This window comes from Pandoraea cepalis (genome assembly GCF_902459665.1).
Taxonomy (GTDB): domain Bacteria; phylum Pseudomonadota; class Gammaproteobacteria; order Burkholderiales; family Burkholderiaceae; genus Pandoraea; species Pandoraea cepalis.
Genome location: NZ_CABPSL010000009.1, coordinates 57,672 through 173,014 on the forward strand (window position 1 = coordinate 57,672; position 115,343 = coordinate 173,014).

Here is a 115,343-nt window from a genome sequence, read left to right on the forward strand (position 1 = left end):
TCGAAGCGCTGCGGCAGCGATTCGAGCTGCTCGAAGCCAGCCGGGCGCGGCGGCTCGCGATGCAACGCCTCGCGAATCGTCTCGGCGAACTTCGCCGGCTGGGCGGTCTCGAGCACCACCATCGGCACGCCGGGTTCGAGCGCTTCGCGCGCGACCTTCACACCGTCGGCCGTGTGGGTGTCGATGACCACGTCGTAACGCTTGGCGACGTCCTGGATCGTCGCCAAGCGATCGGCATGCGTACTTCGCCCTGAGACAAAACCAAACTGTGCCACGCGGGCGAAGGCTTCGGTGCCCGACAGGTCGAAGCCGCCTTCGCGCTCGACTTTCGAGAGCAGCTCGGCGGTCGCGTTCGCGTCGCGGCCGAGCAGGTCAAACAGGAAACGCTCGAAGTTCGACGCCTTCGAGATATCCATGCTCGGGCTGCTGGTGTGGAACGTTTCGGCGGACTTGCGCACGCGGTAGTGACCGGTGCGGAAGAATTCGTCGAGCACATCGTTCTCGTTCGTGGCCACGACCAGCTTGCGGATCGGCAGGCCCATCATGCGGGCGATATGGCCAGCGCAAACGTTACCGAAGTTGCCCGACGGCACCGTGAACGACACCTCGCCGTCCTGGCCCGACTGACCGCCCGTCGCCGCGAAGTAGCCCTTGAAGTAGTACACGACCTGCGCCACGACCCGCGCCCAGTTGATCGAATTGACCGTACCGATCTTGTAGCGCGCCTTGTAGGCGTGATCGTTCGACACCGCCTTGACGATGTCCTGCGCGTCGTCGAACACGCCCTCGACCGCGAGGTTGAAGATGTTCGGATCCTGCAGGCTGTACATCTGGGCCGTCTGGAACGCGCTCATCTTGCCGGCCGGCGAGAGCATGAAGACGCGAATGCCTTCCTTGCCGCGCATGGCGTACTCGGCCGCGCTGCCCGTGTCGCCGGACGTCGCGCCAAGAATGTTGAGTGCATCGCCATGCTGCGCCAGCGCATACTCGAACAGGTTGCCCAGCAACTGCATGGCCATGTCCTTGAAGGCCAACGTCGGGCCATTCGAGAGCGCCAGCAGCGAGAGCTGCGTGCCCCCTTCGTCACCCAGCGGCAGCAGCGGCGTGATGTCGGCCGCGTCTTCGCCCGGACGCACATTGCGGTACACCTCGGCGGTGTACGTGCGCGCCGTCAGGTCGGCCAGGATCTCGGCCGGAATATCGCCCGCGAATTTGGCCAGCACCCTCGCGGCCAGCTCGGCGTACGACAACTGGCGCCAGGCGCGCAGCTCGTCCGCTGTCACCTGCGGGTATTGCGTCGGCAAATACAGACCGCCATCCGGGGCCAGGCCGCCCAGCAAAATGCTGGAGAACGATTGCGGCTCGCCCGAGGTCAGGCCCGCGCCGCGCGTGGAGATGTATTTCATGGGGGTCGTGTCCTGTCGTATCGGTTCGTGTGGCCGGCGCTCAGCTGAGCGCCTCCATACGGATGCGCGTGACCTTCGAGAGCACGGTGTCCATCGACTCGATCTTCGCGATAGCCGAATTGATGTGCTTCTCCTGCGTCTGGTGCGTCAGGATGATGATGTCGGTCTGATGCTCACCTTCGCGCGATTCCTTCTGCAGCAAGGCGTCGATGGAGATGTCCAGATCGGCGAGGATGCGCGTGAGTTCCGCCATCACGCCCGCGCGATCGACCACGCGCAGACGCAGGTAGTAGCTGGTCGTGACCTCGTCGATGGGCAGCACCGGGGTGTTCGACAGCGCGTCGTGCTGGAACGCCAGGTGCGGCACGCGATGCTCCGGATCGGCCGTTTGCAGACGCGTCACGTCGACGATATCGGCCACCACGGCCGAGGCGGTCGGCTCGGCGCCCGCACCCTTGCCGTAATACAGCGTGGCGCCCACGGCGTCGCCCTGCACCAGCACGGCGTTCATGGCGCCTTCCACGTTGGCGATCAGGCGCTTGGCCGGAATCAGCGTCGGATGCACGCGCAGTTCGATACCGGCCTCGGTGCGACGCGTGATGCCCAGCAGTTTGATGCGGTAGCCGAACTCCTCCGCATACTTGATGTCCAGCGCCGAGAGCTTGGTGATGCCTTCGACATAGGCACGCTCGAACTGCACCGGCACGCCGAACGCGATGGCGCTCATGAGCGTGAGCTTGTGCGCGGCATCAACGCCTTCGATGTCGAACGTCGGGTCTGCTTCCGCGTAGCCCAGACGTTGGGCATCGGCAAGGGCCACGTCGAAGTCGATGCCCTTGTCGCGCATCTCCGAAAGAATGAAGTTCGTGGTGCCGTTGATGATGCCGGCGATCCACTCGATGCGGTTGGCGGTCAGGCCCTCGCGCAGCGCCTTGATGATGGGAATGCCCCCAGCGACGGCCGCTTCGAAGGCGACCATCACGTTGGCCTTGCGCGCGGCAGCGAAAATCTCGTTGCCGTACAGGGCCAGCAGCGCCTTGTTGGCCGTGACCACGTGCTTGCCGTTCTCGATCGCCTTGAGGACCAGTTCCTTCGTGAGGTCGTAGCCGCCGATGGTCTCGACCACGACATCGATGTCCGGATCGTTGACCACGTCGAACGGATCGCCCGTCACGACAGCGGCGCTGCCCACGAGGCCTCGGGCGCGTTCGACATTGCGCACTGCGACCTTCGTAATCTCGATCCCCCGGCCGGCGCGACGTTGAATTTCTTCCTGGTTGCGAGCCAGTACCTGGAAGGCGCCGTAGCCTACCGTGCCAAGGCCGAGCAGGCCCACTTTGATCGGTTTCATGCGGTTTTACTCAAAAGTCGAAATCGGGTGGCGCGCATCACTTGCCGTGGCGACGGCGATAACCGTCAAGGAAGCGGGCAATGCGACTGATGGCGTCTTCCAGGTCGCCCTCGTGAGGCAGGAACACAACGCGGAAATGGTCGGGATGCATCCAGTTGAAGCCGCTGCCCTGCACCAGCAGGACCTTCTCTTCAAGCAGCAACTGGAGAATGAAGTCCTGATCGTTGGCGATGGGATACATCGCCGGATCGAGACGCGGGAACAGGTACAGCGCGGCCTTCGGCTTCACGCAGGTCACGCCGGGAATGTCGGTGAGCATGCGGTGCGCGATCTCGCGCTGCTCGTACAGGCGTCCGCCTGGCACGATCAGGTCCTTGATGCTCTGGTAGCCGCCGAGCGCGGTCTGGATGGCGTACTGGCCCGGCACGTTCGGGCACAGACGCATCGAGGCCAGGATGTTCAGCCCTTCGATGTAGTCGCTCGCCGGACGCTTGTCGCCCGACACGACCATCCAGCCCGCGCGGTAACCGCACGCGCGATAGCTTTTGGACAGGCCGTTGAACGTGATGGTGAGCACGTCCTCGGACAGCGAACCGATCGAGGTGTGCTCCGCGCCGTCGTAGACGATCTTGTCGTAGATCTCGTCGGCGTAAATGATGAGCTTGTGCTCACGTGCGAGGGCGACGATGTCTTTGAGCAGTTCGTCCGAGTACAGCGCGCCGGTCGGGTTGTTCGGGTTGATGATGACGATCGCACGCGTATTCGGCGTGATCTTCTTGCGGATGTCGGCGAGATCCGGCTGCCAGTCCGCCTGCTCGTCGCAGACGTAATGCACCGGCGTGCCGCCCGACAGGCTGACGGCGGCCGTCCAGAGCGGGTAGTCGGGCGCGGGCACCAGCACTTCGTCGCCATCGTTGAGCAGCGCCTGCATAGCCATCACGATCAGCTCGGAGGCCCCGTTGCCGAGGTAGATGTCGTCGAGCTGGACGTCCTTGATGCGCTTTTGCTGGCAGTAGTGCATGATCGCCTTGCGCGCGGCAAACACGCCCCGCGAGTCCGAATAACCGGCCGAATTCGGCAGATTTCGGATCATGTCCTGCACGATCTCGTCGGGCGGCTCGAAACCGAACGGCGCCAGATTGCCGATATTCAGTTTGATGACGCGATGACCCTCGTCTTCCATGCGCTTGGCATGTTCGAGCACGGGTCCACGAATGTCGTAGCAGACATTCTGCAATTTCAGCGATTTGAGGATCGGTTTCACGGCGGTTGTGGTCTTGGCGGGCGGCGCAGGGGTCCGGACGAGCCGGCAGGCAGGCGGGACGCACGACGCACCGGCGGTCGGACGGCGATGTGCGCGAAGCGCACCGGGCACCGCATTTCCCCGGTTTGGGCGTGGCAAATGCCGCACTGCAACGGTTTTGCCGTGCTGCGTACGGCAAAAAGCTATAATTTAGCCAATTATGACAGAGTTCGGCAATGCATCATTGACGGTTTGCGCCATGCGAGGCAAGATGCCCGCCCGTTGAACGATCTGCCGACGTGCATCCACCCCCGGGGCAAGCCCTGGGCAGGGAATCTTTCTAAAGTGAAACTGCATCAAGACCCGTCGCAAGCATTGAACACGGTCACCGGCTACGGCCGGGGCTATGTCGAGGTCAACAAGATTCGTCACGAGCACAGCGTGATCATTGCGCCCGAGGGCGAGATTCAGGCCTGGCCGGTGTCGCGCTTCGACGCGCTCGAATCCGCCCATTTCGACCAATTGCATGCCCTCGACCCCGAAGTCGTGATCTTCGGCAGCGGTGAGCGCCTGCGCTTCGCGCATCCGCGCCTGACCACGTCGCTCACCAGCCGGCGCGTTGGCGTCGACTCCATGGACACCCAGGCCGCCTGCCGCACCTACAACATCCTGATGAGCGAAGGGCGCCGCGTCGTGCTCGCCCTGCTCATCGAGACCGAGGCGACTGCGTGAGCCGCCGCCCGCTCGCCTCGGGCCTGCCGGCTGCTGCCCCCCTCGCGTCCTCCCCCCTGCCCGCCCCCGCCGCGCCGCCCGCGGCCTACCCGCTCTCACCGGCCGCCTTCTGGCTGCTGCTCGTGGTGTTCGCGCTCGTATGGTTCGGCGTGCTCGACTACCGCCACCTGATCGCGAGCGACGAAGGCCGTTACGCGGAAATGGCGCGCGAGATGTGGGTCACGGGCGACTGGATCACGCCCCGCTACAACGGCTACAAGTATTTCGAGAAGCCGCCGCTGCAAACGTGGATGAATGCGCTCACGTTCGCGGCATTCGGGCTTGGGGAATGGCAAGCCCGGCTATGGACGGCGCTCACAGGGTTCGCGGGCGTGCTGATGGTCGGTTTTACCGGCCGGCGCGTGTTCAATGCCCGCGTGGGCCTGTTCGCGGCCGTCGCACTCGCCAGCGCGCCGCTGTGGTCGTTGCTCGGGCACTTCAACGTGCTGGACATGGGCCTGTCGTTTTTCATGGGACTCTCGCTGTGCGCCCTGCTGCTGGCACAGCGCCCGGGGCTTGCGCGCCCCGCCGTGCGCGCCTGGATGTGGCTGTGCTGGGCGGCCATGGCGCTCGCCGTGCTGAGCAAGGGACTCGTCGGCATCGTGCTGCCGGGCGCCGTGCTCGTGCTCTATACGCTCATTGCACGGGACTGGGCCTTGTGGCGACGCCTGTACCTGGGCAGCGGCCTGATCGTTTTTTTCGCGCTGGCGGCCCCGTGGTTCGTGCTGGTGCAAATGCGCAACCCCGAATTCTTCGACTTCTTCTTCATCAACGAGCACTTCCGACGCTTCGCGATGGAAGGCCATAACCGCGATGGCGCGCCGTGGTATTTCGTGCCCGTGTTCCTCGTCGGCTTCCTGCCCTGGCTGTCGGTCCTGCCGGGCACCGTACGCGCCACGCTGCGCATGCCCCGCCAGCCCAACGGCTTCGCCCCCGCGCTGATGCTGTGGGTGTGGTCGGCGTTCATCTTCGTGTTTTTCAGCGCCTCGCACTCGAAGCTGATCTCGTATCTGCTGCCCATCGCACCGGCCATGGCGCTGCTCTTCGGCCTGTATCTGGCGCAATTGCGGCGCGACACCGTGCGCTTGCACCTGGCCGGTTATGCGATCCTGCTGATTGCCGCGCTCGTGATGGTGGCCATCTTCGCGGGACGCCCCGGGAGCGTGCGCAATCCGAACGAGTTGTACAAGGCGTTCCAGATCTGGCTGTATGTCGCGATCGGCCTCGGCCTGGCCGGCACGCTTGTGGCATGGCGACTGGCGCGCCATAGCGCGCGGCGCGCGCTGCTCACCTTTGCCGGCGGTATGCTGTTGCTCGTGAGCGTCGGCGGCATGGGACACGAAGTGTTCGGGCGCCAAAGCTCAGGCGTGTTGCTCGTGCCGTCCATCAAGGCCGAGATGCAGCGTCTTGGGCCGGATGTGCCGTTCTATTCCGTCAATGTGCTCGATCACACCCTGCCGTACTACCTCGGTCGCACGATGATCATGGTGCAGCACCCGGACGAACTGGAATTCGGCGTGAAGCAGGAACCGCAGAAATGGCTGCCCACGCTCGCCGACTTCTACGCGCGCTGGCGCGCCGACCCGAAAGCGCTCGCGCTGGTCGATCCGGACACGTTCGGCAAGCTCGAAGCCGAGCACTTGCCCATGCGGATCGTCGCGCGTGACGCGCGCCGTATCGTAATCGCCAAACCGCAGGCGGAAGACAACGTAAAATAGCGCATCTGGCCTTCGTTCGATCCGTTTGCCGTCGACGGCTTTGGCCGGAGACAGCGACAACAACAGGCTGATGCGCTTAGGGAAACTAAGCGCCAGCCCATTTGCGGTATCCATAATTATTCACAAACGTTCATCAACGTTCCATGAATCTCGCCACATTTTCACTTATTCTCACGGGCGTGCTGCTCAATGCGTGCGCCCAGTTGTTGCTCAAGGCGGGCGCCAGCTCGATCGGCGCGCTTGAGTTCACGCGTGCCAACATCGTGCCCATCGGCCTCAAGCTGGCCACGCAAGTGCCGATCATGGGCGGGCTCGTCTGTTATGCGATCAGCGTGGTCGTCTGGATTCTGGCACTCTCGCGCGTCGAGGTCTCGATCGCGTACCCGATGCTCTCGCTCGGCTACGTGGTGAATGCCTTTGCCGCGTGGTACCTGTTTGGCGAGGCGCTGTCCATGCAGCGTGTCGTGGCCATCGGCATCATCCTGGTCGGCGTTTATATTCTTGCGCGCAGCTAAGGCTGCTGACGGACCGAATTCACGGACGCGCCGCAACAAGCAAGCGCTGGCGCGTCTCCCCCTGTTTATCTGAGGCTTGGTCTTAATCATGAGCGACTCGGCAACCGCCCAACCGAATCTACCGTTCCTGCCGTTCACGCGGCCGAGCATCGACGACGCCACCATCGCCGGCGTTACCGAGGTGCTGCGTTCTGGCTGGATCACCTCCGGCCCGCAAGTGCAGGCCTTCGAGAAGGCCTTGTCCGACTATTTTGGCGGACGCCCGGTGCGCGTCTTCAACTCGGGCACCGCGACGCTGGAAATCGGCCTGCGCCTCGCCGGCGTGCAAGACGGTGACGAAGTGATCACCACGTCGCTGTCGTGGGTCGCTACGGCCAACGTGATTCTCGAAGTCGGCGCGACGCCCGTATTCGTCGACGTCGACCCGGCGACCCGCAATCTCGATCTCGATCTGCTCGAAAAGGCGATCACGCCCAGGACGCGCGCGATCATCCCGGTCTATCTGGCCGGGCTGCCGCTCGACATGGACCGGCTGTACGACATCGCGCGCCGTCACAACCTGCGCGTGATCGAGGACGCCGCGCAAGCCATGGGCTCGACCTGGGGCGGCAAGCGCATCGGTGCCTTCGGCGACCTCGTCTCGTTCAGCTTCCACGCCAACAAGAACCTGACCTCCATCGAAGGCGGTGCGCTCGTCTTCAACAATGAGGACGAAGCCCGCCTGGCCGAGAAGTACCGGCTGCAGGGCGTAACCCGCACCGGCTTCGATGGCATGGACGTTGACGTGCTCGGCGGCAAGTTCAACCTCACGGACGTCGCTGCACGCGTCGGCCTCGGCCAGATGCCGCATCTGGCGGAATTCAACCGCCGTCGCACGGCGCTGGCACGGCTGTATTTCGATACGTTCGCGGGCGGCGCGGCCGTGGCGCTCGGCCTCGGCCTGCCGCACGCCGACTTCACGAACTCGAACTGGCACATGTTCCAGGTCGAGCTGCCGCTGGCGCGCCTCACGATCGACCGCGCGGGTTTCATGGAAAAACTCAAGGTGCGCGGCATCGGCAGCGGCGTGCATTACCCGGCCATCCACCTGTTTACGCTCTACCGCAGGCTCGGCTTCCGGGAAGGGCAGTTCCCGCATACGGAGCGTCTGGGCCGTTCGATCCTGACGTTGCCTCTCTTCCCCGCCATGACGGATGCCGACGTTGCGCGCGTCTGCGAAGCCGTCAACGCCCTCTGCGCCGACCATCAAAAATGACCTGTCCACAACTCTCCATCGTCATCCCGGTTTATAACGAAGAGGCCGGACTCGCCGCCCTCTTCGCCCGACTGTATCCGGCGCTCGACAAGCTGGGCGTGGCTTATGAAGTGGTGTTCGTCAACGACGGCAGCCGCGACCGCTCGGCCGCCTTGCTTGCCGAGCAGTTCCGCGCGCGCCCGGACACGACGCGCGTCGTGCTGTTCAACGGCAACTACGGACAACACATGGCCATCCTGGCCGGCTTCGAACACACACGCGGCGAATGGGTCGTCACGCTCGACGCCGACCTGCAGAACCCGCCCGAGGAAATCGGCAAGCTCGTCGAGAAACTGGCGGCCGGGCACGACTACGTGGGCACGGTGCGCATGAACCGTCAGGACACATGGTTCCGCCGCCATGCCTCGCGCGCCATGAACCGCCTGCGCGAGCGCATCACGCGCATTCGCATGACCGATCAGGGCTGCATGCTGCGCGGTTACAGCCGTCATATCGTCGACACGGTCAATCAGTGCCGTGAGATCAACACGTTCATTCCCGCGCTGGCCTACACGTTCGCGCAAAACCCGACCGAAGTCGACGTCGCCCACGAAGAGCGCTTCGCCGGCGAGTCGAAGTATTCGCTCTATAGCCTGATTCGCCTGAATTTCGACCTCGTCACCGGCTTCTCGGTGGTGCCCTTGCAATGGCTCTCGGGCGTCGGCATCTCGCTGTCGGCGGCCTCCGGACTGCTGTTTATCGTGCTGATCGCCCGCCGCTTCCTCTTCGGCTCGGAAGTTCAGGGCGTGTTCACGCTGTTCGCCGTCACGTTCTGTCTGTTGGGCGTGATCCTGTTCGGCATGGGCCTGCTGGGCGAGTACATCGGCCGCATCTATCAGCAGGTTCGCCAGCGTCCGCGCTATCTGGTGCAAGCCGTGCTGGAGGACCCGTCGTCCGGCCAACCGGACAAGGGGACCGGCGCGATGTCGAGCGTGCGTCAGACGACCGGCGCCACCGAACTGGGATCGCACGCCTCATGAGCGCCCCAGTGCCCCAAGCCGCCAAAGCTGTCGTCTTTGCGTATCACAACGTGGGCGTACGCTGCCTGCAGGTGCTGCTCGCGCGCGGTGTCGACGTCGCACTCGTCGTCACCCATCAGGACAATCCGAACGAGAACATCTGGTTCGGCAGCGTGGCCCGTGTCGCCGCCGAGCACGGTATCCCGGTCATCACCCCCGACGATCCGGCCGATCCCGCGCTCGCCGCACAACTGCGCGCCATCGCGCCGGATTTCATCTTTTCCTTTTACTATCGCCACATGATTCCCGTGGCAGTGCTCGAAATCGCCTCGCGCGGCGCGTTCAACATGCACGGGTCGCTGCTGCCGAAGTATCGCGGCCGCGTACCGGTGAACTGGGCGGTTTTGAAGGGCGAAACGGAAACGGGTGCGACGCTGCACGAGATGGCCGCCAAGCCGGACGCCGGCGCCATCATCGACCAGACCGCCGTGCCGATCCTGCCGGACGATACGGCGGGCGAGGTCTTCGAGAAAGTCACGGTCGCCGCCGAGCAGACGCTCTGGCGCTGCCTGCCGGGCCTGATCGCCGGCACGGCACCGCGACAGGTGAACGAACTGAGTGCAGGTAGCTACTTCGGCGGACGCAAGCCGGAAGACGGCCGTATCGACTGGTCGAAGCCCGCAAAAGACGTCTACAACCTCATTCGCGCGGTTGCGCCGCCCTATCCGGGGGCGTTTACCGATGTGGCGGACCGTCGCTGGGTTGTCACGCACGCCCGTTTGTCACGCGCGCCGGCGCCCGCCGGTTTGCCCTGCGGACTGCAAGTAGTGGATAATGCGCTCCTTGGCGTTTGTGGCGACGCAAATGCTGTCGTCATTCATGAACTAATGCTGGACGGCAAAGCAGTCACGCCGGCACAGTTTTCCCAGCTCAATCACTGACCGCAATATGAAAAAAGTCCTGATTCTCGGTGTCAACGGGTTCATCGGCCACCATCTGTCGAAGCGCATCCTGGAGACGACCGACTGGGAAGTTTATGGCATGGACATGCTCACCGATCGCCTCGGCGATCTGATCAACCACGAGCGCATGCACTTCTTCGAAGGCGACATCACGATCAACAAGGAGTGGGTCGAGTATCACATTCGCAAGTGCGACGTGATTCTGCCGCTCGTCGCCATCGCCACGCCGGCCACCTACGTGAAGGCTCCGCTGCGTGTGTTCGAACTCGACTTCGAGGCGAACCTGCCGATCGTGCGCTCGGCCGTGAAGTACGGCAAGCATCTGGTGTTCCCGTCGACCTCCGAGGTCTACGGCATGTGCACCGACGGCGAGTTCGATCCGGAAAACTCGCCGCTGATCTATGGCCCGATCAACAAGCCGCGCTGGATCTACGCGTGCTCGAAGCAGCTCATGGATCGTGTGATCTGGGGCTACGGCATGCAGGAAGGCCTGAATTTCTCGCTGTTCCGCCCGTTCAACTGGATCGGCGCCGGCCTCGACTCGATCTACACGCCGAAGGAAGGTTCGTCGCGCGTAGTCACGCAGTTCCTCGGCCACATCGCTCGCGGCGAGAATATCAGCCTGGTCGACGGCGGCAGCCAGAAACGCGCCTTTACCGACATTGACGACGGTATCGACGCCCTGGTGCGCATCATCGATAACAAGAACAACATTGCCAGCGGCAAGATTTACAACATCGGCAACCCGACGAACAACTTCTCGGTGCGCGAGCTGGCCAACATGATGCTCAAGCTGGCCGCCGAATATCCTGAGTACGCCGACACGGCCAAGAAGGTTCAGCTCGTCGAGACCTCGTCGGGCGCCTACTACGGCAACGGCTATCAGGACGTGCAGAATCGCGTGCCGAAGATCGAGAACACCATGCAGGAACTCGGCTGGGCACCGACCACGTCGATGGACGACGCGTTGCGCAAGATTTTCGAAGCGTATCGTGGCCATGTCGCCGAAGCGCGCCGTCTGGTCGAGGCCGAGTAAGGGACAGTCAGGGACATCCGCGACACGGTCGGGCGGCCTGCGTCAGGCCTACCGCCTCGGGGTTACGGGCAGCGCATTGCCGCCCATTGCAGCCCTTCGCATTGCACGCCCGGTGCGCCCTCGGCGCATCGGGCGTTTTTGACTCGGTAGTTTGTTTCGCAGTTCAGGATATCGCTCGAGGTCATTGCGATATCTCACTCAAGGGCGGCTATGGCCAACATTGTCCTGAAGATCGACGTCGACACGCTGCGCGGCACACGCGAAGGCGTGCCCAATCTGCTCGCCGCACTGGCCGAGCACGAGGCGCAAGCGACGTTCCTGTTCAGCCTCGGGCCGGACCACACCGGTTGGGCACTCAAGCGTGTCTTCCGTCCTGGCTTTTTGAAGAAAGTTTCACGCACTTCGGTGGTCGAGCACTACGGCTTCAAAACGCTCATGTACGGCACGTTGCTCCCCGGCCCAGACATCGGGCGGCGGGCGGCCGACGTCATGCGCACTGTGCGAGACGCGGGCCACGAGACCGGCATCCACACGTGGGACCACACGTATTGGCAAGACAACGTGCGCACACGCGACGCCGCCTGGACGCAACATCAGATGTCGCAAGCCCATGCGCGCTTCCTCCAGGTCTTCGGTGCGCCGCCGCGCACGCATGGGGCAGCCGGCTGGCAGATGAATCCGCACGCGTTTCGGCAGATCGACGCCTGGGGCATGAAGTATGCATCTGACGGACGCGGCATCGCCCCGCACTACCCCATCGTCGATGGCGTGCGTCTACAGCATGTGCAGATGCCGACGACCCTGCCGACGGTCGACGAGTTGCTGGGCATCGACGGTCGTGACCTCGACGGCGTGGCCGAGCATCTGCTTGCCCTGACCCGCGATCCGGCGCAAGATCACGTGTTCACCCTTCACGCAGAACTCGAAGGGCAGAAACTGGCCCCGCTGTTCCGTCAATTGCTGGCTGGATGGCGCCGCCAGGGACACGCCCTGGTGACGATGGGCCAATACTACGAGACGCTCGATCTTGCCTCGCTACCGGCGCATCCCGTCGTGTGGGGCGAAATTCCGGGCCGCTCGGGCGATCTGATTCTCGAGGGCCAGGCCACTGCCTGAACCCGCTTTCGATCCACTTCCCCGTTCCGGCCTTGCAAGGCCACCCAAGGAGACCATAGTGACGGTAGCCATCGACACCCCCGTGCCCGATTTCACCGCACCGGCCACCGGCGGCGATTTTTCGCTCAAGGCGCATCGCGGCCAGAAGGTGGTGATCTATTTTTACCCGAAGGACAATACCCCCGGCTGCACGACGGAAGGCATGAACTTCCGCGACAACTACGATCAGTTTCAGGCCGCTGGGGCGCAAATCGTCGGCGTGTCGCGCGATAGCCTTCGCTCGCATGAAAACTTCCAGCGAAAACTCGAACTGCCCTTCCCGCTGATCTCGGACGGCGACGAAGCAGTTTGCCAATTGTTCGGTGTCATCAAGCTGAAAAAACTGTATGGCAAGGAACATCTGGGGATCGAACGCAGCACGTTCCTGATCGACGAAAAAGGCGTATTGCGCAACGAATGGCGCGGCGTACGTGTGCCCGATCACGTTACCGAAGTGCTGAGCGTCGTGCAGGCGCTCTGATCCGCTGGAGGGCTTGTCAGTGCCGCGGCGCATCGGGCGCCGGGCATCGTCGCCGGCCCCGCGCACGCGCGCTTCTGTCGCGTGTTGCACGAGGACCGAAAGCGACCGCCAGTGCGGACATTCGGCGCTATACAAGCACGGCAAGAGACGTTATAGTCAGCCGTAATGATGAAGCGCATTGAACCAGACTATTGCAGGCGTTGCCACGGCGGCGCCTTCAGCCAAGCCGCCTCTCCGGTGCGTCCGGGCAGGCGGCTTTTTTGTTGCCGGGACGTGGGGTACCGCAGTCTGTCCCGGCCGAGTCGTGTTGTGTTTTCTTGAACGGGAAATCTATGCCATTGCCATCGGCGCCGACCAAACCGGGCTCGTTGCTCGCCCCGGAACAATTCCCCACTCGCCTCAAACCTTCGCGCACGGAGGCCAAGAAACCGATCCCCTCGTCTGAGCAACTCGCACTGGGCGAGACGTCCGGTGCCACGGGTGCCGGCGCGGCCGAATTGAAGGTCGTGCCTAAACCCTCGGCGGCACCGCAGACGACAGTACAACCGTCGCCTGTCGCACGCTCGCCCCAGTCGCCGCCGGCGGCAGAGTCGAACGGGGCAACACCGTCCCTCAAGGCCGTCAAGCCTACGTCAACGGGCACGGGTTCGAAACGGGCACGTCTGAAGGACCAGGAACCCGCCAAGCTCTTCGTGCTCGACACGAACGTGCTCATGCACGACCCAAGCAGCCTGTTCCGCTTCGAAGAGCACGACGTCTATCTGCCGATGATGACGTTGGAAGAGTTGGACAATCACAAGAAGGGCATGTCGGAAGTGGCGCGCAATGCGCGTCAGGTGAGCCGCACCCTTGACGGGCTGGTCGCCGAGAGCGGCACGAAGTCGATGGCCGAAGGCATCCTCCTCTCGCGGCTTGGCAACAAGGACGCCACGGGGCGCCTGTACTTCCAGACCGACCTGACCGACGTGCCGCCGCTCGACGGGTTGCCGCAAGGCAAGGCCGACAATCAGATTCTCGGCGTCGTGCGGGCATTGCAGGACAAGTTCCGCGATCGCCAGGTCGTGCTGGTGTCGAAGGACATCAACATGCGCGTCAAGGCGCATGCGCTTGGCCTGCCCGCGGAAGACTACTTCAACGACAAGGTGCTCGAGGACAGCGATCTGCTCTACTCGGGCGTGATGCCCCTGCCGACGGACTTCTGGACCAAGCACGGCAAGGGCATGGAGAGCTGGCAGGACAATCGCACCGGCACCACGTTCTATCGCATTACCGGGCCGCTCTGCGCGAGCTTCCTCATCAACCAGTTCGTCTATCTGGAGACGAACAACGGCGAGGCGCCGTTCTACGCGCAGGTTCGCGAGATCAACGGCAAGACGGCGCTGCTGCAAACGCTGCGCGACTATGGACACCACAAGAACAACGTGTGGGGCATCACGGCGCGCAACCGGGAGCAGAACTTCGCGCTGAACCTGCTGATGAATCCCGAAGTGGACTTCATCACGCTGCTCGGTCAGGCCGGTACCGGCAAGACGCTACTGGCGCTGGCCGCTGGTCTGGCGCAAACGCTCGACGAGAAGCGCTACAACGAAATCATCATCACGCGCGCGACCGTGCCCGTCGGTGAAGATATCGGCTTCCTGCCGGGCACCGAGGAAGAGAAGATGCAACCGTGGATGGGCGCGTTCGACGACAACCTGGAAGTGCTCCAAAAGACCGACGATTCCGCCGGCGAATGGGGCCGCGCGGCCACGCAGGAACTGATTCGCTCCCGACTCAAGGTCAAGAGCATGAACTTCATGCGCGGTCGTACGTTCGTGAACAAGTTCGTCATCATCGACGAGGCGCAGAACCTGACGCCGAAGCAGATGAAGACGCTCGTCACGCGTGCCGGCCCGGGGACCAAGCTGATCTGTCTGGGCAACATCGCGCAGATCGATACGCCGTACCTGACCGAAGGCAGTTCGGGCCTCACCTACGTGGTCGATCGATTCAAGGGATGGGGACACAGCGGGCATGTCACGCTGGCGCGCGGCGAACGCTCGCGTCTGGCCGACTACGCGGCGGAAATCCTCTGACGTCTGCCGACCGCGGACGGCGAGCCTCTTCGTTCTACGCGCTTCGCTCCACGCTCAACACGACGGCGCCTTCGGGCGCCTTTTTTTTTGCCGGCGTCGCCAAGGCGGAGCGCACCGACGACAGCGTCATCCGGGAATCCGCTGATTTGTGACGTCGATGCCACAGAACGCCCGTCTTTCGGCGCTTTTACGGTGCATCGACCCGATAAGCGTCGTAAACTCGGCGCATGCGACTGTTCTCTCGCCTCCTCGCTCGCGACGTGACGCATCCGGCTATCCCGCCGAACGCGTGGGGCCGTTGCGTGGGCACGCTGGCGCTGACGTTGCTGGTCGCGGCTTGTTCGTCGGGTCCATCAATCCGACAAGGCGGCAGTGCGAACTATGGCAACCGCACGATGGGGCCGGAGCGCAGCGCGGGTCAGGAGGAGATTACGCTCGAAGCGATGAGCCTCGTTGGCATTCCTTACCGCTACGGCGGCAATACCCCGGATTCCGGTTTCGATTGCAGCGGCCTCGTGCGCTATGTCGTGGCGCGCGCCGCCGGCGTGAACCTGCCCCGCACGACGGCCGACATGAGTGGTGTGGGCACACCGTTGGCGCGCGACGACCTCGCCTCGGGCGATCTTATCTTCTTCAACACGACGGGACGCGCCCACTCGCACGTAGGCATCTACGTCGGTCAGGGGCAGTTCGTACACGCGCCGAACACCGGCGGCACAGTGCGCCTGGAGAGTCTCTTCATTCCATATTGGGCACGCCGGATCGATGGTGTTCGACGCGTCGCAGCGAACAAGGCACCCGCGGGTAATACGACTTACGTGAATCGGTCGGCGCCGGCCTCGCTCGCTCAGTCGCCCGCCGCGGCAACGCCACCGAGCGAGCCTGTGAACCCATCGAATACCGCACCGAACCACCCGCTTACCGGGGCGACTCCGTCTCCGATGGTAGCGCCGCAGGTCTTGGTGCCGAGTCGCACAGCCAACCTTGCCGCCCCAGCCCCGCAGGACGACGATCCGATCGCTCGCTTCGCCAACAGCTCGATGTAATCACTTCCGGCAGTCGAGCATCGGTTGAGCGTGAATTGAAGGATCAGCGCAGGTGGGCAAGCAGCGTCGCCGCGCCGCCGACATTGATCGCGACGCCCACCAGTGTGGTGACCGGACGGCGATGCAAGCAACGATGGATCAATGCAGTCATGTTAGCCTCCCACGAGAATCGATTAAACACTATGACGGAATAGTAATTGATCGCTGTTGGCTATAGAAATTGATTCTCTCGATGGCGTCGATGCGGCCTGCCAATGGCGCCATGCCGCCCGCGGGGGGCTAAAACAGGACACAAAAAAAGCGGCCGAAGCCGCTTTTTTTGTTGCCCGGGCGGGTCACACCGTCATGAGACGGCAGCCCGCCGAACCGACATCACAGAATCTGCTTGCCGACCCACCATGCGATCGCGGCGATGAACGCCGAGGCCGGGATCGTCAGCACCCATGCCCAGACGATGTTGCCTGCCACCCCCCAGCGCACCGCAGAGAGCTTGCGCGTGGCGCCAACGCCTACGATGGCGCCGGTGATGGTGTGCGTGGTCGAGACCGGCACGCCGAGCCACGACGCGAAGAACAGCGTAAACGCCCCGCCGGTTTCGGCACAGAAGCCACCGACCGGCTTGAGCTTGGTGATCTTCTGCCCCATCGTGCGCACGATGCGCCAGCCACCGAACATAGTGCCCAGACCGATCGCCAGATAGCAGCCCACGATCACCCACAGCGGCGGTTCCGCAGCCTCCTGCGGCCACATGCCCGCGGCGATCAGCAACATCCAGATGATACCGATGGTCTTCTGGGCATCGTTACCGCCGTGTCCCAGGCTGTACATACCGGCCGAAATCAGCTGCAGGCGGCGGAACCAGCGGTCGACGCGCGCGGGCGGCGTTCGGAAGAACAACCAGGACACCAGCAGCATGAAGAACGAACCGAGCACGAAACCGAGCAGCGGCGAGATGAAAATGAACGCGACCGTTTGCAGCAGTCCACTCGTGACAAGCGAACCCGTGCCGGCCTTGGCCACCGCGGCGCCGACCAACCCACCGATCAGCGCGTGCGACGAACTCGACGGAATGCCGTAGTACCAAGTAATCACGTTCCACGCGATCGCCCCGACGAGGGCGCCGAAGATCACGTAGTGATCCACGATTTCGGGATGAACCGTCCCCTTGCCCACCGTCGCCGCGACTTTCAGATGAAAGACGAACAGCGCGATCACGTTGAACATGGCGGCGAAAGCCACCGCCTGATGCGGCTTGAGCACGCCCGTCGAGACCACCGTGGCGATCGAGTTGGCGGCGTCGTGGAAGCCATTCATGAAGTCGAACAGGAGCGCAAGTGCGACCAACAGTCCGATCAGCCAAAGGCTGATGTGCAGCGTTGCCATCGAAAGTCTCCGCTCAGGCGTTTTCCAGCACAATGCCTTCGATGATGTTGGCAACGTCCTCGCACTTATCGGTCACCGATTCGAGCAATTCGGACACGGCCTTTTGCTTGATCAGCTCCTTCACGTCGGATTCTTCGCGAAACAGCTTCGAGAGCGACGCACGCAACAGGCGGTCGGCGTCCGATTCGAGCCCGTCGATTTCCTCGCAGAGCTTCAGGATCTCGCGCGCGCGATCCATGTCATTGAGCAGCGCCACGGTGCTTTGCACCCGTTCGCAACACTTCACACAAATCTCACCCAGCGTGCGCGCCTCGGACGGCACGCTCTTGACGTCGTACATCCACACGGCTGTCGCCACGTCCTCCATCAGATCCAGGATGTCGTCCATCGTGCTGATCAACTTGTGGATTTCATCGCGATCGAACGGCGTGATGAACGTCTTGTGCATCAGGTCGATGGTCTCGTGCGTGATGCGATCCGCTTTCTTCTCGTTGTTCTGCACGGCAACGGTGCGTGCCTCGGCATTGGGCAGATCGTTGAGCATGGCAGACAGCTCGCGGCTGCCGGCAACCATACACGCCGCGTGCTGGTTGAACAGCTCAAAGAACTTGCCCTCGGTGGGCATGAAGCGACCGAACATTATTGGAAAACTCCGGATATTAATAGGGGACGGGTCGACACAAAAACGTCACATTCTACCTCGTTGCGGGCGCGCGTTACCGCACGCCCTTACGAATGGGCGGAAATCAATGCGTCAATATTGGGGACCGGCCAGATTGTCGAACTTGGTATACGCACCGATGAACGCCAGACGCACCTGACCGATAGGACCATTACGCTGTTTTGCGATGATGATCTCGGCAGTGCCCTTGTCGGGCGTATCGGGGTTGTACACTTCGTCGCGATAGATGAACAGGATGATGTCGGCATCCTGTTCGATAGCACCCGATTCACGCAAGTCCGACATGACCGGACGCTTGTTCGGGCGTTGTTCAAGACTGCGGTTGAGCTGTGAGAGCGCGATCACCGGCACGTTCAGCTCCTTGGCGAGCCCCTTGAGCGAACGCGAAATCTCGGAGATTTCGGTCGCGCGGTTCTCGCCGTTGCCCGAACCGCTCATGAGCTGGAGGTAATCGATGATGATCAGCCCCAGCTTGCCGCACTGACGTGCCAGACGCCGTGCGCGCGCGCGCAACTCCATCGGATTGAGCGCAGGCGTCTCGTCGACGAAAAGCTGCGTCTCGTTCATCTTCTGCATGGCGTGCGTGAGCTTCGGCCAGTCTTCGTCGACCAGCTTGCCGGTGCGAAGACGATGCTGATCGAGACGCCCCACCGACCCCAGCATACGCATGGCCAGCTGCGTGCCCGGCATTTCCATCGAGAACACGGCGACCGGCAGCCCCTCTTCCACGGCGATATGCTCGCCGATGTTCATCGAGAAGGTTGTCTTACCCATCGACGGACGGCCCGCCACGATGATCAGATCGCCGCCGTTGAAACCCGACGTCATGCGATCCAGGTCGACGAAGCCCGTCGGAATACCGGTGATGTCGCTCCCGCCTTCGCGGTGGTACAACTCGTCGATGCGCTCGACCACCTGCGTGAGCAGCGGCTGCAGTTCAAGGAAGCCGTTCGTGCTGCGCGAGCCTTCTTCCGCGATGGCAAACACCTTCGCTTCCGCCTCGTCGAGCATCTGACGCACTTCCCTGCCCTGCGGATTGAAAGCATCTGACGCAATTTCGTCGGCCACTGTCACGAGCTTGCGCAACACCGCACGGTCGCGCACGATTTCCGCGTAACGACGAATGTTCGCTGCACTCGGCGTATTCTGCGCCAGGGCGTTCAGGTAGGCGAGCCCGCCCACGTCCTCGGCTTTGCCGGCCGAGGTGAGCGATTCGAAAACGGTGATCACGTCGGCAGGACGGTCGCTGGCGATCAACCGACCGATGTGCTGATAGATCAGCCGGTGGTCATAGCGGTAGAAGTCCGATTCAGCCAGAAAGTCGCCGATTCGATCCCACGCCCCGTTGTCGAGCAGCAGCCCGCCGAGCACGGATTGCTCCGCCTCGATAGAGTGCGGCGGCACTTTGAGAGAATCGAGTTGGGGATCGGGAGCGTTCATGCCGGGCATTATACCGCCCCCGCGCTCACGATCCGATCCGGCGAAATCGCGCTTGCGCGGCGATTTTTCCGAACGTGTTTTGTTCAGCAGTTTCCCGGGAGGCAACATAAGGCAGCGCTATCGAACGTGAGGAACGTGGAAGGGAGTGCGCAACCGGGACGCGGTCGGCATAGACCTGCGCATGCGCGGCCATCGGAAAGCCCGGCAACCGACACCACAGAGGAGACAGACATAAAAAAACGGAAGCCGGCGGACCGACTTCCGTTTTTTGTTCGCGTCGGGAAGCTGACGCGGATACGGCTTACGCGTGCTCGCCCAGCACCGACACGTTCACGTCGACGACGACGTCCGTGTGCAGCGACACTTGGACCGGGAAGTCACCCACGGTCTTGAGCGGGCCATTCGGCAGGCGCACTTGCATCTTTTCAACCTTGAAACCTTGGGTGCCCAGGGCTTCGGCGATATCGAAGTTGGTGACCGAACCGAACAGACGACCGTCAACGCCGGCCTTCTGCGAGATTTGCACGGTCAGGCCCGACAGCTTTTCGCCTTCGGCTTGTGCGGCAGCCAGCTTCTCGGTGGCAGCCTTTTCCAGGTCGGCACGGCGAACTTCGAACTCGGCGATCGCGTCCTTGGTGGCGCGACGCGCCTTCTTGGTCGGGATCAGGAAGTTACGTGCGAAACCATCCTTGACCTTCACGATGTCGCCCAGGTTACCCAGGTTGACGACTTTTTCCAGCAGAATCACTTGCATTATCTATTCTCCTTCGTCGACTGGCGATTAAGCACCGTGCAGATCGGTGTACGGCATCAGCGCGAGGAAACGCGCGCGCTTGATGGCCGTGTCGAGCTGGCGCTGGTAGTGCGCCTTGGTGCCCGTCAGGCGAGCCGGGGTGATCTTGCCGTTGTCGCCGATGAAGTCCTTCAGCGTCTCGATATCCTTGTAATCGATCTGGTCAACACCAGCGACGGTGAAGCGGCAGAACTTCTTGCGCTTGAACAGCGGGTTTTGCTGTTGGCGGCGGCGATCAAACTTCTTGTTTTTACCGTTAGGACGCGGCATGTTCAACAATCCTTTTCAAATACTTGCAATGCTGTGATGTGAAACACCAGGGTGCGGCTATTGCGATGCTTCTTGGCCAGAAACCCTGCCCACTGGGCCGGTTTCTCCAGTCCCAACGCCATGACTTTGGCACTGAGGGGACCGATCGCAACGGCTGGCATCGAGAACTCGACTTGCCGGGCCACGCCCGACTCTTCGACGGTTCCCGCATAGGCCAGCGTGACCTCGATCACGGGAAGCCCGGCTGGGGTATAGCGCAGCGTGCCGATTTCGACGATGCTGGCTTCAAGCCGTAAGCGATTCACGCGGTCGACGTTTCCGTGGATTCCCTGATGCGTTCCGGTGCGCTAATTACGATGCGGCAGCTTCGGTCGCGGGCGTCGCGGCAGCCTTCTTGGCTTCTTCGCGGGCCACTTCCTTCATCATCGGCGACGGTGCGGTCTCGGCCTTCTTCATGCGAACCACGAGGTGGCGCAGCACGGCGTCGTTGAACTTGAATGCGTGTTCCAGCTCGTCCAGGGTTTCCTGGTCGCATTCGATGTTCATGCAGACGTAGTGAGCCTTGGCCAGCTTCTCGATCATGTACGCCAGTTGACGACGGCCCCAGTCTTCGATGCGATGGATCTGACCGGCCTTGGCCGTCACCATGCTCTTGTAGCGCTCGATCATCGCAGGCACTTGCTCGCTCTGATCGGGGTGAACGATAAATACGATTTCATAATGACGCATATATAAGCTCCTTATGGACAAAGCCGCCCGGGCGTCAAAACCAGTGCAGCAAGGTTGCAGAACCCGCGATTCTAGCGGATTTCACGTCGATCATCAACTGCCGTCTCATCAGGACCGGTCAAGTGTTTTCCAGCCAATAGTTCGGACGGGCATAGATTTGCCGCAGTTGCTCGATGAACAGGCGCACCCGCGCGGGCTGGAAGCGCTGTTGGGGGTACACGGCGAGGATGTCGTAGTCAGGTAACGCGTACTCGTCGAGCACGGTCTCCAGTTCGCCGGAGAGCAGTTCGCGCTGGATTTCCCACGTCGAGCGCCAGCCCAGCCCGATGCCCTCCAGCGACCAGCGGTGCAGCAACTCGCCGTCGTTGCAGTCCAGACTGCCCGCCACGCGAATCGTCACGAGCTTGCCCTGGCGCTTGAAGTACCAACCGCGCTGCTGGCCGCCTTGCAGGTTGAACGCGAGGCAGTTGTGCCTGGCCAGATCTTCGAGCGTCTTCGGACGACCGTGGCGGGCGAAATATGCCGGGGTGCCGCACACCACGCGCCGGTTCTGGGCGAGTTTGACAGCCACGAAATTCGGATCGACCGAGCCGCCGATGCGAATGCCCATGTCGTACCCCTCGCGCACGAGGTCGACCACGCGGTCGGTCAGGTTGAACGAAATCTGCACCTCGGGGTGCAGGCGCAGGAACGCCGGCGCATGCGGCGCGACGTGCTTGCGCCCGAACGCCGCCGGCGCCGACACGATCAGGTGCCCCGAAACGGCATGACGCCCCGCGCTGATTTCGTTCTCGGCCATCTCCCAGTCGCCGAGCAACTGTTTGCACCGCTCAAGGAACGCGCCGCCCTCTTCCGACAATGCCAGCCGACGTGTCGAGCGGTACATCAGCTTGATGCCCAGGCGCTTTTCGAGCGCGTCGATGCGCCGTCCGAGGATCACCGGCGAGACTCCTTCCTTTAAGGCCGCGGCGGCCAGACTGCCCGCTTCGGCCACCTGCACGAAGGTTTCGATCTGTTTGAATCGGTCCATGCCCCCTCCATTCGATACTTTTTGTTCTTAAAAAAACGATCTTTTGTGATCTTATCAAACAAATCGTACCGGCTTAAAGTGGCTTCCAACACATTGACTCATTACCCATTGGAGACGTCACATGGCCAAGATGACCGCCGTAGAGGCCGCAATTCGAGTGCTCGAGAAAGAAGGTGTCACCACCGCATTCGGTGTGCCCGGTGCTGCCATCAACCCGTTCTATTCGGCAATGCGCAAGGCCGGCAGCGTGGAGCACGTGCTCGCACGCCACGTCGAGGGCGCGTCCCACATGGCCGAAGGTTACACCCGCGCCGAAGCCGGCAATATCGGCCTGTGCATCGGCACCTCGGGGCCTGCGGGCACCGACATGATTACCGGCCTGTACTCCGCCTGGGCCGATTCGATTCCCATCCTGTGCATCACGGGTCAGGCGCCGCGCGCCCGTCTGTACAAGGAAGATTTCCAGGCGGTCGACATCGAGACGATCGCCAAGCCGGTCACCAAGTGGGCCGTGACGGTGCGCGAGCCCGCGCTCGTGCCGCGCGTGTTCCAGCAGGCATTCCACCTGATGCGCTCGGGCCGTCCGGGTCCGGTGCTCATCGATCTGCCGTTCGACGTGCAGGTTGCCGAGATCGAATTCGATCCGGACACCTACGAACCGCTGCCGGTGTACAAGCCCGCGGCCACGCGCGCCCAGATCGAGAAGGCCATTCAGATGCTGGTCGCATCGGAGCGCCCGCTCATCGTCTCGGGCGGTGGTGTGATCAATGCCGACGCCGCCGACCTGCTCGTCGAGTTCGCCGAGACGGTGAACGTGCCGGTCGTGCCCACGCTCATGGGCTGGGGCACCATCGCCGACGACCATCCGCTCATGGCCGGCATGGTCGGACTGCAGACCTCGCATCGCTTCGGCAATGCGACGATGCTCGCCTCGGACTTCGTGATGGGCATCGGCAACCGCTGGGCCAATCGCCACACGGGCAGCGTCGACGTGTTCACCAAGGGCCGCAAGTTCGTGCACGTCGACATCGAGCCGACGCAAATCGGCCGGGTGTTCGGGCCGGACTACGGCATCGTCTCCGACGCCAAGGCCGCGCTCACGCTGTTCGTGGAAGTTGCGAAGGAACTGAAGGCCGCCGGCCGTCTGCCGGATCGTGCGCAATGGGTGGCCGATTGCCAGAAGCGCAAGCGCACCATGCTGCGCCGCACGGACTTCGATCAGGTGCCGATCAAGCCGCAGCGCGTGTATCAGGAGATGAACGCATTCTTCGGTCGCGATGTGCGCTATGTCTCGACCATTGGTCTGTCGCAGATCGCCGCCGCGCAGTTCCTGCACGTGAACAAGCCGCGCCACTGGATCAACTGTGGCCAGGCAGGCCCGCTGGGCTGGACGGTGCCGGCCGCCATCGGGGCGAAGGTTGCCTCGCCGTCGTCGGACGTGGTGGCGATCTCGGGCGACTATGACTTCCAGTTCATGATCGAAGAGCTGGCCGTGGCCGCGCAGTTCAAGGTGCCGTACATCCACGTGGTCGTGAACAACTCGTACCTGGGCCTGATCCGTCAGGCGCAGCGCAACTTCGACATGGACTACTGCGTGCAGCTCGCGTTCGAGAACGTGAACTCGCCGGAAGTCAACGGTTACGGCGTCGATCACGTGAAGGTGGCCGAAGGCCTCGGTGTGAAGGCGATCCGTGTGTTCCAGCCGAACGACATCCAGCCGGCGTTCGCCCAGGCCCGCAAGCTGATGGCCGAGTTCTCCGCGCCGGTGATCGTGGAAGTGATTCTCGAGCGTGTGACCAACATTGCGATGGGCACCGAGATCAACAACGTCAACGAGTTCGAAGACATCATCGACGTGGTGGAAGAAGACAACGCAGTGTCGGCGTAAGTCAACGCTGTAAAACGGTTTGCGGGGCGCGTGCGTCCCCTGCGCTCTCGGCTAGACCCCTTGAACGAAACAAGCAGGCGCCCCGCAACCTTGCAATACCCTGGCATCGAAATCGTCGAAACCACCCCCTAAAAGAGAGAAAGAGGAGTCAGCGCAATGCCGAAATTTGCCGCCAATCTGACCATGCTGTTCAACGAGGTACCGTTCCTCGACCGCTTCAAGGCGGCCGCCGCAGCGGGCTTTCGCGGCGTGGAGTTCCTGTTCCCGTACGCGTTTCATCGCGACCAGATCGCTGACAAGCTGAACCAGTACCAGCTCGATCTCGTGCTGCACAACCTGCCCGCCGGCAACTGGGATGCGGGCGAGCGCGGCATCGCGATCTTCCCCGAGCGCGTGGCCGAATTCCGCGACGGCGTGGGCGAAGCCATTACCTACGCCAAGGCGCTGGGCGTGAAGCAACTGAACTGCCTCGTGGGCAAGCAAGGCGCGGACCTGTCGACGCAAGTCGCGCAAGACACGCTCGTGGGTAACCTGCGCTTCGCCGCCGATGCCCTCAAGGCCGAAGGCATCCGACTGCTGGTCGAGCCGATCAACACGTACGACATTCCCGGCTTCTTCGTGAACCGCACGAAGCAGGCGTTGGATATCTTCGACGCCGTGGGGTCGGACAACCTGTTCCTGCAGTACGACATCTATCACATGCAGCGCATGGAAGGCGAACTCGCCAAGACCATCGAGACGAATCTGGCGCGCATCGCTCACGTGCAACTGGCGGACAACCCGGGCCGCAACGAGCCGGGCACGGGCGAGATCAACTACGCCTACCTGTTCGCGTTCCTCGACCGCATTGGCTACCAAGGATGGATCGGTTGCGAGTACAAACCGGCCACCACCACGACCGAGGGCCTCGGCTGGTTCAAGGCAGCGGGCCTGCGCGAAGCGGCGTAATTCCCACGCTCCCCCATACCCACCGCACGGCACCTCCCCCGGTGGCGTGCGGATGAAACAAAGGCGTATCCGCCCGAGGCGGTGCGCCGGCTGACCGGGTTTCGACGAGGAAGGGCCCCGCCGGCCGCATGCAGGGGGCATGCGGCCGGAGCACGGGGGCGCCGCGATAAGGCGTCACCGCCCCGCTCGTCTGAGCGTCAGCGACACCACATCACACTTTGGCAACAAGGAGTTTCGAAATGGCACAACTCGGTTTCATTGGTCTGGGCATCATGGGCGCGCCGATGGCGAAGCATCTGCAAAATGCCGGTCACAAGCTGTTCCTGTATGAGCGCCGCACGCCCCCGCAAGACCTGATCGACGGTCAGGCCACGGTTTGCACGTCGGCCAAGGAAGTCGCCAAACGCGCCGACATCGTCTTCGTGATGGTGCCGGATACCCCTGACGTGGGTGCCGTCCTGTTCGGTCAGGACGGTCTGGCCGAAGGCCTGTCGGCAGGCAAGATCGTCGTGGACATGAGCTCCATCTCGCCGATCGAAACGAAGGAATACGCCAAGAAGGTCAAGGCGCTGGGCTGCGAATACCTCGACGCCCCGGTCTCGGGCGGCGAAGTCGGCGCAAAGGGCGCCACGCTGTCGATCATGGTCGGCGGCTCGCAAGCGGCGTTCGACGATGTGAAGCCGTTCTTCGAACTGATGGGCAAGAACATCACGCTCGTGGGCGAGAGCGGTGCCGGCCAGACCTGCAAGGTCGCCAACCAGATCGTGGTCGCGCTGACGATCGAAGCCGTGGGTGAAGCCCTGCTGTTCGCGTCGAAGGCCGGAGCCGATCCTGCCAAGGTGCGTGAAGCGCTGATGGGTGGCTTCGCATCGTCGCGCATTCTCGAAGTGCACGGCGAGCGCATGGTCAAGCGCAACTTCGAACCGGGCTTCCGCATTGCCCTGCACCAGAAGGATCTGAATCTGGCGCTGCAGAGCGCCAAGGCCCTCGGCGTGTCGCTGCCGAACACGGCCACGTGCCAGGAGCTGTTCAACGCGTGTGCCGCAAACGGCGGCGCCGCGTGGGATCACTCGGGCATGGTGCGCGCGCTGGAAATGCTGGCCAACCATACCGTGGCGTAAAGCATTGACCACGTAGGGAGCGTCAGGCCATCAGGGAGATGTGGTGGATGACGACGGGCGCCGGGCCGCGAGGTCCGGCGCCCGATCAATGTCATCAGAGAGAAGCTGTTGTCTAAGCTGAGGCGTAGCGCGCCGCTCGACCCGCTAATGGAATGGCGCGGCAAGCCGAAGGTGATTCGTTGCGACAACGTACTAAGTGCAAGTGCTTAGCCAGCAAATAGACAACAAGCATCCTGGCGCAGTCAGAATGACAGCGCGTCCGTTGAAAAGAGCGTGCAACGCTTCCCAGCCAGTTCCGCTTTCAATGGGCGAGGCAGCTCACCATAGTAGAAACAAGATCCTGACGATATGCGCAGGTCTTCATCGTACTTAAAACAGCTTGGAGGCCCAGCGGAAGGTCCGAGCATTATCTACGAGGTCAGTGGCATGGCCCTGCCTCTACGGCCCTACTGAGAGGGATCGATCCGCTGGGTAAGCTTTGCTCATAAAATCGTTGATATGGTTGGCCGGTTTTGACGATGCTGAACGCGACGCGGGCCATTTTCGCTGCAACGGCGGTGAGCGCTTTGCGACGTAGATCAGGGTTTCCAGGATCCGAATGGATATACCGATCGTACTTGTCCTTGAATGCATTCTCACGCACGCGAATGGCAACTTGTCCGGCCATCCAAAATGCCAGACGCAGGCGAGCGTTGCCGCGCTTGGATAGTTGCTCTCGTCCGCGTCGGGCGCCGGATTGCAGTTTGGCCAGATCAAAGCCACAGTATTTCAAGAATTGCCGATGGTGAGCGAACCGCCTGACATCGCCGACTTCCGCCAGCACGGTCAGAGCGATGATGGGACCAATGCCTGGCAAATTCAGCAATTGCTCGTAATCCTTATTGGAGGCCAGCACTTGCTCGGCGCGGTGCTCGAGTTCGCTGCGCAGCTCGTTCAAATGTTGGGCTTGGCGCAACGACACTCGAAATGTCTCGACTGCGAGGCAATTCGGGGCGTGCGGTAACGCTGCAGAATGCTCCGCCATTCGCCAAATCTCGGTCAACTTCGCGGTCTTCTCAACTTTCCTGCCGACAAGGTCCCAGGCTTGGAGAATGAACGCATCCAGGCTGAGGGCCCGCACGTGAGCCGGGGTTGGGAATTCAAGCATGAAACGAAGCCACCACTCGATACGCGTCGTTTGCCAATACCGCTGCATCTCTGGGAAATATAGCGGAAGGTGGTGATTGGCAATGGAATGCAGCACTCGGGTCCGGGCTCGGGACACCTGATAGTATGTTTTTGATAGCTCCTGTAAATCATGATGCCCTTCGACCATAGGGTCGACGTATCGCATCACCATTCCGTGCTTGAGCATGTCCAGGATTACCGAAGCATCTTTCGGGTCATTCTTGTCCCACGAATTGAATTTCGCTTCGCGATACCCTGCTTGTGCAACAGAGGACACAATGACTACCTCGACACCAGCACCCAACAACCGGTAAGCAATGGGCCTGTGATAGTCGCCAGTCGGCTCGAGGGCAGCTCGCCATGAGCCTGGCGTTGCGCTGATGAATTTCAGCAGCCGATCAAAATCTTGCGCGCTATTCGTCATTCTGAACCGGCGCTGCTCGCCGCTCAGTAATTCAACGAAAACGGCATTCGATCGGCGAGCCACGTCGATCGCCAGTAAATTCGCTTTGGTCGTAGTATCCATAGTGTCACCCATCTCGGCGTCCTCCTCAGGTCCTTGAGAAACCTCAGGATGCCTCTCGCCCTGTTTGGCTGACAACCATTCTGCACTTACTATGGGCCGGAATTTGTCAGCACGGCGCTGTTGAAATGGGCGGTCCAGGAGCAGATCGAGACAGCGTTGATTGATCCGGGAAAGCCTTGGCAGAACGGCACCAACGAAAGCTTTAATGGAAAATTCCGTGACGAATGTTTGGCGATGGAGTGGTTTCGAAACCGGATCGAGGCGAAGATCGTGATCGAAGACTGGCGGACGCACTACAACGAAGTACGTCCGCATTCGAGTTTGCAGTACCTGACCCCGGCCGGATTTCGCCGGGCTAGCGAAGGTGTTACAACCACCGGGGCCATAAATCTCTAGACCCCAGTGGTACGAGAAAAGCAGTCAGGTCAGATGAGCCTGAGCACTGCTCACTCAGACTGAAGATCCTTGAGTCTTTTGTAGAGGTAAGAGCGAGACATTCCGAGGGCTTCGGCAACGCGCTTTTTATTCCCGTTGTGCCTCTCAAGCGCCTCGCGGATCAGATCAAGTTCCACCTTCTCCTTGGCCAAACGGATGCCGGTCTTGCTCAACAATGCCGTCCCAGCAAAACCGGGGAAGACGGCAGACTCAGTGTCGGCATCAGCCGACGATTGCTCGAAGTTCTCCATGCCCAGGAAATCATCGTCGGAAAAAATGGCGGCTCGCTCGATGGCATGCTGTAACTGCCGAACGTTGCCCGGCCATGAACGTTCCTGAAGATAACTAACGACTTCTGGCTTCAACGACTTCGGAGACATCCGATGGCGAGCCGCGAAATCGTTGAGAAATTTTTCGGCAAGCAGAGGGATGTCGTCGAGTCTCTCTCGCAGTGGTGGCAGACGCAGCGTCACCGCACTAATCCGATAGAAAAGATCAAGCCGAAATCGGCTCTCTTTAATCATGGCGTCGAAATCGCGATTGCTGGCGGAAATCAACCTGAAATCCGAGTGCTTCTGGCGGTCCCCGCCAAGACGCTCGAACGTCCCGTCCTGAAGCACACGCAACAGTTTGACCTGCATCTCGAGCGGCATGTCGCCGATCTCATCGAGGAACAGGCTTCCGGTATGCGCCAGCTCGAACTTGCCCTTGCGTCCCTTCTTGTCCGCCCCGGTGAACGCGCCCCCCTCGTAACCGAAAAGTTCACTCTCGACCAGATTGCCCGGCATGGCCGCCGCATTGACGAGCACGAGTGGCTTATCATTGCGCCCACCGAGTAAATGGATGGCATGTGCAACCAACTCCTTGCCCGTGCCGCTCTCGCCGACGAGCAGCACCGGCACGTCCAGCGGCGCAACGCGCACGATATCGTCCTTCAGGCGTCGTACCGACTCGCTGTTGCCGACGATCTGCTCAAGACCATGCGAACGGTTGCGCATGCCCGACAGCTCCCGCTTGTAGAACGCGAGCTCCTGACGCACGCGCGCCAGTTCCACGCTCAGCTTCTCGATCGCCTCCGGTCCCTTGAACATCACCTGACCGATCGCGCCGACACAGTTTCGCTTGCGATCAAAGATCGGTGTGCGAGTGACCACGCGCGTGATGCCATTCATCTCCTGCACCTGCCCTATCTCCCGCTTACCAGACGCCGCCACCGCCGGTAGACGGGTGTTCTCAATGACCTCGGTCACTGGACGTCCCGTTCCCTCGCCGTGACGCAACCCGAAGAAGCGCTCATGAATCGGGCTGATGTAGCGCAGCATCCCTTCTTTGTCGACGACCGTGATCGCCTCATAGGGATTGGTCACGAAGTGGCGCAGGATCTCATCGGAAAAATCGACGCTGGCAATGAATTCGGAGAGCTCGTCGCCGTGTGCACCGACAAACAGGAGGAAGCATGCACCCTGCGATGTGGTGAACGTCGCCACGATGAGCGGCTGCTCGGCCTCGGCCAACGTGAACAGACGCTTGAGCGGCACGACATGCCGGCGGCGCCACACCGCCGTGATGTGGTCAATCACGGAGGTGTCGCTGCCCAAGCCCGCAGCAAAACGTACCTGTCCTGCCATGTCGAGCACTAAAACGCCGTTGGTCGGCTGGCCCATATCTCCTCCAGCGAGTGTATTTTTGTGTCTTCGGAGTGTAGTCGAAATACACAGTGAGATGCCCAGTGTCCTCAGACGTGGACACATTCGTTAACTCCGGGCCAACTCGCACATGCATCATTTTCGATTGAGCAGGTAACGCAACCGGTTTATTCCTCTGAACTTTGGATTGAGTGCGGCGCAACATTTTTCGTGCTGGCACGGTTGTCGCATAGGGAAGGCATACGACCGAGACACTGAAATGAATCCACTCGACACACTTCCACTCGCGACCACGACCAGCGGGCTCGAACTGCTCAAGGGCGTCCGGGTCCTGGATCTCACGACCTCCATCGCAGGCCCCTACGGCACACAGTTGCTCGGCGACCTCGGCGCTGAAGTAACGAAGATCGAGCGGGTCGGCACCGGTGACGACACCCGGGCGTGGGGCCCTCCTTTCCTCGATGGCGAATCGCTCTGGTACCTAAGCATCAACCGCAACAAGGAAAGCCTGACACTCGACATCAAGCAGCCCGAGGGCCGGCAAATCCTCGACAACCTGCTCGCGTCGACCGACGTGCTCGTCCTAAACACGGTTCAAAGTGTGCAGCGCCGCCTCGGGCTGGACTTCGCATCGCTGACGGCCCGGTATCCATCGTTGATCCACGTGGCGCTCACGGGCTTCGGCTCGTATGGCCCGCGCGCCAACTTGCCATGTTATGACCTCATTGCGGAAGGCTATTCGGGCGTGATGGACCTGACGGGCGAAATGGAATACGGGCCACAGAAAGTCGGCACGCCGGCAGCCGACCTGCTCGCTGGCCAAGACGTCGCCCTCGCCACCGTCGCCGCGCTGTATGAGAGACAGCGCACCGGGCGCGGCAAAAACATCGATGTGTCGATGGTCGCGAGCATGGTCCGCTTCATGGCGCCGCGCATCGTCCCATACCTTGGGTCGGGCGAACGCATCACTCGCTCAGGCGGACGCGATTCCGTCATTGCGATCTACCAGGTCTTCGAGACCGCCGACGAGCCGATTACGCTCGGGCTGGGCAACGACGCCATCTGGCAGCGATTCTGGGTGGCCGTCGGCCAGCCGGAATATGGCGCCACTCAAGCGCTCGCAACCAACACAAGTCGCCGGGCGCAGCGCGCCAGTATCGTCGAGGCGATTCAAGCGTTGCTGGTCACGCGCGAGCGCGAACACTGGTTGACATTGTTCAACGATCACAGAATTCCGGCGGGTCCGATCTACCGGGTCGATCAGGTCGTGCAGGACCGGCATCTGCTCTCGGAAGGATTGTTTTATTCTGTCGAAGGAACGGCCCGCAAGGTGCCCCAGGTCGGTCTTGGCATTCGCTTCGACGGCAAGAGCGCGGTCCATCGCAGCGCGCCGCCGCGCCTGGGCGCGGACACGGAACGCGTGTTGCGCGAACGTCTTGGCCTGTCGGAAGCACGCATCGCTAGACTCAAGGAACGACAGATCATCTGAACATCAACAAGGAGACAACGATGAAATTCGAGGAAATCCTGTATCACGAAGATGGCCCCATCGGCACCATCACGCTCAACCGGCCGCACGACGGCAACATGTTCACCGAGACGATGTGTCACGAGATTCGCGACTGTATCGAGAACATCCGTCGCGAGACGCGTACCCGCGTGATCGTGATTACCGGCGCGGGCGACAAATTCTTTTGCACCGGTGGTCGAAAAGACGGTATGGAAGACTCGCTGCTCTACGCTGGGGTGCTGCCAACGCTAGAGATGTACGAGAGTATCGATCGCCTGCAGAAGCCCGTGATCGCTTCGGTCAACGGCTTTGCCGTGGGCGGCGGGAACGTGCTGCAAGTCGTGTGCGACGTCACCATCGCTAAAGAAAGCGCCATCTTTCGTCAAGTCGGACCGATGGTCGGTAGCTTCGACGCCGGCTACGGCACGTGGTATCTGGAAGATCTCGTCGGCAAAAAGCGCGCGAAGGACATCTGGTATCGCAACCCGAAGATCAGCGCACACGAAGCGCTCGAATGGGGCCTGATCAACATGGTCGTGCCCGACAACGAACTGGAGGACGCGACCCGCAAGTACGCGCTCGAGATCGCGCAACGCGGCGCGCTGGCGCTGGCATCGATCAAGTCGGCATTCAACGCACGCCATGGCGGAGTGAGCGGTCTGTCGCGCATGTCGCACGACATTCTGTTGCGCGGCTATCTCGAGTCGGACGAGCACGCGGAGCTGGCATCGGCGTTCGCCGAGCGTCGCGATCCGGACGCCTCGAAGTTCGGTCACTGACCTCGCCCGCTCATCGATATACGGACCGACGTCATGCAAAACATACTGACGCTTCACAATCCCCAGCGGGCGCGCGAATACTACCTGGCCGGCATATGGCAGCAGGAGACGCTGTACTCACTCGCCCGTCGCCATGCGCGCGAGCGGCCCTCGGCCCACGCTCTGCGGGATGCGACCCGACGCCTCACTTGGCGCGAAGTCACCGAGTGGACCGACAGCGTCGCGGAATCGCTGCATCGCGGCGGCCTGCGCCCGGGCGACCGAGTGGGAATCTGGCTGCCAAGCGTCCTTGAAACCGTCATCATCTTCCTTGCGTGCTCGCGCAACGGCTACGTCTGCGCACCGTCGCTGCATCAGAACTACACGGTCGAGGAAATTGCTGTCCTGCTCGAGCGTATCCAGTGCAAGGCACTGTTCACGCAACCCGGCTACGGGGCGAACGGGCGAGCGGCGTCCATCTTCGATCGCGCACGATCCATTCCCGGATTGATGATGATCTACGACCGCGAGGCGGCACAGGATAACCTCGACAAACTGGCGTTTCCCGACGCCGCACCGCCAGCGGTACTGCATGCACCGGACCTCGATGCAGACAAGATCGTCTATCTCGCCTTCACTTCCGGCACGACGGGTGCGCCAAAGGGGGTCATGCACAGCGACAACACCCTGCTCGCCAACGGACGTGCCCTCGCCACCGACTGGGGCCACACTAGCCAGACACGACTACTGACGCTCAGCCCGATGAGCCATCACATCGCGACAGTGGCGATCGAACAGATGCTCGTCACTGGCCTCGAACTCTGCATGAGCGCCCCCTCTGCCGGCGCCTCTGGTCTCGACTGGATCGTGAAGACCGAGGCCGATTATGTGATGGGGGTGCCGACGCACGCCATGGACGTCCTCGCGGAGGTCGAACGCCGCGACCTCGATCGTCTGGGTCACGTGAAGACGTTCTACATGGCCGGCTCGGCCATCCCGCGCGACGTCGCCCAACGCTTCATGAGCCTCGGCGTAACGCCGCAGAACGTCTACGGCATGACAGAAAACGGCTCGCACAACTATACGCGGCCGAGCGACGGCGCCGACACCATTGTCTCGACGTGCGGACGTCCATGCCAAGGCTACGAAATCAAGCTCTGGAAGCGAGATAACATCGACGAAGAAGCCGAACACGGTGAAATCGGAGAAATCGGCGGACGCGGTGCCGTGCTCATGCTGGGCTACTTCGACAATCAGGGTGCTACGGAGTCGTCGTTCAACCGGCATGGCTGGTTTATGAGCGGCGACCTGGGCATGCTCACCGAAGACGGTTGTCTGCAGATCGTTGGCCGTAAGAAAGACCTGATCATTCGCGGCGGACACAACATCTTCCCCGCAGGCATCGAAGAACTCGCGATGCGCCACAGCGACGTCGACCGTGCCGCCGCATTTCCGGTACCCGATGAGCGTCTCGGCGAGAAGGTATGCCTTGCCATTCTGGTTAAGTCCGGCGCGTCGGTCAGTGCCGAATCGATGCTCGATCATCTCGCCGCTGCGGGCCTGTCGAAGTACGACATGCCGGAGTACTTTGCTTCACTAGACACGTTTCCGCTTACGGCGAGCGGCAAGATTCTCAAGCGCGAGCTCGTCGAACTTGTACGCAACGGCGGTCTCACCCCCGAGGCAGTCCGCTATCGCGAGAAAGCCAATCCAGGAGTCTGAAGTGTCAGTCACGCTCAAGATCATTGACGGCATCGCGCAGGTGGGCCTGAACCGTCCGGAAACGCTCAATGCGCTGAGCTTTTCCGTACTCAGCGAACTCTGCGCCGCGTTCGACGAGGTAGCGCGCTCCGATGCAAGGGCATTGGTCATCACGGGAAGTGGCAGCAAGGCATTTTGCGCGGGTGCCGACATCAAGGAGTTGTTGAACCGCAGCCTCATCGCCCAGCGAGAAGGCGCTGCGCTGGGACAGGCCACGTTCGCAAAGCTTGACGCGTTGCCTGTGCCGTCGATCGCCGTGATCAGCGGCTATGCGTTCGGCGGTGGGCTCGAGCTGGCGTTAGCGTGTACGTTCCGAATCGCCACGCCCAACGCCAAGATGGGCCTGCCGGAGATCAAGCTGGGACTCATTCCCGGCTATGGCGGAACCCAACGGCTGCCGCGGCTGGTCGGGCAGGCACGCGCGCTCGAACTGGTTCTCTCGGGCAAAACGATCGATGCGACAGAAGCAGAACGCATCGGGCTCGTCAACCGAATTATCGAAGGCGACGACCCGATTGCGCTCGGCTGCGAATTCGCCGACCAGTTTGCACGTTACAGCAGGTGCGCCTCGCTATTCGCACGAGAGGCCGTTCTGCGCGCAGCCGAAGTCAGCCTGAGCGACGGCCTGAAGATCGAAGCAGACCTCTCGACGCTGGCCTACCAGACGGCCGATGCGGTCGAAGGGATGACCGCCTTCGTCGAGAAACGCAAGCCCGATTTCAAGGATAAATGACATGGACAAAGGCTGCATTCTGGTGACCGGCGCGAGTCGAGGCATTGGGTCGGCGATCGCCGAAGCGCTAGCGCTCGATGGCTTCACCGTAGCGTGTCTGTCGCGCTCCGGCGCGCTGCCGGCACGAGAAATTTCAGATCCCGACGTGCGCGCACGCTTCGTGACGACCGCATGCGACGTCACGCGTCATGACTCGGTCAAGCAGGCCGTCGAGGACACGATGCGCCGCGTCGGGCTGCCACTCGTGGGTTTGGTCAACAACGCGGGCCTGCATCTGGAAGATGACGCCGCGTCCCAGTCGATCGCGGAATTCGAGCAGGTCATGAGCATGAACACGACGTCGGTGTTCATGGCGAGTCAGATCGCCTATCCGTACCTGCGCGACGCCGGCGGCGCAACGATCGTCAACATAGGTTCGTTCTTCGACAAGCTCGGCGTGCGCCGCAACTCGGCGTACTGCGCTTCGAAGGCGGCGGTCGGCGCCATCTCGCGCTGCCTCGCCGTCGAGTGGGCGAGCGACGGCATCCGTGTGCATAACGTGGCGCCTGGCTACATCGCCACCGACTTAAACAAGGCATCGCTGTCGAGCGGGTCGCTCAGCCGATTCCTCGCAAAGCGGATCCCGACTGGCGCACCCGGCGCATCCGAAGACGTGGCGCAACTCGTGCGACTGCTGTTCACCGTTACGACCGGTTTCATGACCGGCGAGACGATCTACCTCGACGGCGGTCAGGGGATGGCGCTCTGAGCGCCAACGAATCGGAACACACGGATTAGGCACTCAACCATGAACGTACTCGAAAAACTGGACGCGAGCCTTCCGCTGTCGGGGGAAGAGCGGATGATCGTCGACAGCGTGAAGTCGCTGGCGCGCGACCGGATTGCACCCCGCGCCGCGGAATACGACCGCACGTCGGCGTTTCCGTGGGACAACGTCAAGGCCATCAACGAACTCGGTCTGAACGCAATCTTCATCCCGGAAGAATACGGCGGCGCGCGACTCTCCTTTACGTGCTATGCCACGTGCGTGCGCGAGATCTCCGCCGCATGTGCCTCGACGGGCATCATCTGGGCGACAAACTTCCACGCCATCAAGCCGGTCGTGGAATTCGGCAGCGAGGAGCAGAAGGCACGGGTCCTGCCGCGCATTGCAGAAGGCGGCCTCGCGTCACTCGCCATCACCGAAAGCGGCGCCGGTTCTGACGCCACGGGCATGCGCACGACCTTCACACCCGATGGCGACGATATCGTCATCAACGGCAGCAAGGTCTTCATCACCAACGGCGACGTCGCCGATCTGTATCTGCTGTTTGGCAAATGGTCTGAAATCGACAACGCCAGGGACGCCATTTCGGTACTCGTTCTCGAAAAGGGCACCGAGGGCCTGTCCATTAATGGCCTCGAACACAAGATGGGCACCCGCGCGTCGAGCACGGCGTCTCTGTCGTTCGACAACTGTCGCGTGCCGCGTGCCAATCTCATCGGTCAGCCGGGCGACGGGCTTGGCATTCTGTTTGGATCGCTGAACCGGTCGCGCCCTAGCGTCGCGGCCCATGCACTGGGCATTGCGCGGGCGGCCTTCGAAGACGCCACAGCGTACATCAACGAACGCAAGCAGTCCGGGCGCAGGATCATCGACTTCCAGGGCATTCAATTCATGCTGGCCGACATGGCCTCTGAGCTCGTGCTTTGCGAATCGCTGCTGTGGCAGGTCGCGAGCCGGGTGGACAGCGGGGTATCGGACTTCGGCATCGAGGCTTCGATCCTCAAAATGCGCGCGACGGACGCCGCGATGCGCATCTCGACCGACGCGGTTCAGTTACTCGGCGGCTACGGATACTGCTCGGACTACCGGGTCGAGCGACTCATGCGCGACGCCAAGATCACGCAGATCTGGGAGGGGACGAATCAGATCCATCGCCAGCTCATCGGTCGCAGCTTCATCGAAAAATAGGAGACGAACATGACATCGATAAGAACCGTCGGTATCGCAGGCGCTGGCACGATGGGTGCTGGCATTGCCATCGTCGCCGCACGCGCCGGCTTCGTGACGCGAGTCTATGACACGCGGAACGAAGGGCTAGCCGTGGCTCGCACCCAAACCGCTGCATTTCTTGAGAAATCCGCGCAGCGCGGCAAGATTCCCGAAGACGCAGTGCCGGAAAGCCTGTCGCGCTGGCACGGCACGACCCGACTCGAAGACCTCGCGGACTGCGACATCGTCATCGAAGCGGTATTCGAGGATCTTGGCGTCAAGCACGACCTCTTCTCGCGCCTCGACAAGGTGTGTGCGCCGCACACGATGTTTGCGTCCAACACGTCGACGCTCTCGATCACCGAGATTGCAGGCGGCTCAGGCAGGCCCGATCGATTCGTCGGCATGCACTTCTGCCTTCCCGCTCAATTGATGAAGCTCATTGAAATGTCTCCTGGCCTCAATACCAGCGACAAAACGTTCGAGCAGGCATGGCAGTTTGCGCTGGCGCTCGGCCAGACGCCCGTGCGCACGCAGGACACGCCTGGGTTCATCCTCAATTACTTTCTCGTCCCGTTCAACAACGATGCGATACGACTGGTCGAAGCGGGTGTCGCTGAACCAGCGGACATAGATCTCGCGATCAGGACGGCGCTGGGCTACCCGATGGGACCGCTGGAACTGCTCGACCTCGTCGGCATGGATACCCAGAAGCTGCTTTGCGCCGCGCTATACGCGGTGACCAATGAACCGCGCGCCGCCTGTCCGCCGCTGGTGCGCCGCATGATCGCCGCAGGCTGGCTCGGCAAGAAAGCGGGCCGCGGCTTCCACGCCTACGGCGACACCAAGATGTTCGGAGCTTGACCATGAGCTACAGAGTGATTCAGTCGGGCGACAGCCGCTCGTTTCCGTCTGCCCACGCGTTCATCGAGACCGCGGGTACTGGAACATCAGTCGTATTTATCGGCGCCCACGCGGGCAAAGCGTTTGCCGAGTCGCAGGCTAGTTTGGTCGATGCGCCGTTCGTCGCCATCGAACTGGGTACGGAGTGCCTCGGCCAGCATACTGGCGAGGATGCCGGCAAGGAGGGATCGAATGTCGTCGGGTTTGCACGGTTCCGGCTGGGCGACGCCGAGCCCAGCGACCTCATTGAGCTGGTACGTCAGCCCGCCACCCAGCCGCCCACACTCGCGCTGGCCAAGGCCGCCTTCGAAGGCGCGGGATTGCGCGTGGCTGTTTGCGGTGACTTCCCGGGGCGCATCATCGATCGGCTCATCCGACCGTACTACAACGCGGCGCTGCGTCGTCTTGACGACAAGCTCGCTACCGCTGAGGACATGGACAAGACGCTGCGCCTCGGTCTCGGCTATCCAGAAGGCCCGATCGCGCTCCTCCACCGCACAGGACTGCGTCATCACTACGAAGTCACCAGGCAGCTCAGTGAAGCGCTCGGCGACGCGGCCTACGCGCCGGCTCGGCGCGCACAGGTGGCATACCGGCGCGCCATGGACGGCGCCGGCGCTGCCGATTCCGGAGCCGAACAATGACACGTCAGCCGCTCGCGGGTGTGAAGGTGCTGGATTTCAGCACGCTTCTGCCAGGTCCGCTTTGTACGCTTCTGCTCGCCCAGTCGGGCGCTGCAGTCATCAAGGTCGAGAAGCCAGGCGTCGGCGACGACATGCGCACATACCACCCCAGGTCTGGCGATGACAGCGTCAACTTCGGAATGCTCAATCGCGGAAAGCGATCGATCGTGGTCGACCTGAAGTCCGAGGAAGGCCGTCGGTCGATCCTGCCGCTGATCGCCGAGGCCGACGTGCTGGTCGAGCAGTTCCGCCCTGGCGTGATGCAACGTCTGGGACTCGGCTACGAGGCGCTGGCGCAGCTCAACCCCACGCTCATCTACTGCTCGATCACCGGCTATGGACAGACAGGGCCCAAAGCCCATCAGGCCGCACACGATCTGAACTATATGGCGCAGAGCGGGTTGCTCGGGCTCTCGCGCGGAAGCGATGGGGCGCCCGTGCTCCCGCCCGCGTTGCTCGCCGACATCGCAGGCGGCGCGTATCCGGCGATGATGAATATCCTGTTGGCGTTGCGTCAGCGCGATTCCGATGGGCAGGGGCGCTATCTCGACGTGTCGATGTCAGACAACCTGCTCACGTTCGCGTACTGGGGACTGGGCCAGGGCCTCACAGGTCATGGCTGGCCCCGCCCGGGCGGTGAACTCGTGACAGGCGGCACGGCGCGATACCAGATCTACGGCACCAGCGACGGTCGATATCTTGCCGCGGCGTCGCTGGAAGACAAGTTCTGGCACAACTTCGTCAGCGCCCTGGGATTGACCGAGTTGACCGGCGCCGACGGCACCGAGGCAGGGATTCGGGACAAGATCGCCTCAACCCTCCGAGAACACCCGGCCGATTACTGGCTCGAGAAATTTGCCGGTATCGACACATGCGTCGCCCTCGTGGTCGACCTGAGCGAAGCGGCCTCCGATCCGCATTTCCATGAGCGAGGTGTCTTCGCACAACGTGTGCGACTCTCAGGTGGCGCCACGATATCCGCGCTGCCGCTTCCCGTGGACCGGCAATTCGGGGCCGACGACGAGGTGCTCGACGCACCCAGGCTCGGCGCAGACGTCGCGTCGTTCAACCCTGACATGCAGCGCGGAGGCAACGCATGAAAGCCGCCATCGTTCGCAACTTCGGCGAGCCCGGCGACGTCGTCATCGGTCAACTGCCGGATCCGGCGGTGCGGGATCACGACGTTCTGATCGAGATACGTGCCGCAGCCATCAATTACCCCGACCTGCTGGTGATCCGCGGGCGCTATCAGAACCTGCCCCGACCGCCTTTCGTGCCGGGGAAAGACGCGGCCGGGGTGGTCCTTCAAGTGGGTGCGTCGGTTCGCCGGTTCAGGCCGGGAGATCGGGTCGTCGCGCATTTGGAATACGGTGCCTATGCGTCACGTGTGGCCCTTCCCGAGCGCTATTGCGAAGCGCTGCCGGACGAGATGTCGTTCGACAACGCTGTCGCGATGGGATTGCCCTTCCAGACGGCCTACTTCGCACTGTGCGAACGCGCGCGCTTCACACAGGGCGAAACAGTTCTAGTAACCGGCGCTAGCGGCGGCGTGGGGGCCGCGGCCCTGCAACTCGTGCGCGCGCTGGGCGGGACGGCAATCGCCGCCATCAACCGTCCGGGGCAGGCGTCGCAAGCGCTGGCCGATGGCGCGTCGCACGTCGTCGATCTGTCCTTGCCCGACGTTCGCGAAAGCCTTCGGCAGCAGGTGTTCGATGTGACAGATGGGCGCGGTGTCGACATCGTGCTCGACGCGCTCGGTGGCGACGTGTTCAACGCCGCGCTTCGCACGTTGGCCTGGTGCGGGCGAGCGGTCGTGATCGGCTTTGCCGCGGGCGGCATTCCGCACATCAAGGCCAACTACCTACTGCTGAAGAACATCGAAGTCTCCGGCCTGCAGTGGAGCGACTACCGCGAACGCGACTCGCGGCGTGTCAACGACGTCCAACGCAAACTACATGAGCTTTACGCGAGCGGCCAGATCCACCCGCGCATCGCGCTCAAGTTGCCGTTGGATAAAGTCGGCGAGGCACTCGACGCGATAGATCGTCGCGCCGTCATTGGCAGAGCCGTTCTCGGCTTCGATTGATACTAGGTTTCATCGAGCTATCACGGATACTAAACTTCAGATGATTAGGTATACGAATCAAATAAATAAGTTTCGCTGCCGGCTCATCGAATACCCATCCCAGGGAATGGACGAATCGATTTACCGGGAACACTCATGAGAGAACATCAAGGAGACACAGTATGAAATCTCAACGTATTCACGCAGTGCGCAGAGGCGCGCGCTGTGCGCTCGTGTGCGCGCTGGCGTCGATGATGCACGTGAGCCACGCGGCCGATGCCCAGGCTGGAGGGCCGGTTCGCATCGGGGTCATCGTGGACATGAGCGGCGTCTACTCCGGGATAGGAGGCCCCGCAGGCGTGACGGCGGTCAAGCTGGCCGTGCAGGATTTCGGCGGCAAGGTACTCGGCCGCCCTATCGAAGTGCTGTCAGCGGACTATCAGAACAAGGTTGACGTTACCGCAACGAAGGTTCGTACGTGGTACGACAACGATAGCGTCCAGGCCGTCATCGAATCCACCGACTCTGCTTCTGCGCTGGCTTTGCAGCGGCTCGGTGCCGAACGAAAAAAAATCACAATCTTCGCAGGCTCGGCCACCACGGATCTGACGGACAAGCAATGCTCGCCATACGGCGTCCACTACGTCTATGACACCTATTCACTTGCGAACGGCACCGCTCGCGCCCTGGCAAAAGCCGGCTACAAGCGCTGGTTCTTCATCACTGCGGACTACGCGTTCGGCAGCTCCCTCCAAGCGCAGGCGACCCGGGTCGTCAAGGAGATGGGGGGGGAGGTGGTAGGCGCCGTGAAACATCCGCTGTCGGCCTCGGATTTCGCTTCGTATCTGTTGCAAGCGCAGTCGGCCAAGCCCCAGGTCGTCGCGCTGGCCAACGCCGGGCGCGATACGCAAAGCGCCGTCAAGCAGGCGGCCGAGTTCGGCCTGTCGCGCAACAACGTGATCGTTGCGCCGCTGTTGATTTTCGACAGCGATCTGAAGGGCATGGGCTTGAATGCGGCGCAAGGCCTGCGTTTCACGACGGCATTCTACTGGGACCAGAACGACCAGACACGCGCGTTCGCGAAGAAATTCTTCGCGGCGACGAACAAGATGCCGACCATGGTTCAGGCGGGGATGTACTCGGCAACGACCCATTATCTGAACGCGATAAAGGCGGCAGGCACGCTCGATAGCGACAAGGTGATGGAGAAGATGCGCGCCATGCCGATCAATGACTTCTTCGCCAAGGACGGTCGCATCGAAGCGAACGGTCTGATGCTGCACGACATGTATCTGGCAGAGGCGAAGAAGCCGTCGGAATCGAAGGGCGAGTGGGATCTGCTGAAGATCGTCTCCGTCATTCCGAAATCGGAGGCTTTCGAGCCGTTGGCCGACAGCGACTGCCCGCTCGTCAAAAAGTGAGATGTCTTGAGGGACCTTGGCGCGACGACGTCGTCGCGCCCGGGAACATGTGTCGGAGAACTCGGGAAACTGGAGACAGTTATGGAAGCAGTAAGCGTTGACGACGTCAGCGAAGCGGCACGGGAAGGAAGCCAGGAGACGCGCCGCAAGAGCGCGATCAAGGGTGCGGTCTTTTCGGAATTCGTCGACATGTTCGACATCTACTTGCCGGTGATCATTCTGGCTCCCATACAGACATACTTCCTTCCGAGAAGTGTGTCGGGCGGATATCAGGTGATCCTGGAATCGCTCGTGTTCATCACGACGCTCCTCGGCCGCCCCCTGGGTGCACTCCTGTTCGGGCGAATTGCCGACCGTGTCGGACGGCGCGCCGCCTCGATCGCGTCGGTGAGCGGGTTTGCCGTTGCAACCTTTCTGATCGCCCTGATCCCAGGGTATGAGACGATCGGCATCGCGTCGTATTGGATTCTGGTGCTGCTGAGATTCGTCGACGGCATATTCCTCGGTGGCGGCTACACCGGGGCATTGCCGCTTGCCATCGAATACTCCCGGAAAGACCAGCGCGGTTTGGTCGGGGGCTTGATTCTGGCGGGCTTCCCCGCCGCCTACGTGGTGATCAACTTGCTCGCCATGATCATGTTCGCGGTCTTCCCGATGAACGGCCCCCACTCCCCATATGCGCAGTGGGGATGGCGCATCCCGTTCCTTTTCGGGTCGGTCATGGCGGCATTGTTGGCCGTCTACTACATCCGCAAAGTATCCGAGTCTCAGGTATGGCAAGGCAAGGCGTCCGGTAAGGCGCAGAACACATCGGAGGATCGACTCGTCACGGGCCACGCGCGCCGCAATCTCGTGCAAGTGCTGCTGATGATGACCGGATTCTGGCTCACGCAGAACATCGTCGGACTGTTCCTCCCTACGGGAATTCTCCTAAAGCGGCTGCACCTCACGCCGCTCCAGATGACCGCGACGCTGATGATGGCCTACTCGGTGCTCTGCTTCGGATATGTGGGTGCTGGCATACTGGGGCAGCGATTTGGCCGCCGCAAGATGCTGTCGATCATCGGTGCGTTGACGTCGACAGCGGGCGCCGGTCTGCTCTATTTCCTGATCGGCGCCGCCGACGTTGCTCACTCGATCATCGTGCTGGTGGTTTGCGCGTTGGCCCTTGTCGTCAGTTCCGCATGGGCGGTAATCGTCACATACATCAACGAGCGATTTTCAACGGGTATCAGAGCAACCGGCTTTGGCATCGGATACAGCCTCTCGGTCATCATTCCCTCGTTCTACGCGTTCTACATGAACTGGCTGGGGATATTCATGCCGTCACAGTACACACCGGTTGCATTGCTCTGCATTGGCGGCGTGATTGCCTGCATCGGCGCACTTCTGGGGCCTGAGACGAAAGACGTCGATCTCTGAGCGGCAAATTTGTTGGGTGCCCGCAGCATGGCGCGCTTTATTTGCGGATGCAGCGGACACCCCGACGTCGCCTGGAAAGGCTATACATAAAGGCGTGAGGGCTCAGAACTGTGTTGAGCCGCTCAAGCGGCGCGCTCAGGGACTGGCCCGCGGTTATCGCCGAAACTTATCCGGCAATCGTTCGACATTTGCACGGATGAAATCCCACACGACGTGAATATGCCGAATAGGAAACAAGTCCTGCGGCGCGGCGATCAATGTGAAATCTTGCTGCGAGCGACTCCCAGCGCTGTGAAGCGCGGTTCGGGCGCTTACAACCGTCCCACTGAAATTGAACTTGGCTCGGCGACAACTAGGGAACGGATGTCGCCCCTGCGAGATTTATACGTTCCACTCCATGGGGCGCGACAAGTATTTTCCCCCCATCTCGCACACGATCGGCGTGCGCAAGGGCTTCGTTGATGTTCTCGATCGAATACACGCGTTCAATATCAACTCGCAGTCCGTGCATGATTCGTCGGGAGACCTCCTGGTAAATTGCCGCGACATCATCCTCACGTTTCCTATCGAGAAATCTCCCGAGCAGAAAGCCGGTGAATGTCAAGCCCCGATAGACCAACTGTGCAGGCGACAGCACAATACTCTCCCTCGACACTGAGCCGTAGGTGCATACGACGCCTCCGTCAGCGACGCACGACGCGATACGATTTGTCGCCGATCCGGCCACAGCATCGATTCCCAAGGCAATTGAGGCGTTGTTCGTCAGTTCCTTGACTGAGGACGCCAGATCCTCGCTGTCCGTCAGGCAGACATTGACGCCAAGACCGAGTAGTTGCTCGCACACCTCGTCGCGCCGAACAACATTCACGGTGTTGATCCCCCGCTCCTTAGCGAAAGTGATGATCATCCGGCCAACTGCGGAATTGGCTGCATTCTGAATAATCCAATCCCCACGGTCGAGCTTCACCACTTCAGAAAGGAGCAGATGGGCAGTGGGCGGGTTGATACGTATCATCGCCGCCTGCGCGATGTCAATTTCCCTTGGAAGCACAATTATCCGGTTAGCCTTGACAAGACGACGTTGCGTCCAGTTCTCGCGATCGAGATTGATGACGAGGTCACCCACGGAAATGTGCTGGACCGAACTCCCGACCGCGACGACTTCCCCTACGCATTCCGCGCCTGGAACCGCGGGCAATTCCGGCTTCAATCTGTATCGTCCCCAGCAGAACGATATGTCTGCGGGGTTGATAGGGAACGCCAGCACATCGAATAGGACTTCGTCTTCGCCAGGGCGAACGATATCCGGAGCCTCGATGCAGTGGACGTACTTCTGCGGATCGCCATACTGCGCAACGACAACAGTCTTCATGATGTTTTTGGTCTCGATTCGATCTGTCAGATCAATAGGTCTTGGGCAGATAGGTGCCACTGACTTCTTCCGCAATGCTTCCAAAAATCGTTCCCATCATTTCGCGAGTCGACAATCCAGCCATCGGATGGAGTGCCTCCAGCTCGGTGAGAATGGCCGGTGGGCAGTCCGGCAAGGTGAATCCATCGATATGTGCCCACTTCTGAATTTGATTCAGAAACCGCGGTGTCACAATGCCGGCCGGTGCGTTGTTGACGGGATCGCGCATCGCTTCGGAAAGAGAAACGAAGGTGACGCCCGATTCGGCAAACCGATCGAGTATCTCTGGCAAACATTCGGCGGCGAGGGGGGTTCCGTGAATCAACCAGATGTGAGGAAAGTCTCTTGAAAACACCCGCCTTGCGGCAGAGGCGTGGTTCGCCAACTGCGTTAGGGCCGTCTGCACGAACTGCTTCTTGATGAGTTCGACCGCCACCCGATCACCGTGCATCGACGCGCGGTAATGTGGCGCAAGAAACTCAGTGTCATAGAACCACGACGTAATCGGTACGGTCTGATATCCGCGCTTGACCAGATAACGATGCACGGCGTCGTGCTTCTGCTGCGAATCGCCCCAGTTGTCCATTGCGTATCGAAAGTACTTCGCCGGCGAACAGGACAGCCATGGCCCGACAAACGCCTCGGTTTGCTCGATATCGCCAATATACTGGTCTGCGGGGATCCAGTTGAGACTGGCGTGATAGTGCGTATGATTGGCAATGAAGTGCCCTGCCTCGATCCACGCGTCCAGAAGCTTGAATAGCGCGGGATTTCCAACGCAGGGCGAAGTGCACGAGAATGCATATACGCCGCTAATGTCATGACGGCGAAATGCTTCGATCAGGGCTCGCGTTACCACTGCCGGACTAAACCCCGGAGCCCATCGGGTTTGCTTCCAGAGGAAGAGATCGTCTACGGTAACCGCAAGCCTAATGGGCTCCATTGTTCCGACCCTCGAATCATTTTGTTGAACAGGCTGCCATCCCCTGAGTCGTCTGGGGACGGTCAGGTCGCGACGAGCGCTTCAGTGTTGGCTCGCGCCTTCCGCCCCGAGCCCGGTCTCAGCGCGAACGGTCTGCAGATCGAAGGCTTGTCTTGCATGAACGGCAGCCGCGCTGTGGTCCAGTTTCGAAACGACATAAATCACGAGAAACGCAAGCGGCATTGAGAACAGCGCCGAATGGTCGTAAGGAAAGATTGCGTGAGGATGCCCAAGCACCGACTTCCACACCGCGGGCGACAGAATCACCATCCCCACTGACGAGACGAGTCCCACGAAGCCGCCCCACATGACCCCGCGGCTCGTAGCGCCTCTCCAGTACATGGAGGTGACCAATGGTGGGAAGTTGGCTGATGCTGCCACGTTGAACGCCAATGACACGAGAAATGCCACGTTCTGGCCACGGAAAGTGATACCCAGTAGCACTGCAACAATTCCGATGACAATGGTCACTTTGCGCGTCAAGCGAACTTCTTCTTCGCCGGTAACGTTCGAGTTCCTGCGCAACACGTTAACGTAGATGTCGTGAGAGATCGACGAGGCACCCGCGAGCGCCAGGCCCGACACAACAGCCAGAATCGTCGCAAACATGACGGCAGCGAGGAATCCGAGCAACGGATCGCCTCCCAAAGCCGTGGCAAGATGCAGGGCCACCATGTTGCCTCCACCAAGCAATTTTCCACCGACTTTCCCGCCCTCGAAGAAGCGTCCGTCTGTGCTCACAATGACTATGCTGGCCAGTCCGATCACGAACATGGCGACAAACATGTAGCCGATGCAACTCGCCGCCACAAGAACACTTTTACGCGCTTCACGTGCATTCGGTACCGTAAAGAAGCGCATCAGAATGTGGGGCATTCCGCACAATCCGAATACGGTAGCCAGCGACAAGGAAATCGATGAAATCGGATCGGAGAACAGCGTGCCGGGCCCCATGATCGCAGCACCATTAGCATGCACTCTAACCGCGCTCTCCGCGAGACGCTCAAAGTCAAAATTGAAGTGTGCGAGTGCAAGGACCATCAAGAGCGTCGCGCCAAAAATGATAAGGATGGCTTTGATCAGTTGAACCCAGGTGGTCGCTATCATCCCTCCGAATGTCACGTAGATAATCATTAATATGCCGACTGAAATGACGGCGTAGTTGTACTTCAAGCCGAACATCAACTGAACGAGCTCGCCCGCGCCGACCATTTGGACGATAAGGTAGAAGAAGACCACCGTAAGCGAGCCGATCGCAGCCATCCATCGCACGCCAACGTGATCGAGACGATAAGCAATGATGTCGACAAGCGTGTATCGCCCAAGATTTCTACCGCGCTCAGCCGTTAGCAACAGCATCACGGGCCACCCGATGAAGAAACCGATGCAATACAAAAATCCATCATAGCCGCGCGCATAGACGAGACTGACCACGCCTAGCATCGTGGCTGCGGATAGATAGTCACCCGCTACAGCCAGTCCGTTTTGCAGCCCGCTGATCCCTCCCCCTGCAGAAAAGAAGTCCTTCGCAGTAGCTGTGCGTCTGGCGGCCCACCACGTGATAGCGAAAGTGATGCAGACGAATACAAGAAATATGCCGATGGCTGCAAGATCCAATGGCTTCCCGCCGCCCTGTTGCGAAGCGACAGCTTGGCGCGAGAGCAGCATGAATCCCAGAGCGGTTGCCAGTACCGTGCGGGACTTTGGATGGCTAAGATTCATCGCGCCACCTCATTGAGGAGAACGGCGCTCAGCCGATCAAACGTACCATTTGCCATGTACACATAGATCCAGGTAATGGCCCAGCCCAGAACGATAATCCCGACGGCCAGAACCACGCCGATGGTTGTGGCCTCGCCTGGTTCTACCGGCATGCGCAGGATTTGAGGGAAGAAAGCGACCAACGCGATCAAGAGGAAATTTGCAATGAGGCCGACCGACATCAGCAAGCGCACGACCTTCGCCCGTCGCGTTACGAGCTCCTTAAAAAGCATGTGCTGACTAATACGTTCAGCGACGTCGGGACTATCCATAATGTGTCTCCTCCTAGGCCGCACAGCTCCAAGGCCGCCGACCGGTTGTATTGTTATTGGGGGGCTACAGGTTGCTGGCGTTCAAACGGACTTTCCGCGCGAAATCGATTTCGCCAATCCCTCCTTGCGTCGTTGCTGGAACGATTCGGAGAGATGGCTCAGTTGGTGGGCGTCAAAATGCGCCGTCATGGCAGCCTTCAAGCCCTGCATGTCGAGTCCGCGATTGATGGAGCGCTTCACGAGCATGATCGCGAACGCGTCGCCGGCTGCAATTTTCTGTGCAAGTTCCATCGTTACGTCGCGAAGCGCATCGCGCGGTACGACGCGATTGACCATGCCGACTTGGGCGGCGTCATCCGCGCACATCTTTGCGCCGGTGAAGAGAAATTCTTTGGCCTTGCGAGCCCCCATCACCCACGGATGGATCATCACCTCAACGCCTGCGGTGCCGAGGCTTTGGCAGACCGGGTCGGAAAAGAACGCGTCACTGGACGCGATAACCAGATCGCACATGTTCGCGACCATGAAGCCACCGGCGACACAGGCGCCCTGAACCTCAGCGATTGTCGGCTTGGGACAGTCGAGAATTCTCAATGCGTAATCGAAGTAATAACGCGTCTCGTAAGCCCATCGTTGTTCGACCGTAAAGTCTGCACGTTTGAGCGCGGCTTCCTTCAGATCATGGCCGGCGGAGAAGTGGTCCCCTTCGCCAGCAAGAACAATTACCTTGACCGTGGTGTCGTCGGTGGCGCGGCGTACAGCGGAATCGAGTTCGTCGAGCAATGCTTGGCTCTCGGCGTTTCGGGCTTGCGGGCGGTTGTGTGAAATTCTTGCAACGCCCGCCTCGACGGTGTAAAGAACATTTTCATATGCGATTTCAGTCATCAATGGCATCCTTCCGGTTAATTGGTTTTGCTCGAGTGACGTTTGCGGGGCATCGCGCTTTAGTTCAGAAACAATCGGTCAGGATCGAGATGGCGCGCCAGATCCAATTCTTCGTCGGTGGGTTCTGGCTCCAGGATCGGCGCGGAGCACGGCTTTACGGCCCATGTGCACTCGCGTAACGCCTCGCCAACGAGCGCTTCAACGTCTAGGCCGTTGCGTGCCTGAACCCGCGTCAAGACGAAATCGGCGGCGCTGTGCGGGCGTTCGAAGACTGCCCATGGCGTCACGACTGTCAAGACGGCACGTCCGGGCGTTGTAATGAAGGTGGCTGATTGGACCAGGCGTTTTGACGAGTGAGCAATTGTGACGAGAATCTCGCGTGCGCCACTCCCGATATCGTTTGCGCCACCAGACCCCGTAAGCAACATCCCGGGCAGTTCGCTACTGTTCAGATTCCCCCGCGCGTCCACCTCTGCAGCACCGAGGACGCCGAATGCTCGATTCTGCGCACCGCCCGTCAGCAGGCCGAGCGTCAACTGGGTATCGCTTAGCATCGAGCTGCCCGCCATATTCCGATAGTTGAAAAGGAACGGATCCCCAGGCGACGGAACGTATCCGAACATTCCCGATTCGACCATGAGCGGTAGGTGCTTACCCGATTGGCCAAGCTGAATGGCGGCCATCCAGGCGGCAAGCGACGAAATGCCAAGCCCAGCAAGAAGTGCGGACGGCTCGCTACCGGTCACGCGATCACGAAGCACTCGGGCAGCAAGAACCACATGCTTTTCCGCTTCGGTGGCCACGCTGCCGTATGAGCGAGCGCGCTCCGACACCCGCTCGACTTGCCATCCGTCATTCGACGTGCGTCCCTGCAGCGCCTGAATACGCCGATTGCCCAGTTTTTCGAGGTAGTCGTTATGGTCACGGCAATCGAGGATCCACTCCTTCGTCCATTCAAGCAGCGTGTCCAATGTCCTGCCCGCGCGGCGCAGATCGGTGAGCATCTCGTAATCGTCCGTGTACCCGGAGAGCTCAGGAATCGGTGCGCTAGGCAGGGAATTCGGGTGGCCGCCGAGTGGCACATGACACACTGCCGAAACCGCATAGGCGGGTACTCGCACATGTTCGGGGTAGCGCCGCAGAAATTCGCCACTGACGATGTGATCGACCGTTGCAATGACCGCCCGTCCAGCGCAGAAGGCGGCCCATACGCCGTCATAAAGGGGAGGACAGATCAGGATGTTGCCGTCGTCGTCGGCGGCCAATCCGTGAATGAAGGTCACATCAGGCGATAGCGGTGCGACCACCTGTGCGTCCCCCTCCTCGAACGGATTCTTGACGGGCGACGTCGCATTGATCGCCGCGAGGCGCTTACCCATGTCGCTACCGACAAGCGAGCGCGTCGGCATGAACGGCAAGCCCAAGGCGGCGGCCATCAGCCGATGCGACAGGGTCAACAATGACCAATTCTCAAAGATCACGCGGCCGCTTTTCGCCGCCTCGACATAAAGGGGGTGTGGCGCCGGAGTCGGATAAGTCATTGCGTGAATGGACGTGATCACGTGCTTGACAAGCCCCCCCGCAATCATCGGGGCATGTTGGTTGGCCACTGCGGGCGCTACCAGCGTAAACTCCGGATCCATGTTCCAAAACTGCCGAATTACCTCGAACATCGCCGCATTTGGACGTGCCATCGAGCCGCCGAAGTAGAGGGTGTCCTTCTCACGAACGTGAGCGGCAACCGCTTCCGGAAGACTCATGAAACGCGCCACTCCAACTCTCGCGCGCGACAGCGCACGCCAGCGTGCTGCGATATCGAACGCGCTCATATCAGTTTGCATTGAACAGGCTCCGCCGAAGGATGGGCTTCTTGACCTTCCCCGCGCCGGTTCTCGGAATCTGGTCATGAGATAAGGTGCGGACGGCTTCCGGCCACTTGAACTTCGAGAGCTTGCCGTCGCAGAACGTCTGAATCTCCGTGAGATCGAACTCGCGTCCATCCTGACGTGGAACTAGCACCGCGAGCACGATCTCGCCGAGGACGTCATGCGGCTGTGCCAATGCAATGGCCTCTCGTACCTCGGGATGCGTCGCGAGGCACTCCTCAACCTCGAGGCTCGAAATGTTCTCCCCACCGCGCCGAATAATCGACTTGAGGCGGTCCACGAAGTAAAAGCGTCCGGCCCTGTCGCGAAATGCCAGATCGCCCGTGTGAAACCAGCCGTCGTGTACGGCGTCCTGCGTCTCGGCAGCGTTATTGAGGTAACCAGCGAAGCCCTGGCCAAACCGGGCGACGATTTCGCCCACCTCTTCAGGCTCACATTCGCGGCGCGTCGTGATGTCGACAACCCGCAGGTCGATCCCCCGTACTGGCGCCCCCATACAGGCGTATGAGAAGGGATTGTCGTCCGCGATGAAGTTCGTCAGCGTTCCGAAGGTTTCGGTCATGCCGTAGCCGTCGATGACTGGACAGCCCCATCGCGCCTGGAGCGCGCCGCGGCGCGGTGAGGAGCCAGCGCCAAACACAAATCGCAATCCTCCGAGCGCAAGTCGTTCGTCTGCGCTAACCGCCCGCTGTTGCAAAATGTAGAGGATCGTCGCCATCGTCCAGAGCACCGTAGGTCGGCTGCGGGCGGCCTGCTCCCAGAAACGGGACGCGCTGAAGCGACGTGCCAGTATCAGCGTGCCCGCCGACATCAAGGTCAGGGACATGCCCCAGTTGAGTGCGGCGCTATGACTAAGTGGCGTAACCAGCATGATCCGGTCGCGTTCCCAAGTCTTGAGGCACTCCGCATATCCGGAGATGGCACGCACCACCGCGCCGTGAGTCTGCAAACCGGCTTTGTGTGCGCCGCCCGTCGTGCCGGAAGTGAATGTCGCCGCCAGGCCATCGTGCTCGTCGATGTCCGCGTGCCGCGGCAGGGAGGGGCCGGTCGGGACGAGCGTATCGTTCGTCATGTCGGTCACGCCAGCAACAGTGACTCCAGAAGTCGCTTCGTGAAACTCACGGGCTATCGTGGCGAAGTCTTCACCGTGAATGAGGTAATTCGCGCCAACGCTCTCCAGCATGCTCACGAGCTCCGACAGCGTCAGTGCCGGATGCAAGCCGACGCAAACCGCTCCGATCTTTTGGCACGCCAGGTACGTCACGACCCAGTCTGGCGAGTTGTGCATCAATAGCGCGAGGATGGATTTCCTGCCGACGCCCAATTCCATCAGTTCCCGTGCACGAGCGCTAGCAAATTGATTTGCTTGCGCATAGGTCAGATGAATGTCGGAGCGGTCCGCTTCGGCAACAAAGTGCAGGAAAGGACGGTCGGGGACACTTTGGGCGGTGCGCTCGAAATAATCGATTAACAACATGATGGATAGTCCGGTAGTTCAACCTGTCAGACTGTGCGGAAATCACGCCGTTCTCGCACCGCCTGGTGGAGACGCTCATTTGCCTCGGGCGTTGCAAGCGTGTCGACAAAAAGGGCGCGTTCTTTCTGAAGGCCTTCTTGGAGCGAGGTTTCACTTGCCTGATGAATGAGTCTCTTGCCGTGTGCGATCGCGGTTGGCGAAAGCTTGTCAAACCTCTTCGCCCATTCCAGTGTCAAGTCGAGTACCGGGCCCGAGCTCACCTCATGCACCAGCCCGACTGCGAGCGCTTCCGCGGGCGACAGGCGCCTTCCGAACAACACTAGCTCGAGCGCGCGGGCCGCGCCAACAGTTCGTACAAGTCGTTGCGTCCCGCCAGCGCCTGGCACAAGTCCGACAAGAATCTCAGGCTGCCCCAGCAGGTAATTGCCGCTCTCGGCTATTCGAAAGTCACAGGCAAGCGCAAGCTCGCAACCGAACCCCATTGCGTTGCCATTGATCGCTGCGATCACCGGCTTTGCAGAGTCCTCAATGCGTCGGAAAAGGACATCCATCTCGCGCTCGGGTGTGTGCGCGTGTTCGGCATACCGATCGCCACGTCGGGTCAGTTTGCGGCTCAATGCCTCAAGTTCTGCTAACTCGTAATGCTGGATAAACACACCGGCATCCGCGCCGGTGAAGATGACCGTTCGCACAAGTGGATCGCGCTCAGCAGCACGAAACGCGCGCAGAAGCTCGCCGACAAGTTCATGCGTCATGTATCCGTGAGGTGGATTGGAGACTGTGATCACGGCTGCGCTGCCGTAGGATCGGGTGCGAACTTCACTCATTAGACGCCTCGTGATGGGAAACATAGAAGCGATAATATGACAGAGCGCTCGCTCTGCAAACAATTTTTTAAGAGCGAGCGCTCTATAATGGCGATGACGGCACAGGTTGGTAAGCCTTGACCTATGGGGCATCGCGACCATTTACCGGAACGACGGCAGGGTCCTGGTTAGGGTATGTCCCGATGGGGCCAAGACAATCCGCATGGCGCAAAACGGCGCTAAACACTCACAGGAAGCAGAACACAGATGTCAAAAACTGGAATGCCACGACGGGAAGAATTTCTGGAGGTGGCCTTGAAGCGTTTCTCACGCTATGGATACGTGGCGACATCCACGCGAGAACTCTGCGCCGATCTAGGCATCGTCCCTTCAGCGATCTACAACTACTTCCCGTCGAAAGAGGCCGTTATCCTTGCAATCGAGGACAGAGAGATGTCACAGATGCTCAGTGAACTTGAGGCCATTGATCGAGAGCTTCGTGGGGATGTCAAAGGCCGACTAGTCAGCGTCGTCAAGTATGTAATGGCTCAGGCCATCATTCGCCGAGAGTCGTGGCGATTGATGGCCGAGATGCTCCGGTCGTTGAAGCCCGAAAATCGAACGCGAGTGATTGCTCGGCGCGACGCCGTGGAGAAGATTGTGCGTGGGACGCTTGCCGATGCGGTTCGTGAAAAGTTGATTCCGCCGCAAGACGTCAAGCTCGCGTGCCTGCAACTTTTCAGCATGGCGGAAGGCATGTCAGGTTGGTATCAGGATGCGGGCCAGTACAGCGCAGAGCAGATCTCGTCGCATGCGGCCGAGTTCTTCTTGCGCGCAGTCGGTTGGGATCGCGCCCACACGGAAGTTTGTGGCAAGCAGAAGCGCACGCGTGGCATTTAACGATGTATCTACGATTGGTGTGTGTGCGGTCAGTTGTCCACCGCTTGGTGCGCGAAACGCCGCAGCCGCAGTCGGTGCCGCACTTCATCAACGAAGTGTGGTCGATGGACTTCATGCATGATCAGCGCGTTGACGGGCGCAGCATTCTGGCGCTGAACGTGATTGATGATTTCACCCGCGAGGCGCTGGGCATTGAGGTGGATTTCTCGCTGCCGCCCGAGCGGGTAATTCGCACGCTGAAGCAGCACATCGAATGGCGCGGCAAGCCGAAGGGGATTCGTTGTGACAAGGCCCGGAATACCTGAGTGCGGCCATTGTGAGGTGGACGCAGAAGCAAGGCATAAGGCTGAAATACGTCGAGCCGGGCGTGCCCCAGCATAACGCCTATATCGAACAGTTCAATCGGACCGCTCGATACGAATGGCGCTCGCAAGTTCTGTGGGAAGACCTGGAGCATGTTCGGCAGGCGCATATCTTCGCCAAGGCTCCAATGCACGGCCAAGATATTTCGGCATTTCCCGATTTTCGGACTTCGGGTCCGACGCCCCCCCCTTCGGATAGTACGGCTCAATTGCCGTGAACAATCGCGACCACGGCACAAGCTACTCCATCTCGTCCAGGGAACGCTGACGCCGGGTCATTCGCGTCTTGTCTGCACCGCCCGCTTCCACATCGCCGATTTGTCGCGCCATCGTCGTTGGCCCCCTGCCGTAAACCATCGCGACAACCACTTCGGACACGTCTCTGGCTACCGCTGTGCCAAGACATCAGCGTTTCCTGACGTCTGAACGTCAATACTCGTCAAACAAGCTCTGCATGCGCTCGCGCGGCACGCCCGCCTGCAACGCGAGCATCAGCAAGACACGCGCCTTGAACGGATGCAGGTTGCCTGCACTCACGAAACCATACTGATCGTCGGGTGCCGCGCCGTTGTGCATGACATGTCCGCTGCCCACCCGCGCGGCGCGCACGACTGTCACACCGCGCTGCACCGCTTCGGCCAGCGCCTGTTGCAGCAATGAATGCAGCGAGCCGTTGCCCGTGCCCGCCACCACGATGCCCTGCACGCCGGCTTCCACCAGCGCGTCGACGGCGATCCGCGACACCCCCGCATAACTCGATACCACCTCGACAGCCGGCAACTCTCCCGAAAGCCCAACGAACTCGCTCTCGACGGTGTGGTACTGCAACGCCGCACGTTGATACGCCACGCGCTCGTCCTGCACCCAGCCAAGCACGCCGATTTCCGGCGAGTGAAACGCATCGACCTTGTAGGTACTCGTCTTGATGACGTCGCGCGCGCAATGAATCTGGTTGTTGATGGCGACCATCACGCCGCGCCCGGCCGAAATGGGGTCGGTGGCCACGCGCACGGCGTTGAGCAGGTTGAGCGGGCCGTCAGCCGAGAGCGCCGTCGCGGGCCGCATCGCCGCGGTCAGCACCACCGGCTTGCGACTGTTGACCGTCAGATGCAGGTAGTACGCCGTTTCTTCAAGCGTATCGGTGCCATGGGTAATCACCGCACCGGCCACATCGGGCTGCGAGAGCAACGCATTCACGCGCGCGGCCAGCTTCTGCCAAAGCGCCACGCTCATGTCCTTGCTATCGATCTGCGCGACCTGCTCCGCGTGGATATGCGCAACGCTGCCCAGCGCCGGAACCGCCGCGAGCAAGTCCTGGACACCGAGGGCCCCGGCTTGATAAGCGGCGGTACGCGTGGCGTCGGACGCGCTGCCCGCGATCGTGCCCCCCGTGGCGAGCAACGCAATGCGCGGCAGATCGCCCGATGACACCGTGTAGTGGGGAATCGGGTTGAATGAGGTCGAAGTCATGGCAGTAATTGTATCCAATACTGCCCGGCTTCCCAATCGCTGAAAATATGGAACCCGCCGCGTTGAACGGGATCGCGGCCGGGTCACGGCCGACGGGCAGCGGCGCGCCCGACAACGCGGGACGACACCAGGCAACGCCCGGCGCCGCTTGAGCAGGCCGCCCATGCGGCCCGGCGCGACGACACATCAGGCCGCGAAGTCGAGCGCGTCCCGCAGTTGCGTCGAGATGTCCTGCTCCTTGAGCGCCGGGGCGAGCATTTCGATGAAGCGGTAGGCATACGAGCGCAGGAACGCACCGCGGCGCAAGCCGATGCGCGTCGTGCTCGGCTCGAACGCGTTGTCGAGTTCCAACACCACCAGATCCTGGTCCTTGCGCGGATCGACAGCCATCGCCGCCACGATCCCCACGCCCAATCCCAGCTCGACGTATGTCTTGATCACGTCCGTATCGAGCGCAGTGAGCACGATGTCCGGCACCAGGCCCAGGTCCGCAAACGCCTTGTCCACGTGCGAGCGGCCTGTGAAGTCGCCGTCATAGGTGATGATTGGATAGTCGGCGATCTCCGCCAGCGTGACGCCCGCTCGCCCGACGAGCGGATGAGCCTTCGGCACGACGGCGACGTGATGCCACGAATAGCACGGGAACGTGACAATATCGGGAAAGCGATCGAGCGCCTCGGTCGTGATGCCGATGTCGGCCTCGCCGTCGATCACCATCTGAGCGATCTGACGCGGGCTGCCCTGCCTTAACGCCAGTTGCACCTTTGGGAACACGCTCGTGAATTGCTTGATGACCTGCGGCAGCGCATAGCGCGCCTGCGTGTGGGTCGTCGCCAGCACGAGATGGCCGCTGTCCTGATCCGCGAACTGACGCGCCACACGGCGCAAGTTCTCGGCGTCGAGCAACATGCGCTCGATCAGTTGCAGCACGGCCTTGCCTGGCTCGGTCAGCCCCGTGAGCCGCTTGCCGCGACGCACGAAAACATCCACGCCCAGTTCGTCTTCGAGATCCTTGATCTGCTTGCTCACGCCCGACTGCGACGTGTACAGCGCACTGGCGGCTTCCGTCAGGTTGAGATTCTGCCGAACGGCTTCGCGCACGTAGCGCAATTGCTGAAAATTCATGAGGGGACTCCACCCTGTGGCTTGCCGGTTCATGACGTCTTGTTCATGACGTCTTGTTCGTAAGGTCCTGTACGTGACGTCGTGTTTGCTACGTCGTGTTTGCTACGTCGTGTTTGCTACGTCGTGTTTGCTACGTCGTATTTGCTAGGCCTTGTTCGCTACGTCTTGTCCGGTCGTTGGTTAGATCGTCTGTCAGGTCGTTAGGCGTGGCGCCCCCAGGTCGCGTGGACTAGCGCCGTCGTTTTGCCGTGCGGCTCACGCCGGCGCGGCAAACACCCGCAACTGACGCGGCACCGCCCGCAGCGGCGCACCACTTTGTGCACCGAGCGCCTGCCAGCCCGAGCGAGTCAGTTCCGCCTCCCACATCGCCCCTCCCGGCGCGGCAAGTTCCACGCGCACCGTGCCGCCCAGCGGAATCGCGCGGCGCACGGTCACGTCGATCGCCGGCCCGCCTTCGTGCGCAGGCAGCAGTGCGAGATCGTGTGGACGCACGTATGCCATCACGCGACCGTCCTGCGGCGCAGCGGGCAAATCGTCCTTGTGCACCGTCACGCGAAACGCGCCGGCACCGGCATCGACATCGGCAGTGAAATCTTGCGCGCGCAACTCCCCCGGCAGCCGGTTCACGGCCCCGAGAAACTCATAGACGAACGGGCTGCGCGGCGTGTCGTACACGTCCTGTGGCGCGCCGATCTGTTCGACGCTGCCGCGATTCATCAGCACTATACGGTCGGCCACTTCGAGCGCCTCTTCCTGGTCGTGCGTGACGAAGATCGTGGTGATGTGCAGCTCGTCGTGCAGACGGCGAAGCCAGCTACGCAATTCCTTGCGCACCTTGGCATCGAGCGCCCCGAACGGTTCGTCGAGCAGCAGCACCTTCGGCTCGACGGCCAGCGCACGCGCCAACGCAATGCGCTGACGCTGACCGCCCGAGAGTTCCGCCGGATAGTGATCGGCCAGCCAGTCGAGTTGCACCAGGCCAAGCAGTTCATGCACCTTGGCGCGGATCTGCGCGTCCGCGAGCCGCTCGCGGCGCGACTTCACGCGCAGCCCGAACGCCACATTCTCGAACACGGTCATGTGACGGAAGAGCGCATAGTGCTGAAACACGAAGCCGACCTGACGCTCGCGCGTGCCGACCGTCGCCACGTCCTCGCCGTTGAGCACGACGCGACCGGCGTCGGCGAACTCCAGGCCCGCGACGATACGCAGCAGTGTGGTCTTGCCGCAGCCGGACGGCCCCAGCAGCGCGACCAGTTCGCCCGTCGGGAATTCCAGCGTGACGTCATCGAGCGCCGCAAAATCGCCGAAGCGTTTTGACACCCGTTGTACCTGAATGCTCATGGTCTTGCTCCTCGAATCAATATCGGCTCAGGCCGGCACGACGTCTTCGCGACGCGCTGCCTTGTCCTGCGCCAGCTTGCGCTCAGCCCACAGCTTCAGCGCCAGCGTGGCGAGCGCGAGCATCGCGAGAATCGACGCCGCCGCGAACGCGCCCACCGTGTGGTAGTCGTTGTATTCAATTTCCACGTGCAGCGGCAGCGTGTTCGTCTCGCCGCGAATATGGCCGGAGACGACCGACACGGCACCGAACTCGCCCATCGCCCGGGCATTGCAAAGGATCACGCCATACAGCAGGCCCCATTTGATTTTCGGCAGCGTCACGCGCGTGAATATCTGCCACCCGCTGGCCCCCAGCACGCGCGCCGCCTCCTCCTCTTCGCTGCCCTGCGCCTGCATGAGCGGGATCAATTCGCGCGCGACGAATGGGAACGTGACGAACACCGTCGCGAGTATCAGTCCAGGCAGCGCGAACACGACCTTCAGGTTGTGCGCGTCGAGAAAGTCCCACAGCGGCCCCTGACGACCGAAGATCAGCAGGAACGTGATGCCCGCGATCACCGGCGAGACCGAGAACGGCAAGTCGATGAGCGTCGTCAACACGCTCTTGCCCTTGAAGTCGAAACGCGCAATCGCCCACGACGCCGCCACGCCGAACACCAGGTTGAGCGGCACGGCGATGACGGCGATCAACAGCGTGAGACGAAGGGCCGACAGGGCATCGTCGTTCGTCAACCCATTCCAATACGCGGCGAAGCCTTTGCCAAGCGCGGTGACGAAGACCGACGCGAGCGGCAAGAGCAGAAACAAAGCGAAGAACAACAGCGCCACGGCAATGAGTGCGCCCTTGACGAACGCCGGCTCGTCGGTCGGATTGACCTGGCGGGCCTGGATCGGTTGCAGCAAGGCGCGCGACAGCGCAAGTGAATCGGACATGAGCGAGACGTTCTCTTGAATCAAGCGCCACTGGCGCGTCGGCCCGCATGGCGGCGTTGCAGCCACCATTGCAGGGTATTGATCAGCAGCAGCAACACAAACGAGATCACCAGCATGACCACGGCCAGTGCCGCGGCGCCTGCATAGTCGTACTGCTCGAGCTTGGTGACGATCAGCAGTGACGTGATTTCCGAGACCATCGGAATGTTGCCGGCAATGAAGATGACCGAGCCGTACTCCCCCACCGCGCGCGCAAACGCCAGCGCAAAACCGGTCAGTAGCGCAGGCAGCACCGCGGGGAGAATGACGTGACGCAGTGTCTGCCAACGTGTTGCGCCCAGACACGCGGCGGCCTCTTCCTGTTCGCGTTCAAATTCCTCGAGCACCGGCTGGAGCGTGCGCACAACGAACGGCAATCCGATAAATGTCAGCGCCACGAAGATGCCCAACGGCGTAAACGCGATCTTGAGATCGAGCAGCGCGAACCAGCGTCCGATCCAGCCGTTCGGCGCGTAGATCGAGGCCAGCACGATCCCCGCGACCGACGTCGGCAAGGCAAATGGCAGGTCGATCAGCGCATCGACGAAACGCTTGCCGGGGAATGAGTAGCGCACGAGCACCCACGCCAGCACGACACCGAACACGGCGTTGAGCATGGCCGCCGCGAGCGACAGGCCGAACGTGAGGCGGTATGAGGCCAACACGCGCGGCGAACTCACGGCGGCGATAAAGCTCGTCCAATCGAGCGAGCTGGCCTTGATGAAAACCATCAGCAGCGGCACCAACACCACGAGGCTCAGATAGCCGACGGTGTAGCCCATCGTCAGGCCAAATCCTGGCAAGGCACTCGGCTTGCGCCAGAGCGGAAACAGTACGGTACTCACGCTTGCATCCCTTTGTCTTCTCGGGCCCTGGGGGTCACTTCTTCGTGTAGATCTGGTCGAAGATGCCACCGTCGGCAAAATGCTTGGCCTGCGTTTTCGTCCACCCACCCAGATCGGCGTCGACTGTGTAGAGCTTGAGCTTCGGATACTGCGCGGCATACTTCCTGGCGATGTCCGGCGAGCGTGGACGATAGAAGTGCTTCGCGGCGATCTCCTGCCCTTGCGGCGAATACAGCCATTGCAGATAGGCTTCAGCGGCTTTGCGGGTTCCGTGCCTGTCGACGTTCTTGTCGACCACGGCGACCGGCGGCTCCGTGAGAATCGACGACGACGGCACGACGATGTCGAACTTGTCCGGACCGAGATCCTTCACCGAGAGCAGCGCCTCGTTTTCCCAGGCGATCAGTACGTCGCCGATGCCGCGCTCGACGAAGGTCGTGGTGGCGCCTCGCGCGCCGGAATCGAGTACCCCCACGTTGCGGTAGAGCGCCGCGACAAAGGCCTGGGCGGTCTGCTCGTTGCCGCCTGGCTGCTTTAGCGCGTAAAGCCATGCAGCGAGGTAATTCCAGCGGGCGCCGGCCGACGTCTTCGGGTTCGGCGTGACCACGCTGATGCCCGGCCTGGTGAGGTCGTTCCAGTCCTTGATGTGTTTGGGGTTGCCCTTGCGCACGAGCAACACGATGGTCGACGTGTACGGCGTGGCGTTATCGGGCAGACGCTTCTGCCAATCTTTGTTCACGAGTCCGGCCTGCGCCAGTTCGTCGATGTCGGCGGAGATGCCGAGCGTCACGACGTCGGCCGGTGCGCCGTCGAGTACCGTACGGGCCTGCTTGCCCGAGCCGCCATGCGAGGCCTTGAGGGTCACCGTGTCGCCCGTGGTCTGCTTGTAGTGCGCCTCGAATGCCTTGTTGTAGTCGGCATATAGCTCGCGCGTCGGGTCATACGACACGTTGAGCAGCGAAAAACTCGCGGCGCGCGCCTGAAGCGACATGCCGGCAGTCAGTGCCAGCCCTCCCAGTGCGATTGCCAGCGCCCTGGCTTTTCCCCCCCGTATCACTTGGCCCATGACTTGCGCTCCCTCGTGTTTTTTCGTGTGTAGGAGGCCAGTCTATGGGGACAGCTAAATACTTAAAAATAATATTTATACGATTGTTTATATCAAATCATGGATTAGCCCGCTCATACCGACGCCGGTTTGATCCTGCGGGGGTCCCACGACGCGGGCGTGGGACAGACACATCCTGCAGGCGACGAAGTTTTCCCTTGCGTTTTTACAAACACTGTACAAAAATACAGCCACCTGTGCTTCCATACAGTGATGCCATGATCAAACTTACTGCTCGTCAACAGCAGGTCTACGAACTGGTCCGACAAGCGATCGAGCGCACCGGCTTTCCGCCGACGCGCGCCGAAATCGCCGCCGAACTCGGCTTCTCTTCCGCCAACGCCGCGGAGGAGCACCTGCGGGCGCTGGCGCGCAAAGGGGTGATCGAACTGGCCGCAGGCCAATCGCGCGGCATCCGCCTCAAGCGGCTCGACGAAGCGGGCGGCATGCATCAGTTCACCTTGCCGCATATGGGCCTGATGCAACTGTCGCTGCCGCTCGTCGGGCGCGTTGCCGCAGGTAGCCCGATCCTGGCGCAGGAACATATCGAACGCAACTTTCAGTGCGACCCGAACATGTTCGCGCGCCAGCCCGATTACCTGCTGAAGGTGCGCGGTATGTCCATGCGAGACGCGGGCATTCTCGACGGCGATCTGTTGGCGGTACAAAAAGCCGCCGACGCGCGCGAGGGCCAGATTGTCGTGGCACGCATTGGCGACGATGTGACCGTCAAACGTTTTCACCGTGTACCCGGCGGCGTCGAGTTGATCGCCGAAAACCCCGACTTCGAGAACATCGATGTCAATGAAGGCAGCGGTGACTTTGCGCTGGAAGGAATTGCGGTCGGCCTGATCCGCAACAACGACCTCTAGACGCAAACCTGGGTACTGCGCCGCGTCTCGATCACGCAGCAGCCCACTCACTGAAGTTTCGCATTTCCGACTGCGCCGGGCTGGGTCCGGCGCCCGTGCCCTGCTGCGCCCGCGATTTGTGAAGGTCGTGGCAGGACGCGCCCCTCAGACCCACATTGGAGGAAGGATCGCATCATGGCTCGACTCTTTGGTTTGCTGCGTACGTCTTTTGGTCAACCGCGCGTCCGCGTGCCGTCGCAGGCGCGTCTGTCTGCGGTGTACGGGCTGTCGGCCCTGTCCGGCCCGTTTGCCGCCGCCCCGGCCATCGCACGCTCGTACACCGTGCCTGCGCGCTCGCGCTCCACGGCCCTGCCCCGTACACTCGCCGCTGCCATGGCGTCGGCCTCGCGTCGCGCGTGCCCTACCGGAAAAGCGGTCAAGACGTCGCGCAGCGTGCGAGACGTTCAGCAACGCGACACACAAGGTGAGCACGAGGTGCGCGTGTATCGCGACATGTCGCACATCGTGATGGTCGGCAGCATCGCCGACATCTGCCGCAAACTCGATCTGGCCGTTGGCGATCAGTTCTGTCAGGCTGCGGTATAAGCCCTCGGGCCACCGCGACCCTCCATGGCGCGACGGACTTATCGCCCGAGTTCGCGCAGTGGATGGTCCGCGCCATGCCGATCGCCATCGAAGAATCGCGCGATGTCGGCGGGCGTGACCGCTTCGATGCTGCCGTGCTGCCAGCGCGGCACATGATCCTTGTCGACGACCATCGCGCGAATGCCTTCAACGCCCTCCGCCCCGGTACGGCCGTCGAGATTGAAGACACAGCGCATCATCAGCCACTCCTCGCGCAACTCGTCGGCGAGTGACAGCTTGCATGCGCGGCGCACCTGTTCCAGCGTGACGCAAACCATCAGCGGCGAGCGCTTGGCGCGCAACAGATCTTCCGTCTCCTGCGCCCAGCCGGAGAACTCGCAGCGGGCTTCCCGCTTGAGCGACGACAGGATGGCCGGCAGATCCGGCAGGCCGAAGTGATGGTCGATCACGTCGCGCAGCGGCGCAAGCTTGCCCGGGGCCAGTCCGGCAGGCGGCACGCTTTGCCGGGCGAACGCGCGCGCCGCGTCGAGTACCGCATCACTGTCCGGCCAATCGCCGCTCGCCAGCCGTTCACAGAGCACCGGTAATTCGGTACGCGGTACCACCGCGTCGGCCAGACCGATTTCGCATGCGTCAACGGCACCGAACACCACGCCCGTCGTGCCAAGGTACTCGCCAAGATGACCGGCAAGATTCGCGAGAAAGCGTCCGCCGCCCACATCGGGAAACAGTCCGATGGCCGTCTCGGGCATTGCCATGCGCGTGGCTTCCGTGACCAGTCGCAACGCCGCCCCCTGCGAGATGCCCATGCCGCCGCCCATCACCACGCCGTCCATCAGCGCGATATAGGGCTTCGGGTAGGTGGCGATCGTGTAGTTCAGCGTGTACTCGTCCGTGAAGAAATCCATGATGTCGGTGCGCCCCGCGCTCACCGCCTCGTGGAAATAGCGAATGTCGCCGCCCGCGCACAAACCCTTCTCCCCCTCGCCCCGCAGGACGACGGCGAGCACGCGCGGATCGTCGCGCCATGCATCGAGGGCCGAGGCCATCGCACGAATCATGTCGTGCGAGAGCGCATTGAGCGCCTTCGGGCGGGTCAGGGTGATAAAGCCGATGCGGCCGCGGATGTCGGTACTCACAAAGTCGGTCATGTCTGGCGATGGCTTCAGTGACGTCAACGAAAGGGATAGCAAAAAAGCCGGTGCGAGGCACCGGCTTTCTTTCCAACAGACTGGCATCGGCGCGTAGCAGAAGTTTCTCCGCTACGCCACGACACCCTCGCCGGCTTTACTTCTCTTCACGCGATGCGCGCTTGCGCTCGTGTTCCTTGAGGTAGCGCTTGCGCAGGCGAATCGTCTGCGGCGTGACTTCGACCAGTTCGTCGTCGTCGATGAATTCCACGGCGTACTCGAGGCTCATCGAGATCGGCGGCACCAGGCGCACGGCTTCGTCGGTGCCCGACGCGCGCACGTTCGTGAGCTGCTTCCCCTTGATCGGGTTGACCACGAGGTCGTTGTCACGGCTATGGATACCGATGATCATGCCTTCGTACAGGGCGTCACCCGGCGACACGAACATGCGGCCGCGATCTTGCAGCTTCCACAACGCGTAGGCCACGGCAGCGCCGTCGTCCTGCGAGATCAGAACGCCATTGCGACGCTCGCCCAGCGTGCCATCCTTGAGCGGTGCGTAAGCATCGAAAATGTGACTCATCAGGCCCGTGCCGCGGGTCATCGACAGGAAGTCGCCCTGGAAGCCGATCAAGCCACGCGCCGGAATGCGGTATTCAAGACGCGTACGGCCGCGACCGTCCGACACCATGTCCAGCATTTCGCCCTTGCGGCGGCCGATTTCTTCCATGACCGCGCCCTGGTGATCGTCTTCCAGGTCGATGGTCAGCATTTCGTACGGCTCATGCTTCACGCCGTCGATTTCCTTGAGCACCACGCGCGGACGCGACACGGCCAGTTCGTAGCCTTCGCGACGCATGTTCTCGATGAGAATCGTCAGGTGCAGTTCGCCACGGCCGGACACTTCGAAGACGGAATCTTCGGCGGTGTCTTTCACGCGCAGCGCTACGTTGTGATTGAGTTCCTTGTGCAGACGGTCGCGAATTTGACGGCTCGTCACGAACTTGCCTTCACGGCCGGCCAGCGGCGACGTGTTCACGCAGAAGTTCATCGTCAGCGTCGGCTCGTCTACCGTCAGCAGCGGCAAGGCTTCCGGCGTGTCGACGTCGCAAATCGTTGCGCCGATACCCACGTCTTCAATCCCGTTGATCAGCACGATGTCGCCGGCTTCCGCGCCGTCCGACATCACACGCTCCAGACCGCGGAACGTCAACACCTGATTGATCTTGCGCTTGAGGACTTCACCTTCCGGACCAAAGCGCATCACCACTTGCTGACCCGGCTTGATGCGACCGCGCGTAATACGGCCGATACCGATACGGCCAACGAACGTCGAGTAGTCGAGCGAGCTGATCTGCAGTTGCAGCGGGGCGTCGACATCGGCTTCCCGGACCGGCACGTGTTCGAGAATCGCGTCGAACAGCGGGCGCATCGTGCCTTCGCGCACATCGGAGTCGAGGCTCGCGAAACCATTCAGGGCCGACGCGTAGACAACCGGGAAGTCGAGCTGCTCGTCGGTGGCACCCAGCTTGTCCATCAGGTCGAACGTCTGGTTGATCACCCAATCCGGACGCGCGCCCGGACGGTCGATCTTGTTGACCACGACGATAGGCTTCAGACCGAGGCCGAGGGCCTTGCGGGTCACGAAGCGCGTTTGCGGCATCGGGCCTTCGACGGCGTCGACGAGCAACAGCACGCTGTCGACCATCGAAAGCACACGCTCCACTTCACCGCCGAAGTCCGCGTGTCCCGGCGTGTCGACGATGTTGATGTGCGTGCCTTCGTATTCGACGGCGCAGTTTTTGGCGAGGATCGTGATGCCGCGCTCTTTTTCAATGTCGTTCGAGTCCATCACGCGTTCAGCGACTTGCTGGTTTTCGCGGAAGGTGCCCGACTGGCGCAGCAGTTGGTCGACGAGCGTGGTTTTGCCGTGGTCGACGTGCGCGATGATGGCGATATTACGGAGAGCGCGGGTCATGAAGAGGTGCTCGAAAAAAGCCTTTGGAGAATCCGCGATTCTACCACTTGCGCGTGTCTTGCGTCATGGTCTTTCTGCAATGCAGCAACGGCCCCTGCGCGGGAACGTCGACGGCGTCGCATTCACCGAGATGCCACTCCCCTGCCATACCCCGTCGCCCCCCCGCCACACATCCATTTAGAACGTTAGCTCCAATTTTGGCCGAAATATTTGCCTAGTCAACTATTGCATGGCCTTGAAATTTATTAAGTAACCGCTATAATCGTGACAAGTCAACTATTGCAGCAGCACGAAAATGATCGATCCGTCCGCTTCCACTTCCGATGCCGCGCCGACGTCGCCGCCGGATGCCCCCCAGAGCGATCCTCCGCGCTGCGCCTACGACATCGACAACTCCCTGGGATATCTTGTCGCCCGCGTGCGCCAGTTGATCCTGGCCGAGCTGACCAACGAAACGTCGCAATACGGCTTGACGAGCACCCAGGCGACCATGCTTTACAAGGTGGCCACGGGCAAGAGCAAGACGGCGGCCGATCTGGCTCGCGACTACTGCATCGATGCGAGTGCGGTGACGCGTCTTCTCGACCGGCTTGAAGCGCAAGGCTTGCTCGTGCGCGAGCGCAGCAAGATGGATCGCCGCACGGTGAACCTGAGTGCGACCGAAGCCGGATACGCCATGGCCGACCGGATGCCGGACATCTTCGTGCGTGCCGCCGATCATCTGATGCGCGGGTTCTCCGTAGAGGAAGTGGGTTTCCTGAAGAGCCTGCTGCGCCGCGTGATCGCCAACGGCGAAACCGGATGACAACGACGCCCCCCAGCCCTCCAAAAAAGCATGTCGAGTCCACTATTCCTGGTACTCGCCATCACCCGGTTTCCGATTATTGTCGGTGCCTAACGTCACTCGTAAAGGCTTTGCGATGAAAGTGGCCTCACCGTTCCTCCCGCATCTGCGGGCCCGCTCCATCATTTCCGCCGTCTGCCTGGCGGCGGTGACACTGGGGTTTGCCGGTTGCGCGAATTTTGCCGGCATCCACAGCGACAAGCAGATAAGTACCCCCGATCAGTATCAGACCCAGCGCAGCCTGCCCGCCGAGGGCGGCCAGTGGCCGGGCACGGATTGGGCACAGCGGTTCGGCGATCCGCAACTCGTCTCGCTGATCGACGAAGCGCTCGCCGGCAACCCCGATCTGGCCATGGCGGTCGCTCGTCTGAAGGGTGCGCAGGCGCAGACCGAAGGCGCCGCGGCCGCGCTGCTTCCGGCAGTCAATGCCTCGGGCAGCATCTATCGCGAGAAATTCACCGAAAACACGATCTACCCGCCGGGCTATGGTGGCACGTGGTTCACGCAGGGCGACTTGACGGCCTCGTTGTCGTGGGAACTCGACCTGTGGGGCAAGAACCGCTCGGCACGGGCACAAGCCACGTCGGCCGAACGCGCCGAAGAAGCCGAAGACCAGGAAGTGCGACTCGCGCTGGCCACCGCCGTGGCGCGTTCGTATAACCAGCTCGCCCAGCAATATGCACAGCATGACGTGCTCGATCGCATCGGCAAGCAACGCCAACGCCTCGGGCAACTGACGTCAGACCGTGTGCGGGCCGGTCTCGACACGCAAGTCGAGCAGAAGCAGGCCGAGAGCAACACCGCCGACATTCAGACGCAAATCGCCCAACTCGACGGTCAGATCCTGCTCACCCGCCATCAACTTGGCGTGTTGCTCGGCAAGGGGCCGGATCGCGGTCTGGCCATTGCGCGTCCGACGCTCGCGCAACTGGCGACACCCGCCCTGCCCGACAACCTGCCGCTCACGCTGCTCGGCCGTCGCCCCGATATCGTCTCGGCCCGCTGGGGCGTGGAAGCGCAGCTCAAGGGGATCGACGTCGCGAAGGCTCGCTTCTATCCGGACGTGAACCTGAACGCCGCCTTTGGCTTTTCCACCTTCGGACTGGGCAAGCTGATCGATCCGACCAGCCAGAACATCCAGTACGGTCCGGTCATTTCGCTGCCGATCTTCGATGGCGGGCGCCTGCGCGCCAACTTGAAGGGGCAGTACGCGGCCTATGAAAGCGCGGTGGCGAACTACGATTCGACGCTGAACAAGGCGCTCGGCGACATCGCGGATCGCATGTCGTCGATCCGCTCGGCGGACAAGCAAATGGTCTCGCAACGTGTGGCGCAAGACGCCGCGCAACGCGCCTACGACCTGGCCATCGACCGTTACAAGGCCGGTCTCACGCCGCAGTTGACCGTGCTCGCCGCCGAGTCGTCGCTGCTGGCGCAGGAACAGGCGCGCGTGAATATCGAAAGTGCGCGCCGCGACCAGCAGATCGGCTTGATCAAGGCGCTCGGCGGTGGCTTCGACGCCCAGGCGGCGGGTCTCGTCGTGGGGCAGGAACGCCCCGCCAAGGCCGAAGGCGACGCGGTGCAGACGCACTGAGCGGCCGCCGCACATCACACAGAACAGACAAGACAACGTCAAAGCACATTAAGAGATTAGTACGGAGCGAATGATGAGCGAGAACCAACAACAAACGCCTGCCCAGCCGGCTCAGGCCAATGGCAAGCGCCGCCGCATGATGCTGACGCTAACGGCCGTGATCGCGATCGCGGCCATCGCCTACGGCGCCTATTACGGGCTGTATGCGCGCTTCTATGAAGACACCGACGACGCTTATGTCGCGGGCAATGTGGTGCAGATCACCCCGCAGGTGCCAGGGACCGTGACCGGCGTGAAGGTCGACGACACGCAAATGGTCAAGGCCGGCCAGCCGCTGGTCACGCTCGACCCGACCGATGCCCGCGTCGCCCTGCTGCAAGCCGAGGCCAATCTGGCGCAAACCGTGCGTCAGGTGCGCACGTACTTCGTGAACAACGACGCCTATGCCGCCACCGTGGCCATGCGCGAATCCGAATTGGCCAAGACGCAGGCCGACGTGAAGCGCCGTGAAATGGCGATTGCGACGGGTGCCGTGTCGCGCGAAGAACTCGCCCACGCCCAGGACGCCGTGAAGACCGCACAGGCGTCACTCGAGCAAGCCCGGGCGCAGTGGGTGTCGAACCGGGCACTGACGGACAAGACGTCGGTGACCACCCATCCGAACGTGCAGCAGGCCGCCGCCAAGGTACGCGCCGCGTATCTTGACTACGCCCGCACGTCGATCCCGGCGCCGGTCGACGGCTACGTGGCCAAGCGTTCCGTGCAGGTGGGTCAGCGCGTGGCGACGGGCGCGCCGCTCATGGCGCTGGTGCCGCTCAATCAAGTCTGGGTCGATGCCAACTTCAAGGAAGTGCAGATCGCGCATATGCGCGTCGGTCAACCGGTGACGCTCACGGCAGACGTGTACGGTTCGTCGGTGGAATACAAGGGCACCGTGGCGGGCTTCTCGGCAGGCACGGGCAGCGCGTTCTCGCTGCTGCCGGCTCAAAACGCGACAGGCAACTGGATCAAGGTCGTGCAGCGTTTGCCGGTGCGTATCGCACTCGACCCGAAGCAGTTGCAGCAACATCCGCTGCGTGTCGGCCTGTCGATGCAGGTCAAGGTGGACGTGCGCAATACGGACGGCAAGGAACTGGGTGAAGCGCCGGCGCTGCCGGTGTATGCCACCGATGTGTACGACAAGGTGGGTCATGACGCCGACGACATCGTCGCCAAGATCATCACCGAAAACGCCGGTGCCGCGGCTGCCTCAGGCGCAAACGGCGCCAGCGACACGCGCAACCAGCCGGCTCGCGCACGCCCCCTGTAAAGCGGAGGGGGGTGGCCCCCACCCCCTTTGACATCTCATGGCAACTCAAAACGCTCCTGGCCCCCTGACGGGGAGCCAGTTGGTATTCGGCACGATCGCGTTGTCGCTCGCCACGTTCATGAACGTGCTCGACACCTCGATTGCCAACGTATCGATTCCCGCCATCTCCGGCGACCTTGGCGTCTCGTCGAGTCAGGGGACGTGGGTGATTACGTCGTTCGCCGTGGCCAACGCCATCTCGGTGCCACTCACGGGCTGGCTGACCGAGCGCTTCGGCGCGGTGCGGCTGTTCATTTCGTCGATCCTGCTGTTCGTGCTGGCATCGTGGCTGTGCGGCATGGCGCCCACGCTCGAATTCCTGCTGGCGGCCCGTGTGTTGCAAGGTGCGGTGGCCGGTCCGATGATCCCGCTCTCGCAATCGCTGCTGCTCTCCAGCTATCCGAGCGCGAAGAGTTCGATGGCGCTCGCGCTATGGGGCATGACGACGCTGGTCGCCCCCGTGATGGGCCCGATTCTCGGCGGCTGGATCTCGGACAACTACCATTGGCCCTGGATCTTCTATATCAACATCCCGGTCGGCATTGGCGCCGCTTACGCCACCTGGCTGATCTATGCCAAGCGTGAAACGCCCACGCAACGCAAGCCAATCGATACCGTCGGGCTGGCCTTGCTCGTGTTGTGGGTCGGGTCGCTGCAAGTGATGCTGGACAAAGGCAAGGAACTCGACTGGTTCAATTCGTCGACGATTGTCGTGCTGGCGCTGGTGGCGTTGGTGTCGTTCTGTTTCTTCGTCATCTGGGAAATTACCGAGGAACATCCGGTGGTCGATCTGACACTCTTCAAGCGGATCAACTTTACCGGTGGCGTGGTGGCGATCTCGGTGGGTTACGGCCTGTTCTTCGGGAACCTGGTGATTCTGCCGCAGTGGCTGCAGATCCATCTCGGCTATACCGCGACGGAGGCCGGCCTGGTGCTGGCACCGGTGGGCCTGTTCGCCATCCTGCTCTCGCCAGTGATCGGTAAAACGCTGCCCAAGCTTGATGCCCGTTGGGTCGTGACCGTCTCGTTCCTGCTGTTCGCGCTGGTGTTCCTCATGCGTTCGCACTTCAATACGCTCGTCGATACGCGCACGCTGATGATTCCGACGTTCCTGCAGGGCGTGCCGATGTCGATGTTCTTCATCCCGCTCACTGCGATCATCCTGTCAGGGTTGCCGCCGAGTCGCATTCCGGCGGCGGCGGGGCTGTCCAACTTCGTGCGGATCACGTGCGGTGCGGTGGGCACGTCGATTGCGACGACCATGTGGGAGAACCGGATCACGCTGCACCATGCGCAGTTGACGGAGCATTTGACGCCCTACAACCCGACGTACAACGCGTCGGTGCAGACCCTGAATCAACTCGGCATGAGCACACCCCAGGCCAACGGTTACATCGACCGGCTGGTCACGCAGCAATCGGCGATGCTCGGCGCGAACGATATTTTCTGGATCTCGGCGCTGCTGTTCGTGCTGATGATCTCGATGGTATGGATCACGCGGCCGATGAAGGGGGGCGGCGGTGCCGACGCCGCGGCCGGTGCGCATTGAAGCGAAGTCTTCCCCAGTGTCTGGCCCTGCCCTGTGCAGCCGGACACCTCTCGAACCCCGCTGACGTTAGCGGGGTTTTTTTTGGCCACGCCGACGATGCGCGCAACGCATAATAGTGAGGTTGATTCGCGACGCGCGTCGGCAACGACCACGCAATCCAAGTATGATGGCGCACTCCCCGACGCGATACCGGAATACCGCACGACGCTCGGGAATGTCACGTCCCCAGCCAAAACCAACATCATGACGACCCCGCAGAACCCGAACGAACGCTCAGAAGTCACTTTCCGCTTTCTGGCCGAGCCGGCCGCCGTCAATTTCGGCGGCAAGGTGCATGGGGGCTCGCTGATGAAATGGATCGACGAAGTGGCCTATGCCTGCGCAGCCACCTGGTCGGGTCGCTATTGCGTGACGGTCAGTGTCGGCAACATCCGCTTCCGCCGTCCGATTCTGGTGGGCAATCTGGTGGAACTGCGTGCGCGTATCGTGGCCACCGGGCGCACCAGCATGCACATCCATGTCTCGGTGCACGCAGGCGACCCCAAGTGGGGCGAGCTGCGTCAGACGACCGATTGCCTGATGGTGTTCGTCGCCGTCGATGAGAGCAATCACCCGGTCGGCATTCCGTCGTTCGAACCGAAAACGGACGAGCAGAAAGCGCTGGCCAAGTACGCGATGGACGTCAAGGCAGCGCTGGACGCCATCGTGGAACTCAAGCCGGAGAACGTCGCCCACTGATGTCGACGGCGGTCGCTCGACCGCTGAATGGCGCGAGGGGCGCCCCTCGGGAACCGACGAGGCGCGCGAGCATGCGCCTCATCGCAACATCGGCTGGCCGCGACTGAACGGCGCCGACTGCGCTTGCTGCGATGACGTCGCTTACTGGGTCTTCAACAGCCGTTGCGGTGTGAGCAGCGCCTCGCCATCGAGTCGCGCAACGCCGAGCAACCGCACGGCGGCGTCGCCATCGGCTTCGGCATACACCTTCACCTCGATCGCCCCGGACGCCCCGGCGCACGCGCGCAGCGCCTGAGGACAGCGCGCCTCGTCCAGACGCAGACGTTGTCCGTGGCTGAAGCGCCTGGCGAGCGTTTCGTCGAGCCAGATCGTCGGCAGCGTCTTGAGCAACGCATCGACCGGTGCCAGCCTCTGCACACGTTGCGCGTGATCGAGCGCCCCCAAATCTTCCAGCGTCACCGCGCCGTCGAGCGTGAGCGGACCGACGGCCGTGCGGCGCAGCGCGCGCAAATGCGCGCCGCAGCCCAGCGCCTCACCGATATCTTCGGCCAACGTCCGCACGTACGTGCCTTTGCTGCAAGTCACGCGAAACGAGAACTCGGCGACGGCCGGCAACGCGCACGCTGTCATCTCCAACGCGTGAATCGTGACCGCGCGCGCTTCGCGCTCGAGGGTCTGCCCCGCGCGCGCATATTCGTACAACGGCTTGCCGTCTCGCTTGAGCGCCGAATACATCGGCGGGACCTGCGAGATCGGCCCCGTGAAGCGGGGCAGCACTGCGCGAATCGCCGCTTCGTCCACCGTCACAGGGCGCGTTTGCAACACCTCGCCCTCGGCGTCGCCGGTGGTCGTGGTCTCGCCAAGCCGCACCAGCGCTTCATAGGTCTTGTCGGCTTCGAGCAAGTCCTGCGAGAACTTCGTCGCCTCGCCGAAGCAAAGCGGCAACAGACCGGTCGCCAACGGATCGAGCGTGCCGGTATGCCCCGCCTTCAACGCCTGCAGCAATCGCTTGGCCCGGATCAACGCGTCGTTGGACGACAGGCCCAGTGGCTTGTCCAGAAGCAACACGCCATCGAGCGCGAAACGGGGAAGTTTTTGGCGGGGTGCCTGCGAACGCGGGTCCGTCATGATGCGCAGAGTGCTTGAGAGAGTCTTGTGGGATTCAAACCCTGGCACTCATCGAAAGTGCAAAGGTCGTGCCATACCGCCGGGCCGGCCCATTGGGGCGCCCGGCAGGGGGCATCGTCAATCGACGGACTTGCCGTCGTCTTCCTTGTCGCTGGGCGCGTCTTCGTCGACGACGCCGTTGCTCGCTTCGTCCCTCGCTCGCGTCGCGTTAGCCGTATCGATCAGTCGCGACATTTCGATCGCACGTTCGATCGACTGGTCGAAGTGGAAATGCAACGTCGGCACCGTGTGGATGTGCAACCGCTTGAACAGCAGATTGCGCAGGTAGCCCGCGGCCTCGTTGAGCGCCTCGCCGGTCGCCTTCGGCTCACCGGTCAGCGTCGTGAAAAATACCTTTGCATGCGCATAGTCGGGCGTCACTTCCACGCTTTGCAGCGTCACCAGACCAATACGCGGGTCCTTCACTTCGCGCTGTATCAACTCCGACAGATCGCGCTGGATCTGATCGTTGATGCGAAGGTTTCGACCCGGAACGCCACGTTTCTTTGCCATAACATACTCGCTAGTAATGCAATGGCCCACGCCACCGGTTTCCCGGCCTGGTGGGCCATTCCACATTCATTGTGCAAATCGCGTTACAGCGAGCGCGCAACTTCCGTGATTTCGAACGCTTCCAGTTGGTCGCCTTCCGTGATGTCGTTGAAGTTCTTCACCGACAGACCGCACTCGAAGCCGGACTTGACTTCCTTCACGTCATCCTTGAAGCGCTTGAGCGAATCCAGCTCGCCCGTGAAGATGACGACGTTGTCGCGCAACACACGCACATGCGACGAACGCTTGACGAAGCCGTCCAGGACCATACAGCCGGCCACCGTACCGATCTTCGGCACACGGAACGTCTGACGCACTTCGACCGTACCGGTGATCTCTTCCTTCTTCTCCGGCGACAGCATGCCCGACATCGCCGCCTTCACTTCATCCACAGCATCATAGATGATGTTGTAGTAGCGAATGTCGATACCGTTCGACTCGGCCAGCTTGCGTGCCAGCGCATCGGCGCGCGTGTTGAAGCCGATGATGACCGCCTTCGACGCCGTCGCCAGGTTGACGTCGCTTTCGCTGATGCCACCCACGGCAGCGTGCACGATCTGCACACGCACTTCCGGCGTCGAGAGCTTGTTGAGCGACTGCGCCAACGCTTCCTGCGAACCCTGCACGTCGGCCTTGATGATCAGCGGCAGCGACTTGACTTCGCCTTCGGCCATCTGCTCGAAAATGTTCTCGAGCTTCGCGGCCTGCTGCTTGGCCAACTTCACGTCGCGGAACTTGCCCTGACGGAACAGCGCGATTTCACGCGCCTTGCGTTCGTCCTGGACCACGAGCACTTCTTCACCCGCGCCCGGCACTTCCGACAGACCCTGAATTTCCACCGGGATCGACGGACCCGCTTCCTTCGCGTTCTTGCCGGTTTCGTCCAGCATCGCACGCACACGGCCGTAGGCCTGACCGGCCAGCACCATGTCGCCGCGACGCAGCGTGCCCGACTGCACCAGAATCGTCGCCACCGGACCCTTACCCTTGTCCAGCTTCGCTTCGATCACGATACCCTTGGCCGCGGCTTCCGCCGGCGCCTTCAGCTCCAGCACTTCGGCCTGCAGCAGCACGTTCTCGAGCAGATCGTCGATGCCCGCCCCCGTCTTCGCCGACACCGGCACGAACGGCGATTCGCCGCCGTATTCTTCCGGCACCACGCCCTCGGCCACGAGTTCCTGCTTCACGCGGTCCAGGTTCGCATCCGGCTTGTCGATCTTGTTGATCGCCACCACGATCGGCACACCGGCGGCCTTGGCGTGCGCAATGGCTTCCTTCGTCTGCGGCATCACGCCATCGTCCGCCGCGACCACGAGAATCACGATGTCCGTGGCCTGCGCACCGCGAGCCCGCATGGCCGTAAAGGCTTCGTGACCCGGCGTGTCGAGGAACGTCACCGTACCGCGCGGCGTATCGACGTGATACGCACCGATGTGCTGCGTAATACCGCCGGCTTCGCCCGCCGCCACCTTGGCGCGACGGATGTAGTCCAGCAGCGAGGTCTTGCCGTGGTCGACGTGACCCATCACCGTCACCACCGGCGGACGCGGCAGCGCTTCGCCTTCCGTCGCATCGTTGCCCAGCGCCAGCAGCGTTTCCGGATCGTCCAGCTTTGCGGCGATCGCGCGGTGGCCAAGCTCCTCCACCACGATCATGGCCGTTTCCTGATCGAGCACCTGGTTGATGGTCACCATCTGGCCCATCTTCATCATCAGCTTGATGACTTCCGACGCCTTCACCGACATCCGGTGCGCCAGATCGCCCACGCTGATCGTTTCCGGGACGTGAACATCACGCACGACCGGCTCGGTCGGGGCCTGGAACGACGAACGATCATCCTGCGAATGACGGTCGCCACGACGGCCGCCACGGCCACCGCCACGCCAACCATCCGAACCACCGCTCGTGTCGCCGCGCGTCTTCATGCCGCCACGCTTGTTGCGGTTATCAGCATCCTTCTGCCAGGCGCCCGGCTTCTTGTCCTTCTTGTCGGCGGCACCCGCCGTCGTCGAGGCCGGGGCGGCTGCCGCCGGCTTCTTGTCCGCCGGCTTGGCCGACGCGGCACCTTCCGGCTTGGCCGGCTTGTGCAGGGTACCCTTCGCTTCCGGCTTGGCTGCAGCCGCCGGCGCGGCAGGTGCCGGCTCCGGCGCCTTGAGCACGCGACGCGGCGCGTTCAGCATTTCGCGAATTGCACGCGCTTCGGCTTCTGCCGCCGCACGGCGCTTGCGAATCGCTTCCTCTTCGGCACGGGCCTTGTCGGCCGCCGCGCTCGCCTTCTCGGCGGCCGCGCGCGCTTCCTCGCTGGCCTTGCGGGCCTGCTCGCGCTCGGCTTCGGCCTTGGCCGCTGCCGCCTTCTCGGCTTGCTCGGCCTTTTCGGCGTCGGCCTTGGACACCTTCTCGGCTTCGACGTCGACCTGGGCCTCCGCCTTCGCTTCGGCCTTCGCCTTCTGTTCGTCGGCCGCCTTGGCCGCCGCGGCGCGCTCCGCTTCCTCGCGCGCACGGCGCTCGGCAGCTTCCTTCTCTTCGCGCTCGCGACGCTCGGCTTCCTCGCGCTCCAGTTGTTCCTGGCGCAGCTTGAGCTCAGCCGCTTCCGCCGCCAGACGCTCCGCTTCGCGACGCGCGTCTTCTTCACGCTGGCGCAGAGCTTCGTCTTCGGCGGCAGCCGCCGCGCTCTCCGCGCCTTCCGCGACGTCGTCACGCTTGACGAAGGTGCGCTTCTTGCGCACTTCCACCTGAATCGTGCGCGCCTTACCGGTCGCGTCGGCTTGCTTGATTTCCGAGGTCTGGCGACGCGTCAGAGTAATCTTCTTTTTGTCGCCGTCGCCGGCGCCGTGCGAACGGCGCAGGTGCTCCAGCAGACGGGCCTTGTCGGCTTCCGTCAGGGAATCGTCGGCGCTGAGTTTTTCCACGCCGGCGGCTTTGAGTTGCTCCAGCAACACGCCGGCCGGCATTTTGAGTTCTGCAGCAAATTGGGCTACGTTGATGCTCGCCATTCAAACCTCTTCAAGCAAGGCCAGGCGCCTTGCGGTTAACTTCAAAGTTCACTGTTCCATATACATGCCAGGGCAGGTCATCATTGGAACCAGTGCTCTCGCGCTTTCATGATCAGGGCTTTCGCGGCTTCCTCGTCGACGCCGGTCATCTCGGTCAGTTCGTCGACGGCCAGCTCGGCCAGATCATCGCGCGTCTGAATTTCGTGCTCGGCCAGTTGGGCCAGCAACTCAGGCGACATACCGTCGAGGCTCTTGAGATCGAGCGCAACGCCCTCGACTTTCTCCTCGGTGGCAATCGCCTGTGTCAGCAGGGCGTCGCGCGCACGATTGCGCAGTTCATGCACCGTGTCCTCGTCGAACGCTTCGATCTCGAGCATTTCGTTCAAAGGCACGTAGGCGATCTCTTCCAGGCTCGAGAAACCTTCCTCGATCAGAATGTCCGCCATTTCTTCGTCCACATCGAGACGCTGCATGAACAGCGAGCGCAACGTGCCACGCTCCTCGTTCTGCTTCTCGGCCGACTCGTCCGGCGTCATGATGTTGATCTGCCAACCGGTCAGATCCGATGCGAGTCGCACGTTCTGACCGCTGCGACCGATCGCCACCGCCAGTTCGTTCTCGTCGACGACGACGTCCATGCTGTGCTTTTCTTCGTCCACGACGATCGACTGCACCGACGCCGGCGCAAGCGCGCCGATCACGAATTGCGCGGGGTCTTCCGACCACAGCACGATGTCGACGTTCTCGCCGCCAAGCTCGTTACGCACCGCCTGCACGCGCGTGCCGCGAATGCCCACGCAGGTGCCGATCGGATCGATACGCTTGTCATACGCCACCACGGCGATCTTGGCGCGCACACCCGGATCGCGAGCGGCCGACTTGATCTCCAGCAGACCCTGCTCGATTTCCGGCACTTCCATGCCGAACAGTTCGATCAGGAATTCCGGCGCCGTGCGCGAGAGCTCGATCTGCGGGCCGCGCGCCGTGCGGTCGACCTTCGCGATGTACGCGCGGACACGGTCGCCGATACGCAGATTTTCCTTCGGGATCAGTTGATCGCGACGCAGCAGCGCTTCGACACGGCCCGACTCGACGACCAGGTTGCCCTTGTCGAGACGCTTGACGGCACCGGTCATGATCTTCTCGCCGCGATCCAGGAAGTCCGTGAGGATCTGTTCGCGCTCGGCATCGCGGATGCGCTGCAGAATCACCTGCTTGGCCGCCTGCGCACCGATACGACCGAATTCGACCGACTCCACGGGTTCTTCCACGAACTCGCCGATCTCGATGGAGGGGTCGTCTTCCTTGGCTTCGAACTCCAGAACCTGCTTGTCCGGCTCTTGCAGGCCCGCCTCGTCCGGCACCACGACCCAGCGACGGAAGCTCTCGTGCTCCCCCGACTCGCGGTCGATATGTACGCGAATGTCGACGTCCTCGGCATAGCGCTTCTTGGTGGCCGAGGCCAATGCTGCTTCAAGCGCGGCGAACACGACGTCCTTGTCGACGTTCTTTTCGCGCGCGAGCGCATCGACCAACAGCAATACTTCGCGACTCATCGTTTGCGACTCCTAAAATCAATCTGCGGCACTAGGCGCGCACGGTCAATATCCGCGAGGGTGAAGTCGAGCAGCGCCGGGCCGCCCTTGCCTTCGAACTCCAGGCTCAAGTTCTCACCTTGCGGCGCCTGCAGGATGCCGCGAAACTGCTTGCGACCTTCCAGCGGCACACGCAACGTAAGACTCACTTCCGCACCGGCAAAACGCTCGAAGTCACGCAGCTTGCGCAGCGGACGATCCAGCCCCGGTGACGACACTTCGAGTCGGTCGTAATTGACGTTCTCGACCATCAGGACATGCGAGAGCTGACGGCTCACCGTCTCGCAGTCATCGATCGCGATGCCTTCCGGCTTGTCGATGTACACGCGCAGCAAACCGCCGCCGGCGCGTTCAATATCGACCAGCTCGTAACCCAGGCCTTCGACCGTGGTCTCGATCAGTTCTGGCAATTGCAACTTTGCTCACCCTAGAAAAACTCGCGCGCATTAGCAGCGCCCGACAGGTCTGCGCGCCCCGCATGGGGCGCCGCACGATACCGGCCCTCGATCGTCCGGGCCGGCGTACCCGTGTCGGCACACCCACTCCCGAACGCGGCGGCATCGGCCGCGCGCAAAACGCTCGCGGCAAAAAAAAATGGGCGAAACGCCCATTTCTTACAGCCTCATTGCGCATGAGGTGCGTGCCGCAACAGGAGTTGCTGCACGCGGACCAGCTTATTCATTGATTTTATATGATTTTGGGCCGATTTGCAACGCTTGGCACCCCCAAAACCCGTCGGACAGGCGCCCTTGCCGCGTTGCCGCATGCAGGATGGACCCAACGAACGAATGTCCCCGTTATTTCGGACGCCAGGCCAGGGGCAACACACTGGCGCCCCTGCCTGCCGTCGTCCGCCCTGGGGGCGTTCCAACGAAATCAACGTGAACGGTTGCCGCCGCGATTGCCACGGTTGCCTTGATTGCCACCACCTGTATTGCCGCCGCCACTTCCACCCGCACGGTTGCCGCCACGACTGCGATTACCATTGACGTTACCGTTGCCGCCACCGTTACCGCCGCGCGACTGACCGCCAAAACCACCGCCGCCCGCCGACGAATTCCCACCGCCGAAACGTCGTCCCTCGCCTCGCGGCGAAGGCGTTTGCCCCGGGTAGCCGCCGCTCGGGCCAACGAAGGCCGTCAGCGGATTGGGCCGGGGACGACGCGACTGGCCCGGCTCGCGGCTGAACACGCCCAAGGCCGTCTGCATCGGGTCCGGTTGACGGCGCGGCTCTTTCGGCGCGCCGGCTTTGCCGCCACGACCACCCACACTGCCCTTGTCGTCCGAGCCGGTGCCCGGCATCTTCATGCCGACCGTCGCGAACAGGGAGCGCACCTGCGCCTCGTCCAACTCTTCGTAACGGCCGCGCTTGAGACCGCGTGGCAGCGTCAGCGGGCCGTAACGCGTACGGATCAGACGACTCACCATCAGGCCCGCCGCATCGAACATGCGACGCACTTCGCGGTTACGGCCTTCGGTCAACGCGACGTGATACCAGTGATTCGACCCTTCGCCACCGCCGTCCTGCAACCGCAGGAAATTGGCTTTGCCGTCGTCCAGCTCGATGCCGCGCAGCAGTTGCTGACGCGACGCCTCGCTCAATTGCCCCACGGTACGCACGGCATATTCACGCTCGATGCCATAACGCGGATGCATGAATCGGTTCGCCAGATCGCCCGACGTCGTGAGGATCAGCAAGCCTTCCGTGTTGAAGTCCAGGCGCCCAACGGCGAGCCACTTGGCCGTCTTCATCGGCGGCAAGCGATCGAATACCGACGCACGGCCTTCCGGATCGGAATGGCTGACGATCTCGCCCGACGGCTTGTGATAGAGCAGCACGCGCGGCGGTTTGCTCGTGATGCGACGCTTGACGAGCTTGCCGTTGATGCGGACCTGATCGGTCGGCAGAATGCGCTGACCGATGTGCGCGGGCTCGGCGTTGACCGACACGCGTCCGGCGAGAATCAGCTCTTCCATCTCGCGACGCGATCCCATGCCGGCCTCGGCCAGCACTTTGTGCAGCTTGGGCGCCTCATCGTCCGGCGACAGGACACGACGGTCGGCCGGGCGGCGGCCGCGCTTGGCAGCCGCCTTGGCATCGCCTTCGGACTCGTCGCTATCGAAGCCACCCGACGTCACGAACGCGAACAGATCGTCGTCACCGCCCTTAGGCGCCTTGCCACCCTTGCCGCCCTTGCCGCCACCGACGCCTGCGCCGCCCCGGGCACCGCCCGTCGACTCCTTGCGGCCACGGCCCTTGGCACCCTGCGGCGCCCTGCCTGTCGGCGTCGCACCATGACCGCTGGCTGCGCCGCCATCGCCTTGCGCCGACTGCGCCGGCGGCGAGGACTGTGCGGCACCGTCACGCTTGCCGCTACGCGGCTTACGGGGTGCGGCATTGCGGCCTCGCGCCTGAGCGGCCAACGGTGCACCGTCGGCGCCCAATGCTTGAGCTTGCGGCGCATCGCCGTGCGGTTCCCCGCGTGGGGCGTCCGACGCGGCAGATTCACCTGCGCCGCCGTCCTCGCCTTCACGCTTGGATTGCTGAGCCGCCCGACGGCGGGCAATCAGACTGCGCGGACCACGGCGCAAGCCGCGGCGCGATGCTTTTTCGTCGCCGCCCTCGCCTTCCGGCGCACGGGCTTCGGCACCAGCATCGCGTGCGTGCAGGTCCTGGGATTCTTCGATTTGTTTCAACACAACCTCATTGGAAAACGGGATCGTCGCGGGCAGGCGTAAATGGCTGCCCCGATCCGTGTTCGCACCATGAATGCGCGGCAAATGATTGCCGCGACTTCGTTCTTATCGCTAACGGCCCTGCTGGTGCGCGCGACGCGATGCGCCGACGCCTCAGGTGCCCGTGACGAGACTCTTGTCGTCCCCGTCGCTCTCGTCGTCATCTCCCTCACCGGACAGGGGCTGCCCGGTGGCGGGTTCGTTCGCTGCCGAGTCGGCAGCGTGCGGGGAAACCTCTTGTGTTACCAACGCGGCGGGATCTGCCGCCGACGTCGCTACATCCTGCGCATCTTGCGGCGGATCGTCGCCGACCGACACCGCAGACTCCGATTCTTCGGAAAATTCCTTGTCCTGCGCGACCTCCACCGACATTGCGGCACTGGAGGACACCGGCCCTTGATCTGCCTCGCCGTCGCCAGACTTCGCTTGCGTCGCATCGTCATGCACCGCGTCGACCTGCTCACTGACGTGCGCCGCGCCCGCGAGTTCCGCAAGCGATGCCCGTTCAGCGTCTACCGGCTCAATCTCCGCCAGCGCCTCGATCGGGCCTGTCGCCCCATCATCGCCTTCGCCTTCCGCCATCACGGCGTCGAGCAACGCGTCTTCCGTCGGCCCGTCGCCCACGACCTGCAGCGGGCGCTGATCTTCGGGCAGCCCTTGTGCAAGCGGCAAGTCGTCGGCACGCGCTTGCGCCAGACGTGCCAGCGCTTGCGCATCGGCGACAGGCGCGTCATCAGACATCGCGTCATCCCCCGCGTCGGCCTCGGCACGTTCGCCGAATTCGATGTTCTGCTGCGCGAGCAAGTCGATCTGCGCCTGTGCGGCCGGATCTTCGAGCGGCGGCAACGCATCGAGCGCCCGCAGCCCCAGATCGTCGAGAAAGTCCTTGGTCGTGGCGTACAGACCCGGGCGTCCCGGCACATCTCGATGCCCGATCACCTCGATCCAGCCTCGATCCTCGAGTTGCTTGATGATCTGTGTGTTGACCGTCACGCCGCGAATCTCTTCGATATCGCCGCGCGTGACCGGTTGACGGTACGCGATGATCGCCAGCGTCTCCATCACCGCTCGCGAATACTTCGGCGGCTTCTCTGGATTCAGGCGATCAAGGTATTCACGCATGCGCGGACGGCTCTGGAAACGCCAGCCGGTGGCCAACGCCACCAATTCCACACCTCGGCCATCCCATTGCACGCGGATTTCCTCGAGCAGCGCGCGCACCGTGTCGCCAGACACGGCGTCATTGAAAAGCTTGCGCAGATCGCCGACCTTGAGCGGCTCCTGCGCGCAAATCAACGCGGTCTCGAGGACGAGTTTCGCCTCTTGGGTATTCATGTGCGACTAAGCAGACCGGGGGCTTGGCGACCCGGTATCAGGAATAAATGGATGCTTGGAACACGAGAAACGGTCGTAACCGCTTCGCATAAGCGCGCGCCCGATTGTGTTCGGTCGTAGTGACGGCGGCGCGACCTGAATGCTTCGAAACGACCTGCCGGGAAAACGCCCAGGCCGATTGTGCGGCGAGACGGACGTCCGGTATGTGCGCAATTATTACTGAAACACCGACGCCCGTAAAGCCTCGTCGACATTCCGACGTGCGGAAAGGGAAAACGATAGGTCAACGCACCATGATAGACTCTCCAAAAAACTTCAGGGGCCCTCATGACCACAGAAAACGGTCGCACTCCCATCGCTCAGCCCCGCTGTTCCACATGTTCGCTCGGGCAATTCTGCTTGCCGGTCGGCATTCCGGAACCCGAGCTGGAACGACTCGATGCACTGGTAAGCGAGCGCCGCCGCCTCAAGAAAGGCGACGTGCTGTACCACGCGAACGACGATCTGCACGCTGTCTACGGCATTCGCTTCGGTTCGCTCAAAAGTTGCGTCACGGCCCCCGACGGCCGCGAGCAAGTCGTCGGCTTCCACCTCCAGGGCGAACTCATCGGCCTTGACGCCGTGGCCGACCACCACCACCCGAGCACCGCCATCGCGCTCGAAGACAGCGAGCTGTGCATCGCCCGCTTCGGCGAACTGGAGACGTTGTCGCGTCAAGTGCCATCGCTCCAACGCCAGTTGCACCGCCTGATGAGCCAGGAAATCCGCAACGAGCACCAGCAACTGCTCGCGCTCGGCACCATGCGTGCCGAGGAACGTCTGGCCGTCTTCCTGCTCAACCTGTCCGAGCGGCTGTCCGCGCGCGGTTACTCCGCCCATGAATTCGTGCTGCGCATGAGCCGCGAAGAAATCGGAAGTTTCCTCGGCCTCAAGCTTGAAACCGTCAGCCGCCTGTTCTCACGCTTTGCACAAAACGGCATGATCGAAATCCGGCAGCGCCACGTCAAGATCATCGACGCCGCCGCGCTGCACGAACTCGCCGGCGTTCCCTGCTGACACCCGCCAACGGGGACGCACCAGCGTCCCCGCAGCCGAAGCTCCCGCCAGTGCGCCGTCACCCGCCATCGCTGCCTCGGATCTTACCGATACGCTAACGGCCCCGCCCCCACGTCGTGTTGCGCCAGATCAAGCGTCGCGCGCGATGGCGCGATTTTGCCCTCCCGACGTTCGACAAGCCCCGGCAAACGCTCCATAATCGGCGCGTTCTCCAGGCGCCCCCATTGCCTGGCGCTCCACCCCGTCGGAGGCTGCCGTTATGCCCGCTGCCATTTTTCTAAGTCCGGAAGACGCCGAGCACGCCTACTACGAAGCGCTGCGCGCCGGCGATACCGATACGCTGATGGACGTCTGGTCGGAAGACGAGGAAATCGTCTGCATTCACCCGGCAGGGCCCCGCCACGTCGGCCCGGCGGCGGTTCGCGAGAGTTGGCAGCAGATTCTTGCCAAGGACGGATTGCACGTCACGGCCAGTCATCTCCAGGTAGCGCGCAATCCGCTGTGCGCGGTCCATAACGTGCTGGAACAGGTACAGGTCGAGACCCGTCCCGAAGCCCGTTACGCCTTCGTGCTCGCCACGAACGTTTACATGAAGGAAGCCGATGGCTGGCGCCTTGTGCTTCACCATGCCAGCCCGGCGATCGGTCACGAGGACGCCGGCGCACAACTCACGCGGCCCCATCACCTGCACTGACGCTTCGTCGCGTTACGGCCTCGATAGGCCAGCCGATGGGTCGTCGCCGTCATCCCAATACGGCGCCGGCCCAAAGCGCGCCTGCAGGAATTCGATCAGCGCATGGGTTTTCGGCGGCACGAACGCCCGACTCGGGTAGACGGCCCAGATCGCCACCTCCTCCGCGAGCGGGTAGGCGGGCAACACCGGCACCAGCGCCCCGCTGCGCAGATGCGCGCCGACGTCCCACGTGGACTTGAGCGCAATGCCCAGGCCCGCCAAAACCGCGTCGCGCAGCACTTCCCCGTTATCCGACGCCAGACGCCCGCCGACACGCACGCTCAGCGGGCCACCGGGCGTCACGAACCGCCAATCGCGCTGCTCCCCCAGGATCAGGCAGTCGTGCGCAGCAAGCTCGCCTGGGTGCTTCGGCGCGCCGCGCGCCGCGAGGTACGCGGGCGACGCACACAATGTCCGGCGATTCGGGGCGAGCTTGCGAGCAACGAGCGTCGAGTCACGCAACGCCCCGACGCGAATCGCGAGATCCATGCCTGCCTCGATCAGGTCGACGACCCGATCCGTGAGCCGGAAGTCCAGCGAAATCCCCGGATAGCGCGCCAGGAAGGCCGACAAGGCGGGGGAAACATGCTGACGCCCGAACGACGAGGAGCATGACACCCGCAAACGCCCCTGAGGCGCTGCGTGCCCCTGCCCAACGCTTGCCATCGCTTGCGCCTCGGCCGCGAGCAAGGTCTGCGCGTCTCGCAGAAAGGCTTCCCCCTCTTGCGTGAGCGCCACCCTGCGTGTCGTCCGATGCAGCAACCGTGCCCCGAGCACACCTTCGAGTTGTGTCAGGCGCGTACTGGCCGTGGCCGGAGACAGCCCTTGCTCGCGCCCCGCGGCCGACACATTCCCGAGCGCCGCCACGCGCACGAACAACGCCACGGTATCGAGGTCCAATGCCATTTGATGGAATTTCCAAAAGATCTTTTCCGCATTATGCGAATTATCAAAGCAATCGACTAGCCTTAGTCTCTCGTTATCGCATCGGGGGTGTCGCCGGCGCACTGCCGGCTGCGCCCCGCCTATTCAGGAGAAAACAGATGAAAGCCGTCGGATTAACCCATTACCTGCCGATTGACGACCCGAAGTCGCTCGAAGACATCGAGCTGCCGACGCCAACACCCGCGGGGCGCGACCTGCTGGTCAAGGTCGAAGCGATTTCCGTGAACCCGGTCGACACCAAGGTTCGCGCCCCGAAAGATAAGGTCGAAGCCACGCCTCGCGTGTTGGGGTGGGATGCGGCGGGCACCGTCGCAGCCGTGGGCCCGGACGTCACCCTCTTCAAGGTTGGCGACCCGGTGTACTACGCGGGCAGCATCACGCGCCCAGGCGCGAACAGCGAGTTCCATCTTGTCGACGAGCGCATCGTCGGTCACATGCCCACGTCGCTCGACTTCGCGGGCGCCGCTGCCTTGCCACTCACGACGATCACGGCGTGGGAAGCCCTTTTCGACCGCCTTGGCATCGCTCCCGACGGCGGCGATGAGGGCAAGTCGATCCTCATCGTCGGCGGTGCCGGCGGCGTCGGCTCGATTGCCATTCAGCTCGCGCGACGCCTTGCCCATCTGCACATCGTCGCTACCGCGTCGCGCCCGGCATCGGCCGACTGGTGTCGTCAACTCGGTGCGCAACACGTGATCGACCATACCCAGGACATTCCGGCGCAGCTTCAGTCGATCGGCATGCCACAGGTGGATTTCGTACTGTGCCTGAACGACACCGACGCGCATTTCCCCGCCGTGGCGCAGGTCGTCGCCCCACAAGGCAAGATCTGCTCCATCGTGGAGAATGCGGGTCCGCTCGACATCGGTCTGCTCAAAAACAAGAGCGCCACGTTCGTCTGGGAGTTCATGTTCACGCGCGCCATGTTCGCAACGCCGGACATGATCGCGCAGCACACGCTGCTGACCGAAGTGGCACGCCGGGTCGATGCGGGTACGCTGCGCACGACGGTGGGCGAGGTCCTGGGCCCGATCAACGCGGTGAACCTGCGCCGCGCCCACGCGCAGCTCGAAGGCGGACGCACCATCGGCAAACTCGTGCTCGCCGGATTCTGACCGGCGCGCAGGGCGCGCATGGTTCCCGCCGTGTGCGCCGGCAACGAAAAACGGCGCTTGCCCTTCACAGGCAAGCGCCGTTTTTATGCGCTCTCGCGGCAGTACCGCCCGCCCGTCAATTGCCCGACGGCAGCGTGCCCTCGGGCAGTGCGAGCGCCTCGGTCGGATGCACGATCTCGCCGCCCAGCGCATTCACCCCGGCAATCAGTCGCTCGAACGCCGCGCCAACCAGTGCGGGGTCGCCCTTCACGCCCAGGTCGATATGTCGGCGCGCGTAGATCGCGCCACGCTGCGCGTCGCCCACGCTGGGCAGACTGAACACTTTCACGCCGCCATATTCGGCTTCGATGGCCTCCATGAGCGGCGTCAACGTCGACTCGGCCAACCCGAACACCAGCACCGATCGCTCGGCGTGCTTCGTCAGGTGATGCAACTCGGCGTAGTCCGTGTCGAGCACCCACGCCATCATCGGCCACGCCATGACCGGGAATCCCGGCATGAAGTGATGCCGCTCGACCGAGAACCCCGGAATCTTGTTGTACGGATTCGGTAGCACGCGCGCGCCGACCGGAAACTCGCCCATCTTCAGACGATGCCGGTTATCGGGTTGGCTCATGTCAGCACGGCCGTCGGGACTGGTGTCGGCGATGCGCTCCATGATGAGCGCCTCGGCTTCCGGCGTGAGCACGAGCGGGACATTGAGTGCCGCCGCGGCGCACTGACGCGTGTGATCGTCGGGCGTCGCCCCGATGCCGCCGGTGACGAAAACGATATCCTCGCTCGCAAACGTGCGTCGCAGCGTGGCCGTGATGCGCTCAGGGTCGTCACCCACATATTCGGCCCAGCCGAGTTGCATGCCGCGCTCGGTGAGCAGTTCGACGATCTTGGGGAGATGTTTGTCTTGACGGCGCCCGGAGAGAATCTCGTCGCCGATGATGATGATGCCGACCGCCATGATGCTTCCTTTATCTTGTCGTCAGGGCCTGGGGGGGGGAGCGCGCGGCGCCGCCCGGCGGCAGCGCGCAGTCACACGATTGTGCCACTTTCACGGCGAACCGTTCGACGACCCTCGCCCCGGCGGCAACGCAGGCGGCAGGTCCTCGCTCTCACGCGACGGCGGGCTCGCCACAGGCAACAGCGTTGCCCCGAGCATCGGCTCGTGACGCGCCGCCTCGGCCGCGCGCAATCGCGACAATGCCCGCAGGCAATAGTGCGCGAACCACAACGCTGAAAATATGAAGATCACCACGTACAGCCAAATTGCCAGCAGCGCGATGACCGGGAACATCACGATCATGATGACCGACGACACCCACAGCAGCGTCGGCAATGAGCCGAGCAGCCCGGTTGCCACGCCGATTACCAGCAGTGGCAGACGCCGCTCGCGCACGATCCGGCGACGCTCCTCGGCGCTCGCGTGATACGCCAGCGCGTCGTACGTCATTACGCGATACGTCAGCCAGCCCCATAACAACGGCGGCACGATGGCGAAGAACGGCGGCACGAGCCACAGCGGCAGCGTGAGCAGCGCGGCGACGAGAAAGACCACGGTGGCGCCCAGCGACTGACCGAGACTGCCCCAGAACGAGCCGCCCTGCCGCGCTTCCAGATGAATGTAGTGGCGACGCGAGAGGTGACGCAACACCGCGGGCATCGACCACCCCGCGATGAGCAGCAGCGCCGTGACCACGATCAGCGGGATGAGCAGCGCGACGAGAATGAACGGCGCGAGCGCCATGCGCACGCTATCGATGCCGAAATAGCCGAAGAAGCGGTAGATCCATTGCGTGAACTGCCACTGTTCGAGCCAGACGCGCAGAAAATCGGTGAACGGCACCCAGCCGAACCAGATCACGGCGCCCCAGATCAGCCCGGAGACCACAAAGGGCATGGCGGTGAGCCACAGCATGCGCGGATGCAACAGGCTCACAAGCGCGCGGCCCAGCGCGCGAAGAATGTCATTCATGCAGTATCGATACGGTCGGTGCCGTCAGGACGAGAATCGGAATCCATCGCGTTGAGGACCGTGCGCCCCGAGCGGGGACGCTCGGTCGGTGTGGCGCCCTCGTCGCGATGTCCCGATGTTACAGCACCGGGGCGCGGTCGAAGAAATAGATCCCGTGAGGGGATCGTCCGACCGGAATGGTGTTGATCAGCTTGCGCTGCGTCATATCGATGATGCCGACCTTGCGGGCCCAGCGGAACGTCACCCACAGCGTCTTCCGGTCGGCCGAGAGTTCCATGTCGTCCGGTCCCGGCAGCAGGCCGGTGATGTTGCCGACGTTCGTGAGCGCCACCTGATCGACGATGCTGATCGTGCTCGACACGCGATTCGAAATCAGTACGTGCCTGCCATCGGCGAGCGATCGGAAGTTGTGCGCCCCCTTGCCCGTCGGGATCGTCTTGATCACCTTCTGATTGCGCCAGTCGACCACGGCGGCATAGTCCGCGCCGGTCATTCCCACGAGCAGGTATTTGTCCCCCGGCGTGAGCCACACCCCTGCCGGACTGTCGCCCACCTTCATCGTCCAGAGCACTTTCTGGGTAGCCAGATCGATGGCGGCGATCTCGTTGGACTGCTGCAACGAGATGAAGACAAGTTTGCTGTCCTGCGTGAAGACCAGGTGGCTCGGCATCTTCTTGAGGGGAATGCGCTGCGCCACGCTCAGGTTCTTGCCGTCATAGCGATACACGTCCACGCGATCCAGTCTCAGGGCGTTGGCGACGAACCACTTCTTGTCCGGCGAGAAGCCAATTTGGTACGGGTCTTCGACGTTCTCGATCTTGCGCTGCACCTGTCCCGTCTTCGGGTCGAGGAAGATGAGGTTGTTGCCGACCGAATTCGCCACGATGAGCGACTGATTGTCGGGCGTGGCCATGAGGTGATGCGGCTCCTTGCCAACCGGGAACGTCTGGATGACCTTCTGCGTCGCCTTGTCGATCAGGCTGACGCTGGCGTCGGCCGAGTTGAGCACGACCACGACACTGTCGGGCGCCGGCGCTGCAGCCTTGGCCGGCGCAGCGAGCGCCGCCAGACCGAAGGAAGCCACCAGACCGGCAGCGATCAGGAGTTTGCGCATTGCAGCGTCTCTCGGGAGAAAATTGGGCAGGAAAAGTGGCGAAAACGGCGCGTGGACCGCCCGTTCTCGATACGTCATAGCGACTCGCCATTGTAGGCCGGGAACACCCCGTCAACGCGCGTCCGGCGCACCTTTTTTACGTATCGAAACATAATTTCGACACTTTCTGACGTAGCGCAAACCGGCAAGCGGATGTCCCATCGAAATGGTGTCGGGGGTTGGCGTCGGGGCCGAACGCCGTCATTGCACGCGTGGGTTGGCATCCCCCGAATCAGCTTGGTCGCCAAGTCCGCGACGCTCGCCGGGATCAACGAGATCGCAGCGCTCGCAGCCATCGTTGCGCACGACGGCCGCGCCCCCAGCACGTCAGCGCTGTAACGCCTCCCAAACCTTGTGCAGACGCTTGACCGACACCGGCATGGGCGTGCGCAACTCCTGTGCGAATAGCGAGACGCGCAACTCCTCGAGCAGCCAGCGGAACTCCTCGAGTCGCGCGTCGCCCTGATCGCGGCGCTGCGACGTCGCCCGCTGCCAGTTCTGCAGCAACGGCCCCAGTTCGCTCATGGCGCGGGCGTCGCGGGTCGGATCCGCCTTGAGCTTGTCGATACGTCCGGCCATCGCCTTCAGATAGCGCGGAAAATGCGCCAGTTGCGCGTACGGCGTGTCGATCAGGAACCGCTTGCCGATCAGCCGTTGCAACTGTGCCGTCAGATCCGCATACGCCTGCGCGAACGGCTTGGCCTGGGCCAGCTTCTTCTGCAAGGTCGCGTACTCGGTGAGAATCTGTCCGGCCAGCCGCGCGATCTCCTGCGCGAGCAGCGTGAGGCGCCCCCGCCCCTCGTCCTTGCGCGCGACGAACGACGCGTTATCGCTCGGCCAAGGCAACTGCAGGCACGCACGCTCCAGCGCCAGATCGACGATCTGCTCCCGCAGTGCTTCTTGCGTCCCCAGGTTCATGTACTGCATCGCCATCTGCTGCAGGCCCGGGATGTTCTTCTCCAGATACTTCACCTGCTCGCGCAGTTGAATCGCGAAGAGCCGACGCAGACCCGCGCGATGCTGCCGTTGCGCTTCGTGCGGATCGTCGAACACTTCGAGATCGCAGTGATCGCCGCGCTCGACCAACGCCGGGTAGCCGAACAACGTCTGACCGCCGCGACGGATTTCCAGCATCTCGGGCAGTTCGCCGAAGCTCCACGTCGTGAGGTTGTCGTAGCGGCCGGGCTCGACAGCGGCCGCTGAAGGTGCTGCCTGCGTGCCCGCCCGTCCCGCACCACGCGCCTCGCCGCGCGCCGCCGGCGACGTCGTCGCCGATGCACCATGTGCGTCGGGCTCGACGGCGGAACCACGGGTCGGCGTCGCACCACTCTTCGCCGCCAACTGCTGAAATGTGCGCTGCGCCTGCTGACCGAGTTCGGCACGCAGTTGCGGGAGATTGCGTCCCATGCCGAGTTGACGCCCGTGTTCGTCGATCACCTTGAAGTTCATCGACAGGTGCGCCGGAAGCATTTCGAACTTGAAGTCACTGGACTTGAGCATGACGCCGGTCTGTTCGCGCGCGTCGGCGATGAGGGCATCGAGCAGCGCGCCCTGTCCGAACGTCGCCCGGTCGACGAAGCCGGCCGCAAACTCGGGCAACGGAACGAAGTGACGCCGCAGCTTCTGCGGCAGCGACTTCATCAGCAGGTGCGCCTTCTCTTTGAGCATGCCCGGCACCAGCCATTCGCAGCGGCGCGCGTCGACCTGATTGAGCGCGTAGAGCGGCACGGCGAGCGTTACGCCATCGCGCGGCGAGCCCGGTTCGAAGTGATAGCCGAGCACCATGTCGATGCCCGCAATGGCCGTCTTCTTCGGGAACAAGTCGGTCGTGACGCCCGCTGCCTCGTGACGCATCAGATCGTCGCGCACGAGGTAGAGCAGCTTCGGCGAGCCCTTGGCCGTTTCGCGATACCAGTGCTCGAAGCTCGCGCCGTCGTAGAGATCGGCGGGGACATGGGCATCGTAATACGCGTAGATCAGTTCGTCGTCGACAAGCACGTCCTGGCGGCGCGACTTGTGTTCGAGCTGCTCGATGTCGGCGATCAGCTTGCGATTGTGGGCGTAGAACGGGAGCTTGGTCTCCCATTCGCCTTCCACGAGCGCACTGCGCAGGAAGATTTCTCGGGCGCGACGCGGATCGCGCGGGCCGAAGTTCATCCGTCGGCGCGCATAGATCGTCAGGCCATAGAGCATGCCGCGTTCGTACGCCACGACTTGCGCGGCCTTCTTCTCCCAATGCGCGTCGGAGAGCGACGTCTTCACCAGGTGCTTGCCGACACGTTCGATCCACTCCGGCTCGATCCGGGCGATGCATCGTGCGTAGAGCCGGCTCGTCTCGACGAGTTCGCCGGCCATCACCCAGCGCCCGGCCTTCTTCACGAGCGACGATCCCGGCCAGATGTGGAACTTGATGCCGTGCGCGCCGAGGAAATGCGGATCGTCGTCGGCCTTGCAGCCGATGTTGCCGAGCAGGCCCGCGAGCAAGGCAAGATGCACCTGCTCGTAAGTCGCCTCCGACGCGTTGATGCGCCATCCCTGTTCGCGCACGACGGTGAGCAACTGGCTATGCACGTCGCGCCATTCGCGCAGGCGCAATTGCGACAGGAAGTTGTCGCGGCAGGCTTGTCCGAGCAGCCGGTTCGACTTCTTGTGCGCGATCGCCTCTTCGAACCACTGCCAGATCTTGAGCCACGAGAGGAATTCGGAGCGTTCGTCGGCAAACTTGCGATGGGCGTTGTCGGCGGCGTCCTGCGCTTCGAGGGGGCGGTCACGCGGATCCTGCACGGCCAGCGCACTCGCGATGATGAGGACTTCGCGCAGCGACTGCTGGTCGCGCGCCGCCAGAATCATGCGGCCCACGCGGGGATCGAGCGGCAGACGCGCCAGTTCGCGCCCAAGCGGGGTGAGCTGGTTGGTGTCGTCGACCGCGCCGAGTTCGCCCAACAGTTGATAGCCGTCGGCAACGGCCCGGCCGGGCGGCGGTTCGATGAACGGGAATTCCTCGACCTTGGCGAGCCGCAGCGACTGCATGCGCAGAATGACGGCGGCAAGCGACGAGCGCAGGATTTCCGGATCCGTGAAGCGCGCGCGCGCCTGGAAGTCAGCTTCGTCGTACAGACGAATACACACGCCGTCGGCCACGCGGCCGCAGCGCCCCGCGCGCTGGTTGGCGGCGGCCTGCGAGATCGGCTCGATCTGTAGTTGTTCGACCTTGTTGCGGTACGAGTATCGCTTGACGCGCGCGGTACCGGCATCGACCACGTAGCGAACACCCGGCACCGTGAGCGAGGTTTCCGCCACGTTGGTGGCCAGCACGATACGGCGCGCGTTGGACGGTTTGAACACGCGCTCCTGCTCGGGACCCGAGAGGCGCGCGAAGAGCGGCAGAATTTCAGTGTGCGGCGGATGATGCTTGCGAAGCGACTCGGCCGCCTCGCGGATTTCGCGCTCGCCGGGCAGGAAGACGAGCACGTCGCCGGCGCCTTCGCGGCACAGTTCGTCGACGGCGTCGACGATCCCGTCCATCAGGTCCCGTTCGCGATCGCGCGCGCTGGCGCGGCTGCCTTCGCGCCCCAGCGCGTTCGCGATGCGCGCATCGTCCTGGATCGGGCGGTAGCGCACTTCCACGGGGTACAGGCGCCCGCTCACTTCGATGACCGGCGCTGGGCGCAGGTGGTCGCCCTCGCCCGTGCCGAAATGGCGGGCGAAGCGATCGGCGTCGATGGTGGCCGACGTGATGATGACTTTCAGGTCGGGCCGACGCGGCAGCAACTGCTTGAGGTAGCCGAGCAGAAAGTCGATGTTCAGGCTGCGCTCGTGCGCCTCGTCAATGATGAGGGTGTCGTACGCGCGCAACAGCGGATCGGTCTGCGTCTCGGCGAGCAGAATGCCGTCGGTCATCAGTTTGACGGACGCGCCGTGGGACAAGGTATCGTTGAAGCGCACCTTGAAGCCGACGATGTCGCCAAGCGGGGTGTTGAGTTCGTCGGCGATGCGGCGCGCGGTGGCCGACGCGGCGATCCGACGTGGTTGGGTGTGGCCGATCAGGCCGGTGCCGCCCGCGCCAAGCCCGCGGCCGAGCGCGAGGCAGATTTTGGGAAGCTGAGTGGTCTTGCCCGAGCCGGTCTCGCCGCTCACGATGACGACCTGATGGCCGGCGATGGCGCGCGCAATCTCGTCGCGCCGGCCGGAGACGGGCAGCGCCTCGGGAAAGACGATGTCGGGAAGCGGATTGGCGGCGGCCTGGCGCGCCGCGAGGCGTTCGGCGTCGCGCGCGGCGCGCTCGGCCGGCGTCGTGCGTCGCCCTGTTGCCGGGTTCGGGCCGCCGGCCTGCCCCGTGTTCGCGGGTTTGGGCAGCCTGGCGGGCTTTGGAGTCGACGCGGTGACCGTGGGTTGGGCGCGCGTATGCCCCGGAGCCATCACTTTCGGCTTCGGGGGCGGAGATTGTCGATTTCGTTCATCACTTGCCATGGGCGCGCATTATATAATCTGCGGATGTTTGCGCACGTACACTCATGCTGACCGAACCCGACCCCGCCCTACAAGACGAAGAGACCGCCCACCAAGCCCAGTTCGTGGACTGGCTGCGATCGGTCGCCCCTTATATCCATGCGTTCCGCGACAAGACCTTCGTGGTCGCCTTCGGTGGCGAACTCGTCGCGGCGGGCGGACTCGACACCCTGATTCAGGATGTCGCGCTGCTGTGCGCGATGGGCATGCATATCGTGCTGGTGCACGGTTCGCGACCGCAGGTCGAGGAGCAGATGCGCCTGCGACATATCGAGTCGCACTTCGCCCAGCAGTTGCGCATTACCGACGCGGCCGCGCTCGAAGCGGTGAAGGAAGCGGCCGGGGAACTGCGGCTGGACATCGAAGCGTCGATCAGCCAGGGGCTGCCGAACACGCCCATGGGCAATGCGCGCATCAGCGTCGTGTCGGGCAACTTCGTGACGGGGCGCCCGGTGGGCATCGTGGACGGCGTGGATTTCCAGCACACCGGCGTGGTTCGCAAGGTCGATGCCGAGTCGATTCGCCTGTCGCTGGCGAGCGGCAAGATCGTGCTGCTCTCCCCGCTGGGCTTCTCCCCGACCGGTCAGTCGTTCAATCTGACGATGGAAGATGTGGCGTCGTCGGCGGCCATCGCGCTGCGTGCCGACAAGCTGATTTTCATCACGGAAACGCCCGGCGTCATGAACGAGTACAACGAGTTGCAGCACGAACTCACCCTCGAAGACGCCCAGCGCCTGCAGTCGCAAGGTACGCTCGACCGCGATTCGGCGTTCTATCTTAAGTACGCGACGCGCGCCTGCCGGGCGGGTGTCGGCCGTGCCCACATCGTGCCCTTCGCGCTCGACGGCAGCATGCTGCTCGAACTGTTCTCGCACGACGGCGTGGGCACCATGATCTCGTACGAGAACCTGGAGAGCCTGCGCGAAGCGACGATCGACGACGTCGGCGGCATTCTGCAGCTCATCGAACCGCTGGAGGCAGACGGCACGCTGGTGCGACGCGGTCGCAACCAGCTGGAGCGCGACATCGATCACTTCTCGGTCATCGAGCACGATGGTCGCCTGTTCGGCTGCGCAGCACTCTATTCGTATCCGATGGAACGCATCGGGGAGATGGCCTGCCTGACCGTCGACCCGGAAGCGCAAGGCTCCGGGGACGGCGAACGCCTGCTCAAACACATCGAGCAACGCGCCCGTGCCCGCGGTCTGGATCGCCTGTTCGTCCTCACCACGCGCACCGAGCACTGGTTCCTCAAGCGCGGCTTCGTCAAGGCAGGCGTCGACGATCTGCCGGCCGACCGCCGACGCCTGTATAACTGGCAACGCCGCTCGCTGGTGCTCATCAAGAAGCTGTAACGAAGGGCAGGCAGGCGGCGCACGCCCAAGGCCCCCCTTGTGTCTCGCGCCGTTGTCCCCATCTACCGCTCTCGGCCGCAGCGCGCTTTTTCGTCGCATGTCGATTCCCCCAAAGGGTTTCGACTCAAGCGCCCAACATTCATTCACGCCCCACCAAGATCACGAAGGAGTTCCCCATGGCTCGCATGATTCAATGCGTCAAACTCGGCAAAGAAGCCGAAGGTCTCGATTTCCCCCCCATGCCCGGCGAACTTGGCAAACGCCTCTGGGAAAGCGTCTCGAAAGAAGCCTGGGCCGGCTGGCTCAAGCAACAAACCATGCTGATCAATGAAAATCGCCTGAATATGGCCGATCCGCGCGCCCGCCAATACCTCGTCAAGCAAACCGAAAAGTATTTCTTCGGAGACGGCGCCGATGTCGCTCAAGGCTATGTGCCGCCGCCCTCTGAGTAAACGCCTCCCCCCCGACGGATCGGGGCCCCTTTCCGCCGCTCAGACATAAACCCAACTCGCTGCAGAAAGGGGCCCCGATCCGTCCCCGCATACGCCCTATGGCACCATGCCACCGGCGTCGGGAAACAGGCAGGCGAATAGGCTCGTATGCTTTTTTTCTCGATTGGGATCTGCTGGATGTGCTGGTCAGGCGGGCGTCGTGCCACCCACGGCCGCCTTGCCAGCCGAAGCCGCTCCGCAGTGGTGGCAGAAATGCGCGAACGCGTTTTTGCGCGCATCGCACACACCGCAATGGTCAAACAGGCAAATGCCACAGTGCACGCAGTAATCGCGATTCGGATCGTCCAATTTCACCGGACGCTCACACCCCGGACACACCGACTTCGCCAACCGCGCCTGCGCCAGATCGTACGACAACGTCTTGCGACGCTCTTCGTCCGGTAACTGCTCCTCCGCCCTCTGCCTCGCCAGGTATCGCTGCAACGACACGATGGCGTAGCGTCCGATCATCACCGTGAGCACAATGCCCACGAGGTACCGCACATATCCACCGTAGTCCGGCAAGTACGGCACCAGCTCTACGAAGAACGCAAACAGCGCGAAGAAGATGAAGCCCCACACGAATGGCCACCACGTGCTTTTGCGCTGGCGCACAAAGAGCCATCCCGCCACCACCAGTAATGGCAGCGTAAGCGCAAGCCGAATGCCGAATACTTTCAAATCCTGCGCACGCTGGATCGCCGCAAGCTTTTCTCCCGCCGCCGTGTTCAGCGCATAGCGCGCCATGCGCGCCGACTGCACCGCGCGCTGGGCATCCAGCTGTTTTGCCTCGAGGGCATCGACTTGCGTCTGGACGTCGCGCTGCGCCGCCTTCAAGGCATCGAGCGCCTGCGTGCGCGCAACGAGCTCCGTATCCTGACTGGCCTGCGCCGTCGCCGTACGCGTGGCCACCCAATCGTTGAACGACTCTCGCGCACTGCGATACGCCGTACTCCGCGCCTTGAGCTGCAAACGCGCCGTCTCCAACCGGCTCTCGACATCTTCGAGCTGTGCCTGCGCCTGCTTGATGGCGGCGTCGGCACTGGCCGCCTGCCCGCGATCGACGAACGAGTCGAGCGTCGGCGCAGGCGCTACGCCCGGCAATTTGTCAACGACGAGCCCACCCAGGCCAATGAGGAACGCCGCAAATAACACGGCGATCAGCCACAGGCCACGGCGGAACCAGGTTTCGGGAAGACGACGCGATCCAGCCATCCTGCCCTCCCGGGATCAGTTGTGGTAGTCGAGCGTGCGCACGCCTTGCGGCGTACCCATGAGCGTGATGTCCGCGCCGCGCTGTGCGAAGAGCCCTACGGTCACGACGCCCGGGATCTGGTTGACCTGCGCCTCGAACGCCACCGGATCGAGGATCTGCAGCCCGTGGACGTCAAGAATCGCACACCCATTGTCGGTCATGTACGGGCTGCCGTCGGCACGCACCCGCGCCTGCGGCTTGCCACCCAGCGCCGTCAGCGCACGGGCGACGCTCGCCTGCGCCATCGGGATCACTTCGACCGGCAGCGGAAAGACGCCAAGCACGGCAACTTCCTTGGACGCGTCGACGACGCACACGAATTCCTTCGCCACCGAGGCGACGATCTTCTCGCGCGTGAGCGCCCCGCCGCCGCCCTTGATCATGTGGCCAAGCGCGTTGATCTCGTCGGCACCGTCGACGTAGACCGGCAGGCTGTCGATCTGGTTGAGGTCGAAGACTTCGATGCCATGTTTGCGCAGACGCTCGGTGCTGGCCTCGGAACTGGAGACGGCGCCGCGATAGCGGCCCTTGTGGACGGCGAGCGCGTCGATAAAGCAGTTCGCGGTGGACCCGGTGCCCACGCCGATCACGCTGCCCTCGGGCACGTGCTGGTTCACATAGTCGGCGGCGGCCTCGCCGACCAAGCGCTTGAGTTCGTCCTGGGTCATGGGGATTTCCGGCAAAGTTTGGTAAAGTCGGAAGTTTACCGGAGTCAGGCGGGCCGCGCCGTTTTTCATCGCCCGGTCGCATCCCGGACTTCATGTCACGCAGTGCATTTCTCGCAAGGCCGCTCTCATGAATCAGCTCGACCAGCTCAAACGCCACACGATCGTTGTTGCCGACACCGGCGACTTCCAGGCGATGGACGCCTACAAGCCGCAAGACGCCACGACCAACCCGTCGCTGATTCTCGGTGCCGTCCAGAAGGACGCCTACCGCCCGATGCTCACCCGCATCGTCAGTGAACACCGCGCGGAATCCACCGCGGAGATCATCGACCGTCTGCTGATTGCCTTCGGGCGGGAGATTCTGGACATCGTGCCGGGTCGCGTGTCGACGGAAGTGGACGCGCGACTGTCGTTCGATACGGCCGGCACGGTGGTCCGTGCGCGCAAGCTCATCGCCATGTATGAGGCGCAAGGCATCGAGCGCGACCGCGTGCTCATCAAGATTGCTTCGACGTGGGAAGGCATTCGCGCGGCCGAGATTCTCGAGCGCGACGGAATTCGCTGCAACATGACGCTGCTGTTTTCGCTGGTGCAAGCGGCGGCCTGCGCCGAGGCAGGCGCCCGGCTGATTTCGCCGTTTGTCGGTCGAATCTACGATTGGTACAAGAAGTCGGCGGGTGCGAACTGGGTCGAGGCGGACAACGCGGGAGAGCACGATCCGGGCGTGCGCTCAGTGGCCGCCATCTATCGCTATTACAAGCACTTCGGCCATGACACGGAAGTCATGGGTGCGAGCTTCCGCTCGACCGGGCAGATCCTGGCATTGGCAGGCTGCGATCTGCTGACGATCAGCCCCGCCCTGCTCGAACAACTCCGCACGACACAGAGCGAAGTGCCTCGACGGCTCGACGCGAAGGACGCCCGCGCCGCGAGCATCGATCGCGTGAAAACGGATGAGCCGTCGTTCCGCTTTGCGCTCAACGACGATGCCATGGCGACCGAAAAACTCGCGGAAGGGATCCGCGCGTTTGCCGCCGATGCGATCAAGCTGGAAGCGCTGATCGACGCGGCACGCTAAACGACCCCTGCGACGTGCCCGGCAATCTTGCGCCGGGCGTCGCTGGCTTGGCTTCGCGCCGCTGACCTCACGTCCTTGACGTCATCCCCTCGGCGTGAAGTCGCTCACTTCACGTTTGTCACTTGGCGCCTTTGGCCGCCACTGCGCGCTGGCGTACCGCTTCGTACAGGCAGACGGCGCTCGCTACCGAAACGTTCAGGCTTTCGCAGCCGCCCGCCATCGGAATGCTCATCAGCTCGTCGCAGTGCTCGCGCACCAGTCGGCGCATGCCCTCGCCTTCCGCCCCCATGACAATCGCCATCGGCCCGGTGAGCTTGGTGCGGTAGATGTCGGCAGGGGCGTCGTCGGAGGTGCCGACCACCCAGATACCACGCTCCTGCAATTCCCGAAGCGTGCGCGAGAGGTTCGTCACCATGATGTAAGGCACGGTTTCCGCCGCACCGCTGGCCACCTTGGCGGCGGTCGCATTCAGACCGACGGCGCGATCTTTCGGTGCGATGACCGCGTGCGCCCCGGCCCCGTCGGCCACACGCAGGCACGCGCCGAGGTTGTGCGGATCGGTCACGCCGTCGAGCACGAGCAACAGCGGCGGCCCGGAAATACCGTCGAGCAATTCGTCGAGGTTCAGCGCCAGCGACACTTCCTGAGCACGCGCGACCACGCCTTGATGGCGCGACGAACCGGCCATGCCGTCCAGGCGCTTGCCGTCGGCCTGAATGACCTTGACCTTTACGCCCGGGGCGCCCTTGAGCGACTCAACGTGCTTCAGGAAGTCCGTCATGCGGCGATCGCGCCGGCTCGGATCGTAGTATATCTCTTCGACGCTACCGGCATCGTGGCGCAGACGCGCCGTCACGGCATGGAAGCCGAACAGCAATTTCAATTGACTCATTTCACATCCTCAAAATAGCGTGTGCCGGCACGGCCGCCGACAACGGGCGCCGCACAAAGCACGACGGCGGCGGAGCCCGCATGAGCCACCGCCGCCGCAATCCATCGCGGACCCCTGTTGCCGGTCACCGCCGGCACAAGGCGCCCATCTTACTGCAAACCCTCCGCCGCGCTGCGCGAATCAACGACGCGGCTTCTTCGCCGGACCTCCTGGACGCTTCACCGGCGCCTTGCCGCCTCCCGACTTCGCTGGCGAGGTGGCGCCTCGCTCAGCCCGCTCAGCCCGCGCGGCATTCACTTTTACGGACTTCGGCTTGGCGGCGTGCTTGCCCGCCGGGGCCAGTTGCACGCCGTTGAGCAGCGCGCCGCCCTTGGGCATCTGGCGAATGCCCGGCCGGGCAGCGGCGGAACCCGCCGAACCGGCCAGTCCGGGCGCACCGGCGGCGGGGGCCGGCACCGGTGCGCCGCCGCGCTCGGTGCGACCCGACGTTTTCGCCAGCGTGCGCGCGTTGACTTCGCGCACAAGACGGAAGTCGATCTTGCGCGCGTCCAGGTCTACACGGCTCACCTGCACGCGCACGCGGTCGGTCAGTCGATAGCGGATGCCGGTGCGCTCGCCGCGCAGTTCGTGGCGGACTTCGTCGAACTGGAAGTAATCGCTGCCGAGCTCCGTGACGTGCACGAGGCCTTCGATAAAGAGATCGTCGAGCTGCACGAAGATGCCGAACGAGGTGACGGCGCTGACGGTGCCGCCGTACTCCTCGCCGAGCTTGTCGCGCATGAAGTAGCACTTGAGCCACGCTTCGACGTCGCGCGAGGCTTCGTCGGCACGACGCTCATTCGCCGAGCAATGCAGGCCCAGCTCGTCCCAGATGGCATCGTGCTTCTTGGTGCCTGCGGCCTTCTTGGCTTTCCCGGCGGCGGAGTCGTCGGCCTTCTGGAGCTTGCGCGCGTGCGGCGACAGGCCGGTCGTCATTTCCACACCCGCCGGGACTTCGGGCTCGTACTTCTTGCCCGCCAGAATCGCCTTGATGGCACGGTGCGTGAGCAGGTCCGGGTAGCGGCGAATCGGGCTGGTGAAGTGCGCGTAGGCGGGATACGCCAGACCGAAGTGGCCGATGTTGTCCGGACTGTAGACGGCTTGCTGCATCGAGCGCAGGAGCATCGTCTGGAGCATGGGTGCGTCGGGGCGCGACTCGATCTGCGTCATCAGGTCCGCGTAATCGGACGTTGCAGGCTCGTCGCCACCGCCGAGCGACAGCCCGAGCGTCTTGAGGAACGTGCGCAGCACCTGGAGTCGTTCGCCCGACGGACCGGCGTGAATCCGGTACAGGCCCGCCTGCTTGTGACGCTTGAGGAGGTCGGCGGCGCACACGTTGGCCGTGAGCATGCATTCCTCGATGAGACGGTGGGCATCGTTGCGCGTGCGCGGCAGGATCTGTTCGATCTTGCCTTGCGCGTTGCAGACGATATACGTCTCGGTCGAATCGAATTCAATGGCCCCACGCGTCTTGCGCGCTTTCGCGAGCACTTTGTACAGCTCATACAGGTTCTGCAGATGCGGCAGCAGCGCGGCGCGGCGTTGCGCTTCGGGGCCTTTGGTGTTGCCGAGAACGGCGGCCACTTCGGTGTAGGTCAGGCGTGCGGCCGAGTGGATCACGGCCGGATAGAACTGATAGGCCTTGACTTCGCCGTTCGGGGCAACGAGGGCGTCGCACACGAGGACACAGCGATCCACATCGGGATTGAGCGAGCACAAGCCGTTCGAGAGCTTTTCCGGCAGCATCGGAATGACGCGTCGCGGGAAGTAGACCGATGTGCTGCGCGTCAGGGCGTCCGCGTCGAGGGGGCCGCCCGGAGTCACATAATGCGAGACGTCGGCGATGGCGACGATCAGGCGGAAGCCATCGCTGCGGCCGACCTTGGCCGGCTCGCAGTACACGGCATCGTCGAAGTCGCGCGCATCTTCTCCGTCGATGGTGACGAGCGGCACGTCGCGCAGATCGATGCGGTGACGCAGATCAGGCGCACGCACTTCATCGGGCAGCGCCCCGGCAGCAGCGAGCGCTTCGGCGGAGAACTGGTGGGGCACGCCGTACTTGCGCACGGCGATTTCGATTTCCATGCCGGGGTCGTCGATGTCGCCAAGGACTTCCGAGACGCGGCCGATGGGCTGGCTATAGCGGCTGGGGTAATCGGTGAGTTCGACGGACACGACCTGACCGACCTTGGCCTTGCCCTGGGCGCGCGGCGGGATCAGGATGTCATGGCCGATGCGCTTGTCTTCCGGGGCGACGACCATCACGCCGTTTTCGTTGAGCAGGCGACCGATGACGTGCGTGTTGGCACGGCTCACCACTTCAACGATATGCCCTTCCGGACGGCCTCGGCGATCGTAGCCGGCAACGCGCAGAAGGACGCGGTCGTTGTGCATGACCTTCTTCATCTCTTCGCTGGGAAGGAAGAGGTCGTCGCCGCCCTCGTCGCGCACGGCGAAACCGTAGCCGTCGCGGTGACCGATGACACGGCCGGCGATGAAGTTCGAGGGGTGGGTCAGTTGATAATAGCCGTGGCGGTCGAGGCGAATCTGGTCATCGCGCTCCATGGCGGCGAGGCGCTTGAAGAAGCCTTCGCGCTCCTGCTTTTTGATCGCCAGGGCTTCGGCGATATCGTTGGCGGACAGCGCGGCATCGGCGGTGCGCAGGACACCGAGGATTTCTTCGCGGCTCGGAATCGGATAGGGATATTTGCTCAAAGGTCGGTAGCGTTGCTGTGCCGGTTGAGTCCGGCCGAGGGGCACATCTGGCGCCCGACGGTCCGTGGTGTTGTGCGTCGCGCGAAAACGCGGGGTCGCACAGTCAGGGACAATCATACGGCAAACCTCGCGAAAACTGCCACCTATGCGGAATTTGAGCGTGGGCTTGCAGGCGGGTGAGAAAAAAGAAAAATTATTCCACCCAAGTGTTGACAGTGCCGCACGGCGTACGCATAATCTCACTTCTTCGCGGCGAGCAAGCAGTCAGCAAGTCGACGAGGCCCAGATGGCGGAATTGGTAGACGCACTAGTTTCAGGTACTAGCGGGTAACACCGTGGAGGTTCGAGTCCTCTTCTGGGCACCAAAAATTCAAGAAAGCCGATGATCGAAAGATCATCGGCTTTTTTCATGCGCGCTCGCCCACCGTCCGCCCCTCCCCCTCCCCCTCCCTTCCCGAGCGCCGACGCCGGTACAGCGCACTGCCAACCATCGATGCCGATCGATCGGAGACCGAGCACGATGTGCGTCACCGCGCGAGCGATTCGCAAAATATGTCGCGCGCGCGTCACGCCACACGCGCCCTCCGTCCAGACGTCGAGCGAAATCGGTAGAATTTGCCTCATAAAAAATTGAATATTGCTCAACGGCCATCCAAGGGGTTGGGCGTGCCGCGCGTGTTGCGCGTATTCGATTTCGGTTGCTTGATACTTGTTGGGAATGACATGCCTGCCTTCACTCGCGGTGAGCTTGCCGATTTGAACGTCTTTGTCACGATCTGCCGCCGGCAGAGTTTTCGGGAGGCCGCCACCGAACTGGGGGTAACGACCTCGGCCCTGAGTCACGCGATGCGCAATCTGGAAGCGCGCCTGGGCGTGAAGTTGCTGAACCGCACAAGTCGCTCCGTGTCGCCAACGGCCGCGGGCGCCGCACTGGCGAAGGAGCTGGAACAGGGCCTCGAGCAGATTGCCTCGGCCATTGGCGCATTGGACCGCTACCGTGCGTCGCCGGCCGGGCGTTTGCGACTGAATGTGCCGCGCGATGCGGCGCGGTTGCTGCTGGATCCGATTCTGCCGCGATTCGTGGCGTCGTATCCGGACATCGAATTGGATGTCACGGTGGACGATCGGATGCTCGACATCGTGGCGGAAGGTTTCGACGCCGGGATGCGGTATGGCGACACGGTGCCGGGCGACATGATCGCAACGCCGCTTACGCGCGCGCTGAAGTGGATCGTGGTCGGGTCGCCCGCGTACCTCGCGCGGCATGGCCGACCAAAGGTGCCGCAGGATCTGATGTCGCACAATTGCATCCGGATGCGCCTGGGCGACAACACGCTCTACAAGTGGGAGCTGGGCAATGGGCCAACGGCGATCGAACTGGATGTGCCGGGGGCGCTTAGCATCAACGAGAGCGACGGCGTGATTGCGGCGGCAACGGGCGGCCTGGGGTTGGCCTACGTGTTGGAGCGAAACGTGTCGCAGGCACTGTCCAGCGGCACGCTCGAAGCCGTGTTGACGGACTGGGCCGTCGACGGGCCGCCCCTGTCGATGTATTACCCGAGCCGACGTCAAACGCTTCCGGGATTGCGCCATTTGATCGACATGATTCGCTCGGAGCATATGGGCCACGCCGCCTAACGTGGCGGCGCCACCGATCAGGTAGGTCGCCCCCCCGATTTATCATTTTTTGCCGCAAATCGCTTGACAGTATGTAAGCCCCTCGGCATAATCTTGCTTCTTCGTAGCGAGCAAGCAGCAAGCGAGCTGACGAAGCCCAGATGGCGGAATTGGTAGACGCACTAGTTTCAGGTACTAGCGGGTAACACCGTGGAGGTTCGAGTCCTCTTCTGGGCACCAAAAATTTAAGAAAGCCGATGATCGAAAGATCATCGGCTTTTTTCATGCATGCCCGGACGGAGATCGCATCATCGAGCTAGATCGTTTACTGCAATCGCAGGGCTTCGGCAGTCGCAAGATGTGCCGCAAACTCATTGTCACCGGTGCCTTTGCCATCGACGGCGTGGTGCACGACAATCCGCGCGAGTCGTTGGACCCGCAAGGTCTGCAATTCACGCTCGACGGCGAGCCGTGGGAATATCGCGAACACGTCTACGTGCTGCTCAACAAGCCGCAAGGCTATGAGTGCTCCACGAGCCCGACGCATCACGAAGGCGTGCATTCGCTTCTCCCGTTGCCGATGGCCGTGCGCGGCGTGCAGCCGGCCGGTCGCCTCGACCAGGATACGACCGGCATGCTGCTGCTCTCCGACGACGGTGCGTTCCTGCATGCCATGATGTCACCGCGTCGCCACGTGCCCAAGCGGTACGTGGCCACGACCAAGCATCCGGTCACCGACGACATGTTGCAGGCCTTGCGCGACGGCGTATTGCTGCGCGACGAGACGGAGCCGCTCGCCGCGACGGATGTCATGCGTGCCTCGTCTCACGAGATTGCCATGACGATCACGCAGGGCAAATACCATCAGGTCAAACGGATGGTCGCCGCCGCAGGCAATCGAGTGGAAGCGCTGGTCAGAATCGCGATCGGCGGTCTGCCGATGGGCAATCTTGCGTTGGGCGAATGGCGCTACCTGGCGCCGGACGAACTGTTGTCGCTACCGTACGAAGTGCCCGCCGCCGGCAAATGAGCGCCGCGGGTTGGCGTTGACGTTGAAGGCGACGTTGATGTTGACGTTGAAGGCGACGATAGCGGTGATCCGACCCGCGCGGGTCGGATGTGTCAGCTCTGGCGGCCTTCGAGCGTGAATTGCGCGCCCTTGTCCTGGCCGAGCGTCTTGACGAGATACGGCAGCGTTGTCTTGAGGGTGTCCTGCAACATGTACGGCGGATTCACAATGAACATGCCGCTACCGTGCAGGCCCATACCGCCCGGCACCGGATTGCACACGGTCAGCGACGCATTCACCCAGTTCTTGATCGGCTGCCCGTTGATCGTGAGCCGCTTCATGCGCTCCGGCAACTGCGCCGCCTCACGACGCTGCACCAGGGGATACCACACGGCATACATCCCCGTCGGAAAGCGGTCGAGTCCCTCCTGCACGGTCTGCGTTGCACGCGTGTAATCGCGCTTGTCTTCGTACGACGGATCAATCAGCGTGAATGCCCGGCGCGATGCCGGCGGCAGAATCGTCTTGAGCCCCGCAAACCCGTCGGCACCAAAAATCATCGTACGACGCGCCACTTCCCGCCCTTGCGCCTCGAAGTTTTCGCGCAGCACGTCCTGTTCGGTCGGATGCATCTCGAACAACCGCAACCGATCGCGATCCCCAAGCAGTTGCAGCGCAAAGAACGGTGAGCCCGGGTAATAGCGCAGCTTGCCGTCCGGATTGAATTCGCGCACCAACGTCACGTAGTCTGCGAGCGGCGGCGGCAGATCGTCGCGCGTCCAGAGACGGCCGATACCGGTCTCGAACTCACCGGTCTTGTCGGCCCATTTGCCGTCGAGCGCGTAACCGCCTGCGCCCGCATGCGTGTCGATGTACCAGAACGCTACGTCCTTCTGGCGCATGTAATCGATGCATTCAACGGCGATAAAGTGTTTCAGCACGTCGGCGTGGTTGCCGGCGTGAAAGGCGTGGCGGTAGCTGAACATTAGGCAGATCCTGATTCGTCAGGCGCGATTGTAGCCGACGACGCGCCCACACGGCGTTTCCGGGCTTGCACGCTGCCGCTTTGACTCGTCGCCAACGCCTTCGCTTTCACCGCCTTGTGACGAGGACAGGCGACCAGATGATCGTTCACCAGACCCGCCGCCTGCATGAACGAATAGCAGATCGTCGAGCCCACGAAGGTAAAGCCCGCTTTCTTCAGCGCCTTGCTCATCGCATCGGAGACGGCGGTGCTCGCCGGCACCTCGCCAAGCGCTGTCCAGCGGTTCTGCAACGGTTCGCCGCCCACAAACTGCCAGACAAAGTCGCTGAATCGCGTGCCCGCGGCCTCCATCGCCAGGTAGGCCCTCGCCCCCTTGATCACGCCGGCGATCTTGAGACGGTTGCGCACGATCCCGGCATCCGCCAGCAAGCGAGCCTCGTCCTCCGGCCCGAACGCCGCAATGCGCACCGGATCGAAGTGATCGAACGCGAGCCGGTAGTTATCGCGCTTTTTAAGGATGGTGGACCATGAGAGCCCCGCCTGCGCGCCTTCGAGCATCAACAGCTCGAACAACGCGCGCGAATCGCGCAGCGGCACCCCCCACTCTTCGTCGTGATACTGACGATACTGCTCGAAGCCATCGCTCCACGGACATCGTTCCATTGGTCTCTCGATAGTTGCGTCCGCGCGCAAGTGGCGCGGACAGGTGCAGACGAATGGGACAAGTGTGCCAGCAATCGCACGCGAAGCGAACCGCGCAGCCCATGCCACGCATGACTTTGCGCCGACGGACTATGCCGAGACGGAATTTTCCGGGCCGAACGCCGGACATCCGTCGCCCTGAGCGATGGACAGGAAAGCCATCCGCTACACGCTCAGTCGAGCCAGCGCGTGTCGTAGGCGTGCACTTCCTGCGTCTGCTCGCCCAGGCCGTCGATACCCAGGTGCATCACGTCGCCCGGCTTGAGGAACACCGGCGGCTTCTGCCCCAGGCCAACGCCCGGCGGCGTGCCGGTGGTCACGAGATCACCCGGCTTGAGCGTGGCAAACTGGCTCATGTAATGCACGAGATACGCCACGCTGAAGATCATCTTCGACGTGTGGCCCGTCTGACGGCGCACACCGTTCACGTCGAGCCACAGGCCCAGTTGTTGCGGATCGCGAATCTCGTCGGTCGTCACGAGCCACGGGCCGACCGGACCGAACGTGTCGAAGCCCTTGCCCTTGTCCCACGTGCCGCCGCGCTCGATCTGGAACTCGCGCTCGGAGACGTCGTTCACGAGGCAGTAGCCCGCCACGTAGTCGAGCGCGCTCTCGAGCGGTACATACCGTGCCGTCTTGCCGATCACGAAGCCCAGCTCGACCTCCCAATCGCCCTTGACGGCGTTCTTGGGCAGCACCACGGGGTCGTTCGGGCCGTTCAGGCAGTTCTCCCACTTGGTGAAGAGCACCGGCTCGGACGGCGCGTCCAAACCCGCTTCCGCCGCGTGGTCGCTGTAGTTCAGACCGACGGCCAGGAACTTGCCCACCCCCGAGAACGGCACGCCCAGACGCCCCGGCGACTTCACCACGGGCAACGTCGCTGGATCCAGCGCGCGCAATGTCGCCAGCCCCTGAGGACTCAACGTCTCGGGCGTAATGTCGGCCAGCACTCCGGAGAGGTCTCGCACATTGCCGTCGCCATCGAGCAGGCCCGGCTTTTCCTGCCCCTTCGGGCCGAAACGCAGCAGTTTCAAAACAGTTCTCCGTGTGCCGCGACAGAAGTGAGCAACAGCGTTACCCGTCGACAGCTTGGTGGTAAAACGAATGCACGAGACACTACGCCGATCGCCCCCAACGCGTCAATGGCGGCGCGGCCGTCAAAGCGACGGCGCCCGGACTCGTTGTTCACGACCTCGACTTCCTCGACGGACTCGAACCCAGTATCAACGGCGCGGTCGAGGAAGATCGTTTGTCCGTGGGCCTCTCGACAGACCGGCATGGCCTGGCTCGCAACGTGGCGTGTCAATGGCGTCTGTTGTCGGGGTGTCACTTTTCTGAGACTATGGCTCGCCGCCTCGACATTCTCACCGAGGCAAGGTTCTCGCCGTTGCTGGATCTGCTGTCCCTCGCGCCCTGCCCGTTCCCCGAATTCTGGAGTCTCCGACGATGTCCTCCTCAAAGACCGCCATGCTGGGCCACTGGACCATGTACACGCCGATCGTGGCCCTTGTCGTGCTCGGCCTCGCCGGTTGGCTGCCCTATGGCGCCTCGCTGGCGGTGTGTGCCGCCGCTTTGGCCGGCGCCGTATTCTCCGCCGTGCATCACGCCGAAACGGTCGCCCATAAGGTTGGCGAGCCGTTCGGCACCTTGGTGCTGGCCGTGGCCGTGACCATCATCGAAGTGGCGCTGATCGTCTCGGTGATGCTCTCGGGAGGACCGGACAAGGCGGGATTGGCCCGCGACACGGTGTTCGCGGCCATCATGATCGTCTCGACCGGGATCGTCGGGCTGTGCCTGCTCTTCGGCGGGGTGCGTCATCACACGCAGGGCTTTCATGTCGAAGGCGCGAGTGCCGCGCTCGCGGTGCTGTGCGCCCTGTCGGTGCTCACACTGGTGCTGCCGAACTACACCAGCTCAGTACTCGGCCCGGGACTCACGGCGTCGCAACTGGCCTTCGAGGGCATGATTTCGCTCGTGCTGTATATGGTGTTCGTGTTCGTGCAGACAGTGCGTCATCGCGATTACTTCCTGTCCAAAGCGCCGAGTGAGGAAGTGCATGTGGCACCGCCGTCGGGCCGCACGGCCGTGCTGAGCCTGGGGCTGCTGGTCGTGGCGTTGCTGGCCGTGGTCGGCCTGGCGAAAAAGCTCTCTCCCGCCGTCGAACAAGCGGTCGCCGAGGCCGGCGCGCCGAAAGCGGTCGTCGGTATCGTGATTGCCGCGCTGGTATTGTTGCCGGAAGGGCTGGCCGCCTTGCGCGCCGCACGTGCGAACAAGCTGCAGACGAGCCTGAATCTGGCGCTCGGCTCAGCGCTGGCGAGTATCGGGCTGACGATTCCAACCGTGGCGGCCGTCTCGCTCGTGCTCGATCAGCACATCGAATTGGGGCTTGCGCCGAAGGAGACCGTGCTGCTTGCCGTGACGCTGCTCGTTGGCGTAATCACGCTCGGTACCGGACGCACAACCGTGCTGCACGGCGCCGTCCATCTGGTGCTGTTCGCCGCCTTCCTGTTTCTGGCGATCGTTCCCTGACCCGCGGGGTAGGCAGACGCGCTCAGGCCTTGTCGGCGCCCTGCTTTGTCGCGTCGTTGCCGGTCGTGCCGGCAGCGTCGACGGCCGTCGCGTCTTCCGAAGCGGTGCCGAGCAACGCGCCCAGCAGCTTGCTGCCGGCGGCATTGCGCTTGTTTTGCGCGCCGACCTGTTTGCCGCCTTGCGGGCCGCGACGCACGCCGGCGTCGATCTTCAAGCCCTTGCGCTTCTGAATTTCAAATTTCGTCTGTGTCATGATGCTGTCCGTGGTGGGCTTGCCCCTCAGGCAGGCCGTGTGAAATTCTGGGGGTTCAGAGATCGATGCCGAGGCTGCCGTCTTCGGCCAACGTCTTCGCCAGCGCGTGAGCGGCTTCGAGCGCGTCGTTCGCCCAGCGATAGGCCTCAGGCGTGGTGTGGGTCAGCGGCGGGTCCAGCGTTTCGATGACGTCGTCCACGTCGCGCCAGCCGGTGAAATGCACCACGCCGTGGTATTGCCCGTCCGGCGCGGGCGACGTCTCCGCCCAATAGTAAAAGTCCTCCGCCAGCAGGCAACCTTCGAAACTCATGTCGATCCCGTGAAAAGGCGGCATCGTAGCACGTCGCACGGCGTGCGGCATACCGGCGCTAGGCAGTAGAATACTGCGGCACGGCACCCCACGACTCTAGTTACCGACATCACGATGTTTACCGGAATTGTTCAAGGCACGGCCACGCTCTCGTCCATCGACGATCGCGACGGCATGCGCACCCTCGAGCTCGCGTTCCCCGAAGGCTTCTGCGAAGACCTGACGCTCGGGGCCAGCGTCTCGGTCGACGGCGTTTGCCTGACGGTCACGCAATTGCTCTCGCCCACCAGCGCGTCGTTCGACGTGATTCTGCAGAGCCTGAACGTCACGACGCTCGGCGGCTTCGGCGCGGGCGCACAGGTCAACGTCGAACGCGCCGCCAAGGACGGCGCCGAAATCGGTGGCCATCCGCTCTCGGGCCATATCGACTTCTCGACCGACATCCTCAGCGTGCGCGCATCGGACACCAACCGCGTGCTGCGCATCGCGATTCCCGAAGCGTTCCGCAAGTATGTCTTCGCGAAGGGATATATCGCGATCAACGGCGCGAGCCTGACGGTCTCGGAGGTCAATCGGCAGGAAGGCTGGTTCGAAGTGTGGCTGATTCCCGAGACGCGCCGCATGACGACGTTCGAAGACAAGCTCGCCGGCACACGCGTCAACATCGAGATCGAGCGGAGCACGCAGGTGGTGGTCGACACGGTGCGCGAAGCCGTGCAGGAGAGTCTCGGCCGTCTGCAACCGGTGCTGGAGGCGCTGCTCAAGGAAAAGGGCCTCTCGCTCGACGATTTCGTGTCGGTGCCGCAGTTGCCCGCCGGCAATGCCAGCGACAAACCGGCTCCCAAAGACTGAGCCTGCCGAACATCACTGAAGGACATTCATGCAACTCGCCACCTGGAACGTCAATTCGCTCAAGGTTCGTCTCGGTCATGTGCAGGACTGGCTGCGCAGCAACCCGGTCGACGTTCTGTGTCTTCAGGAACTGAAGCTGACCGATGAGAACTTCCCGATTACCGAGATCGCCGCGCTCGGTTACACATCGCACTTCACCGGCCAGAAGACGTATAACGGCGTCGCAATGCTCGTCAACCACGCGAAAGTGGGAGAGGCGACCGATCTGGTCAAGAACCTGCCGAATTTTGCCGACGAGCAGCAGCGTCTGATTACCGCAACGATCGGCGGCGTACGCGTGGTCTGCGGTTACTTCCCGAATGGACAAGCCGTCGATTCGGACAAGTTCGTCTACAAGCTGAACTGGCTCGACGCACTCACGCACTGGCTCTCCGACGAATTGGAGCGTCATCCGCGACTCGCACTGCTCGGTGACTACAACATCGCCCCCGAAGACCGCGACGTACACGATCCCGCGAAATGGGAAGGTCAGAATCTGGTGTCGCCGCAGGAGCGCCAGGCGTTCGCACGTCTGCAAGGACTCGGGCTGCGCGATACGTTCCGCATGTTCGATCAGCCAGAGAAGACGTTCAGTTGGTGGGACTATCGCATGGGCGCGTTCCGACGCAACGCGGGGCTACGCATCGACCACATTCTCGTCTCATCCGCATTGGCCGAGCGCTGCACCGGATGTGAGATCGATCGCGTACCCCGAACGTGGGAACAGCCGTCGGATCACACACCTGTCATTGCCACCTTCAAGGACTGACGCGCGTCCCGACACGTCCTGGGCACTGCGCTCCGCGCGCTACGCGCACGACATGCGAACGGCACCCGATTCAGGTGCCGTTTTTTCCATCGAAGGCTTTTCGGTTCATTGGCCGCTGCGCGGATCCGTCAGGCGCGACTCATAGACAAAACAGCGAATCGCCGCCTTGTTTCGCGTGTCCATCTGCGTGAACTCCAAACCATAGGCCCACGTCCCATCAACCCGCGGACCTTCCACGCTGCGAACCGCTGCCATACCGAGAATCGCCACCACATCGGCACCGATCGGCACACGGAACTGCAACGCGACGAGATGACAGCCTTCCGGCAGCGGCGCCTTCACTACGATTCCCGCGCCATCCGCGCTGATATCGCGCACGAGTACGAGCCACTCAGGTGTGTCCTGCGGGTCGGCAAGCATGCGGGTGAACGAGACACGCGACGTCTCGTCCAGTGGCGACAGACGCGCCACCAGCCGCGTATCGACGCGAGGTGTACGGCGCACGGGCGTCTCGCGCACCTGCGAAGGACGCGAAAGCACCACATAGTCAAACGGCCCCTGATGCACGCTGTGTACATCGCAATTGAATTCGTACAGGTTGTCGCCCGGGAATGTCCATAGCGCAAGCCGGTCACCCGCCGTCACCGGTCGACGCGTGTCGCCCGAAGCGGGCGGCGTGATGATCAGCATACCGTTGGGCGCACGACCGATCAGGCGAGCGCGTACGCGCGGGCGCTCGGCGTCCGGAGAGACACGCACCTGTATCCACGCGCCGACCGGCAACGGCACCGGCAACCCCTGCAGGTACACGGCCGACGCACCCGTCCCCAGCGGCGATACGGAATTTGCGGCCTCCGCGCGCCCCGCCGCCTCGCCCGTTGTCGCTCCCTCGGGAAGCGGCCGGTGCGGCGCGAACGTGGTGAATAGCCAGTCGAGATCGGCCTCGGACGGCAAACGCTCGCCAGCCGCCAGCAGCGGTGTGCCATCGGCGTCGAACAATGGCCAGGAGAGCGGAACGTGGGCGTCAAGCTCGCGACGATTCACAGCCACGAACCCCGGATAGCCTGACGCGATACCAGTCGAGTCCATGATGCCTGGGAGAGTATGAAACCCTTGATTGCCTGAGAACAGGGCGTTGACCTTCCCGTATCCCAGCGCACGGGGCCGCCGCTTGGGCAGTCCCGCTTCGCAATGGCATCCGCAGCCAACACCCAACAAAAGTCGCCAACGGCCGGCGCATGACGCGTCCGGCCGTCCGAAAAGCGTCACCGCGAAGGGCGACGCTTGGCGTGCAAACACGTTTTACCACGAAAGACGACATGCCCTGACGGTGAAACATCGGGCAAAAACCGGCTCATTCCTGATTAATCCCCTTCGATTCCGACGGGCGCACCGACATTGCCCTCCCCCGAAAGCATCCACCGACGAATCGCCGCCGCCGGGAGCGGTAGACGGATCGCCCAGAACCAAGGCAGCGTTTGACGGCACGCCTGCGCCAGCCCCGGCAGCTGTGCGATCTCCGGGCATGTCAGCCAGTCGGCCAGCCGCTCTGCCAGTCGTTCCACCGAACTCGTTTCGCCGGCCAGACATTCGCGCAGCGCCAGCGCTTGCGGCAAGTTACGCGACGCGACGTCTCCTCGCAGGGTTTCGTTAAGCGCCGCGAGCGCGTAATCGCGATAGGCCCTCATCTCATCCGCCGGCACCCCCTCACTTGACGGCGCCACCGAGGCGCCTTTCGCGATCGACCACGGCCGGCGCCATTCCGGTTGGGTCGCCAGCCAACCCAGTCCGGCCACGACAGACACCCATCGAACGTGCCGCGCCATGACGACGCTCAACGGCGGCTCGCCAGCGGGCATGACGACGGGAATCTCGCGAAAAACATCGTCGATATCGGCATGTCCTGCCCGCCGCAACCGCACATGATTCGATGAGCGCGACGAACTGACCACGGCGTCGAGTCGGTCGGACGTACGCAATGGCGTCGGCACGGCCGGCCTTGTCGCCGTGCTGACGGCCGAGTGCCACGGATCCCACGCCCCGTGACATGCCGCATCGGCGCGGCTCGCTCCGCCCGTGCCCAACCAACGCCCGACGAGCCGGACGAAGGGCTCGAGCGGATGCTCCACTGGCCAAAGCCCGGCAAGAAAGCCGAACTCCCTGAGCAGCCCCTGAAGTTGCGCCATGCTGCCCGGGACAAAATCGTCGGGCGACGCCGCATCGCGCACGACAACCCGCGTACCGAGCCATCGCCAGCCCGGCAGCGTCTCAAAAGCGAGGGACACGTCGCCATCCGTCGCCGGAAGACCCGCCCTCACCTCCAGCACACTCGCCAGAAGGTCCCTGGGCAGACGCGCGGCAACCCCGCCGTTTGCCCCGATCAGCACGACGTAAGCGGCATCAAATGCGTCGACCCCATCGGCTGAAAGCGCCACATGCACCTGCGGCGGCAACGCGTCGAACCACGCGGATCGCAGCGCCTGCGCGCGGGCATCGCCAACCCCATCCACGCTGCCCCCGGCCCAGTAAAGGGTTTGGCACATCGCCCCGGCGAGCGGCCATACGGCCTGCGGCGATGCCGTGCCACAGTGCCGGTGCAACGCGATCATGAGCGACGCGGTGCCCCATTGCGCTCGCGCGCGTGACCAGCGCGTGTCTGTCAGATCGTGAAGGGTCCGCTCAAGCCATTGCGCACGCACTTCGGCAAAGCCCTCATGCTCCCCAATGCCGCCCGCCTCAATGCGCGACACGAGCAAACGGCCGAGCCAGTCGCTGCGCTGCACCGACTCGGGCAGGCGCTCGAGCCGCGGGGCCATCTCGCGCCCCTTGTCCATGAGGCCCGGCGGGCGCGCAAGTGCGACCAGCAGTTGCATGAAAACGCTTGCGCGCGCCGCGGGCTGATCGAGCGGGAACGTCATCAACGATTGCACGACACCTTCGAGTTCGGACGGCGTCAGGCGACGCAGCCACGCGGCGTCCAGACGAACCCGGGCGCCCTGCCACTGCGTGCCGGCCAGATGGCAGCCGGCCCCGATGCGCACGCCCTTCAGGCTTGCGCCGCAGAACCGGGCATGGCCCAAATCGCAGGCCTCGAACGACGCACCATTGAGCTTTGCCCCGCGCGCGTCCCACCCAAGGAGTTCGCATTGGCGGAATTCGGCGCTCCGCAGATCGGCGCCGATGGCTTGCCCGTTGCGCATGGCCACCGACGTCCATTGCGAGCGTTTGGCCTTGGCGCCAATCCATTTCGCGCCATGTGCGGTGCCCCCGGTAAAGCACGCGTGCTGCAGTTTGGCCCGATGGAACGAGGCGCCGTTCAGACGCCCCTGCGCAAAGTGCAACCCCTGGCACCGCGCTTCGCTCAGGTCGCTGCCGCACATCACCGTGTGCCGAAGGTCGGCGCAACGAAGATCGGCCGCCACGAACCGCGCGCCGCTCACATCCGCCGCATGAAAACAGGCACCGCGCAAATCGGCCCCGTCGAAGTCGGCATTGACCTGGTTCGAATACGCAAACCCCGCGTTCGCCAACGATGCCCCGGTCCACCATGTCCCACTGAACTGTCCGCCGCCAAACTGAGCGCCCGGCGCGATCACGCCGCGCAAGTCGCCGTTCGGCATCGACAGATCAGGCAGCACGGCATTGCGCAGATTCGACAGCGTTAGCGCGACATTCAGTACGGCAACCGGCCATTCATGCATGGGCAAACGCGCGCAGGCCTGCACATCGGAAGTCGCGTCATCGGTCGACGACAGCCAGTGCCATCGGGGGACGACCGCGGTCTGGCCATCGGGCGCCGCGCACCACTTCACCAGATCGCGCGCCACCGCGCCGACCCGCGCGCCGTCAAGCAGATGCGAGAAGCGGGTGCGCCATGCCTGCCGCAGCGCACTCTTGTCGAATAGCAAGTCGGCGCTCTCGGCGGACGACACGCCAAGCGGGGTCGTATCGCTCGCGAATCGAACCGCGGCATCGGCGCTCCCTGCGCTCCCGTCGAGCCTGTGCGCCAGCCAGGCCACTTGCAGTGAAATCACGCGACGCTCGTCCGCGTTCGCGCGCAGCACCGCGTGGCGCAGCCCGTCGGGCGGCGGCGCACTGCGTGCCGCCAGTTCGGACGACGTCAATGCGCGGTCGCTTGCAATACCGCCCTCGATCGGGCGGGCAGCGACGGATGTTTGGGCCCCACCCGATATCCCGCTCTGAACCGGCATCATGCGTCACTCCTTGGCGCGCGCTCATGGGCGCGCGCAAAAAGCCACCATGTTGCCGAAGGAATGCGGCCCTGCGCGCCGGGGAATTTCCGATTTGGTGCTCGAGCCCGTCAGGCGGGACGGTCGTGTCAGCCCAGGCAGAGCGCCAGCGCGGCCCGCCAGTCGGGCGCGCGAACG

At 62.8% G+C, this 115,343-nt stretch carries 98 protein-coding genes, 2 tRNA genes and 3 pseudogenes (2 of these 103 cut by a window edge); 49 read left to right on the forward strand and 54 right to left on the reverse strand.

Going from position 1 to position 115,343, the window contains the following annotated elements:
• The 3 genes in view from thrC to PCE31106_RS13090 are tightly spaced (at most 40 nt apart) and all read right to left on the reverse strand, a layout consistent with a single transcriptional unit that may run on beyond the window.
• Nucleotides 1–1,406: the 5' portion of a threonine synthase gene (thrC, locus tag PCE31106_RS13080; protein WP_150563544.1), read on the reverse strand. The gene continues 61 nt to the left of window position 1, outside the view; 1,406 of the gene's 1,467 nt are visible here — the first part of the coding sequence; the start codon lies at nucleotides 1,404–1,406; its stop codon lies beyond the left edge, outside the window.
• Nucleotides 1,407–1,446: 40 nt separating this feature from the next.
• The gene (locus tag PCE31106_RS13085) at nucleotides 1,447–2,757 is read right to left on the reverse strand and encodes a homoserine dehydrogenase (protein WP_150563545.1); all 1,311 of its coding nucleotides are present in this window, start codon (nucleotides 2,755–2,757) and stop codon (nucleotides 1,447–1,449) included.
• Nucleotides 2,758–2,794: 37 nt separating this feature from the next.
• Complete coding sequence (locus PCE31106_RS13090) at nucleotides 2,795–4,021, reverse strand: pyridoxal phosphate-dependent aminotransferase (RefSeq protein WP_017232271.1); 1,227 nt, start codon at nucleotides 4,019–4,021, stop codon at nucleotides 2,795–2,797.
• 324 nt (nucleotides 4,022–4,345) lie between these two features.
• Here PCE31106_RS13090 and PCE31106_RS13095 point away from each other — a divergent pair, with 324 nt between their 5' ends.
• From PCE31106_RS13095 to PCE31106_RS13145, 11 genes are all read left to right on the forward strand, one after another.
• Entirely contained in the window at nucleotides 4,346–4,732 is a 387-nt protein-coding gene (locus PCE31106_RS13095) for an Mth938-like domain-containing protein (RefSeq protein WP_130027810.1), read from the forward strand.
• The gene (locus PCE31106_RS13100; protein ID WP_150563546.1) at nucleotides 4,729–6,489 is read left to right on the forward strand and encodes a glycosyltransferase family 39 protein; all 1,761 of its coding nucleotides are present in this window, start codon (nucleotides 4,729–4,731) and stop codon (nucleotides 6,487–6,489) included. The genes PCE31106_RS13095 and PCE31106_RS13100 overlap by 4 nt, the downstream gene beginning before the upstream one ends.
• A 143-nt stretch (nucleotides 6,490–6,632) precedes the next feature.
• Nucleotides 6,633–7,004 carry an SMR family transporter gene (locus PCE31106_RS13105; RefSeq protein ID WP_017232274.1) on the forward strand — a complete coding sequence of 124 codons (372 nt, stop codon included), beginning with the start codon at nucleotides 6,633–6,635 and terminating at the stop codon, nucleotides 7,002–7,004.
• 88 nt (nucleotides 7,005–7,092) lie between these two features.
• Entirely contained in the window at nucleotides 7,093–8,259 is a 1,167-nt protein-coding gene (locus PCE31106_RS13110) for a DegT/DnrJ/EryC1/StrS family aminotransferase (RefSeq protein ID WP_150563547.1), read from the forward strand.
• Nucleotides 8,256–9,278 carry a glycosyltransferase gene (locus PCE31106_RS13115; protein ID WP_150563548.1) on the forward strand — a complete coding sequence of 341 codons (1,023 nt, stop codon included), beginning with the start codon at nucleotides 8,256–8,258 and terminating at the stop codon, nucleotides 9,276–9,278. Before PCE31106_RS13110 ends, PCE31106_RS13115 begins: the two co-directional genes overlap by 4 nt.
• Complete coding sequence (locus PCE31106_RS13120; protein ID WP_150563549.1) at nucleotides 9,275–10,198, forward strand: formyltransferase; 924 nt, start codon at nucleotides 9,275–9,277, stop codon at nucleotides 10,196–10,198. The genes PCE31106_RS13115 and PCE31106_RS13120 overlap by 4 nt, the downstream gene beginning before the upstream one ends.
• Nucleotides 10,199–10,205: 7 nt before the next feature.
• Complete coding sequence (locus PCE31106_RS13125; protein WP_017232278.1) at nucleotides 10,206–11,255, forward strand: bifunctional UDP-4-keto-pentose/UDP-xylose synthase; 1,050 nt, start codon at nucleotides 10,206–10,208, stop codon at nucleotides 11,253–11,255.
• Between the two features lie 210 nt (nucleotides 11,256–11,465).
• Nucleotides 11,466–12,371: a polysaccharide deacetylase family protein gene (locus tag PCE31106_RS13130; RefSeq protein ID WP_017232279.1), complete on the forward strand. Its 906-nt coding sequence runs from the start codon at nucleotides 11,466–11,468 to the stop codon at nucleotides 12,369–12,371.
• 58 nt (nucleotides 12,372–12,429) lie between these two features.
• Nucleotides 12,430–12,891 carry a peroxiredoxin gene (locus tag PCE31106_RS13135; protein ID WP_150563550.1) on the forward strand — a complete coding sequence of 154 codons (462 nt, stop codon included), beginning with the start codon at nucleotides 12,430–12,432 and terminating at the stop codon, nucleotides 12,889–12,891.
• A 332-nt stretch (nucleotides 12,892–13,223) separates the two neighbouring features.
• Nucleotides 13,224–14,966 carry a PhoH family protein gene (locus PCE31106_RS13140; protein WP_150563551.1) on the forward strand — a complete coding sequence of 581 codons (1,743 nt, stop codon included), beginning with the start codon at nucleotides 13,224–13,226 and terminating at the stop codon, nucleotides 14,964–14,966.
• Between the two features lie 227 nt (nucleotides 14,967–15,193).
• Complete coding sequence (locus tag PCE31106_RS13145) at nucleotides 15,194–16,012, forward strand: C40 family peptidase (protein WP_150563552.1); 819 nt, start codon at nucleotides 15,194–15,196, stop codon at nucleotides 16,010–16,012.
• Between the two features lie 372 nt (nucleotides 16,013–16,384).
• Here PCE31106_RS13145 and PCE31106_RS13150 read toward each other — a convergent pair whose 3' ends face one another.
• From PCE31106_RS13150 to PCE31106_RS13185, 8 genes are all read right to left on the reverse strand, one after another.
• On the reverse strand, nucleotides 16,385–17,395 hold the full coding sequence (locus PCE31106_RS13150; RefSeq protein WP_017232284.1) for an inorganic phosphate transporter: 1,011 nt from the start codon (nucleotides 17,393–17,395) through the stop codon (nucleotides 16,385–16,387).
• A 13-nt stretch (nucleotides 17,396–17,408) separates the two neighbouring features.
• The gene (locus tag PCE31106_RS13155) at nucleotides 17,409–18,035 is read right to left on the reverse strand and encodes a DUF47 domain-containing protein (RefSeq protein ID WP_017232285.1); all 627 of its coding nucleotides are present in this window, start codon (nucleotides 18,033–18,035) and stop codon (nucleotides 17,409–17,411) included.
• 114 nt (nucleotides 18,036–18,149) lie between these two features.
• Nucleotides 18,150–19,517, reverse strand: coding sequence for a replicative DNA helicase (locus PCE31106_RS13160; RefSeq protein ID WP_026131664.1), 1,368 nt, complete (start codon nucleotides 19,515–19,517; stop codon nucleotides 18,150–18,152).
• Between the two features lie 301 nt (nucleotides 19,518–19,818).
• Complete coding sequence (gene rplI / locus PCE31106_RS13165) at nucleotides 19,819–20,271, reverse strand: 50S ribosomal protein L9 (protein WP_017232287.1); 453 nt, start codon at nucleotides 20,269–20,271, stop codon at nucleotides 19,819–19,821.
• Nucleotides 20,272–20,298: 27 nt separating this feature from the next.
• Nucleotides 20,299–20,580, reverse strand: coding sequence for a 30S ribosomal protein S18 (gene rpsR, locus PCE31106_RS13170; protein WP_017232288.1), 282 nt, complete (start codon nucleotides 20,578–20,580; stop codon nucleotides 20,299–20,301).
• A gap of 2 nt (nucleotides 20,581–20,582) precedes the next feature.
• Entirely contained in the window at nucleotides 20,583–20,885 is a 303-nt protein-coding gene (priB, locus tag PCE31106_RS13175; protein ID WP_017232289.1) for a primosomal replication protein N, read from the reverse strand.
• Nucleotides 20,886–20,931: 46 nt separating this feature from the next.
• Nucleotides 20,932–21,309 (reverse strand): 30S ribosomal protein S6, encoded by a 378-nt coding sequence (gene rpsF / locus PCE31106_RS13180; RefSeq protein ID WP_017232290.1) that lies wholly within the window; start codon nucleotides 21,307–21,309, stop codon nucleotides 20,932–20,934.
• 118 nt (nucleotides 21,310–21,427) lie between these two features.
• Nucleotides 21,428–22,339: a LysR family transcriptional regulator gene (locus tag PCE31106_RS13185; protein WP_150563553.1), complete on the reverse strand. Its 912-nt coding sequence runs from the start codon at nucleotides 22,337–22,339 to the stop codon at nucleotides 21,428–21,430.
• Nucleotides 22,340–22,460: 121 nt separating this feature from the next.
• Here PCE31106_RS13185 and gcl point away from each other — a divergent pair, with 121 nt between their 5' ends.
• The 3 genes from gcl to glxR all read left to right on the forward strand — a co-directional run bounded on the left by gcl (nucleotide 22,461) and on the right by glxR (nucleotide 26,296).
• The gene (gcl, locus tag PCE31106_RS13190; protein WP_150563554.1) at nucleotides 22,461–24,227 is read left to right on the forward strand and encodes a glyoxylate carboligase; all 1,767 of its coding nucleotides are present in this window, start codon (nucleotides 22,461–22,463) and stop codon (nucleotides 24,225–24,227) included.
• A gap of 156 nt (nucleotides 24,228–24,383) precedes the next feature.
• Nucleotides 24,384–25,175: a hydroxypyruvate isomerase gene (gene hyi, locus PCE31106_RS13195; RefSeq protein ID WP_150563555.1), complete on the forward strand. Its 792-nt coding sequence runs from the start codon at nucleotides 24,384–24,386 to the stop codon at nucleotides 25,173–25,175.
• 218 nt (nucleotides 25,176–25,393) lie between these two features.
• Nucleotides 25,394–26,296 carry a 2-hydroxy-3-oxopropionate reductase gene (glxR, locus tag PCE31106_RS13200; RefSeq protein ID WP_302476053.1) on the forward strand — a complete coding sequence of 301 codons (903 nt, stop codon included), beginning with the start codon at nucleotides 25,394–25,396 and terminating at the stop codon, nucleotides 26,294–26,296.
• A 418-nt stretch (nucleotides 26,297–26,714) separates the two neighbouring features.
• Here glxR and PCE31106_RS13205 read toward each other — a convergent pair whose 3' ends face one another.
• The gene (locus tag PCE31106_RS13205) at nucleotides 26,715–28,001 is read right to left on the reverse strand and encodes an IS110 family RNA-guided transposase (RefSeq protein WP_150563611.1); all 1,287 of its coding nucleotides are present in this window, start codon (nucleotides 27,999–28,001) and stop codon (nucleotides 26,715–26,717) included.
• 81 nt (nucleotides 28,002–28,082) lie between these two features.
• On the opposite strand from PCE31106_RS13205, the pseudogene PCE31106_RS13210 reads away from it, so the two are divergent.
• Nucleotides 28,083–28,385: pseudogene (locus PCE31106_RS13210) on the forward strand (integrase core domain-containing protein); the annotation flags it as partial.
• A gap of 50 nt (nucleotides 28,386–28,435) precedes the next feature.
• Here PCE31106_RS13210 and PCE31106_RS13215 read toward each other — a convergent pair.
• Complete coding sequence (locus PCE31106_RS13215) at nucleotides 28,436–30,088, reverse strand: sigma-54 interaction domain-containing protein (RefSeq protein ID WP_150563556.1); 1,653 nt, start codon at nucleotides 30,086–30,088, stop codon at nucleotides 28,436–28,438.
• 241 nt (nucleotides 30,089–30,329) lie between these two features.
• Here PCE31106_RS13215 and PCE31106_RS13220 point away from each other — a divergent pair, with 241 nt between their 5' ends.
• From PCE31106_RS13220 to PCE31106_RS13275, 12 genes are all read left to right on the forward strand, one after another.
• Complete coding sequence (locus PCE31106_RS13220; RefSeq protein WP_150563557.1) at nucleotides 30,330–31,559, forward strand: CaiB/BaiF CoA transferase family protein; 1,230 nt, start codon at nucleotides 30,330–30,332, stop codon at nucleotides 31,557–31,559.
• Nucleotides 31,560–31,579: 20 nt separating this feature from the next.
• Entirely contained in the window at nucleotides 31,580–32,359 is a 780-nt protein-coding gene (locus PCE31106_RS13225; RefSeq protein ID WP_150563558.1) for an enoyl-CoA hydratase-related protein, read from the forward strand.
• A gap of 33 nt (nucleotides 32,360–32,392) precedes the next feature.
• A complete protein-coding gene (locus PCE31106_RS13230; RefSeq protein WP_150563559.1) occupies nucleotides 32,393–34,060 on the forward strand; it encodes a class I adenylate-forming enzyme family protein in 1,668 nt (555 codons plus the stop codon).
• A gap of 1 nt (nucleotide 34,061) precedes the next feature.
• On the forward strand, nucleotides 34,062–34,832 hold the full coding sequence (locus PCE31106_RS13235) for an enoyl-CoA hydratase/isomerase family protein (RefSeq protein WP_150563612.1): 771 nt from the start codon (nucleotides 34,062–34,064) through the stop codon (nucleotides 34,830–34,832).
• A 1-nt stretch (nucleotide 34,833) separates the two neighbouring features.
• Nucleotides 34,834–35,580, forward strand: a complete 747-nt coding sequence (locus tag PCE31106_RS13240; protein WP_150563560.1) for an SDR family NAD(P)-dependent oxidoreductase — start codon at nucleotides 34,834–34,836, stop codon at nucleotides 35,578–35,580.
• Between the two features lie 39 nt (nucleotides 35,581–35,619).
• Complete coding sequence (locus PCE31106_RS13245; protein ID WP_150563561.1) at nucleotides 35,620–36,786, forward strand: acyl-CoA dehydrogenase family protein; 1,167 nt, start codon at nucleotides 35,620–35,622, stop codon at nucleotides 36,784–36,786.
• Between the two features lie 9 nt (nucleotides 36,787–36,795).
• A complete protein-coding gene (locus PCE31106_RS13250) occupies nucleotides 36,796–37,671 on the forward strand; it encodes a 3-hydroxyacyl-CoA dehydrogenase family protein (RefSeq protein ID WP_150563562.1) in 876 nt (291 codons plus the stop codon).
• Nucleotides 37,672–37,673: 2 nt separating this feature from the next.
• Nucleotides 37,674–38,354 (forward strand): 3-hydroxyacyl-CoA dehydrogenase family protein, encoded by a 681-nt coding sequence (locus tag PCE31106_RS13255; protein ID WP_150563563.1) that lies wholly within the window; start codon nucleotides 37,674–37,676, stop codon nucleotides 38,352–38,354.
• Nucleotides 38,351–39,493: a CaiB/BaiF CoA transferase family protein gene (locus PCE31106_RS13260; RefSeq protein WP_150563564.1), complete on the forward strand. Its 1,143-nt coding sequence runs from the start codon at nucleotides 38,351–38,353 to the stop codon at nucleotides 39,491–39,493. The genes PCE31106_RS13255 and PCE31106_RS13260 overlap by 4 nt, the downstream gene beginning before the upstream one ends.
• Nucleotides 39,490–40,479: an NADPH:quinone oxidoreductase family protein gene (locus PCE31106_RS13265; protein WP_150563565.1), complete on the forward strand. Its 990-nt coding sequence runs from the start codon at nucleotides 39,490–39,492 to the stop codon at nucleotides 40,477–40,479. Before PCE31106_RS13260 ends, PCE31106_RS13265 begins: the two co-directional genes overlap by 4 nt.
• Before the next feature lie 161 nt (nucleotides 40,480–40,640).
• Nucleotides 40,641–41,879, forward strand: coding sequence for an ABC transporter substrate-binding protein (locus tag PCE31106_RS13270; protein ID WP_254441034.1), 1,239 nt, complete (start codon nucleotides 40,641–40,643; stop codon nucleotides 41,877–41,879).
• An 81-nt stretch (nucleotides 41,880–41,960) separates the two neighbouring features.
• Nucleotides 41,961–43,301, forward strand: coding sequence for an MFS transporter (locus tag PCE31106_RS13275; RefSeq protein WP_150563566.1), 1,341 nt, complete (start codon nucleotides 41,961–41,963; stop codon nucleotides 43,299–43,301).
• Between the two features lie 352 nt (nucleotides 43,302–43,653).
• Here the strand turns inward: PCE31106_RS13275 and PCE31106_RS13280 are convergent, their stop codons facing one another.
• From PCE31106_RS13280 to PCE31106_RS13315, 8 genes are all read right to left on the reverse strand, one after another.
• On the reverse strand, nucleotides 43,654–44,673 hold the full coding sequence (locus tag PCE31106_RS13280; protein WP_150563567.1) for a zinc-dependent alcohol dehydrogenase family protein: 1,020 nt from the start codon (nucleotides 44,671–44,673) through the stop codon (nucleotides 43,654–43,656).
• A 31-nt stretch (nucleotides 44,674–44,704) separates the two neighbouring features.
• Nucleotides 44,705–45,571, reverse strand: a complete 867-nt coding sequence (locus tag PCE31106_RS13285) for a polysaccharide deacetylase family protein (protein ID WP_150563568.1) — start codon at nucleotides 45,569–45,571, stop codon at nucleotides 44,705–44,707.
• A 165-nt stretch (nucleotides 45,572–45,736) separates the two neighbouring features.
• Complete coding sequence (gene actP, locus PCE31106_RS13290; RefSeq protein ID WP_150563569.1) at nucleotides 45,737–47,416, reverse strand: cation/acetate symporter ActP; 1,680 nt, start codon at nucleotides 47,414–47,416, stop codon at nucleotides 45,737–45,739.
• Nucleotides 47,413–47,727: a DUF485 domain-containing protein gene (locus PCE31106_RS13295; protein ID WP_150563570.1), complete on the reverse strand. Its 315-nt coding sequence runs from the start codon at nucleotides 47,725–47,727 to the stop codon at nucleotides 47,413–47,415. The genes actP and PCE31106_RS13295 overlap by 4 nt, the downstream gene beginning before the upstream one ends.
• Before the next feature lie 81 nt (nucleotides 47,728–47,808).
• Nucleotides 47,809–48,612, reverse strand: a complete 804-nt coding sequence (locus PCE31106_RS13300) for an enoyl-CoA hydratase (protein ID WP_150563571.1) — start codon at nucleotides 48,610–48,612, stop codon at nucleotides 47,809–47,811.
• 59 nt (nucleotides 48,613–48,671) lie between these two features.
• Nucleotides 48,672–50,453, reverse strand: coding sequence for a CoA-transferase (locus PCE31106_RS13305; protein WP_174975164.1), 1,782 nt, complete (start codon nucleotides 50,451–50,453; stop codon nucleotides 48,672–48,674).
• Nucleotides 50,443–51,975 carry a class I adenylate-forming enzyme family protein gene (locus PCE31106_RS13310; protein ID WP_150563573.1) on the reverse strand — a complete coding sequence of 511 codons (1,533 nt, stop codon included), beginning with the start codon at nucleotides 51,973–51,975 and terminating at the stop codon, nucleotides 50,443–50,445. Before PCE31106_RS13310 ends, PCE31106_RS13305 begins: the two co-directional genes overlap by 11 nt.
• Before the next feature lie 26 nt (nucleotides 51,976–52,001).
• On the reverse strand, nucleotides 52,002–52,802 hold the full coding sequence (locus PCE31106_RS13315) for an enoyl-CoA hydratase/isomerase family protein (protein WP_174975166.1): 801 nt from the start codon (nucleotides 52,800–52,802) through the stop codon (nucleotides 52,002–52,004).
• A gap of 246 nt (nucleotides 52,803–53,048) precedes the next feature.
• Between PCE31106_RS13315 and PCE31106_RS13320 the strand changes: the two genes are divergently transcribed.
• A complete protein-coding gene (locus tag PCE31106_RS13320) occupies nucleotides 53,049–53,681 on the forward strand; it encodes a TetR/AcrR family transcriptional regulator (RefSeq protein WP_150563575.1) in 633 nt (210 codons plus the stop codon).
• Nucleotides 53,682–53,722: 41 nt separating this feature from the next.
• Nucleotides 53,723–54,144, forward strand: a pseudogene (locus tag PCE31106_RS24310) (DDE-type integrase/transposase/recombinase); the annotation flags it as partial.
• 70 nt (nucleotides 54,145–54,214) lie between these two features.
• On the opposite strand, the pseudogene PCE31106_RS24635 reads toward PCE31106_RS24310, so the two are convergent.
• From PCE31106_RS24635 to PCE31106_RS13360, 7 genes and pseudogenes are all read right to left on the reverse strand, one after another.
• Nucleotides 54,215–54,373: pseudogene (locus tag PCE31106_RS24635) on the reverse strand (IS5/IS1182 family transposase); the annotation flags it as partial.
• A gap of 99 nt (nucleotides 54,374–54,472) precedes the next feature.
• Nucleotides 54,473–55,513 (reverse strand): asparaginase, encoded by a 1,041-nt coding sequence (locus PCE31106_RS13335; RefSeq protein WP_017232295.1) that lies wholly within the window; start codon nucleotides 55,511–55,513, stop codon nucleotides 54,473–54,475.
• Nucleotides 55,514–55,699: 186 nt separating this feature from the next.
• On the reverse strand, nucleotides 55,700–56,638 hold the full coding sequence (locus PCE31106_RS13340) for a CysB family HTH-type transcriptional regulator (RefSeq protein WP_150563577.1): 939 nt from the start codon (nucleotides 56,636–56,638) through the stop codon (nucleotides 55,700–55,702).
• Nucleotides 56,639–56,893: 255 nt separating this feature from the next.
• On the reverse strand, nucleotides 56,894–57,982 hold the full coding sequence (locus PCE31106_RS13345) for a sulfate/molybdate ABC transporter ATP-binding protein (RefSeq protein ID WP_150563578.1): 1,089 nt from the start codon (nucleotides 57,980–57,982) through the stop codon (nucleotides 56,894–56,896).
• Nucleotides 57,983–58,009: 27 nt separating this feature from the next.
• Entirely contained in the window at nucleotides 58,010–58,915 is a 906-nt protein-coding gene (gene cysW, locus PCE31106_RS13350) for a sulfate ABC transporter permease subunit CysW (protein ID WP_150563579.1), read from the reverse strand.
• A 20-nt stretch (nucleotides 58,916–58,935) separates the two neighbouring features.
• Nucleotides 58,936–59,736 carry a sulfate ABC transporter permease subunit CysT gene (gene cysT / locus PCE31106_RS13355; RefSeq protein WP_254441038.1) on the reverse strand — a complete coding sequence of 267 codons (801 nt, stop codon included), beginning with the start codon at nucleotides 59,734–59,736 and terminating at the stop codon, nucleotides 58,936–58,938.
• A gap of 97 nt (nucleotides 59,737–59,833) precedes the next feature.
• Entirely contained in the window at nucleotides 59,834–60,865 is a 1,032-nt protein-coding gene (locus PCE31106_RS13360; protein WP_174975172.1) for a sulfate ABC transporter substrate-binding protein, read from the reverse strand.
• Nucleotides 60,866–61,122: 257 nt separating this feature from the next.
• Here PCE31106_RS13360 and lexA point away from each other — a divergent pair, with 257 nt between their 5' ends.
• Entirely contained in the window at nucleotides 61,123–61,776 is a 654-nt protein-coding gene (lexA, locus tag PCE31106_RS13365) for a transcriptional repressor LexA (protein WP_017232301.1), read from the forward strand.
• A 174-nt stretch (nucleotides 61,777–61,950) separates the two neighbouring features.
• Nucleotides 61,951–62,361, forward strand: coding sequence for a hypothetical protein (locus tag PCE31106_RS13370; protein ID WP_150563581.1), 411 nt, complete (start codon nucleotides 61,951–61,953; stop codon nucleotides 62,359–62,361).
• Nucleotides 62,362–62,399: 38 nt separating this feature from the next.
• Here the strand turns inward: PCE31106_RS13370 and PCE31106_RS13375 are convergent, their stop codons facing one another.
• Nucleotides 62,400–63,512 (reverse strand): enoyl-CoA hydratase/isomerase family protein, encoded by a 1,113-nt coding sequence (locus PCE31106_RS13375; RefSeq protein ID WP_150563582.1) that lies wholly within the window; start codon nucleotides 63,510–63,512, stop codon nucleotides 62,400–62,402.
• A 136-nt stretch (nucleotides 63,513–63,648) separates the two neighbouring features.
• On the reverse strand, nucleotides 63,649–65,469 hold the full coding sequence (gene typA, locus PCE31106_RS13380) for a translational GTPase TypA (protein WP_017232304.1): 1,821 nt from the start codon (nucleotides 65,467–65,469) through the stop codon (nucleotides 63,649–63,651).
• Between the two features lie 295 nt (nucleotides 65,470–65,764).
• On the opposite strand from typA, the gene PCE31106_RS13385 reads away from it, so the two are divergent.
• From PCE31106_RS13385 to PCE31106_RS13405, 5 genes are all read left to right on the forward strand, one after another.
• Nucleotides 65,765–66,274 carry a MarR family winged helix-turn-helix transcriptional regulator gene (locus tag PCE31106_RS13385; protein ID WP_150563583.1) on the forward strand — a complete coding sequence of 170 codons (510 nt, stop codon included), beginning with the start codon at nucleotides 65,765–65,767 and terminating at the stop codon, nucleotides 66,272–66,274.
• A 115-nt stretch (nucleotides 66,275–66,389) separates the two neighbouring features.
• Nucleotides 66,390–67,907 carry an efflux transporter outer membrane subunit gene (locus PCE31106_RS13390; protein WP_150563584.1) on the forward strand — a complete coding sequence of 506 codons (1,518 nt, stop codon included), beginning with the start codon at nucleotides 66,390–66,392 and terminating at the stop codon, nucleotides 67,905–67,907.
• 73 nt (nucleotides 67,908–67,980) lie between these two features.
• The gene (locus PCE31106_RS13395) at nucleotides 67,981–69,216 is read left to right on the forward strand and encodes an HlyD family secretion protein (protein ID WP_130025737.1); all 1,236 of its coding nucleotides are present in this window, start codon (nucleotides 67,981–67,983) and stop codon (nucleotides 69,214–69,216) included.
• Nucleotides 69,217–69,253: 37 nt separating this feature from the next.
• Complete coding sequence (locus tag PCE31106_RS13400; RefSeq protein WP_026131667.1) at nucleotides 69,254–70,804, forward strand: DHA2 family efflux MFS transporter permease subunit; 1,551 nt, start codon at nucleotides 69,254–69,256, stop codon at nucleotides 70,802–70,804.
• A 243-nt stretch (nucleotides 70,805–71,047) separates the two neighbouring features.
• A complete protein-coding gene (locus tag PCE31106_RS13405) occupies nucleotides 71,048–71,542 on the forward strand; it encodes an acyl-CoA thioesterase (protein ID WP_130025735.1) in 495 nt (164 codons plus the stop codon).
• A gap of 141 nt (nucleotides 71,543–71,683) precedes the next feature.
• On the opposite strand, the gene truB is transcribed toward PCE31106_RS13405, so the two are convergent.
• The 7 genes from truB to scpB form a co-directional block, all read right to left on the reverse strand.
• Nucleotides 71,684–72,670, reverse strand: coding sequence for a tRNA pseudouridine(55) synthase TruB (gene truB, locus PCE31106_RS13410; RefSeq protein WP_150563585.1), 987 nt, complete (start codon nucleotides 72,668–72,670; stop codon nucleotides 71,684–71,686).
• A 117-nt stretch (nucleotides 72,671–72,787) separates the two neighbouring features.
• Entirely contained in the window at nucleotides 72,788–73,222 is a 435-nt protein-coding gene (gene rbfA, locus PCE31106_RS13415) for a 30S ribosome-binding factor RbfA (RefSeq protein ID WP_150563586.1), read from the reverse strand.
• An 83-nt stretch (nucleotides 73,223–73,305) separates the two neighbouring features.
• Complete coding sequence (infB, locus tag PCE31106_RS13420) at nucleotides 73,306–76,254, reverse strand: translation initiation factor IF-2 (RefSeq protein WP_150563587.1); 2,949 nt, start codon at nucleotides 76,252–76,254, stop codon at nucleotides 73,306–73,308.
• Between the two features lie 80 nt (nucleotides 76,255–76,334).
• Complete coding sequence (nusA, locus tag PCE31106_RS13425; RefSeq protein WP_017231556.1) at nucleotides 76,335–77,810, reverse strand: transcription termination factor NusA; 1,476 nt, start codon at nucleotides 77,808–77,810, stop codon at nucleotides 76,335–76,337.
• Nucleotides 77,807–78,265 carry a ribosome maturation factor RimP gene (gene rimP / locus PCE31106_RS13430; protein WP_017231557.1) on the reverse strand — a complete coding sequence of 153 codons (459 nt, stop codon included), beginning with the start codon at nucleotides 78,263–78,265 and terminating at the stop codon, nucleotides 77,807–77,809. Before rimP ends, nusA begins: the two co-directional genes overlap by 4 nt.
• Before the next feature lie 460 nt (nucleotides 78,266–78,725).
• Nucleotides 78,726–80,546 (reverse strand): pseudouridine synthase, encoded by a 1,821-nt coding sequence (locus tag PCE31106_RS13435; protein WP_437343814.1) that lies wholly within the window; start codon nucleotides 80,544–80,546, stop codon nucleotides 78,726–78,728.
• 153 nt (nucleotides 80,547–80,699) lie between these two features.
• Nucleotides 80,700–81,920 (reverse strand): SMC-Scp complex subunit ScpB, encoded by a 1,221-nt coding sequence (gene scpB, locus PCE31106_RS13440; RefSeq protein ID WP_150563589.1) that lies wholly within the window; start codon nucleotides 81,918–81,920, stop codon nucleotides 80,700–80,702.
• Between the two features lie 327 nt (nucleotides 81,921–82,247).
• Here scpB and fnr point away from each other — a divergent pair, with 327 nt between their 5' ends.
• Both fnr and PCE31106_RS13450 read left to right on the forward strand, forming a co-directional pair.
• Nucleotides 82,248–82,976 (forward strand): fumarate/nitrate reduction transcriptional regulator Fnr, encoded by a 729-nt coding sequence (fnr, locus tag PCE31106_RS13445; RefSeq protein WP_150563590.1) that lies wholly within the window; start codon nucleotides 82,248–82,250, stop codon nucleotides 82,974–82,976.
• Between the two features lie 271 nt (nucleotides 82,977–83,247).
• Nucleotides 83,248–83,670: a YybH family protein gene (locus PCE31106_RS13450; protein WP_051060029.1), complete on the forward strand. Its 423-nt coding sequence runs from the start codon at nucleotides 83,248–83,250 to the stop codon at nucleotides 83,668–83,670.
• Nucleotides 83,671–83,682: 12 nt separating this feature from the next.
• Here PCE31106_RS13450 and PCE31106_RS13455 read toward each other — a convergent pair whose 3' ends face one another.
• Nucleotides 83,683–84,615, reverse strand: coding sequence for a LysR family transcriptional regulator (locus tag PCE31106_RS13455; protein WP_150563591.1), 933 nt, complete (start codon nucleotides 84,613–84,615; stop codon nucleotides 83,683–83,685).
• Between the two features lie 137 nt (nucleotides 84,616–84,752).
• Between PCE31106_RS13455 and PCE31106_RS13460 the strand changes: the two genes are divergently transcribed.
• Complete coding sequence (locus PCE31106_RS13460; protein ID WP_150563592.1) at nucleotides 84,753–85,769, forward strand: zinc-binding alcohol dehydrogenase family protein; 1,017 nt, start codon at nucleotides 84,753–84,755, stop codon at nucleotides 85,767–85,769.
• Nucleotides 85,770–85,884: 115 nt separating this feature from the next.
• Here PCE31106_RS13460 and PCE31106_RS13465 read toward each other — a convergent pair whose 3' ends face one another.
• The 4 genes from PCE31106_RS13465 to hrpA all read right to left on the reverse strand — a co-directional run bounded on the left by PCE31106_RS13465 (nucleotide 85,885) and on the right by hrpA (nucleotide 93,358).
• Nucleotides 85,885–86,724, reverse strand: a complete 840-nt coding sequence (locus tag PCE31106_RS13465) for a competence/damage-inducible protein A (RefSeq protein ID WP_017231389.1) — start codon at nucleotides 86,722–86,724, stop codon at nucleotides 85,885–85,887.
• A 90-nt stretch (nucleotides 86,725–86,814) separates the two neighbouring features.
• Nucleotides 86,815–87,735: an EI24 domain-containing protein gene (locus PCE31106_RS13470; protein ID WP_017231390.1), complete on the reverse strand. Its 921-nt coding sequence runs from the start codon at nucleotides 87,733–87,735 to the stop codon at nucleotides 86,815–86,817.
• A gap of 118 nt (nucleotides 87,736–87,853) precedes the next feature.
• On the reverse strand, nucleotides 87,854–88,849 hold the full coding sequence (locus tag PCE31106_RS13475) for a YVTN family beta-propeller repeat protein (protein WP_150563593.1): 996 nt from the start codon (nucleotides 88,847–88,849) through the stop codon (nucleotides 87,854–87,856).
• Between the two features lie 366 nt (nucleotides 88,850–89,215).
• Complete coding sequence (hrpA, locus tag PCE31106_RS13480; RefSeq protein WP_437343815.1) at nucleotides 89,216–93,358, reverse strand: ATP-dependent RNA helicase HrpA; 4,143 nt, start codon at nucleotides 93,356–93,358, stop codon at nucleotides 89,216–89,218.
• A gap of 44 nt (nucleotides 93,359–93,402) precedes the next feature.
• Here hrpA and argA point away from each other — a divergent pair, with 44 nt between their 5' ends.
• Nucleotides 93,403–94,752 (forward strand): amino-acid N-acetyltransferase, encoded by a 1,350-nt coding sequence (gene argA, locus PCE31106_RS13485; RefSeq protein WP_130025723.1) that lies wholly within the window; start codon nucleotides 93,403–93,405, stop codon nucleotides 94,750–94,752.
• 176 nt (nucleotides 94,753–94,928) lie between these two features.
• Entirely contained in the window at nucleotides 94,929–95,204 is a 276-nt protein-coding gene (locus PCE31106_RS13490; RefSeq protein WP_017235753.1) for an oxidative damage protection protein, read from the forward strand.
• Nucleotides 95,205–95,390: 186 nt separating this feature from the next.
• Here the strand turns inward: PCE31106_RS13490 and PCE31106_RS13495 are convergent, their stop codons facing one another.
• Both PCE31106_RS13495 and rpiA read right to left on the reverse strand, forming a co-directional pair.
• On the reverse strand, nucleotides 95,391–96,458 hold the full coding sequence (locus PCE31106_RS13495) for a serine endopeptidase (RefSeq protein ID WP_150563595.1): 1,068 nt from the start codon (nucleotides 96,456–96,458) through the stop codon (nucleotides 95,391–95,393).
• A 15-nt stretch (nucleotides 96,459–96,473) separates the two neighbouring features.
• Nucleotides 96,474–97,166, reverse strand: coding sequence for a ribose-5-phosphate isomerase RpiA (gene rpiA, locus PCE31106_RS13500; RefSeq protein WP_150563596.1), 693 nt, complete (start codon nucleotides 97,164–97,166; stop codon nucleotides 96,474–96,476).
• Nucleotides 97,167–97,293: 127 nt separating this feature from the next.
• Between rpiA and tal the strand changes: the two genes are divergently transcribed.
• Nucleotides 97,294–98,244 carry a transaldolase gene (gene tal / locus PCE31106_RS13505; protein WP_150563597.1) on the forward strand — a complete coding sequence of 317 codons (951 nt, stop codon included), beginning with the start codon at nucleotides 97,294–97,296 and terminating at the stop codon, nucleotides 98,242–98,244.
• Nucleotides 98,245–98,362: 118 nt separating this feature from the next.
• Here tal and rlmB read toward each other — a convergent pair whose 3' ends face one another.
• Together rlmB and rnr are read right to left on the reverse strand one after the other, a co-directional pair.
• Nucleotides 98,363–99,136, reverse strand: coding sequence for a 23S rRNA (guanosine(2251)-2'-O)-methyltransferase RlmB (gene rlmB / locus PCE31106_RS13510; RefSeq protein ID WP_017235749.1), 774 nt, complete (start codon nucleotides 99,134–99,136; stop codon nucleotides 98,363–98,365).
• Between the two features lie 180 nt (nucleotides 99,137–99,316).
• A complete protein-coding gene (rnr, locus tag PCE31106_RS13515; RefSeq protein ID WP_174975174.1) occupies nucleotides 99,317–101,890 on the reverse strand; it encodes a ribonuclease R in 2,574 nt (857 codons plus the stop codon).
• Nucleotides 101,891–102,170: 280 nt separating this feature from the next.
• Between rnr and PCE31106_RS13520 the strand changes: the two genes are divergently transcribed.
• The 4 genes from PCE31106_RS13520 (at nucleotide 102,171) to PCE31106_RS13535 (ending at nucleotide 104,537) form a co-directional block, all read left to right on the forward strand.
• Nucleotides 102,171–102,255, forward strand: a tRNA-Leu gene (locus PCE31106_RS13520).
• 358 nt (nucleotides 102,256–102,613) lie between these two features.
• Nucleotides 102,614–103,528 (forward strand): LysR family transcriptional regulator, encoded by a 915-nt coding sequence (locus PCE31106_RS13525; protein ID WP_017232019.1) that lies wholly within the window; start codon nucleotides 102,614–102,616, stop codon nucleotides 103,526–103,528.
• Between the two features lie 134 nt (nucleotides 103,529–103,662).
• Nucleotides 103,663–103,747 (forward strand) — tRNA-Leu (locus PCE31106_RS13530).
• A 70-nt stretch (nucleotides 103,748–103,817) separates the two neighbouring features.
• The gene (locus PCE31106_RS13535; protein WP_150563599.1) at nucleotides 103,818–104,537 is read left to right on the forward strand and encodes a pseudouridine synthase; all 720 of its coding nucleotides are present in this window, start codon (nucleotides 103,818–103,820) and stop codon (nucleotides 104,535–104,537) included.
• A 92-nt stretch (nucleotides 104,538–104,629) separates the two neighbouring features.
• On the opposite strand, the gene PCE31106_RS13540 is transcribed toward PCE31106_RS13535, so the two are convergent.
• The 3 genes from PCE31106_RS13540 to PCE31106_RS13550 form a co-directional block, all read right to left on the reverse strand.
• Nucleotides 104,630–105,502: a 23S rRNA (adenine(2030)-N(6))-methyltransferase RlmJ gene (locus PCE31106_RS13540; protein ID WP_017233530.1), complete on the reverse strand. Its 873-nt coding sequence runs from the start codon at nucleotides 105,500–105,502 to the stop codon at nucleotides 104,630–104,632.
• Complete coding sequence (locus tag PCE31106_RS13545) at nucleotides 105,502–106,164, reverse strand: DNA-3-methyladenine glycosylase I (protein ID WP_150563600.1); 663 nt, start codon at nucleotides 106,162–106,164, stop codon at nucleotides 105,502–105,504. Before PCE31106_RS13545 ends, PCE31106_RS13540 begins: the two co-directional genes overlap by 1 nt.
• A 212-nt stretch (nucleotides 106,165–106,376) precedes the next feature.
• Nucleotides 106,377–107,237 carry a fumarylacetoacetate hydrolase family protein gene (locus PCE31106_RS13550; RefSeq protein ID WP_150563601.1) on the reverse strand — a complete coding sequence of 287 codons (861 nt, stop codon included), beginning with the start codon at nucleotides 107,235–107,237 and terminating at the stop codon, nucleotides 106,377–106,379.
• A gap of 412 nt (nucleotides 107,238–107,649) precedes the next feature.
• Here PCE31106_RS13550 and PCE31106_RS13555 point away from each other — a divergent pair, with 412 nt between their 5' ends.
• Entirely contained in the window at nucleotides 107,650–108,732 is a 1,083-nt protein-coding gene (locus PCE31106_RS13555; RefSeq protein WP_026131867.1) for a calcium:cation antiporter, read from the forward strand.
• Between the two features lie 22 nt (nucleotides 108,733–108,754).
• Here PCE31106_RS13555 and PCE31106_RS13560 read toward each other — a convergent pair whose 3' ends face one another.
• Together PCE31106_RS13560 and PCE31106_RS13565 are read right to left on the reverse strand one after the other, a co-directional pair.
• On the reverse strand, nucleotides 108,755–108,985 hold the full coding sequence (locus PCE31106_RS13560) for a hypothetical protein (protein WP_150563602.1): 231 nt from the start codon (nucleotides 108,983–108,985) through the stop codon (nucleotides 108,755–108,757).
• A 55-nt stretch (nucleotides 108,986–109,040) separates the two neighbouring features.
• Nucleotides 109,041–109,295 (reverse strand): hypothetical protein, encoded by a 255-nt coding sequence (locus tag PCE31106_RS13565; protein ID WP_150563603.1) that lies wholly within the window; start codon nucleotides 109,293–109,295, stop codon nucleotides 109,041–109,043.
• A gap of 114 nt (nucleotides 109,296–109,409) precedes the next feature.
• Between PCE31106_RS13565 and PCE31106_RS13570 the strand changes: the two genes are divergently transcribed.
• Both PCE31106_RS13570 and xth read left to right on the forward strand, forming a co-directional pair.
• Entirely contained in the window at nucleotides 109,410–110,147 is a 738-nt protein-coding gene (locus PCE31106_RS13570; RefSeq protein WP_150563604.1) for a riboflavin synthase subunit alpha, read from the forward strand.
• Nucleotides 110,148–110,175: 28 nt separating this feature from the next.
• Nucleotides 110,176–110,955 (forward strand): exodeoxyribonuclease III, encoded by a 780-nt coding sequence (gene xth / locus PCE31106_RS13575; RefSeq protein WP_017233523.1) that lies wholly within the window; start codon nucleotides 110,176–110,178, stop codon nucleotides 110,953–110,955.
• A 105-nt stretch (nucleotides 110,956–111,060) separates the two neighbouring features.
• Here the strand turns inward: xth and PCE31106_RS13580 are convergent, their stop codons facing one another.
• The 3 genes from PCE31106_RS13580 to rfbD form a co-directional block, all read right to left on the reverse strand.
• The gene (locus tag PCE31106_RS13580; RefSeq protein WP_150563605.1) at nucleotides 111,061–112,044 is read right to left on the reverse strand and encodes a flagellar brake protein; all 984 of its coding nucleotides are present in this window, start codon (nucleotides 112,042–112,044) and stop codon (nucleotides 111,061–111,063) included.
• Nucleotides 112,045–112,319: 275 nt separating this feature from the next.
• Nucleotides 112,320–115,169: a pentapeptide repeat-containing protein gene (locus PCE31106_RS13585; RefSeq protein ID WP_150563606.1), complete on the reverse strand. Its 2,850-nt coding sequence runs from the start codon at nucleotides 115,167–115,169 to the stop codon at nucleotides 112,320–112,322.
• A 125-nt stretch (nucleotides 115,170–115,294) separates the two neighbouring features.
• Nucleotides 115,295–115,343 carry the final stretch of a dTDP-4-dehydrorhamnose reductase gene (rfbD, locus tag PCE31106_RS13590; RefSeq protein ID WP_017233520.1) on the reverse strand. The gene runs 833 nt beyond the window's last position, so the window shows 49 of its 882 coding nt (coding positions 834–882); the start codon falls outside the window, past its right edge — the gene reads right to left on this strand; the stop codon is at nucleotides 115,295–115,297.

Coding starts and splice junctions, on each gene's coding strand:
- PCE31106_RS13085 (WP_150563545.1), bottom strand. CDS start 2,757: ATGAAACCGATCAAAGTGGGCCTGCTCGGCCTTGGCACGGTAGGCTAC.
- PCE31106_RS13105 (WP_017232274.1), top strand. CDS start 6,633: ATGAATCTCGCCACATTTTCACTTATTCTCACGGGCGTGCTGCTCAAT.
- PCE31106_RS13110 (WP_150563547.1), top strand. CDS start 7,093: ATGAGCGACTCGGCAACCGCCCAACCGAATCTACCGTTCCTGCCGTTC.
- PCE31106_RS13115 (WP_150563548.1), top strand. CDS start 8,256: ATGACCTGTCCACAACTCTCCATCGTCATCCCGGTTTATAACGAAGAG.
- PCE31106_RS13120 (WP_150563549.1), top strand. CDS start 9,275: ATGAGCGCCCCAGTGCCCCAAGCCGCCAAAGCTGTCGTCTTTGCGTAT.
- PCE31106_RS13125 (WP_017232278.1), top strand. CDS start 10,206: ATGAAAAAAGTCCTGATTCTCGGTGTCAACGGGTTCATCGGCCACCAT.
- PCE31106_RS13130 (WP_017232279.1), top strand. CDS start 11,466: ATGGCCAACATTGTCCTGAAGATCGACGTCGACACGCTGCGCGGCACA.
- PCE31106_RS13140 (WP_150563551.1), top strand. CDS start 13,224: ATGCCATTGCCATCGGCGCCGACCAAACCGGGCTCGTTGCTCGCCCCG.
- PCE31106_RS13145 (WP_150563552.1), top strand. CDS start 15,194: ATGCGACTGTTCTCTCGCCTCCTCGCTCGCGACGTGACGCATCCGGCT.
- PCE31106_RS13150 (WP_017232284.1), bottom strand. CDS start 17,395: ATGGCAACGCTGCACATCAGCCTTTGGCTGATCGGACTGTTGGTCGCA.
- PCE31106_RS13155 (WP_017232285.1), bottom strand. CDS start 18,035: ATGTTCGGTCGCTTCATGCCCACCGAGGGCAAGTTCTTTGAGCTGTTC.
- PCE31106_RS13160 (WP_026131664.1), bottom strand. CDS start 19,517: ATGAACGCTCCCGATCCCCAACTCGATTCTCTCAAAGTGCCGCCGCAC.
- rplI (WP_017232287.1), bottom strand. CDS start 20,271: ATGCAAGTGATTCTGCTGGAAAAAGTCGTCAACCTGGGTAACCTGGGC.
- rpsR (WP_017232288.1), bottom strand. CDS start 20,580: ATGCCGCGTCCTAACGGTAAAAACAAGAAGTTTGATCGCCGCCGCCAA.
- rpsF (WP_017232290.1), bottom strand. CDS start 21,309: ATGCGTCATTATGAAATCGTATTTATCGTTCACCCCGATCAGAGCGAG.
- PCE31106_RS13185 (WP_150563553.1), bottom strand. CDS start 22,339: ATGGACCGATTCAAACAGATCGAAACCTTCGTGCAGGTGGCCGAAGCG.
- gcl (WP_150563554.1), top strand. CDS start 22,461: ATGGCCAAGATGACCGCCGTAGAGGCCGCAATTCGAGTGCTCGAGAAA.
- hyi (WP_150563555.1), top strand. CDS start 24,384: ATGCCGAAATTTGCCGCCAATCTGACCATGCTGTTCAACGAGGTACCG.
- PCE31106_RS13205 (WP_150563611.1), bottom strand. CDS start 28,001: ATGGGTGACACTATGGATACTACGACCAAAGCGAATTTACTGGCGATC.
- PCE31106_RS13215 (WP_150563556.1), bottom strand. CDS start 30,088: ATGGGCCAGCCGACCAACGGCGTTTTAGTGCTCGACATGGCAGGACAG.
- PCE31106_RS13220 (WP_150563557.1), top strand. CDS start 30,330: ATGAATCCACTCGACACACTTCCACTCGCGACCACGACCAGCGGGCTC.
- PCE31106_RS13225 (WP_150563558.1), top strand. CDS start 31,580: ATGAAATTCGAGGAAATCCTGTATCACGAAGATGGCCCCATCGGCACC.
- PCE31106_RS13230 (WP_150563559.1), top strand. CDS start 32,393: ATGCAAAACATACTGACGCTTCACAATCCCCAGCGGGCGCGCGAATAC.
- PCE31106_RS13240 (WP_150563560.1), top strand. CDS start 34,834: ATGGACAAAGGCTGCATTCTGGTGACCGGCGCGAGTCGAGGCATTGGG.
- PCE31106_RS13245 (WP_150563561.1), top strand. CDS start 35,620: ATGAACGTACTCGAAAAACTGGACGCGAGCCTTCCGCTGTCGGGGGAA.
- PCE31106_RS13250 (WP_150563562.1), top strand. CDS start 36,796: ATGACATCGATAAGAACCGTCGGTATCGCAGGCGCTGGCACGATGGGT.
- PCE31106_RS13255 (WP_150563563.1), top strand. CDS start 37,674: ATGAGCTACAGAGTGATTCAGTCGGGCGACAGCCGCTCGTTTCCGTCT.
- PCE31106_RS13260 (WP_150563564.1), top strand. CDS start 38,351: ATGACACGTCAGCCGCTCGCGGGTGTGAAGGTGCTGGATTTCAGCACG.
- PCE31106_RS13265 (WP_150563565.1), top strand. CDS start 39,490: ATGAAAGCCGCCATCGTTCGCAACTTCGGCGAGCCCGGCGACGTCGTC.
- PCE31106_RS13270 (WP_254441034.1), top strand. CDS start 40,641: ATGAAATCTCAACGTATTCACGCAGTGCGCAGAGGCGCGCGCTGTGCG.
- PCE31106_RS13275 (WP_150563566.1), top strand. CDS start 41,961: ATGGAAGCAGTAAGCGTTGACGACGTCAGCGAAGCGGCACGGGAAGGA.
- PCE31106_RS13280 (WP_150563567.1), bottom strand. CDS start 44,673: ATGAAGACTGTTGTCGTTGCGCAGTATGGCGATCCGCAGAAGTACGTC.
- actP (WP_150563569.1), bottom strand. CDS start 47,416: ATGAATCTTAGCCATCCAAAGTCCCGCACGGTACTGGCAACCGCTCTG.
- PCE31106_RS13295 (WP_150563570.1), bottom strand. CDS start 47,727: ATGGATAGTCCCGACGTCGCTGAACGTATTAGTCAGCACATGCTTTTT.
- PCE31106_RS13300 (WP_150563571.1), bottom strand. CDS start 48,612: ATGACTGAAATCGCATATGAAAATGTTCTTTACACCGTCGAGGCGGGC.
- PCE31106_RS13305 (WP_174975164.1), bottom strand. CDS start 50,453: ATGCAAACTGATATGAGCGCGTTCGATATCGCAGCACGCTGGCGTGCG.
- PCE31106_RS13310 (WP_150563573.1), bottom strand. CDS start 51,975: ATGTTGTTAATCGATTATTTCGAGCGCACCGCCCAAAGTGTCCCCGAC.
- PCE31106_RS13315 (WP_174975166.1), bottom strand. CDS start 52,802: ATGAGTGAAGTTCGCACCCGATCCTACGGCAGCGCAGCCGTGATCACA.
- PCE31106_RS13320 (WP_150563575.1), top strand. CDS start 53,049: ATGTCAAAAACTGGAATGCCACGACGGGAAGAATTTCTGGAGGTGGCC.
- PCE31106_RS13335 (WP_017232295.1), bottom strand. CDS start 55,513: ATGACTTCGACCTCATTCAACCCGATTCCCCACTACACGGTGTCATCG.
- PCE31106_RS13340 (WP_150563577.1), bottom strand. CDS start 56,638: ATGAATTTTCAGCAATTGCGCTACGTGCGCGAAGCCGTTCGGCAGAAT.
- PCE31106_RS13345 (WP_150563578.1), bottom strand. CDS start 57,982: ATGAGCATTCAGGTACAACGGGTGTCAAAACGCTTCGGCGATTTTGCG.
- cysW (WP_150563579.1), bottom strand. CDS start 58,915: ATGTCCGATTCACTTGCGCTGTCGCGCGCCTTGCTGCAACCGATCCAG.
- cysT (WP_254441038.1), bottom strand. CDS start 59,736: ATGGGCTACACCGTCGGCTATCTGAGCCTCGTGGTGTTGGTGCCGCTG.
- PCE31106_RS13360 (WP_174975172.1), bottom strand. CDS start 60,865: ATGGGCCAAGTGATACGGGGGGGAAAAGCCAGGGCGCTGGCAATCGCA.
- lexA (WP_017232301.1), top strand. CDS start 61,123: ATGATCAAACTTACTGCTCGTCAACAGCAGGTCTACGAACTGGTCCGA.
- PCE31106_RS13370 (WP_150563581.1), top strand. CDS start 61,951: ATGGCTCGACTCTTTGGTTTGCTGCGTACGTCTTTTGGTCAACCGCGC.
- PCE31106_RS13375 (WP_150563582.1), bottom strand. CDS start 63,512: ATGACCGACTTTGTGAGTACCGACATCCGCGGCCGCATCGGCTTTATC.
- typA (WP_017232304.1), bottom strand. CDS start 65,469: ATGACCCGCGCTCTCCGTAATATCGCCATCATCGCGCACGTCGACCAC.
- PCE31106_RS13385 (WP_150563583.1), top strand. CDS start 65,765: ATGATCGATCCGTCCGCTTCCACTTCCGATGCCGCGCCGACGTCGCCG.
- PCE31106_RS13390 (WP_150563584.1), top strand. CDS start 66,390: ATGAAAGTGGCCTCACCGTTCCTCCCGCATCTGCGGGCCCGCTCCATC.
- PCE31106_RS13395 (WP_130025737.1), top strand. CDS start 67,981: ATGAGCGAGAACCAACAACAAACGCCTGCCCAGCCGGCTCAGGCCAAT.
- PCE31106_RS13400 (WP_026131667.1), top strand. CDS start 69,254: ATGGCAACTCAAAACGCTCCTGGCCCCCTGACGGGGAGCCAGTTGGTA.
- PCE31106_RS13405 (WP_130025735.1), top strand. CDS start 71,048: ATGACGACCCCGCAGAACCCGAACGAACGCTCAGAAGTCACTTTCCGC.
- truB (WP_150563585.1), bottom strand. CDS start 72,670: ATGACGGACCCGCGTTCGCAGGCACCCCGCCAAAAACTTCCCCGTTTC.
- rbfA (WP_150563586.1), bottom strand. CDS start 73,222: ATGGCAAAGAAACGTGGCGTTCCGGGTCGAAACCTTCGCATCAACGAT.
- infB (WP_150563587.1), bottom strand. CDS start 76,254: ATGGCGAGCATCAACGTAGCCCAATTTGCTGCAGAACTCAAAATGCCG.
- nusA (WP_017231556.1), bottom strand. CDS start 77,810: ATGAGTCGCGAAGTATTGCTGTTGGTCGATGCGCTCGCGCGCGAAAAG.
- scpB (WP_150563589.1), bottom strand. CDS start 81,920: ATGAATACCCAAGAGGCGAAACTCGTCCTCGAGACCGCGTTGATTTGC.
- fnr (WP_150563590.1), top strand. CDS start 82,248: ATGACCACAGAAAACGGTCGCACTCCCATCGCTCAGCCCCGCTGTTCC.
- PCE31106_RS13455 (WP_150563591.1), bottom strand. CDS start 84,615: ATGGCATTGGACCTCGATACCGTGGCGTTGTTCGTGCGCGTGGCGGCG.
- PCE31106_RS13460 (WP_150563592.1), top strand. CDS start 84,753: ATGAAAGCCGTCGGATTAACCCATTACCTGCCGATTGACGACCCGAAG.
- PCE31106_RS13465 (WP_017231389.1), bottom strand. CDS start 86,724: ATGGCGGTCGGCATCATCATCATCGGCGACGAGATTCTCTCCGGGCGC.
- PCE31106_RS13470 (WP_017231390.1), bottom strand. CDS start 87,735: ATGAATGACATTCTTCGCGCGCTGGGCCGCGCGCTTGTGAGCCTGTTG.
- PCE31106_RS13475 (WP_150563593.1), bottom strand. CDS start 88,849: ATGCGCAAACTCCTGATCGCTGCCGGTCTGGTGGCTTCCTTCGGTCTG.
- hrpA (WP_437343815.1), bottom strand. CDS start 93,358: ATGGCAAGTGATGAACGAAATCGACAATCTCCGCCCCCGAAGCCGAAA.
- argA (WP_130025723.1), top strand. CDS start 93,403: ATGCTGACCGAACCCGACCCCGCCCTACAAGACGAAGAGACCGCCCAC.
- PCE31106_RS13490 (WP_017235753.1), top strand. CDS start 94,929: ATGGCTCGCATGATTCAATGCGTCAAACTCGGCAAAGAAGCCGAAGGT.
- PCE31106_RS13495 (WP_150563595.1), bottom strand. CDS start 96,458: ATGGCTGGATCGCGTCGTCTTCCCGAAACCTGGTTCCGCCGTGGCCTG.
- rpiA (WP_150563596.1), bottom strand. CDS start 97,166: ATGACCCAGGACGAACTCAAGCGCTTGGTCGGCGAGGCCGCCGCCGAC.
- tal (WP_150563597.1), top strand. CDS start 97,294: ATGAATCAGCTCGACCAGCTCAAACGCCACACGATCGTTGTTGCCGAC.
- rlmB (WP_017235749.1), bottom strand. CDS start 99,136: ATGAGTCAATTGAAATTGCTGTTCGGCTTCCATGCCGTGACGGCGCGT.
- PCE31106_RS13525 (WP_017232019.1), top strand. CDS start 102,614: ATGCCTGCCTTCACTCGCGGTGAGCTTGCCGATTTGAACGTCTTTGTC.
- PCE31106_RS13540 (WP_017233530.1), bottom strand. CDS start 105,502: ATGTTCAGCTACCGCCACGCCTTTCACGCCGGCAACCACGCCGACGTG.
- PCE31106_RS13545 (WP_150563600.1), bottom strand. CDS start 106,164: ATGGAACGATGTCCGTGGAGCGATGGCTTCGAGCAGTATCGTCAGTAT.
- PCE31106_RS13555 (WP_026131867.1), top strand. CDS start 107,650: ATGTCCTCCTCAAAGACCGCCATGCTGGGCCACTGGACCATGTACACG.
- PCE31106_RS13560 (WP_150563602.1), bottom strand. CDS start 108,985: ATGACACAGACGAAATTTGAAATTCAGAAGCGCAAGGGCTTGAAGATC.
- PCE31106_RS13565 (WP_150563603.1), bottom strand. CDS start 109,295: ATGAGTTTCGAAGGTTGCCTGCTGGCGGAGGACTTTTACTATTGGGCG.
- PCE31106_RS13570 (WP_150563604.1), top strand. CDS start 109,410: ATGTTTACCGGAATTGTTCAAGGCACGGCCACGCTCTCGTCCATCGAC.
- xth (WP_017233523.1), top strand. CDS start 110,176: ATGCAACTCGCCACCTGGAACGTCAATTCGCTCAAGGTTCGTCTCGGT.
- PCE31106_RS13580 (WP_150563605.1), bottom strand. CDS start 112,044: ATGGACTCGACTGGTATCGCGTCAGGCTATCCGGGGTTCGTGGCTGTG.
- PCE31106_RS13585 (WP_150563606.1), bottom strand. CDS start 115,169: ATGATGCCGGTTCAGAGCGGGATATCGGGTGGGGCCCAAACATCCGTC.